This is a genomic window from Mycobacterium marinum (genome assembly GCF_003391395.1).
In the GTDB taxonomy this organism is placed as follows: domain Bacteria; phylum Actinomycetota; class Actinomycetes; order Mycobacteriales; family Mycobacteriaceae; genus Mycobacterium; species Mycobacterium marinum.
The window spans coordinates 5,236,653-5,351,995 of the sequence record NZ_CP024190.1; the positions used below are offsets into that span (position 1 = coordinate 5,236,653).

At 65.9% G+C, this 115,343-nt stretch carries 97 protein-coding genes, 2 tRNA genes and 5 pseudogenes (2 of these 104 cut by a window edge); 53 read left to right on the plus strand and 51 right to left on the minus strand.

The features are described from left to right. From CCUG20998_RS21910 to CCUG20998_RS21960, 11 genes and pseudogenes are all read right to left on the minus strand, one after another. A protein-coding gene (locus CCUG20998_RS21910) for a PE family protein (RefSeq protein ID WP_116269145.1) crosses the window boundary here: on the minus strand, positions 1–89 show its start. It extends 2,425 nt beyond the left edge of the window; the window shows 89 of its 2,514 coding nt (coding positions 1–89); it begins with the start codon at positions 87–89; the stop codon falls past the left edge of the window. 506 nt (positions 90–595) lie between these two features. Next, positions 596–1,174, minus strand: a pseudogene (locus CCUG20998_RS21915) (SUMF1/EgtB/PvdO family nonheme iron enzyme); the annotation flags it as partial. A 1-nt stretch (position 1,175) separates the two neighbouring features. Further along, positions 1,176–1,508, minus strand: a pseudogene (locus tag CCUG20998_RS21920) (class II glutamine amidotransferase); the annotation flags it as partial. Positions 1,509–1,593: 85 nt separating this feature from the next. Further along, entirely contained in the window at positions 1,594–4,713 is a 3,120-nt protein-coding gene (locus CCUG20998_RS29030) for a PE family protein (RefSeq protein WP_116269146.1), read from the minus strand. 708 nt (positions 4,714–5,421) lie between these two features. Continuing rightward, entirely contained in the window at positions 5,422–6,303 is an 882-nt protein-coding gene (locus CCUG20998_RS21930) for a formylglycine-generating enzyme family protein (protein WP_020729770.1), read from the minus strand. Then, complete coding sequence (locus CCUG20998_RS21935; RefSeq protein ID WP_020729769.1) at positions 6,296–7,192, minus strand: HAD family hydrolase; 897 nt, start codon at positions 7,190–7,192, stop codon at positions 6,296–6,298. Before CCUG20998_RS21935 ends, CCUG20998_RS21930 begins: the two co-directional genes overlap by 8 nt. After that, on the minus strand, positions 7,193–8,743 hold the full coding sequence (locus tag CCUG20998_RS21940) for an arylsulfatase (RefSeq protein ID WP_020729768.1): 1,551 nt from the start codon (positions 8,741–8,743) through the stop codon (positions 7,193–7,195). 111 nt (positions 8,744–8,854) lie between these two features. Then, positions 8,855–9,913, minus strand: a complete 1,059-nt coding sequence (locus CCUG20998_RS21945; protein ID WP_020729767.1) for an NAD(P)H-dependent amine dehydrogenase family protein — start codon at positions 9,911–9,913, stop codon at positions 8,855–8,857. Between the two features lie 107 nt (positions 9,914–10,020). Then, positions 10,021–11,652: a fatty acid--CoA ligase gene (locus CCUG20998_RS21950; protein WP_020729766.1), complete on the minus strand. Its 1,632-nt coding sequence runs from the start codon at positions 11,650–11,652 to the stop codon at positions 10,021–10,023. 121 nt (positions 11,653–11,773) lie between these two features. Next, positions 11,774–12,973, minus strand: coding sequence for a YncE family protein (locus CCUG20998_RS21955; protein WP_020729765.1), 1,200 nt, complete (start codon positions 12,971–12,973; stop codon positions 11,774–11,776). Positions 12,974–13,367: 394 nt separating this feature from the next. Next, positions 13,368–14,141, minus strand: coding sequence for a DUF427 domain-containing protein (locus CCUG20998_RS21960; RefSeq protein ID WP_020729764.1), 774 nt, complete (start codon positions 14,139–14,141; stop codon positions 13,368–13,370). Positions 14,142–14,294: 153 nt separating this feature from the next. On the opposite strand from CCUG20998_RS21960, the gene CCUG20998_RS21965 reads away from it, so the two are divergent. After that, positions 14,295–14,807, plus strand: coding sequence for a nitroreductase family deazaflavin-dependent oxidoreductase (locus CCUG20998_RS21965; RefSeq protein WP_231389735.1), 513 nt, complete (start codon positions 14,295–14,297; stop codon positions 14,805–14,807). Between the two features lie 19 nt (positions 14,808–14,826). Here the strand turns inward: CCUG20998_RS21965 and CCUG20998_RS21970 are convergent, their stop codons facing one another. From CCUG20998_RS21970 to CCUG20998_RS21980, 3 genes are all read right to left on the minus strand, one after another. After that, entirely contained in the window at positions 14,827–16,428 is a 1,602-nt protein-coding gene (locus tag CCUG20998_RS21970; protein WP_081651054.1) for an esterase-like activity of phytase family protein, read from the minus strand. Positions 16,429–16,472: 44 nt separating this feature from the next. Continuing rightward, complete coding sequence (locus tag CCUG20998_RS21975; protein WP_036456116.1) at positions 16,473–17,255, minus strand: hypothetical protein; 783 nt, start codon at positions 17,253–17,255, stop codon at positions 16,473–16,475. Between the two features lie 76 nt (positions 17,256–17,331). Next, positions 17,332–17,988: a TetR/AcrR family transcriptional regulator gene (locus tag CCUG20998_RS21980; protein ID WP_231389733.1), complete on the minus strand. Its 657-nt coding sequence runs from the start codon at positions 17,986–17,988 to the stop codon at positions 17,332–17,334. Between the two features lie 28 nt (positions 17,989–18,016). Between CCUG20998_RS21980 and CCUG20998_RS21985 the strand changes: the two genes are divergently transcribed. The 6 genes from CCUG20998_RS21985 (at position 18,017) to CCUG20998_RS22010 (ending at position 25,479) form a co-directional block, all read left to right on the plus strand. Beyond that, the gene (locus tag CCUG20998_RS21985; protein WP_231389732.1) at positions 18,017–18,820 is read left to right on the plus strand and encodes a ubiquinone biosynthesis protein COQ4; all 804 of its coding nucleotides are present in this window, start codon (positions 18,017–18,019) and stop codon (positions 18,818–18,820) included. A gap of 196 nt (positions 18,821–19,016) precedes the next feature. Next, positions 19,017–21,461 (plus strand): GcvT family protein, encoded by a 2,445-nt coding sequence (locus tag CCUG20998_RS21990; RefSeq protein WP_020729758.1) that lies wholly within the window; start codon positions 19,017–19,019, stop codon positions 21,459–21,461. Between the two features lie 6 nt (positions 21,462–21,467). After that, the gene (solA, locus tag CCUG20998_RS21995) at positions 21,468–22,610 is read left to right on the plus strand and encodes an N-methyl-L-tryptophan oxidase (protein ID WP_012395978.1); all 1,143 of its coding nucleotides are present in this window, start codon (positions 21,468–21,470) and stop codon (positions 22,608–22,610) included. Then, positions 22,607–23,755, plus strand: a complete 1,149-nt coding sequence (locus CCUG20998_RS22000) for an aromatic ring-hydroxylating oxygenase subunit alpha (protein WP_012395979.1) — start codon at positions 22,607–22,609, stop codon at positions 23,753–23,755. The genes solA and CCUG20998_RS22000 overlap by 4 nt, the downstream gene beginning before the upstream one ends. Before the next feature lie 32 nt (positions 23,756–23,787). Next, positions 23,788–24,597, plus strand: a complete 810-nt coding sequence (locus tag CCUG20998_RS22005; protein ID WP_020729757.1) for an IclR family transcriptional regulator — start codon at positions 23,788–23,790, stop codon at positions 24,595–24,597. 165 nt (positions 24,598–24,762) lie between these two features. Continuing rightward, positions 24,763–25,479 (plus strand): C39 family peptidase, encoded by a 717-nt coding sequence (locus CCUG20998_RS22010; RefSeq protein ID WP_020729756.1) that lies wholly within the window; start codon positions 24,763–24,765, stop codon positions 25,477–25,479. A gap of 96 nt (positions 25,480–25,575) precedes the next feature. Here the strand turns inward: CCUG20998_RS22010 and CCUG20998_RS22015 are convergent, their stop codons facing one another. Further along, positions 25,576–26,319: a class I SAM-dependent methyltransferase gene (locus CCUG20998_RS22015; RefSeq protein ID WP_020729755.1), complete on the minus strand. Its 744-nt coding sequence runs from the start codon at positions 26,317–26,319 to the stop codon at positions 25,576–25,578. Between the two features lie 184 nt (positions 26,320–26,503). Further along, positions 26,504–26,929, minus strand: coding sequence for a hypothetical protein (locus CCUG20998_RS22020; RefSeq protein WP_231389731.1), 426 nt, complete (start codon positions 26,927–26,929; stop codon positions 26,504–26,506). A gap of 646 nt (positions 26,930–27,575) precedes the next feature. On the opposite strand from CCUG20998_RS22020, the gene CCUG20998_RS22030 reads away from it, so the two are divergent. Next, complete coding sequence (locus CCUG20998_RS22030; protein ID WP_231389772.1) at positions 27,576–28,190, plus strand: hypothetical protein; 615 nt, start codon at positions 27,576–27,578, stop codon at positions 28,188–28,190. Between the two features lie 756 nt (positions 28,191–28,946). Beyond that, positions 28,947–29,651 (plus strand): hypothetical protein, encoded by a 705-nt coding sequence (locus CCUG20998_RS22035; RefSeq protein ID WP_020729750.1) that lies wholly within the window; start codon positions 28,947–28,949, stop codon positions 29,649–29,651. Positions 29,652–29,789: 138 nt separating this feature from the next. Here the strand turns inward: CCUG20998_RS22035 and CCUG20998_RS22040 are convergent, their stop codons facing one another. Together CCUG20998_RS22040 and CCUG20998_RS22045 are read right to left on the minus strand one after the other, a co-directional pair. Then, positions 29,790–31,322, minus strand: a complete 1,533-nt coding sequence (locus CCUG20998_RS22040) for an adenylate/guanylate cyclase domain-containing protein (protein WP_020729749.1) — start codon at positions 31,320–31,322, stop codon at positions 29,790–29,792. A gap of 372 nt (positions 31,323–31,694) precedes the next feature. Then, the gene (locus tag CCUG20998_RS22045; RefSeq protein ID WP_020729748.1) at positions 31,695–33,104 is read right to left on the minus strand and encodes a hypothetical protein; all 1,410 of its coding nucleotides are present in this window, start codon (positions 33,102–33,104) and stop codon (positions 31,695–31,697) included. Between the two features lie 240 nt (positions 33,105–33,344). Between CCUG20998_RS22045 and CCUG20998_RS22050 the strand changes: the two genes are divergently transcribed. From CCUG20998_RS22050 to CCUG20998_RS22085, 8 genes and pseudogenes are all read left to right on the plus strand, one after another. Beyond that, positions 33,345–33,638, plus strand: coding sequence for an IS3 family transposase (locus CCUG20998_RS22050; protein WP_038578169.1), 294 nt, complete (start codon positions 33,345–33,347; stop codon positions 33,636–33,638). Beyond that, the gene (locus CCUG20998_RS28225; protein ID WP_197720214.1) at positions 33,635–34,108 is read left to right on the plus strand and encodes a hypothetical protein; all 474 of its coding nucleotides are present in this window, start codon (positions 33,635–33,637) and stop codon (positions 34,106–34,108) included. Before CCUG20998_RS22050 ends, CCUG20998_RS28225 begins: the two co-directional genes overlap by 4 nt. A 531-nt stretch (positions 34,109–34,639) precedes the next feature. After that, a complete protein-coding gene (ltrA, locus tag CCUG20998_RS22060) occupies positions 34,640–36,088 on the plus strand; it encodes a group II intron reverse transcriptase/maturase (RefSeq protein ID WP_020729747.1) in 1,449 nt (482 codons plus the stop codon). 107 nt (positions 36,089–36,195) lie between these two features. Then, positions 36,196–36,339, plus strand: a pseudogene (locus CCUG20998_RS22065) (IS3 family transposase); the annotation flags it as partial. A 174-nt stretch (positions 36,340–36,513) separates the two neighbouring features. Beyond that, entirely contained in the window at positions 36,514–38,031 is a 1,518-nt protein-coding gene (istA, locus tag CCUG20998_RS22070; RefSeq protein ID WP_081651078.1) for an IS21 family transposase, read from the plus strand. Then, positions 38,028–38,840 (plus strand): IS21-like element helper ATPase IstB, encoded by an 813-nt coding sequence (gene istB, locus CCUG20998_RS22075; RefSeq protein WP_103654059.1) that lies wholly within the window; start codon positions 38,028–38,030, stop codon positions 38,838–38,840. The genes istA and istB overlap by 4 nt, the downstream gene beginning before the upstream one ends. 82 nt (positions 38,841–38,922) lie before the next feature. Then, positions 38,923–39,237: pseudogene (locus CCUG20998_RS22080) on the plus strand (integrase core domain-containing protein); the annotation flags it as partial. A 31-nt stretch (positions 39,238–39,268) separates the two neighbouring features. After that, positions 39,269–39,607: pseudogene (locus tag CCUG20998_RS22085) on the plus strand (tyrosine-type recombinase/integrase); the annotation flags it as partial. A 42-nt stretch (positions 39,608–39,649) separates the two neighbouring features. Here CCUG20998_RS22085 and CCUG20998_RS27580 read toward each other — a convergent pair. Beyond that, positions 39,650–40,813: an RNA-directed DNA polymerase gene (locus CCUG20998_RS27580; protein ID WP_142399704.1), complete on the minus strand. Its 1,164-nt coding sequence runs from the start codon at positions 40,811–40,813 to the stop codon at positions 39,650–39,652. A gap of 714 nt (positions 40,814–41,527) precedes the next feature. Between CCUG20998_RS27580 and CCUG20998_RS22090 the strand changes: the two genes are divergently transcribed. Then, complete coding sequence (locus tag CCUG20998_RS22090) at positions 41,528–42,499, plus strand: IS481 family transposase (protein WP_103654060.1); 972 nt, start codon at positions 41,528–41,530, stop codon at positions 42,497–42,499. Between the two features lie 116 nt (positions 42,500–42,615). On the opposite strand, the gene CCUG20998_RS22095 is transcribed toward CCUG20998_RS22090, so the two are convergent. Continuing rightward, positions 42,616–42,689, minus strand: a tRNA-Leu gene (locus CCUG20998_RS22095). Positions 42,690–43,048: 359 nt separating this feature from the next. Here CCUG20998_RS22095 and CCUG20998_RS22100 point away from each other — a divergent pair. The 7 genes from CCUG20998_RS22100 (at position 43,049) to CCUG20998_RS22130 (ending at position 49,246) form a co-directional block, all read left to right on the plus strand. Beyond that, entirely contained in the window at positions 43,049–43,873 is an 825-nt protein-coding gene (locus CCUG20998_RS22100) for a PPE family protein, SVP subgroup (RefSeq protein WP_012396008.1), read from the plus strand. Between the two features lie 69 nt (positions 43,874–43,942). Further along, positions 43,943–45,115, plus strand: coding sequence for a PPE family protein (locus CCUG20998_RS22105; RefSeq protein WP_012396009.1), 1,173 nt, complete (start codon positions 43,943–43,945; stop codon positions 45,113–45,115). A gap of 147 nt (positions 45,116–45,262) precedes the next feature. Then, positions 45,263–45,559: a type VII secretion system effector EsxM gene (esxM, locus tag CCUG20998_RS22110; protein WP_011742160.1), complete on the plus strand. Its 297-nt coding sequence runs from the start codon at positions 45,263–45,265 to the stop codon at positions 45,557–45,559. Positions 45,560–45,597: 38 nt separating this feature from the next. Beyond that, positions 45,598–45,882 (plus strand): WXG100 family type VII secretion target, encoded by a 285-nt coding sequence (locus CCUG20998_RS22115; protein ID WP_011740938.1) that lies wholly within the window; start codon positions 45,598–45,600, stop codon positions 45,880–45,882. A 269-nt stretch (positions 45,883–46,151) separates the two neighbouring features. Next, the gene (locus tag CCUG20998_RS22120) at positions 46,152–46,916 is read left to right on the plus strand and encodes a response regulator transcription factor (protein ID WP_012396010.1); all 765 of its coding nucleotides are present in this window, start codon (positions 46,152–46,154) and stop codon (positions 46,914–46,916) included. A 7-nt stretch (positions 46,917–46,923) separates the two neighbouring features. Beyond that, entirely contained in the window at positions 46,924–48,468 is a 1,545-nt protein-coding gene (locus CCUG20998_RS22125) for a sensor histidine kinase (RefSeq protein ID WP_036426315.1), read from the plus strand. A gap of 79 nt (positions 48,469–48,547) precedes the next feature. After that, complete coding sequence (locus CCUG20998_RS22130; RefSeq protein ID WP_020729738.1) at positions 48,548–49,246, plus strand: aspartate/glutamate racemase family protein; 699 nt, start codon at positions 48,548–48,550, stop codon at positions 49,244–49,246. Positions 49,247–49,332: 86 nt separating this feature from the next. Here CCUG20998_RS22130 and CCUG20998_RS22135 read toward each other — a convergent pair whose 3' ends face one another. The 9 genes from CCUG20998_RS22135 to CCUG20998_RS22175 all read right to left on the minus strand — a co-directional run bounded on the left by CCUG20998_RS22135 (position 49,333) and on the right by CCUG20998_RS22175 (position 59,795). Continuing rightward, entirely contained in the window at positions 49,333–49,626 is a 294-nt protein-coding gene (locus CCUG20998_RS22135) for a hypothetical protein (RefSeq protein ID WP_011742165.1), read from the minus strand. Between the two features lie 103 nt (positions 49,627–49,729). Further along, positions 49,730–50,677: a Ppx/GppA phosphatase family protein gene (locus CCUG20998_RS22140; protein ID WP_020729736.1), complete on the minus strand. Its 948-nt coding sequence runs from the start codon at positions 50,675–50,677 to the stop codon at positions 49,730–49,732. A gap of 19 nt (positions 50,678–50,696) precedes the next feature. Beyond that, positions 50,697–51,188 carry a DUF501 domain-containing protein gene (locus CCUG20998_RS22145; protein ID WP_011742167.1) on the minus strand — a complete coding sequence of 164 codons (492 nt, stop codon included), beginning with the start codon at positions 51,186–51,188 and terminating at the stop codon, positions 50,697–50,699. Beyond that, positions 51,181–51,882 (minus strand): FtsB family cell division protein, encoded by a 702-nt coding sequence (locus CCUG20998_RS22150; protein ID WP_011742168.1) that lies wholly within the window; start codon positions 51,880–51,882, stop codon positions 51,181–51,183. The genes CCUG20998_RS22145 and CCUG20998_RS22150 overlap by 8 nt, the downstream gene beginning before the upstream one ends. A gap of 34 nt (positions 51,883–51,916) precedes the next feature. After that, complete coding sequence (gene eno, locus CCUG20998_RS22155; protein WP_020729734.1) at positions 51,917–53,203, minus strand: phosphopyruvate hydratase; 1,287 nt, start codon at positions 53,201–53,203, stop codon at positions 51,917–51,919. Positions 53,204–53,283: 80 nt separating this feature from the next. After that, on the minus strand, positions 53,284–54,015 hold the full coding sequence (locus CCUG20998_RS22160) for a lytic transglycosylase domain-containing protein (protein WP_012396017.1): 732 nt from the start codon (positions 54,013–54,015) through the stop codon (positions 53,284–53,286). A gap of 354 nt (positions 54,016–54,369) precedes the next feature. Beyond that, positions 54,370–55,470, minus strand: a complete 1,101-nt coding sequence (locus tag CCUG20998_RS22165; protein ID WP_020729732.1) for a nucleoside triphosphate pyrophosphohydrolase — start codon at positions 55,468–55,470, stop codon at positions 54,370–54,372. After that, a complete protein-coding gene (gene mfd / locus CCUG20998_RS22170; protein ID WP_020729731.1) occupies positions 55,467–59,135 on the minus strand; it encodes a transcription-repair coupling factor in 3,669 nt (1,222 codons plus the stop codon). Before mfd ends, CCUG20998_RS22165 begins: the two co-directional genes overlap by 4 nt. Before the next feature lie 66 nt (positions 59,136–59,201). Further along, positions 59,202–59,795: a TetR/AcrR family transcriptional regulator gene (locus CCUG20998_RS22175; protein ID WP_011742173.1), complete on the minus strand. Its 594-nt coding sequence runs from the start codon at positions 59,793–59,795 to the stop codon at positions 59,202–59,204. Positions 59,796–60,088: 293 nt separating this feature from the next. Between CCUG20998_RS22175 and CCUG20998_RS22180 the strand changes: the two genes are divergently transcribed. The 8 genes from CCUG20998_RS22180 to pth all read left to right on the plus strand — a co-directional run bounded on the left by CCUG20998_RS22180 (position 60,089) and on the right by pth (position 66,226). Further along, positions 60,089–60,160: transfer RNA gene (locus CCUG20998_RS22180), tRNA-Gln, on the plus strand. 111 nt (positions 60,161–60,271) lie between these two features. Then, a complete protein-coding gene (gene glmU, locus CCUG20998_RS22185) occupies positions 60,272–61,750 on the plus strand; it encodes a bifunctional UDP-N-acetylglucosamine diphosphorylase/glucosamine-1-phosphate N-acetyltransferase GlmU (protein ID WP_020786173.1) in 1,479 nt (492 codons plus the stop codon). A 112-nt stretch (positions 61,751–61,862) separates the two neighbouring features. Beyond that, positions 61,863–62,843 (plus strand): ribose-phosphate diphosphokinase, encoded by a 981-nt coding sequence (locus CCUG20998_RS22190; protein WP_012396022.1) that lies wholly within the window; start codon positions 61,863–61,865, stop codon positions 62,841–62,843. Continuing rightward, positions 62,844–63,212 carry an arsenate reductase (glutaredoxin) gene (gene arsC, locus CCUG20998_RS22195; protein WP_020729728.1) on the plus strand — a complete coding sequence of 123 codons (369 nt, stop codon included), beginning with the start codon at positions 62,844–62,846 and terminating at the stop codon, positions 63,210–63,212. Between the two features lie 44 nt (positions 63,213–63,256). Further along, complete coding sequence (locus tag CCUG20998_RS22200; RefSeq protein WP_181005692.1) at positions 63,257–63,865, plus strand: LpqN/LpqT family lipoprotein; 609 nt, start codon at positions 63,257–63,259, stop codon at positions 63,863–63,865. Next, positions 63,865–64,746, plus strand: a complete 882-nt coding sequence (locus CCUG20998_RS22205; RefSeq protein WP_020729727.1) for an oxidoreductase — start codon at positions 63,865–63,867, stop codon at positions 64,744–64,746. The genes CCUG20998_RS22200 and CCUG20998_RS22205 overlap by 1 nt, the downstream gene beginning before the upstream one ends. A 247-nt stretch (positions 64,747–64,993) precedes the next feature. After that, positions 64,994–65,638, plus strand: a complete 645-nt coding sequence (locus CCUG20998_RS22210) for a 50S ribosomal protein L25/general stress protein Ctc (protein ID WP_020729726.1) — start codon at positions 64,994–64,996, stop codon at positions 65,636–65,638. A 12-nt stretch (positions 65,639–65,650) separates the two neighbouring features. Continuing rightward, on the plus strand, positions 65,651–66,226 hold the full coding sequence (pth, locus tag CCUG20998_RS22215; RefSeq protein WP_012396025.1) for an aminoacyl-tRNA hydrolase: 576 nt from the start codon (positions 65,651–65,653) through the stop codon (positions 66,224–66,226). A 13-nt stretch (positions 66,227–66,239) separates the two neighbouring features. Here the strand turns inward: pth and CCUG20998_RS22220 are convergent, their stop codons facing one another. Then, positions 66,240–67,148 (minus strand): DUF302 domain-containing protein, encoded by a 909-nt coding sequence (locus CCUG20998_RS22220; RefSeq protein WP_231389728.1) that lies wholly within the window; start codon positions 67,146–67,148, stop codon positions 66,240–66,242. A 343-nt stretch (positions 67,149–67,491) separates the two neighbouring features. Between CCUG20998_RS22220 and CCUG20998_RS27585 the strand changes: the two genes are divergently transcribed. Beyond that, entirely contained in the window at positions 67,492–69,012 is a 1,521-nt protein-coding gene (locus CCUG20998_RS27585) for a PE family protein (RefSeq protein ID WP_153068541.1), read from the plus strand. A gap of 85 nt (positions 69,013–69,097) precedes the next feature. On the opposite strand, the gene CCUG20998_RS22230 is transcribed toward CCUG20998_RS27585, so the two are convergent. From CCUG20998_RS22230 to CCUG20998_RS22260, 5 genes are all read right to left on the minus strand, one after another. Next, positions 69,098–70,732, minus strand: a complete 1,635-nt coding sequence (locus tag CCUG20998_RS22230; protein WP_020729724.1) for a fatty acyl-AMP ligase — start codon at positions 70,730–70,732, stop codon at positions 69,098–69,100. 365 nt (positions 70,733–71,097) lie between these two features. Then, positions 71,098–72,060 (minus strand): 4-(cytidine 5'-diphospho)-2-C-methyl-D-erythritol kinase, encoded by a 963-nt coding sequence (locus tag CCUG20998_RS22240; RefSeq protein WP_020729723.1) that lies wholly within the window; start codon positions 72,058–72,060, stop codon positions 71,098–71,100. A 58-nt stretch (positions 72,061–72,118) separates the two neighbouring features. Beyond that, complete coding sequence (gene rsmA, locus CCUG20998_RS22245; protein ID WP_036426311.1) at positions 72,119–73,051, minus strand: 16S rRNA (adenine(1518)-N(6)/adenine(1519)-N(6))-dimethyltransferase RsmA; 933 nt, start codon at positions 73,049–73,051, stop codon at positions 72,119–72,121. Next, on the minus strand, positions 73,048–74,175 hold the full coding sequence (locus tag CCUG20998_RS22250; protein ID WP_036456097.1) for a resuscitation-promoting factor: 1,128 nt from the start codon (positions 74,173–74,175) through the stop codon (positions 73,048–73,050). The genes rsmA and CCUG20998_RS22250 overlap by 4 nt, the downstream gene beginning before the upstream one ends. Before the next feature lie 170 nt (positions 74,176–74,345). Beyond that, positions 74,346–75,194, minus strand: a complete 849-nt coding sequence (locus CCUG20998_RS22260) for a TatD family hydrolase (RefSeq protein WP_020729720.1) — start codon at positions 75,192–75,194, stop codon at positions 74,346–74,348. 33 nt (positions 75,195–75,227) lie between these two features. On the opposite strand from CCUG20998_RS22260, the gene metG reads away from it, so the two are divergent. Beyond that, on the plus strand, positions 75,228–76,784 hold the full coding sequence (metG, locus tag CCUG20998_RS22265; protein WP_020729719.1) for a methionine--tRNA ligase: 1,557 nt from the start codon (positions 75,228–75,230) through the stop codon (positions 76,782–76,784). A 274-nt stretch (positions 76,785–77,058) separates the two neighbouring features. Beyond that, the gene (locus CCUG20998_RS22270; RefSeq protein WP_020729718.1) at positions 77,059–77,745 is read left to right on the plus strand and encodes a class I SAM-dependent methyltransferase; all 687 of its coding nucleotides are present in this window, start codon (positions 77,059–77,061) and stop codon (positions 77,743–77,745) included. Between the two features lie 46 nt (positions 77,746–77,791). Here CCUG20998_RS22270 and CCUG20998_RS22275 read toward each other — a convergent pair whose 3' ends face one another. Further along, positions 77,792–79,165: a cytochrome P450 gene (locus CCUG20998_RS22275; protein ID WP_020729717.1), complete on the minus strand. Its 1,374-nt coding sequence runs from the start codon at positions 79,163–79,165 to the stop codon at positions 77,792–77,794. 1,199 nt (positions 79,166–80,364) lie between these two features. On the opposite strand from CCUG20998_RS22275, the gene CCUG20998_RS22280 reads away from it, so the two are divergent. Continuing rightward, the gene (locus CCUG20998_RS22280) at positions 80,365–80,931 is read left to right on the plus strand and encodes a serine acetyltransferase (RefSeq protein ID WP_020729715.1); all 567 of its coding nucleotides are present in this window, start codon (positions 80,365–80,367) and stop codon (positions 80,929–80,931) included. Positions 80,932–80,998: 67 nt separating this feature from the next. On the opposite strand, the gene CCUG20998_RS22285 is transcribed toward CCUG20998_RS22280, so the two are convergent. After that, the gene (locus CCUG20998_RS22285; protein ID WP_050674615.1) at positions 80,999–82,702 is read right to left on the minus strand and encodes a hypothetical protein; all 1,704 of its coding nucleotides are present in this window, start codon (positions 82,700–82,702) and stop codon (positions 80,999–81,001) included. 497 nt (positions 82,703–83,199) lie between these two features. Here CCUG20998_RS22285 and CCUG20998_RS22290 point away from each other — a divergent pair, with 497 nt between their 5' ends. The 4 genes from CCUG20998_RS22290 (at position 83,200) to CCUG20998_RS22305 (ending at position 88,129) form a co-directional block, all read left to right on the plus strand. Further along, positions 83,200–84,384, plus strand: a complete 1,185-nt coding sequence (locus tag CCUG20998_RS22290) for an NAD(P)/FAD-dependent oxidoreductase (protein WP_020729713.1) — start codon at positions 83,200–83,202, stop codon at positions 84,382–84,384. Next, positions 84,381–85,286, plus strand: a complete 906-nt coding sequence (locus tag CCUG20998_RS22295; RefSeq protein ID WP_012396039.1) for an RNA polymerase sigma-70 factor — start codon at positions 84,381–84,383, stop codon at positions 85,284–85,286. Before CCUG20998_RS22290 ends, CCUG20998_RS22295 begins: the two co-directional genes overlap by 4 nt. 100 nt (positions 85,287–85,386) lie before the next feature. Beyond that, on the plus strand, positions 85,387–86,661 hold the full coding sequence (locus CCUG20998_RS22300) for an aminodeoxychorismate synthase component I (RefSeq protein ID WP_036456095.1): 1,275 nt from the start codon (positions 85,387–85,389) through the stop codon (positions 86,659–86,661). A gap of 124 nt (positions 86,662–86,785) precedes the next feature. After that, positions 86,786–88,129, plus strand: coding sequence for a hypothetical protein (locus CCUG20998_RS22305; protein ID WP_068873870.1), 1,344 nt, complete (start codon positions 86,786–86,788; stop codon positions 88,127–88,129). A 7-nt stretch (positions 88,130–88,136) separates the two neighbouring features. Here CCUG20998_RS22305 and rsmI read toward each other — a convergent pair whose 3' ends face one another. After that, on the minus strand, positions 88,137–88,991 hold the full coding sequence (gene rsmI, locus CCUG20998_RS22310; RefSeq protein ID WP_020726419.1) for a 16S rRNA (cytidine(1402)-2'-O)-methyltransferase: 855 nt from the start codon (positions 88,989–88,991) through the stop codon (positions 88,137–88,139). Between the two features lie 25 nt (positions 88,992–89,016). Here rsmI and CCUG20998_RS22315 point away from each other — a divergent pair, with 25 nt between their 5' ends. Then, entirely contained in the window at positions 89,017–90,573 is a 1,557-nt protein-coding gene (locus CCUG20998_RS22315; protein WP_036456092.1) for a dolichyl-phosphate-mannose--protein mannosyltransferase, read from the plus strand. On the opposite strand, the gene arcA is transcribed toward CCUG20998_RS22315, so the two are convergent. Further along, positions 90,570–91,778, minus strand: a complete 1,209-nt coding sequence (gene arcA / locus CCUG20998_RS22320; RefSeq protein WP_015356988.1) for an arginine deiminase — start codon at positions 91,776–91,778, stop codon at positions 90,570–90,572. The genes CCUG20998_RS22315 and arcA overlap by 4 nt on opposite strands. Before the next feature lie 79 nt (positions 91,779–91,857). Between arcA and CCUG20998_RS22325 the strand changes: the two genes are divergently transcribed. Continuing rightward, a complete protein-coding gene (locus CCUG20998_RS22325; RefSeq protein ID WP_020729710.1) occupies positions 91,858–92,454 on the plus strand; it encodes an alpha-ketoglutarate-dependent dioxygenase AlkB in 597 nt (198 codons plus the stop codon). Positions 92,455–92,478: 24 nt separating this feature from the next. Here the strand turns inward: CCUG20998_RS22325 and CCUG20998_RS22330 are convergent, their stop codons facing one another. From CCUG20998_RS22330 to CCUG20998_RS22340, 3 genes are all read right to left on the minus strand, one after another. After that, positions 92,479–93,132, minus strand: coding sequence for a DUF5642 family protein (locus CCUG20998_RS22330; RefSeq protein WP_020729709.1), 654 nt, complete (start codon positions 93,130–93,132; stop codon positions 92,479–92,481). 27 nt (positions 93,133–93,159) lie between these two features. Beyond that, positions 93,160–93,837 carry a DUF5642 family protein gene (locus tag CCUG20998_RS22335; RefSeq protein ID WP_020729708.1) on the minus strand — a complete coding sequence of 226 codons (678 nt, stop codon included), beginning with the start codon at positions 93,835–93,837 and terminating at the stop codon, positions 93,160–93,162. 71 nt (positions 93,838–93,908) lie between these two features. Then, positions 93,909–94,910: a GNAT family N-acetyltransferase gene (locus tag CCUG20998_RS22340; RefSeq protein WP_103654079.1), complete on the minus strand. Its 1,002-nt coding sequence runs from the start codon at positions 94,908–94,910 to the stop codon at positions 93,909–93,911. 164 nt (positions 94,911–95,074) lie between these two features. Here CCUG20998_RS22340 and CCUG20998_RS22345 point away from each other — a divergent pair, with 164 nt between their 5' ends. Next, a complete protein-coding gene (locus CCUG20998_RS22345) occupies positions 95,075–95,821 on the plus strand; it encodes a class I SAM-dependent methyltransferase (RefSeq protein WP_020729706.1) in 747 nt (248 codons plus the stop codon). Between the two features lie 35 nt (positions 95,822–95,856). Here CCUG20998_RS22345 and CCUG20998_RS22350 read toward each other — a convergent pair whose 3' ends face one another. Both CCUG20998_RS22350 and CCUG20998_RS22355 read right to left on the minus strand, forming a co-directional pair. Next, entirely contained in the window at positions 95,857–96,108 is a 252-nt protein-coding gene (locus CCUG20998_RS22350; RefSeq protein ID WP_012396050.1) for a hypothetical protein, read from the minus strand. A gap of 114 nt (positions 96,109–96,222) precedes the next feature. After that, entirely contained in the window at positions 96,223–97,002 is a 780-nt protein-coding gene (locus tag CCUG20998_RS22355) for a bestrophin-like domain (protein ID WP_020729705.1), read from the minus strand. A 125-nt stretch (positions 97,003–97,127) separates the two neighbouring features. On the opposite strand from CCUG20998_RS22355, the gene CCUG20998_RS22360 reads away from it, so the two are divergent. The 7 genes from CCUG20998_RS22360 (at position 97,128) to CCUG20998_RS22390 (ending at position 106,262) form a co-directional block, all read left to right on the plus strand. After that, positions 97,128–97,664 carry a hypothetical protein gene (locus CCUG20998_RS22360; RefSeq protein WP_020729704.1) on the plus strand — a complete coding sequence of 179 codons (537 nt, stop codon included), beginning with the start codon at positions 97,128–97,130 and terminating at the stop codon, positions 97,662–97,664. Between the two features lie 318 nt (positions 97,665–97,982). Then, positions 97,983–99,155: a PPE family protein gene (locus tag CCUG20998_RS22365; protein WP_038580673.1), complete on the plus strand. Its 1,173-nt coding sequence runs from the start codon at positions 97,983–97,985 to the stop codon at positions 99,153–99,155. A gap of 188 nt (positions 99,156–99,343) precedes the next feature. Continuing rightward, entirely contained in the window at positions 99,344–100,210 is an 867-nt protein-coding gene (locus CCUG20998_RS22370) for a WecB/TagA/CpsF family glycosyltransferase (protein WP_036456088.1), read from the plus strand. 16 nt (positions 100,211–100,226) lie between these two features. Next, the gene (locus tag CCUG20998_RS22375) at positions 100,227–101,732 is read left to right on the plus strand and encodes a sugar transferase (protein ID WP_020729701.1); all 1,506 of its coding nucleotides are present in this window, start codon (positions 100,227–100,229) and stop codon (positions 101,730–101,732) included. A 14-nt stretch (positions 101,733–101,746) separates the two neighbouring features. Then, entirely contained in the window at positions 101,747–103,222 is a 1,476-nt protein-coding gene (locus CCUG20998_RS22380) for an oligosaccharide flippase family protein (RefSeq protein ID WP_020729700.1), read from the plus strand. Continuing rightward, positions 103,219–105,210, plus strand: coding sequence for a glycosyltransferase (locus CCUG20998_RS22385; RefSeq protein WP_103654070.1), 1,992 nt, complete (start codon positions 103,219–103,221; stop codon positions 105,208–105,210). Before CCUG20998_RS22380 ends, CCUG20998_RS22385 begins: the two co-directional genes overlap by 4 nt. Next, positions 105,207–106,262, plus strand: coding sequence for a glycosyltransferase family 4 protein (locus CCUG20998_RS22390; RefSeq protein WP_036456086.1), 1,056 nt, complete (start codon positions 105,207–105,209; stop codon positions 106,260–106,262). Before CCUG20998_RS22385 ends, CCUG20998_RS22390 begins: the two co-directional genes overlap by 4 nt. A 14-nt stretch (positions 106,263–106,276) precedes the next feature. Here the strand turns inward: CCUG20998_RS22390 and CCUG20998_RS22395 are convergent, their stop codons facing one another. Continuing rightward, positions 106,277–107,233 (minus strand): class I SAM-dependent methyltransferase, encoded by a 957-nt coding sequence (locus tag CCUG20998_RS22395; protein WP_020729697.1) that lies wholly within the window; start codon positions 107,231–107,233, stop codon positions 106,277–106,279. A 34-nt stretch (positions 107,234–107,267) separates the two neighbouring features. After that, entirely contained in the window at positions 107,268–109,229 is a 1,962-nt protein-coding gene (locus CCUG20998_RS22400; protein ID WP_036456084.1) for a hypothetical protein, read from the minus strand. 448 nt (positions 109,230–109,677) lie between these two features. Between CCUG20998_RS22400 and CCUG20998_RS22410 the strand changes: the two genes are divergently transcribed. Further along, complete coding sequence (locus tag CCUG20998_RS22410; RefSeq protein ID WP_240642868.1) at positions 109,678–110,625, plus strand: FkbM family methyltransferase; 948 nt, start codon at positions 109,678–109,680, stop codon at positions 110,623–110,625. Here CCUG20998_RS22410 and CCUG20998_RS22415 read toward each other — a convergent pair. Together CCUG20998_RS22415 and CCUG20998_RS22420 are read right to left on the minus strand one after the other, a co-directional pair. Beyond that, positions 110,605–111,402 (minus strand): class I SAM-dependent methyltransferase, encoded by a 798-nt coding sequence (locus CCUG20998_RS22415; protein WP_036456082.1) that lies wholly within the window; start codon positions 111,400–111,402, stop codon positions 110,605–110,607. The genes CCUG20998_RS22410 and CCUG20998_RS22415 overlap by 21 nt on opposite strands. A gap of 100 nt (positions 111,403–111,502) precedes the next feature. Then, positions 111,503–112,168, minus strand: coding sequence for a class I SAM-dependent methyltransferase (locus tag CCUG20998_RS22420; RefSeq protein WP_036456080.1), 666 nt, complete (start codon positions 112,166–112,168; stop codon positions 111,503–111,505). A gap of 167 nt (positions 112,169–112,335) precedes the next feature. Between CCUG20998_RS22420 and CCUG20998_RS22425 the strand changes: the two genes are divergently transcribed. Further along, the gene (locus tag CCUG20998_RS22425; protein ID WP_020729691.1) at positions 112,336–113,085 is read left to right on the plus strand and encodes a carbon-nitrogen hydrolase family protein; all 750 of its coding nucleotides are present in this window, start codon (positions 112,336–112,338) and stop codon (positions 113,083–113,085) included. On the opposite strand, the gene CCUG20998_RS22430 is transcribed toward CCUG20998_RS22425, so the two are convergent. The 3 genes from CCUG20998_RS22430 to CCUG20998_RS22440 form a co-directional block, all read right to left on the minus strand. After that, entirely contained in the window at positions 113,064–113,825 is a 762-nt protein-coding gene (locus tag CCUG20998_RS22430) for a class I SAM-dependent methyltransferase (protein WP_231389727.1), read from the minus strand. The genes CCUG20998_RS22425 and CCUG20998_RS22430 overlap by 22 nt on opposite strands. A 93-nt stretch (positions 113,826–113,918) precedes the next feature. After that, positions 113,919–115,025: a glycosyltransferase family 4 protein gene (locus tag CCUG20998_RS22435; RefSeq protein WP_240642827.1), complete on the minus strand. Its 1,107-nt coding sequence runs from the start codon at positions 115,023–115,025 to the stop codon at positions 113,919–113,921. An 11-nt stretch (positions 115,026–115,036) separates the two neighbouring features. Continuing rightward, a protein-coding gene (locus CCUG20998_RS22440; protein ID WP_020729688.1) for an O-antigen ligase family protein crosses the window boundary here: on the minus strand, positions 115,037–115,343 show its end. Its footprint extends 1,169 nt past the window's final position; only the last 307 of its 1,476 coding nucleotides appear in the window; its start codon lies off the right edge, out of view; the stop codon is at positions 115,037–115,039.

Sequence of the window (115,343 nt, forward strand, 5' to 3'; positions counted from 1 at the left end):
GTGTTGGCCGACCCGACCAGCGCCCCGATGTCGTTCAACTCCCCGGCGGCCGCCGCCATCAACTCGTGCGCGGCAAATACGTACGACATCGGTGAACCTCCAAACGGCCCATGCCTGCGACATGGGTCCTGTGGTGCGACAGGTGCCGTGCGGGCGATGCTCTGCAACGACGGCAATTGCAATCACAAAACGCCTGAACGCGACGATTTAAAATCGCGCCTTTTCCCGCCAACTACACCGGAATTCAAAGGCAGTGTCAAGCCTCCCGGAATTCATTTTCAGATTAATTAGGAATTCAGTTTTCGGTGAATTTTTCACCCCGGTCGGTCGCTGCAGCGCAAGGCGCACCCCATCACCATCGCGTTGCGAAACCAGCCCGCTAATCCGCCACCGTAGCGTTACCATATCTATAGTGCGACAACTGGATTCACCCGATCACCAGCATCGTTGCGCCTCGGCGGCAGCGGATCACTCCCGCCGCACGCGGCAGAGTTGCGTTGTCGCCGTTGGGCCCGAATTTCAGCCCGAGTCAACCGGGGAGGCCATTCTCCCTGCCGCCACTTTGCAGGCCACCAGTTCCGCTTTAAGAGCCGGATTATTGCCATTTTCGACCCGCGTCTGGTCGCCATTCCCAAAAAGACGGTGCGGGTCGGTCGCGGGCTATGCAGCGAACTCCAATGTGGCTATGCCTGTATCGATCGGTTGTGGGCGGCGAGCGGCCGGCCGGTACCGACGGCAATAGCTGTCGGCACACAAGAACGAGCCGCCTCGGTGGCGGGCCGGGCCGAGGTGTGTCGGTGTACCAGCCCACGGTCCACTCCCAGACGTTGCCGGCCATATCGAATAGGCCATAACCATTGGGCTCGAAACTGCCCACCGGGCTGGTGCGCCCGTAGCCGGGTTCGGGTCGCCACGGGAAGTCGCCATGCCAGAAGTTCGCCAACCGCTGCCCCGGCCGCTCCGATTCCTCACCCCAGGTATAGGCCGCGCCGGTCAGCCCGCCGCGAGCGGCGACTTCCCATTCGCCCTCGCCGGGCAACGCCAGCCCCGCCCATCCGGTGTAGGCGTGCGCGTCCTCGTAGGCGACGTGCACCACCGGATGATCGGCTCGCTTGGCGATCGACGAATGCGGGCCGGCGGGATGGCGCCAAGACGCGCCGGGAGTCCACGTCCACTCATGCCGGCGGGTACAGCGCCGCCGCGACGTCTGGCCGCAAATCGGCGCGTTGCAGCCGGTACCGGGGCGGGTCGGGCAGCGCCAGGCTTCGAGTGATCTGCAGCTCGGCGTCGACGTGGACCAACTCCCCCGGGTCCAGCAGGCGCCAGCGCGGGTCGTCGTCCATCGGCTGACTGGCGAACACCACCGACGGCCGCGCGCGCAGATGCTCTGAACGCGCGCGAATCCTTTTAGTGCGCAAGTGGAATTCGCGTCTTGGTGCCGGCGCACCGTCACGACGGTTGCGCGAGAGTTGCTCGCGGGTTGCTCGAAAGTTGGTTGCGGGCCAGACGGCGTTCACGGCACCGTGGCGACGCCGCCTCCTTGATCCAGCGGTGCGGTCGAATGCGCTGGCCTTGCACAGCTAGGGCGTGCCGTCAGCCAACCGTACCGGCGCTGCCACCCTTGCCGCCGGCCCCGGAGCCACCTGCGTTGCCGGCCGGATCGCCGGGGCTGCCCACGCCGCCGGAACCACCCTGGCCACCGCCGCCACCGAGCCCTCGGCTGCCCTGGACCGCCCCGCCGTCGCCGCCGTCGCCGCCGTCACCGCCGTCACCGCCGTCACCGCCGTTGCCACCGCCGTCTCCGCCTATGCCGCCCGTGCCGCCCGCGCCACCGAGGCTGCCGTTACCGGCGGCACCGCCGCCGAAATCGCCCACACCGCCGTTCCCGCCGTGACCACCGGCACCACCCTGGCCGCCGACACCGCCAGTGCCAGCCCCGCTGCCGCCCGTACCACCGGTGCCGCCGATGCCAGCTTCGCCGCCGTGAGCACCGGTGCCGCCGGTGCCGCCAGGACCGGCTTTCCCGCCGGCCCCACCTGCGCCGGCGCTGCCGCCGGCCCCACCGATCCCGCCGGTGCCGCCGCCGCTGCCGCCGGTGCCGCCATTACCGCCATCACCCCCGGTGCCGGCTTGGCCGCCGTCACCCCCTTTGCCAGAGAAACCAGCCCCACCACCGGCCCCGCCCTCGCCTGCGGCACCGCCAGCCCCACCGGTCCCGCCAGCACCACCGTTGGTGCCGTCGCCGCCACTACCGCCGTGGCCGCCGTGGCCGCCGGGGGCGCCAACAGCCCCGGTCCCGAAATCGGCAGCGTCGCCGCCCGCCCCGCCTGCGCCGGCGTCACCGCCGGCACCACCGGCACCGCCGGCCCCGCCTCCGACACCGCCGAAGACGATGCCGTCGCCACCAATGCCGCCGAAACCGCCGGCACCACCGTTGCCGCCGTTACCGCCCGACTGACCAGTGGTAGGCGATGGCGACGAACTTCCGGCGTCGCCATCGGCGCCGTCGCCGCCGGCACCACCTTGACCGCCTACACCACCGATCCCATTGCTGCCGTCCGCGCCGCCGTCGGTTCCGGTGCCGGCGGCGCCGCCACCGCCGCCAGCTCCCCCGATCCCGCCGTCAGCGCCGTCGCCGCCCGCACCGGCGTTGTGGCCGCCGGCCCCACCTGCTCCGCCGGTACCGCCAGTTCCACCGTTGCCGCCTTGGCCGCCGCCGACACCGCCGATGCCGGCACCTCCGGCACCGCCGTGACCGCCCTTACCGCCGACCAAGCCCTGACTGCCGCCGGAGGGCGTGGCGGAGTCAGTCCCATCGATCCCGGCTCCTCCTGTCCCGCCGGCGCCGCCATCGCCGCCGGCGCCGGCGGTGCCGCCCACGCCACCCGCGCTGCCTCCCGTGCCACCGCCACCACCATTTCCGCCGATGCCGCCGACGCCAGCATGGCCCTCACCGCCGGTACCGCCGACGCCGCCGGCACCGCCATTGCCCACTGCTGCACCGGTGCCAACGAGGCCCGCCGCCCCTCCGGTCCCACCATTGCCGCCAGTGCCACCGGCACCGCCGCCCTGGGCCCCACCGCCACCGCCACCACCGGCTCCGCCGCCCCCGCCGACGCCACCGTCACCGCCGGCACCATTGGTGCCACCTGACCCGCCCGCGCTGCCGCCGGTACCACCGGTGCCGCCATTGCCACCGGTCCCCCCATGGAAAGAGTTACTCCCTCCAGCGCTGATACCACCGACGCCGCCCACGCCGCCGTCACCGGCCGCGCCGCCGTTGCCCACCACCCCGCCGCTACCTCCGGTGCCCGCTGCCCCGCCGGTGCCACCGTTGCCACCGTTGCCGCCGTTGCCACCACCGCCGCCGTCGCCGAAGCTGCTGCTGCCGGGATCGAATGAGGGCCCGCCACCGATCCCGCCGGACCCGCCTAGCCCTCCCGCACCACCGTCACCACCGTTGCCGTTGCTGCCGCCGACGCCGCTGCTGCCGCCGGCGCCGCCGCTGCCACCCCCACCTCCCGCATAGCCGACGCCCCCGGTACCACCCACAGGACCCGTCGAACCGACGCCACCTTCCCCACCGTTACCTCCGCCCCCACCGTTACCACCGGCGCCCGCCTGGCCAGCCGTGCCCAAAAAACCCGCCGCGCCACCAGCCCCCGCAGCACCGCCATCACCGCCCCCACCACCGTCCCCACCCGTGCTGCTGGCACCCTCGCCGCCAGCGCCACCCGCGCCGCCAGCGCCGCCATCTCCACCGGCCCCGCCCGCGCCGAACAGGAACTGATGAGCGCCCCCAGCACCGCCCGCCCCGCCAACACCACCGGCGAAACCAACCTCACCGGCCGCGCCGGTTTCACCCGCTCCGCCCGCACCGCCGGCGCCACCCGCCCCGCCAGTCCCACCGAACAAAGAGTTGCTCACGCCGCCCGCACCACCAGCTCCGCCGTCACCCCCGGCAGAGTCAAAGCCCACGCCCGTACCCCCGTCGCCGCCGGCACCACCGGCGCCGGGCGCTGACCACAGACCCGTAGCGCTGCCCCCGTTGCCGCCGATCCCTCCAGCGCCACCACCGGCCCCGCCGAAACCGCCGTCGCCGCCGGCCCCGCCTGCCCCGAACAACCACCCGCCGCTACCGCCGGCTCCGCCGTGACCGCCCGCCCCGCCGGCTAGCCCGTCGCCGCCCGTTCCACCCCCACCACCGTTACCCAACAGGCCCGCCGAACCGCCGGCACCGCCCGCGCCACCGGGCGCACCCGACCCACCGCTGCCGCCGCTACCGAACAAGATCCCGCCGTCCCCGCCGGCCGCCCCGGTCCCCGCCGCCCCATCGGCGCCATTACCGATCAGCGGTCGCCCCAGCACTGCCATGGTGGGCGCGTTGATCAGGCCCAGCAGATCGCGCTCCAGGTCCTGCAAAGACGACGCACTGGCGGCCTCGGCAGCCCCATAGGCACCCGCCCCCGCACGCAACGTCTCCACAAACCGCCCATGAAACTCGGCCGCCTGCACGCCAATCGCCTGATAGTCGCGGCCATAAGCACCAAAAGCCCGCGCAATCGCCAACGAGACCTCGTCACCGGCCGCCGCCATCAGATCCGTCGTCGAGGCCGCCGCTGCCGTGTTGGCCGCCCGCACCGTCGTTCCGATGTCGTTCAAGTTCCCGGCGGCCGCCGCCATCAGCTCGTGCGCGGCAAACACATATGACATCGGTGAACCTCCTACGGGCCCAAGGTTTGCGAGCTTGGGTCACGCGGTACCGCGCGCGGGCAATGGTCTGCAACCGCAGAAATTGCAACCCAAATCGCTTTAACGCCACGAATTTAATCGCATTATTGCTCGCCAACTACACAACAAAATACCAGCGGCGTCAAGCCAACTAAATTCAGTGTCGGATTAATTAATAATTCACTTTACGATAAATTTTTGAGCCAATCGAGACCCACAACGGATCGCTGCAAGACAGCACTGCGACGCAATCACGTAACCACCATGAAAAATCTGGGCCGCCATCGGTGTTGAACTGTAGCTATAGTGGGACAACATGATCCGTCTATACTCCGCGCATCGACGCATCGCGACTACGTCGGCCATTTCAGGCCAGGCGCCAACCTAAAGTCGTTGCTGTTGCGGTCCCCGTACCCAAGCTCCAAGCAGAAGGCCGCCGAGGTTGCTACCGTCGTTACCGCCACGAAAATTTAGGATTCCATCATTTCCACCGCTAAAGCTGAAATGACCGTCATGTGCGGAGCTGAGGGCTTGGGAGCCGCCATTACGGAAACGACGTCTGTGGGCCGTCGCAATATCCGGATCCGCGATCATTCGAGGCCCGGTTCAAGTTGCTGCCCCCGACCCGGGAGGCCGCACCCCGGCCCGACCTGACCGCCCGATCGGCTCCATACGACCGGGAACGCCACGTTAGTCATGTGCTACACATCGAAAGCCGATATGGCTCATGCCCGTATCGACCGGCTGCGGACGCCGCGCGGCAGGTCGATAGCGCAGGCAGTAGCTGTCGGCGCACAGAAATGACCCACCCTTGACGACCTTGCGCGGCACCCGAAACTGGGGCTGTTGCGGGTCATAGCTGCCGGCTTCGCTGGGCGGGTCACCGATACGCGTATCGGCGTAGAAGTCGACGGTCCATTCCCACACGTTGCCGGCCATATCGAACAAGCCGTACCCATTGGGCCCAAAGCTGCCCACCGGCATGGTACGGCCGTAGCCGGGTTCGGGGCGCCATGGAAAATCGCCATGCCAATAGTTGGCCAACCGCTGTTCCGGCCCCTCCGGTTCATCGCCCCAGGTGTAGGTCGCGCCGGAAAGGCCGCCTCGCGCTGCGACCTCCCACTGTGCCTCGGTCGGCAGCGTCAACCCGGCCCACACCGCGTACGCTTCCGCATCCTCGTAGGCCACATGTACCACCGGATGATCGGCGCGCCGGGCGATCGACGAATGCGGTCCGGCCGGATGCCGCCAGCACGCGCCGGGTGTCCATGCCCACCAGAGATTCAGGTGACGCAAGTCGACGGGCCCGGTGGTGCGAGTGAACACCATCGAACCTGGCTGCAGATTTTCCGGCGGCGCGCCCGGGTAGTCCGCCGGGTCCAGCGGGCGCTCGGCGACAGTGAGATAGTCTGTGGCATCAACGAATTCGGCGAACTCGGCATTGGTCACCTGGTGCGCCCGGATCCAAAAGCCCGCGACGCTGGCCTCGTGCGTCGGGCCCTCCTCGGGGTAGTGCGCGTCCGATCCCAACGTCGCGGTTTGTGGCGGGACCCAGATCAGATCGTCAGTCACTGAAGACGGTGACCCAGTCGTCTTTGATGCTGGCCACGGTCCAGCCCGATCCCGCAGCCAGGTCCAGCGCCCGTTCCGCCCCTGCGGTGTAATCGAATTCGCGCTCCGCGTCATCGTGGCGAACCAGCAGCCGCAGCGCGGATCCGCCAGGAGTGTCGGCAAATTCGAGCATTTCGATATCCCCGTTGGAGTTGCCGGCAGCGAAAATCGGACGGCGCCCGATTCGACTCCATAACCGCACCGGTTTCATCGGACCGTCGTCGAGGAATTCCGGCTGCGCGGTGGTGAACAGGCTGCCGTCGCGATAGATCAGCCCCACCGAGCTGCCCACCACCCGCTCCGGCGGAATGTCGTAGAGCGCACCGGTGATCGGGCGCATGAAGTCCCGGCCACCTCCGGAGACGATGTAGTTGGTGAATCCGTTGCCGGCCAGGTATTGCAGTAACTCCACCATCGGCAGGTACCCGCATTCCCGATAGGGACGGCCCAGAGTCGGGTGTGTCGCCTCGGCGAAGAATGCCCGCACCCGGCTGGCGTGCTCCTCGACAGTAATCGCCTCATGCGCGGAAAGTATTGCCCCAACAAGAGGTTTCAGGTCCGTATCATCACCTTGATAGTGCTTGGTGACGGCGTCACCGATCCAGCGCAGGTCGTCCTCGTACACCGCTTTGTAGGGCTGGCGCTGCCGCAACGACGGGTCAGCCGCAACCTGCTCGGCGAACCGGCGGACCAGGAAGTCCAGCTGGATATACATCGGCTTCTCACACCACAGCGTCCCGTCGTTGTCGAACACCGCGATACGCGCCTCGGGCTCCACCTCAGCGACGGCCCGCTCCACAAAATCGACGATCGCCGCCTTGGTGGGGCCGTCGTTCCAATGCTCGAGCATCTAGTCCTTTACGATCGCCTGCAGCTTCTCCACGGCCTGATCGATCGTGAAGCTGGCCGGTGGATGCCGTGGCGGAAACTCCTTGAACGTCTCGAGGAACTGCGTGCATATCGCGGTGCCGTAGAAGGCGATGAAATCGTGGTCGAGGAACCAGTCGTAGTAGGTGTTGGATGTAATGTCAGCCCGCTCAAAAGGATCGGTGCGAAGATTGAAGATCTTGGGCACCCGCAGCGGAACGAATGGTTCGGCCCAGACCTGCAGCGTCCCCTGGCAGCGCTGTTCTTGGAAGACGATCTTCCAGTTGTGGAAACGGATACCCAGCACATCGCAGTCGTCGGAGAAGTAGATGAACCCCTGGCGCGGACTCTCTTCGACCTCACCGGTCAGATACGGCAGCAGGTTGAAGGCATCGAGGTGGACCTTGAACTCCTTGTCGTCTCCCCTGACGCTGATCTTGTGGCCCTTCTTCAACTTTTCGATGATGTCGGGCTCGCCGGCGGCCGCCAAGAAGGTGGGCAACCAGTCGTGATGCTGGATGATCTCGTTGGAGACCACGCCCGCGGAGATCTTGCCCGGCCAGCGAATCATCTCCGGAATGCGGAAGGCGCCTTCCCAGTTGGTGTTCTTCTCACTGCGGAACGGGGTGGTTGCGCCGTCGGGCCAGGTGTTGGCGTGCGGACCGTTGTCGGTGCTGTAGATGACGATCGTGTCCTCGGCAATACCCAGCTCGTCCACCGCGTCCAGGATCCGTCCAACATGGCCGTCGTGGTCGATCATGGTGTCGTGGTAGGGCGACTGCCACACTCCTGCCTGGCCCACGCTTTCCGGCTTGGTGTGAGTGCGCAAATGCATGTGGGTCATATTCATCCACACGAAGAACGGGGTATCGGCCTCAACCTGCCGCTTCATGAAATCCAAGCAAGCGCCGGTGGTTTCGTCGTCGATGGTCTCCATCCGCTTCTTGGTTAGCGGGCCGGTGTCTTCGATGCGTTGCCTGCCGACCGGTCCATACTTGGGGTCGTCGGGCTCATCGGAAACCTCGTCGGTGGCCCAGCATCGGAGGACGCCGCGCGGCCGGTTCAGCTCGGCTAGCACCGGAAAACGATCGCTTTTCGGGTAGTCCGGCAGCTCTGGTTCTTCCTCGGCATTGAGGTGGTAGAGGTTTCCGAAGAACTCGTCGAACCCGTGCACGGTCGGTAGGTGCTTGTTGCGGTCGCCGAAGTGATTCTTGCCGAACTGCCCGGTGGCGTAGCCAAGGGGTTTGAGCAATTCCGCGATGGTCGGGTCCTCGGCCGACCAGCCGATGTCGGAGCCCGGCATCCCGACCTTGCTCATGCCCGTGCGGTACACGCTCTGCCCGCTGATAAACGCCGCACGCCCTGCGGTGCAGCTCTGCTCACCGTAGGCGTCGGTGAACCGCATGCCTTCGTTGGCGATCCGATCGATGTGCGGCGTGCGATATCCCATCAAACCGTCGCTGTAGCAGCTGAGATTGGTGATGCCGATGTCGTCGCCCCAAATGACAAGGATGTTGGGTTTTCCGTTGGGCATGAATCGCAGCCTACGTAAATCCGTGACGCAATGGCACCCCTCGCGGGCGTGTCGACACGGGTCGGCTCGCCCGTCGTGCCCGCGGCCGGCGAGCGCCCCCGCGGCGACCGATCAGTTAGACAGCTCGGGTGCGGCCCGGCCGGTGATCAGCGGCAAGTCGAAGAAGCTCTGGATGCCCGCCGGTGCCGCGCAGGTCGCCGGGACGGCGTTGACGCAGTGCGCCGCCGTGGCGACGATTCCCGGGTTGCTCTGCAAACCCGCGGCCACACTGTCGGGCTGCCATCCCTTGATGGTGACAAAGGCGTCGGGATGTCCGCGCACCTCGATCTCGTAGCGCTCCCCGTCGGGGCCGAAAGACCATGGTGGGTCTAGGTTTTCCTCACCCATCAGCCAGTTCACGGTGATCTCGACGACCGCCGTGTCGCCAACCACGGCCTCCCAGTGGAAGCGGCGCCCCGCCACCTGGCCCGGCTCGATCACTCCGATCGGCGATTCGATCGGCGCGGTCGCCACCGCCACCTCTTGCGAGGTGCGGATCTGCGGGTCGGCGGCAAAGCCGAGGCGGTCCACGCAGAGCCGGACCGACTGCATGAAGCCGCCGTCGAGCAGCTTTTGCATCGGCCCGGTCAGCGCACTGTCCGGGGTACCCCCGAAACCCATCACATAGCGCAGCACATCCGGCGCACCGTAGGTGCGTAGGTCGGAAAACTCCTCGGAGCGAACGAAAGTCACGCCGGTGGACATCACCGACAGCAACAGCGGGAACAGTTCGGTGGCCGCGCCCGGGCCGATACCGGCACCGTGCAGCGTGGCGTTGCCGGACTGCGCAGCGACTTCGAGTGGGGCAGCTTCCTTTTCGGTCGGGTAGAACCAGCCCAGCGGCGTGACCACGTTCTTGCCCGAATGCAGCAGAGCCGCAACCTCATCGACGCTGGGCATCAGCGGCGCATAGATCACCGCGTCGGCGTCGAGTGCGAGAATCTCGTCGACGCTGTTGGTCGTGATCACGCCCAACGGCGGCGTCCCGATGATCTCACCGACGTCGACGCCGCTCTTGGCCTCCGAGTACACCCAGCAGCCGACGAGTTCGAGTTCGGGATGCTCGAGAACACCTTTGATTGCGGCAACACCGACCGACCCGGTTGCCCACTGCACGACTCGCAGGCCCATGACCCCACCTTCCTGGCGCTTCGTTGCGCTGGCTCGCTGCCTCTGGCGAGCAGACACAGAATCGCACGTTTGGCGCCGAGGCTATGCGAGTCTGTGTCTGCTCGCGCTCAGTTGTGTACCTCGGTGACCTGGTAGACGCCCTCCGCATAACCGGCCCTGATGGTCTTCTTGTCGTACTTACCCACACTGGTGCGCGGAACCTGATCGGCAAATGCCCACCGTTCGGGCAGCCACCATCGAACCACCCGGTCCGCAAGGAACTTTCGCAGTTCCGCGGCGCTGACCGTGGCCCCCTCGCGGCGAACCACGACGGCCAGCGGCCGCTCCTGCCAGCGCTCGTCGGGGACGCCCACCACCGCGGCCTCGACCACATCGGGATGAGCGATCAGACAGTTCTCCAACTCCACCGAGGAGATCCATTCCCCGCCGGACTTGATGACATCCTTGGCCCGGTCGGTCAACGTGATGAAGCCCAGCTCATCGATGCGCCCGACATCGCCGGTGCGCAGCCAGCCGGAATCGAACTTGGACTGGTCATAGCCCAGGTAGTAGGCGCCGGTGATCCACGGGCCGCGGACCTCTACCTCGCCCACGGCCTGGCCGTCGTTGGGCAGCGCCTCGCCGTTGTCGTCGACGATCCTGGTTTCCACGCCGCACACCGGCTGGCCCTGCGTGGACCGGATCGCCCAGTGCCGGTCCGGCGGGGTTCCCGGCGGCGGCCAGGCCATGGTGGCCAACGGCGACGTTTCCGTCATCCCCCACAACTGCCGGATTTGGACGCCGTACTTTTCTTCGAACGTCCGCATCAGCGATTCCGGAACCGCCGAGCCACCGCAGGCCACCAGCCCCAACGAGGACACGTCGTGGCCGGGATTTTTCTCCAGGTAGTGCATGACGTCGTTCCAGATGGTCGGCACCGCGCCGGCCCGGGTGGGGCGCAGGTTCTCCACCATGTGAACTAGCGACCTGGCGTCGAGATGGCGGTCGGGTAGCACCAGATCCGCGCCGGCCATCAGCGCGGCGTAGGGCAGCCCCCAGGCGTTGGCATGAAACATCGGCACGATCGGCAGCACCCGATCGTTGGATCCCACGCCGATACCGTTTGCGGTACAGGTCGCCATCGAGTGTAAAAAGCTTGAACGATGGCTGTAGACAACGCCTTTCGGGTGTCCGGTGGTACCGCTGGTGTAACACATGGCGGCGGCGGAGTTCTCGTCGATGTGCGGCCAATCGAACTCGGTCGATTGGCCGTCGAGCAGCTCGTCGTAGCGCAGCACGGTCTTGCCCGACTCTTCCAGCGCCGCGGTGTCTCCCTCCCCGACCGCGATTACCGTGTGCACGGTGCCGAGGTTGGGCAGCACCGGGGCCAGCAGGTTGGTCAAGGACAGGTCGACCAGGACCACCTGGTCTTCGGCCTCGTTGGCGACGTAGGCGATCTGCTCGGCGAACAGCCGGATATTGAGGGTGTGCAGCACCGCCCCCATCGACGGCACCGCCAGGTAGGCCACCAGGTGTTCGGCGTTGTTCCACATGAACGTGGCCACCCGCTGGTCACCGGAAATGCCCAGTCCGCGCAGCCCGTTTGCCAGTTGGGCGGCACGCTGTCCGACTTCGCGATAGGTGGTCTGACGATAGGCGTCACCTGTCGCGGTGATCACCTGTCGCGACCCGTGAACGCCACAGCCGTGGCGCATGATCGCGGTGATCGTCAGAGGAAAATCCTGCATCGTGCTGTACATCGATGTACCGCCTTACGGGTCCCGGCGCAGCACCGCCTCGTGTCGGCCTCCGGCGAATGCTATCGCCGCGCGCCACCATAAGAAACGGGCTCCCCCGCAGAACCGCGCCCAGCAGGGGCCGTTAGGCCAGCGCCGCCTCGAACTGCAGCAGCTCAGGCATGACCCAATCGGCCGACAAACCCTGGCACAGGGCGTTGTCGATGGCTGACACGCCCAGATCAACCAACGTCATGGTGACCGTTCCGGAATAGTCAGCGACGTACAGGCGGTCGCCGCCCGGGCTTTCGATCGCGGCGGACGGCTGGTTGACCCGCACAGTGCCGATGACATCCTGCGAGCGCGCGCTGAGCACGGTGACACGGTCCTCGCTCACCAGGTAGGCACGCTCGCCGTTGCCGCCGATGGAAAGCCGGGTGATCAGACCGCCGATCTCCTCGATCTTGCGGGTGCCGGTGATCTTGCGGGTGCGGGTGTCGACAACGTCGATCACCGCGCCGAAGTCGGCGCCGCAACTGGCGACGTAGGCGGTGGTGCCGTCGGGGCTGATCGCGACATCCCGAACCGAAGAGCCGATCTCAATCGTGTCGATGATGCGCAGATCGCGCGGGAACTGCTGCACGACAGATCCGGCCACGCCCTTGCCATTCCTGCCCCGCGAGCGCGCGCGTCCGCCGCGGACCGGATTGAGTTCGGACTCCGCGTGGGTTGCCACGACGATGAGCTGGCCGCCGGACGGTCCGTTGGCTCCGACGTAAACGCGTTGGCCGTCGGCGCTGACGCGGACACATTCGGTGGTGAGGCCGGACTTGGTAGCGATGTCGACCACATCGACACGGCCCGTTGCGGTGTCAAGAACAGCGATGTCGGCACCGCGAGCGCCGTTGCGGCTGGCGTAGACGTACTTTCCATCCGAGCTGGCCGCCAGGTCACTGACGCTGAGCGCCAGCGGGTGGGTGGAGACGACGGCGTTGGTGGCGACATCGATCACGGCAATGGCGTCATACGCAGTCGAAACGGTGCTCACGTAGGCGCGGTTGGCGGCTGGGCCGCCCGTGGTGACCGCGAAAGCCTCATCGATGCCGGTGATGGTCTCCACCACCCGGCAGGTGTCGGTGTCGATCACCGACACGCTGTTGTCGCCGTAGTTGGTCACCATCAGGCGACTGCCGTCGGGACTGATGCCGATGTCACCGATGGGCCCGTTGGCCACCGCAATCTCGACGGAGGTCGGGAAATCGGGTGCGGTACCCAACTCGAAGACCTGGACATCCCCGCCATCGCGATCATTCCAGCCGGTCTGCTGGCCGTTCACGTCGCTCACGCTGGCACCGCCTTTGCTGTTTTGAAAACTCCATGCGAGCGCCGTATATCGCGACAACCCTGTGCGATCCTCGGCGCCCGATCCAAACCGGATTTCAGCACCAAAAAGGCGCTGATCGACTGCTTTCGCCCGAGTCTAGCTCCTTAATTCTGGGTAAATAGATTTCAATTTTATTGCTGTTACCTATGTCACTCGGCCGCCTCAGCCAGCGCTCAGAATGCAATTCTGAATCATTTACACAGGGAATTCGCAGCAAACTTCCAAGGATAGCTTGATCAGCTATTTTGTCACGTGTCGCCAACAGTCCAAATGCCCTGATCGCGGACGTCAAATAAGAATCTCTTATATTCCAACACCGGGAGAGGCAAATCTCACACCGTGCTTATGCTCAAACCTAGCCAAAGTGTGTACGGGGCCGGGATAGGTTGACACCGTCGACACTAATGTCAAGTTTTTCGTTGTAAAACGCCACCAACCCGGCGATTGCGGCAACGGCGGGCAACGGGTAGTGGTAGGTCCACGCCAGGTCCGGATGCACGCTGTCGCCCACCCGCACCGACCAATAGCCGGTGGTCGTCCCCTTGTAGGGGCACAACGTCTGGGTCGCGCTCGGTTCCAGATGCTCGAAGGCGACGTCGGTTGGATCGATGTAGTACCTGGTGGGCAGTCCGGTCTCGAACAGCAGCACGGGAGCGCCGGTATCGGCAAGCACGACACCGTCGAGTTCGACCCGGACATGTCGTTGCGAGCGCAGCGCGTCGACACGCGAGTAGGGATTGCGCGGATGGCCATAGATCTGTTCGTCTTCCTCGAACCACCGCAGCACATCCCAGTCGAACCGCACGGTGCCCGCCACCGGACTCGCACCGTCGGCGTCGAACACCCGCGCGGCCGACGGATGGGTCTGCGTTGCCGCGGAGCCGACGACGGAGTACAGATGCGAGGCACCCAACTGGACCCGCTGCGCATGGTTCTCGTCCCTGAGGAACTCCGCTCGGACGTCGGCCAATGGCACGTAGTACGCGGGGTAGTACGGCACTTCCCACACGTAGCGAGCCTGTGTGGTGTCGAAGACCAATTCGTGGCCCAGATAGCCGCGCACCCGGCGCGGCGCCGGCTCGATCCGTCCGCGGGCGGCCGCCATCTGGGGATAGTCGCGGTCTCCCATGTCGCTTGTCATGAGTTGTCCTTGATCATCGCAACGCTCCTTGCCTGCGGAGGACTCGACGCATCCGACCCATTCAACCTACGACGCCATAACCCCCGCGAACCCCCACAAACCCCAATGTGGGCTCCGCTCCGATCGATTACTGTGCTACTCGTGGCGTTTCGCAGGTACAGCCCGCGGCGTGGGCGACGGTTGCGACTCGATGAGGCGCTGCTGGAGCGCGTCCTGATGACCCGGGTGGGCTACGTCGTCATGCTCCGCGTTGCCCCACCCATCGACAAGGCGCTGATCCCACGGACCGGCGGCCGGCTGAGCTTCGGGGGCTGGAACAAAGTAGGCCTGCTCACCTCGACGGGCGCCAAGTCCGGCCAGCCCCGGGTGCATCCCCTGGCATTGATCGAGGACTCCGACGGACTGTTGGCCATCGGGTCCAACTACGGGCGTCCCAACCATCCCGCGTGGAGTGCCAACTTGCTGGCACACCCCGAGTGCACGGTGCAGTTCAAAGGGCCGCCCGGGCCGTACCGGGCCGAACTGCTCACCGGCGATGCGCGCGCGGCGGCGTGGGCCAGCGCCACGGACTTCTACGCCGGCTACGAGGGTTATCGCAGCAGCTGCGCGCCCCGCGAGATCCGGGTTTTTCGCCTTCGCCCGGTGGCGGGCTGAGCGCTCCGGTCCACCGCGCTCAACCGACCCTGATGGAGACCGTCACCGATTCGGTCTTCGCCGGCAGCTGGGTCGTGTCGACGATGAGAATCTCGCCATTGTCTTGGGAACCGTTGGGCAACATCTTGGGCTCGAGCCGCATGGGTGGCGTGTCCGAGGCCAACCCGGCCAGCCCGAAATCGCTGTCATTTGCCATGATCAGCGTCTTGCCGCCGTCCGGGGTGATCAGGCCTTCGATCTTGTCGTGCCCGAAGAAGTCACCGTTGGGACTCAGCGTGCGCACCAGGGATCCGAGATCGAGTTTGAGGGTCTTCGACGCCACCGTGATGCCGGCGGCCTTGAGCTTGGCGACGGCGTCGGCGTCGGTACTGACGCCCACCGCGGTTTCGATCGGAACACCGTCGATGAGCAAGCCGCCGGCGTCCGCCTGATACACCGCACCGGGCACCGTCGAGCGGGGTCCGACGTCGGTGGCGTCGGCGGTATCCACCAGGTAGATCTTCTTGTTTCCCTTGGGCGCCGGCTCGTTGTCGCGCTCGTCGACCAGGAACGTGGTGGCGCTCAGCGCGGTGATATCGGAGACAGCGACCTTCGTCTGCTGGGGATTGTCCAGCGGATACAGGTATTCGTGGGCGTTTCTGGGGTCAATGAGGTTGACGGTCACGATGCGCACGATCGGGACCGACTTGGCCGGGCCGGCCAGCTCGGGCGTCTGGATGGCCGACTGCATGATCCCCACCAGCGTGGAACCGTCCGGGGTGATGGTCAGACCCTCGATGCCGCGGTTGGGGCTGCGCAGTGACAGCTCCCGGGGCAGCGTCCCGTCAAACGGTGAAAAGCGTTCCAGCTCTTTGCCGTTGTCGTCGAAGTGGATGAGGTAGGGACCGTACTCGTCGGATACCCAGAAGCTGCCGTCGTACATGGCGACCAGCCCCTCGGGGTCCACGCCGTAATCGGAAGGCGGCAGCGGCGTTGCGTTGAGGTCTACCAGGGCCTCCCCGGTATTCGCCTGCGGGGACACCAGTCCGAGCATCGGACGTCCGGCCGGACCGTGCAGCGTGATGATTCGCTCCACCGTTGCCACGCCATCGGCGAGTTTGAGCTTGGCGATGTGCGGGTGGAATTCGGGTACCGGGAGCACCTTTTCATTCGGGGTACGCCCGTCGACGTTGGGACCGCGGTCGGTGATGCCATAGATTTCATCGGCACTGCCCGGCACCGCGGCGATTCCCGATCCGTGTGCACTGGCCTTGATCGCGACGCCGCCGACGGTGGCCAGCGGCAGTTGGTCCTCGGCGAAGAGCTTGACCGCGTGGCTAACCGTGACGGCGAGTTCATCGGTACCGGTGAAGCCCGGGTCGGGGGTGTAGATCATGGCACCGTTTTCGCCGTGGGCGATGCGGCCGTGCGCGGGTTTGCCGAACGCCACCGGTGTCACGCCGTGGGTGGCCGCCAACATCCGGCCCGGTGAGATCGCCAACGCTGTGCCGGTTGCGGTACTCAAGTCCATGTTGCCCGCATACGCGGCGGTGGGATCTGAGGTGCTCGACGAGCAGGCTGTCAGCGCAATCGACAACCCAACCGTCGCTACCCATCGTCTCGCCATAAATGCCATACGCATGATTTAGCAGGAAAAGTTGTAGTGCGGGTGTACGGAGGCCGGCGCTAGCGCCGCTTGTCACGCACTTTATAGGTTGAGGGCCAGGATTTGCGCGCCTCGTCGCCGGTCAGGGGTGTCCCCATCCCGCCGACCTTCACGTTGTAGGCCTCCTTACCCGGACCGACTTCCCGGTTGGCGTGTTCTTGGGCAAGGTAGTACAGCTCGTCGATGGTCGCTTCGTCGTAAGCGACGAATGAGGTCTCCCGGACAACTTCGTCGATGCCGGCAAGCATCCGGGTGGGCAGCAACTGAGAAGCCAGCGCCGCCAAACCCAGCAGCGACACCGGAATGACCCAGTAGCACATGAACGACACCGGGGTCTTGGTGTCAAGGATGGTGGCGTCACTTTCCACGATCGGCGGAACCAGTGATGAGAGCGTCATACCGGCGAACGCGGCAACCCAGATCCAGGTCAGGATCATCGTCATTCGCTTGAACAACTCGGTGTTGACCACGTCGGAGGGCAATTCGGCGGCCGCGTATTCGCGCACAAGCGGTTTGCCCATCAGTACTCCGAGAACAGCGACCAGGAAGATGCCGAAGTTACTCACCGCCACGATCCATCGCGCCAGAAACACCTCGCTGAGTGCGAATGTCAGCACGGTCAGCACTGAAAATGTTGCGACAGAACCTATTTCGACGGTGCGCCCGGGCTTTTGAGTGGAGCGCCCTACCGCCAGCACCGCCAGGGCAATCAACAGCGCGACCGCGACCGCCGTCTCGAAAGGGACATTGCCGACCAACACCCAGTAAACCAGCCACGGCGAAAACCCGAAGAGCATACCCACGATGGCCCAGTGTATGGCCGCACGGGCGCACCGCAGCGATGCGCCGCCGCGCGCGACACGGGGAAGTTGCCTCGGCTCAGACAAACACCGACACCGCGTCGGGCGGGGACGCGACAATCGCGGGCAGCACGAAGGTCCGGACATAGCGACGGACCGTCGCGGGGTCATCCGACCCCGGTATCACGTTCATCAGCAGCGACAGTGCTACCCCGAGGATGTATCGCCCGACATCACCGGGTTCCAAGCCCACTCGCAACCGGTCCCGGAATAGGACGAACACCTGCTCGTAGAGGCCGGCCACCTTCCCACACAACACCGGGGAGTTGGCCAGCAAACTGGCGACGCCGTGCTCGGCTCCCATGGACAGCAACTCGAGCAGGGGATCACGACTGACCACCGTGGTCACAAAAACCAATGACTCGGTGATCAGGGCGGCAACGTCGTCCGTGGGCATCAGGTCATCAACCACTCGTGCGACATAGCGATCCATCACCTGAACCGCAACCGCGACCACCAACTCATCACGCCCACCGAAATGCCGATAGAGCACAGCGCGTGAGACGCCCGCCCGCTTGGCAACCTCCGCCATGGTGATATCCAGACCATTTCCGGCAAAGCAACGCTCGGCCGTTTGCACCAGCAGACGACGCGCCTGCTCCGGGGTATTGCCGCCCCCCGCGGGCCGGCCGCGTCGCCGCACGCCGGATTCTCCGGCTGGAACTTTAGTTGACATCGATTACAGTATGTCTATTATTTGGTAGATGGCTATCCCGTCCACAACGGCACGGTACGGGCAGATGCGGACCGGTGTTCGCGCACTGGGCCACGTGTTCGGCCTTCGGTTCAATCACGACCAGGTATTCGAAGCCGTGATCGCCTTCGGCTACCCGGCCCTGCAGCGCGAGTTCGACAAACTCGCCCGACTCCCGCAGGGACGCCGGCTGCTCGAGACAAAGCCCGACCTGATGGCGCGACTCGGTGACGACGACTACCTGGCTACGTTGCCGCCGGGCTCACTCGGCGCCGCCTATCGCGATTTCCTGCGTCAACACCGCCTCGATGCGGGGGTATTCGATGCCCGCGACGTCATCGAGCCGGTCATCGAACGCAATGGCTGGGACCCCGACTTCGGCTACATGATCAAGCGGGGCACCGTCTTGCATGACATGTTCCACGTGCTGGGCGGCTACGGACCCGACCTGGGCGGCGAGATCGGCAACCTGGGCCTGCATCACGGCCAGCTTGGAAAGTGCCGAACCACAGCGATTTTCGGATTCATCGCGTGCGCGGTGGTACGCGGCGGCTCATGGCGGCGCAAACGCGAGTTCTGGCGCCAGGCGGTAGCACGCGGGCGGGCCGCGCAGAACCTGATGGCGGCCCCCTACGAAGAGCTCCTGGACCGACCGCTGGCCGAGGTCCGCGCGGCGCTGGGCATCGCGGCATCGGAGAGCGCACATCCGGCCGGCCACTTCTTCACCAGATGGCAGCTACCTACCGGCACCGCCTCCGCCCCCTTCGAGCCCTGGGACTATCAGACCGCGGCGGTCGGCGCCGCGCGCCATTGATCGATTCGCAACCCCGACCGGTAAGCCTCCGATAGCCGCACCGGGAGACGGCTGGGGCCAGCCAATGCCGCGGCCCCGCCCGCGCCGTTTCCGGGTCCCTTCGTGTCCGCTTGACAGCGGCCGCGCCAGACCTCACCATGTTGCGCATTACAAAACTTGTTCCGCATTACGGAACATAGTGCAAGTGGGTGGCGTTATGGGACCGAAGATCGTCATCGTGGGTGCCGGCATCGTTGGGGCTTCGCTGGCCGACGAGCTGACCGCCCGGGGGGTCATCGATGTCACGGTGGTCGACCGCGGGCCCTTGTTCACCACCGGCGGATCCACGTCGCATGCCCCCGGCCTGGTGTTTGCGACCAACCCGTCGAAAACCATGAGCGCATTCGCTCGCTACACCGTGGACAAATTCTCCGGACTGCACCATCGCGATGGGGCGGTGTTCAACCGGGTGGGCGGGCTCGAGGTCGCCACCACCGCCGAGCGCTGGGCGGACCTGCATCGCAAGGCGGGTTGGGCGCAGGCCTGGGGAGTGCCGGGGCGGCTGGTCCGCCCGGACCAGTGCGTCGAGCTGCACCCGCTGTTGGACCGCGCGGGAATCCTGGGCGGCTTTCACACCCCGAGCGACGGCCTGGCCTCGGCGGTACGCGCGGTCGAAGCGCAGGCTCGGCGCGCGATCGCGCGGGGCGCGGTCTTCCTGGCCGAGACTGAGGTGCAGCAGGTGGCCGACCACAACGGCCGGGTCACCGGAGTCCACACCAGTCGCGGTGTCATCGAGGCCGACATCGTGGTCTGCGCGGCGGGATTCTGGGGCGCACAGCTGGCCAAACAGGTGGGCCTGGTGCTGCCGCTGGTGCCGATGGCGCACCAATACGCCAAGACCGGCCAGGTCGCACCGCTGGTCGGGCGCAACACCGAAGACGCCCCGGCGAGCCTGCCGATCCTGCGCCACCAAGACGCCGACCTTTATTTTCGCGAACACGTCGACCGCCTTGGCATCGGCTCCTACGGGCACCAGCCGATGCCCGTGGACATGTCCACGTTGCTGGCCGACACCGCCGGTGAACCGATGCCCTCGATGCTCCCCTTCACCGAGGAGGACTTCGAACCGGCCTGGCGTGAATGCGTGCGACTGCTGCCTGCGCTCGGGGACACCAAGGTTGACGAGGGCTTCAACGGCATCTTCTCGTTCACGCCCGACGGGTATTCGCTGCTCGGCGAGCACCGGGAGTTGGGCGGATTCTGGGTTGCCGAGGCGGTGTGGGTGACCCATTCGGCCGGGGTGGCCAAAGCGGTCGCGGAGTGGATCGTCGACGGCACCCCGTCGATCGACGTGCACGAATGCGACCTGTACCGGTTCGAGGACTTTGCGCGCAGCCCACGATTCATCGACGAGACCTGCGCGCAGGCCTTCGTCGAGGTCTACGACATCGTTCATCCCCACCAGTACCGCAGCGCGCTGCGCGGCCTGCGCACCAGCCCATTCCACCACCGCCAGCGCGAACTGGGCGCCTACTTCTACGAGGGCGGCGGCTGGGAGCGACCCGCATGGTTCCAAGCCAATGCCGAGCTTGTTCGGGAGCTCGCCGGGCGCAATGTGGCGTTTCCCGAGCGTGACGACTGGGCGGCACGCTACTGGTCGCCCATCGCGATCGCCGAGGCGCAGTGGACGCGTGAACGCGTCGCCCTCTACGACATGACACCGCTGACCCGCTACGAAGTCAGCGGTGCCGGTGCGGTCGACCTGCTGCAGCGGCTGACTACCAACGACATCGACAAGGGCGTCGGATCGGTCACCTACACCTTGATGCTCGATGAGACGGGCGGCATCCGCAGCGATCTCACCGTCGCCCGACTCGGCACGGCCCGTTTTCAGGTCGGCGCCAATGGGCCCCAGGACTTCGACTGGCTGAGTCGTCATCTGCCCCAAGACGGCAGCGTCACGCTGCGCGATATCACCGGAGGCACCTGCTGCATCGGGGTGTGGGGGCCGGCCGCGCGGGACCTTGTGCAGCCGTTGTGCCGAGACGATCTGTCACACCAAGCGTTCCCGTACTTCCGGTTGCTGCAGACCTATCTGGAGGCCATCCCGGTCACCATGCTGCGGGTGTCCTATGTCGGCGAGCTGGGCTGGGAGATCTATACCGAAGCCAGCTACGGCGGCGCCCTGTGGGACCTGTTGTGGGCAGCCGGCGCCGGCCACCAGGCCATTGCCGCCGGGCGCATCGCGTTCAACAGCCTGCGCATGGAGAAGGGCTACCGCGCGTGGGGCACCGACATGACCGCCGAGCACCGCCCGGACGAGGCCGGCCTAGGCTTCGCGGTTCGGATGTCCAAAGACTTCATCGGCAAGGCCGCGCTGGTGGACGCCGCTGCGCGAAAGGTACTGCAGTGCCTTGTCTTCGACGATCCCGCCGCGGCGGCACTGGGCAAGGAGCCGGTGTTGGCCGGCGATGTCTGCATTGGATTCGTGACCAGTGCCGGGTATTCGCCCACGATTGGCCGCACCATCGCCTACGCCTGGCTGCCGGCCGAATCGTCGATTGGCGACACCGTCACCGTCGACCACCGCGGTCGGCGCTACCCGGCGAGCGTCCACCAGCAACCGGTGGTCGATCCAGAGTCCACCCGGATACGGAGGTAACTCACCATGGCGACAACGGGTTACGACGTCATTGTGATCGGACTGGGCGGCATGGGAAGCGCGGCCGCCTATCATCTGGCCGCCCGGGGCCGCCGAGTGCTCGGCCTGGAGCGTCATCAACCGGCCCACGACAAGGGATCCAGCCACGGCGGCTCCCGGATCATCCGCCAGTCCTACTTCGAGGATCCCGGTTACGTGCCACTGCTGCTGCGGTCCTATGAGCTGTGGGAGAGGCTGGCCATCGATGCCCAGAGCGACATCTACCGACTCACCGGCGGCCTGTTCATCGGACCGCCGGACTGCGCGACCGTAGCCGGCAGCCTGCGGGCCAGCCGCGAGTGGGATCTGCCGCACGAGGTGCTCGACGCCCCGCAGATCGCGGCCCGCTTCCCGAATTTCACCCCGCAGCCCACAGACATCGCGCTCTACGAAGCCAAGGCGGGTTTGGCTCGCCCTGAACTGACGGTGCGTGCACACCTGGAGCTGGCAAAGCGATCGGGGGCAACACTGCAGTTCGAGGAGCCGGTGCTGAACTGGACCACGACCGCCAGCGGCGTGCGGGTCACCACCGGCCGCGACACCTACACCGCCGAACAGCTGGTGGTCTGCCCCGGCGCCTGGGCACCGGAGCTGCTGAGCCAATTGGGCATTCCGATCACGGTGCAACGCCAGGTGATGTACTGGCTGGACCCGGTTGGCGGCACGGCCGGGTTCCGGGATCACCCGATCTTCATCGCCGAGAATGATTCCGGCGCACAGATTTACGGCTTCCCCGCCATCGACGGACCGCGCGGCGGGGTCAAGGTCGCGTTCTTCCGCAAGGGGATCGCCTGCACCCCGGACACCATCGACCGGGTGGTAGGGCCGCAGGAGATCCACGAGATGATCACCCGGGTCGGCGAGTTATTGCCGGCGCTCGCCGGCACCTGCCTGCAAGCGGCGACCTGCATGTACTCCAACACACCCGATCAGCATTTCGTCATCGCACGACATCCGTACTGCCCAGCGGTGACCGTGGCCTGTGGATTCTCCGGGCACGGCTTCAAGTTCGTGCCGGTGGTCGGCGAGATTCTTGCCGACCTGGTGACCGAGGGCGCTACCAGCCAACCGATTTCGCTGTTCGACCCGCAGAGGCTGGTGACCGTATGACCGCTGTCCGGCAACCCTCGGCCTTGCTGCCCACCCTGGGCGGGGCCTATTACACCAGTGCCGCCGTGTTTGCCGCCGAGCAACAGCACGTGTTCGAAAGCATGTGGTTTTGCGTCGTGCGCGCGGCCGACCTGAACGAGCCGGGGCAATTCAAGGCCGTACAGGTGGGACGCGAAAGCGTGCTGCTGGTGCGGGGGCGGGATCGACGGCTGCGCGCCTTTCTCAACATCTGCCGGCATCGAGGTGCGCTGCTGTGCACCGAGCCCGAGGGACAGGTGCGCCGGAATCTGCGCTGCCCCTACCACTCCTGGACCTACGGATTGGACGGCACCCTGATCGCCGCCCCCAATATCGCGGAACTGACCGACACCGACGGAGCGAGCATCGACCGGCACCGCTATGGCCTGGTCGCGGTGGCATTGCGGGAGTGGCTGGGCTATGCGTGGGTCTGCCTGGCCGAGGATCCGCCGTCGTTCGAAGACGACGTCGTCGGGTCGGTCACGGCGCGACTCGGCGACGTGAGCGCCATAGACACCTACCGGATCGAGGCGTTGCAGGTCGGGCGGCGTGTCAGCTATGACGTCGCGGCGAACTGGAAGTTGATCGTCGAGAACTTCATGGAGTGCTACCACTGCGCCACCATCCACCCCGAGCTGACCAGAGTGATACCGGAATTCGCACGCGGCCAGGCGGCTCAGCGATCGGTGGGACGCGGCGCCGAATTCGGCTCGGCGGTAGCAGGTTTCACCGTGGACGGCCGGGCAGGCTTCACCGCCCTACCCGGAATCAGGCCGGAGCAGGACCGACGCTACTTCGCCATCACCGTCAAACCGACGGTGTTCATCAACCTGGTCCCCGACCACGCGATCATCCACCGGATGTTCCCGATCGCCGCCGACCGAACCATCGTGGAATGTGACTGGCTCTATGCCCCCGAGGTGGCCGCGGCCGGTGACATTGCGCACTCGGTCGAACTGTTCCATCGCGTCAACGAGCAGGACTTCGACGCCTGCCAGCGGACCCAGCCCGCGATGTCGTCACGCGCCTACCGCACCGGCGGTGTGCTGGTTCCCGCCGAGCACCACATCGCCGAATTCCATCAGTGGGTCATCGCACGCATCGGCACCCCCGCGGTGACGGGGTAACCGAGGTGCCCGTGAGCAGCGGTATATCGTCGATGATCATGGGGACAGGCAACGACGGCGGTGCCTCCGAGTCAGACCCTGCCCCCACCGTTCAATCGGTTGACCGGGCCCTGCTGGTGCTCGAACTGTTGGCGGACCTGGGCAAAGCGGGGGTGACCGAGGTCGCCGATGAGCTCGGGGTACACAAATCAACCGCGTCGCGGCTGATCACCGCGCTGGAAGCACGCGGCTACGTCGAACAGCTCTCCGATCGCGGCAAGTACCAGCTCGGAATCGGGGTGTCGCGACTGGCCCGCGCCCGCAGCGGTCACTCGGACCTGGTGAAGCTGAGCCAGGACGCCTGCGACAAGCTGGCGGCGGACTTGGGTGAAACGGCCAACCTGGCAATCCTCGACGAAAACCGCGCCGTCAACATCGTCGAGGCGGTCAGCACCGCCGAAATCGCACTGCAAACCTGGGTGGGCCAGAGCTGCCCAGTGCACGCCACCTCATCCGGCAAGGTGTTGCTGGCCGGTCTGGACGCAGATGAGGTACGCCAGCGGGTCGGCGCGACATTGGACAGCTTCACCGAGAACACCATCGTCACCATCGACGCGTTGGAGGCCCAACTCGCGGCCACCCGCGCGGCCGGCTGGGCCAGCGCACGTGAGGAGCTCGAAATCGGCCTCAACGCGGTCGCCGCGCCGGTCTACGACAGCACCGGACGGGTTGCCGCGGCGCTGAGTGTCTCCGGACCGGCCTACCGGCTACCGGCCTCCGACTTCGAAGAGGTCGCCCAACAGACCATTGCCGCGGCCGACGCGGTGAGTCGAGGGCTGGGCTGGACGGACCGCATCTCCTGATACCGAGGCCGCCGCTCACGGGCGGTGACAGGTAGCTTCCAGGGCTTTCGCGGCTTCCAAGGTTTCTTCATGAATCCCGGAAGGCCCCGGGTGGATCTTTTTCTCACGGAACCCACCGCGCCGCCGAGGCGGCCGACGAGAAGCCCATGAGGAAAGGAGCTCATCGTGTCGAAGACCTTCATGAACCGAGTCGCCACCGCAGCGCGCGCCGCCACCGCGGCGGCCTTCATTGGCGCGGCCGCGGCCGGAGCGTTCGCCGCCCCCGCTCTGGCCAGCCCCGCTCCCCAGACCGAAGCCACCGGCGCGCTGTACGGCCACCCTGACACGGCCGCTCAGTACTGGCAGATGCAGCACCTGCCCGACAACTGCGTGCTGATGTCGGTCGCCGACGTGGTCGGCGAAGTAACTGGAAAGCTGCCGTCCGAGGAGCAGATCGTTCGCCTGGCCGAAAGCACGCCGAGTTCGATGCATCCCGGGTCGATCTACATCCGCCCCACCCCCACCCAAACCTGGGGCACCGACCCCAGCGATGTGGTGGTCCTGCTGGCCCAGTTCGGCATCAAGGGTGCCATCACCAATGCCTCCACCGAAGAGCAAACCGGTGTTCCCACCGGACTTTCGGCGATCGAGCGCTACCTCGGCGATGGCCACAAGGTGATCGCCACCGTCAATGTCGAAACCATCTGGAACAACCCGGACGGCGACCACAGCGCCCCGGACCACTCCCTGGTCATCACCGGAGTGGACACCCGCACCGGCGTCGTGCACCTCAACGACCCCGCCTATCCGTCGGGCGCCGACAAGCAGGTGCCGATCGACACCTTCATGCAGGCCTGGCAGGCCAGCGACTACCAGATGGTGGTAACGGTCAACGACAACTAGAACGTGGTCGTGACAGGATCTCGCCAAACCGAAATCGATTTAGCTCCAACAGCTCTGACGGCACCGTTGCGGCCAGCCAGGAGCCGGCCGCGCGCGTTAGTCTTTGACGCAGTCCATGATGACCAGGAAAGGATTGTCGAGTAGGTAGTCCCAGTAGTCGCCCTCCTCACCCGCTTCGGGGGCAGGCTCCAGATCGGGAATGTGGACGGCGAAGTCGTGGAAACCGGCGTGCCGGAACGCGCGGGCATAGGCCTCGATCGGTAGGTAGTAGTTCCGGACTTGCAGTCTGGAATCGGCGAGATTGACCGTGATGTCGATCGGCGCGCCGTCGCAGACGTGATCGGCCAGTTGCAGCTCGAATCCATACTTACGGTAGTCGGGCCGAAACGAATACACCCCCGGATTGGTGTTCACCGTGACGAACCGGCCGCCCGGCTTGACCCGGCACGCGAGGCCGCGACACATCTGCGCGAGCTCCGCCCGGTTTTGCGCGTACACCAGCAGCCACGCACTCACAACCACGTCGTAATCCTGTTGCGCAACGGTCGAACGGGCGTCCGCCACGACGTAGTCGATGCCCAACGGCTGCTGCTTTTCCTGCGCGCGGGCCAGGGCGATCATCCGTTCGGAGATGTCGAGTCCGACCACCTGCCCGGCGCCGGCACGGCGCAACAAGCGGGTGAAATGCCCTTCGCCGCATGCGACGTCCAGCACCTTCTTGCCGCTGACGTCACCGATGTGCTTGAGAAAGGAGTAGGTCTCGATGCGTTCTCGCCAAGGCTGCGTCTTCGCCTGTTGATACTGCTCGGCGATGTGCCCCTGGTTGTAGTCGATTGCCACACCGGCCGCCTTTCCCCAAGCAGCAACCCGATCCCGCCATCGCGCAGCTCTACTTCCAAACTAGCCCCGATCGGCCGAGCGTAGCGAAGCCTGGGCGCGGTATTCGGCGGGAGAGGACCCATGAACGGCCTTGAAGAGGCGGGAGAAATGCGATGCGGTGCCGATTTCCTGGCGTCAGTTCGAATCACCGCATGATCTCGAGGAATGCCCGGGCTCCGTCGTCCCCGAACAAAAGCTGTTTCCAACAAGCGATCTCGGCGATCGGGACCCGACTGCTCGCACTCACCAGACGCATTATCGACTCGAACGCGCCCGGAACCCGCAACAAGCCAAGCCATCTTTCGCCGACCGCTCGATGGGCGAACGGCTCCATGGCCCGGCGACGGTGAAAACGCTCCACCGCGATGATGGTGTTGAGCGTTGGCGACGTCGAATCCGATGGTCCCCGCAAACCACGCTGGGTCAGAGCCGGCACGACCCTGCGGGAAAGGAACGACGACGCCGGCACACCGTGCACGCAGATCACCGGCGCCCCGATGCCTGGTGCTGTTCGAGCAGGCGCGCGACCTGCGCCCGAGTCATGGTGCCGCCCCGCGTACCATAGCTCCACCACACCATGGTGGGCGAAAACAACGGCGGATGCTTGCACACGGCTGCACTCGTTTTGCTCCAGTACGTATTCCCCCAACTGCCTGACGCAGACTCTCAGCCCGCCAGTTCACGGGCTTTTATTCGCACCCAATTCCATCGCCGTCTCGATCAAGGCCGTAGATGTCGCGTCCGATGACAATTACCGGGCCCACCACATACGCCGGACCATTTCCGCTACCGCCGGCACAATCGACATCACTGGCGATCGGGACGCAGGCACCCGAGTAGTTCGGGTCACATGATGAGCTTGGTTGTCGCGGGATCGGCGCAACACCTCGGCCAAAGGACTGCACAGACGGCCCATCACCTGGTTCGGCGTTTACTCCGGGCGCGAAGAGAAGCCCCATTGCACACGTAATTGCCAGCACTCGACACTGAACCACGCCCGCGTGAGACAACACTTCGCACATCGCCAGCCACTCCCAGCACGGCACCAGATCGCGCGTCAGGTAGACATCGCGTAGTAAAAAGATCTACTCCTCAAATAACAGGTTGGGTGGGAATCGTCGATATTCCCGCTAGGCCGTTCGCGATTTCACCGCTCGTGACCCGCACCATTCAGCTCCGCAAAAGGAATGCGCGGTACCGTCATCGCCGAAAGAAGGGTGATTCGCTTGGCGCTACCCGCCTCGGGTATCGCCCCCGCGGATCGACGGGCATCGGGCCGGACTGTTTCGGCGCAGCCCACCGTCGACTGCTATGCCACGATGAACTCCATGGCCGAAGGTGCTTCCGCGAGGGCGAAGAGCGGCGAGGACGCCGCCGAACTCCGCAAGGAGAGCTACACGATGGCCCTGTATGTGGCCGTCTGCCTGCTTGCCGCGCTGTTGGCGCTGCCCGAGGCCGCCCGCCACCACCTGATCGGTCTCATCTGGGGCATCACCATCGGGCTGGCTGCCGCCCACTTCTTCGCCTTCAAGATCTCGGCGCGCCTCATCGGGGCCGGCAAAGTCCAGGCTCGCGACATCGAGGCGGCCGGCGCACAATTGGTCGGCGCCGCCGTGGTCGCCACCTTGGCGTCGTTCACCATCCTCGTGTTGCCAGCTCATCTGGAGTACCACGCCGCCGAGTTTGGCCTGTCCGGGTTCATCGCGATCAGCGGCTATGCGGTAGCGCGCCGCGGCGGCGCGGGCCGCCTCCGGGCGACCGTCTACGGACTGGTGGTGCTCATTCTCGCGACCGCCATCGCGGTGGTGAAGAACGTTCTGGCCGGTCACTGACACCCACGTCGGCCGGCCGATGCAGCTGGCGCCAGACGGGGGACTTTCTGCCCTTGTCCGTACCCCAGGGAAACCAGCCACAATCGGCATGAGGATTCCGGAAAGTCATGGACGAATACTTGGCGACAAGGGTTTCAAGTCAGCCGAGAGAAGGGAATCGCGCCATGTCCGAGAAAATAACGCTGACCAAGTACACGTGTAAATGCGCCGCCGGCCACGTCACCACTTATGTCCCTCCGTCCGAAAGCCCCCCCAGCAATTGTGATGCGACGGATCAGTTCACCCACAAGGCATGCGGCAGAGTGCTGCATTGCACCGAGTCGGAATACGACCCGGAAGACTGAGCCGATCGGGCCCGCACGTCTCTCATCCCATTTTCCGATTGCTCCAGAGTCATTTCGCACCAGCATGATTCGACGCCCGGGCGAACCCAGCGATCCTCTTACTGGACGTCGCCTCGACGGGTTGGGACGAGCATTTGCATGCCGGAATGTGAGGTAACAGCACGCCTTCCCCGCAACCCCGCAATCACGCGGAAGCGCATCAAGGAATACGGCTCGAAGCATTCTCGCCAAGCCGGAATTTCCGCTTCCTGATATTGCCCGGCGATCCGGCCTCCGCAGCTCCGCTTCAGAACCGAGCCCCAATCGGTCTGAGCGCCCTGGCGAGCCCGCACGGGCTGGTGGTTTCGAAGAAGATCCGGACGGGCCGGATCACCTCCCCCGAATCACAGACCACTCAGGCCACAATGGCCCCATGGCCCACCCCTCCGAGACCCCGCCACCCGCTGACGATGCGCGCCCCGAGTCGGTGCCCGCGGCCGATGCGCCAGCGGCAACACCGGCGACATCGCGCCCGAAACAACAGTGGGGCCACACCCTGGCCCAGCAGGCGGCGACGGTGTCGGCCAAGCTCAGCCCAGTCGTGCGCCGAGCCGGAGACCGGGTGGCCGCAGCATCACCCACCACGCTGCTGCTCGCGCTGCTCTCGGTGCTGTTGGCCTCGAGCATCGTCGCCGCGCTGACCTTCAAGGGCTCGCTCGGCGTGGCCTCCATAGTGGTGTTCATCCCGATGCTGTCGGCCGCTATCGGCGCCACCACCATGCGGTTCCTGGCCGATCGTCGCAAGTCCCAGGCGCAGCGCGAAGATGCTCGCGAGGAGACGAGAGCGCTGCACCAGATCGAGTACACGCTGGATTACGTCGACGCCAAGCTCACCACCGCGTTGACACAGTTCGGCACGGACCGACACAACGAGGCCGTCATCGGAATGTTTCAGGCCAAGGCCGCCACGGAGCTCTACCTCGGACAGGCTCCCCGGTCCGAGCGGCGCTCATCGCCCGAAGCCGCGCCGGAGCACATCGATCTGGTGAGCCAGTACGGGCTGGACGAACTACTCACCCCCCGCGGCATCGGCAGTCAGTCGGCCCCGGCAGCAACATCAAGCCGCTCCTGCGCGTAAGCGTTGGTGCGATTGTGCGAGTTACGGAGACTTGTGCACACATCCGCTTTCCGTTTCGTCGTGGCCGATACTGCGTTCTGCAGTAACGGAATTGGCCGACCGCGATGGTGAGGCGGCAGACCCTGGTATGCCCGCTGCTTAGTGGGTGAGGTCGGCCCGCATGTCGCTCTCTTGGTGAAGGCCGAACACCTGGATGGCGGCCGATTTTCCTTTCAGCACATGCAGTCCACGGTCGATGAGTCCAGCGGGGCGTGACCCCTGCGCATCGACGCACTGCTGGGTGAGAAGGATCGCGTCACCGGTGGCCTTGGTCAGTTGCTCGACCCGAGCTGCGACGTTGACGGTGTCACCGATGAGGGTGAACTCGAGTTTGCCGCCGCCGCCGATGGTTCCGGCGATCACAACCCCGGTATTGATTCCGATGCCGATGCGAAACTCCTCGCCGAATCGCTCAACGACACGGCGGTGAATCAGAATAGCGGCGGCGACAGCGGCATCGGCGTGGTCCGCAAGGTCGTTGGGGGCGCCAAAGACGGCCAGCGCCCCGTCACCGAGGAACTTGTTGACGTGCCCCCCAGCGTCCACGACGGTGGGCACCACGATCTCGAACAACTCGTTGAGGCGCGAGACGGTGGCCTCGGCGGTGTGGGCTTCGGCGAACGGGGTGAAGTCACGCACATCGACGAACATCACGGTGACCTGGCGGCGCTCCCCGGTGAAGACATCGTCGCCTTGCTCCAGTAGCCGCGCCGCCAGACCGGGATCGACATACGTCCCGAACGCTGTCTGAAGTCGTTGCCGCTCAACCAAACCGGCCTGCATGTGGTTGAACGACGCGGCCAGCGCGCCGAGGTCATCGTCTTGAACCACCGGGAGGCGCCGGCTGTAGTCACCGGCCGCGACACGTTCGGTCCCGGCGGCAAGGTCCCTAATCGGTTGCATCGACGGTGAGAACGACGGAGCAACGATGACCGGCACTCCAAAGACAACCGCCATACCGGCACCGATCACCAGAGAAACGAGCGGCACCGTATGCGCCTGGCTGATCAGACCCGCCAACATGGCGCCCACAATGGCGAAATTGAACGCGACTCCAAACACGGACAGGTTCGACCACGCCGCGAAAGTGGGGCGAGAACGAGGCAGCGAGTCGCCGATCGCCGTATCGCCGATGATCGCCACCCGGGCGGGGCGCAGCGCCGCCTCTACGAAGCTGTGAATAGCGATCAGCTGGATTCCAATCCCGGTGGCGGCGCCCACGATCCCGTACTGAACCAGCCGCGACCCACTTGCTCCGGCGACGGCGCCAACAGCGACCAGGTTGAATGCTCCCAAGACAACATTGCTGCCCAGCCCTCGGGCCACGACGCCCCGGCCGTACCCATAGGTCGCTTCCAAAGCGCTGAGCCGATCGACGTCATGATCAGCGGCCCACTTCTCTGGGAGGCGGCGCCGCACGACGCTGGGAAGAAAGATCACCCACAATCCGAGCGATACGACGGCAACGGTGACCACCGCCGCCTCAATGTAGTGACCCGAGTTCTCGAAGGCGACGACCCAAAAAGACAGCAAAAGATAAACCGGCAGCACCACCGCGAACGTGACTACACAAATCGCCCACGAATATCGTGCCCCACACCGATCCCAGGCCCACTGCCAAACGCGTTCCATAGCGGGACAGTAGACGCAACGCCCACCGACCTGCGGATATTTGCCCGATCGGAGCCATCGCTACCGGGTAAGGGCAGGGAGGGTTGCGCCTAGGCGAGCCGCAATCCTGATCGACGCAGTGTCAATCGCATAAATGGCCGCCACTGGCCATACGGGCCTGTGCCCCCAGTCGGACTCGAACCGACACTTGACGGATTTTAAGTCGGACTTCCCTGTTCGATTGGAGTTGCTGCAAAGTCTCGTCGCGATCCAGCAGGGCCGCAAAACCCCCAGTTCAGCGCCACTCTCCTGCGACGAAACTGGGGTTTGCAGCCGCTGCTTGGTCATAGCCGCAGGCAGCCGGATCGCCGCCGCGCTGCTGTCACGCCGCTGTCACGACGCTGCCGCGTCCCCCGAACCACCGTTGCCAGGTGCTTCATCATCGGACTCGTAGGTGTCGGCCAGGTACAGCATGCGCGGCTCAAGTTCCATCATCGGCGGTGCCATGAGCCGACGTGTGAAGCCGGGGCCAGTTTGCAGGTAGTACGCGCCTTGCCTGCCCTCAAACCGCTGGACCAGCTCCCGCACTGTCGCAGCGTCCTCGGCTGCATTCGGGTAAAGCACTTTGTCCAGCTTTTTCTGCAGCGGATCCATCAGCGGCTGTACACGTTTGATCATGTCAAGCACGCTGGGGTCAGAATCCAACTCTTCCAACTCCCGCCGTTTCAGCCAGGGTTTCGTCCGGTTGTCCTTCAGAAACTCGTCCAGCATGAACGCGCGATCCATCGTGACCGTCACTTCGGGCTCGCCTTGCGCTCTCACTGAAAATTTCCACCCAAACGCGTTGATGTCGCCGTGCTGCAACGCATCCCGCAACGCTTCCAGCCATCGGTAATCGAAGGACTGTCTTTTCAGGTCGGCGAACAGCTGTTTAACCTCGTTCACCTGTGCGCGGTCTAACCCCAGCGTTCGCCGCGCACGGCGAATCGTTTGGTACTCGTGAATCTGCAGCGCAGCGGTAAACGAGATCAACGCCGAGCGCAATTTGCACTTCCGCTCATCCATGGCCACCGAGTTCAAGAGCGACACACGACGCTGCTGCGGACTGCGCAACTCATTGAGGACGCCCACCAGCACATCCACCAACCGGTCATTTTCGTAGTCAATGTGCTGCAGTAGATCACTGTCCTGCATCCGCCGAAATCGGTCGTAAGCCGTTACGTATCGGGCGTTCTCTTCCGCGGTGAACGAACACACCTTTGTGAAGATGGGTGCGTCTGACGCACGGGGGTCGCGGTAAAGCAGTATCGCTCCATACTGATCCGCTTCAGCTTCGGCGTCCTGCGCGTCCAGTTCCGCGTTCTTGGTCTCAACGGCATCTTTGGCCTGAGCTACGGCGGCGACAACCGCTGAAACTCGTTGTTGCACTTCGTCTATTGCGGGAACAATGCCTGCGGCCAGCCAGCGGCGACCCTCGGACACAACATTGCCTAGGGCCTTCTTGGCGAGTTCCTGGGCAGACTCGCGCGTAAAACGGTCTCGTACGTCGGGGGTGTCAGCCCAGTCGAACGCCACGGCGGTCATCACGTCCAACAGCGCGTTCAAGCCTTCCAAGGCAATGACCATGGCCGCGCTAGTCCTCGGTGGGGGATCAATCATGATTGCGCTTTGCCAGACATCACCGGCGTTCTCACAGAACTCTGCCGGGTCTTCGCCGTCGATGTCGTCAAGCGCCGACGCGAACCCTTCTAGCCGGCCAACCCAGTCCCGTACTCGCTCGATTTCTTCCTGTTCATCATTCATTGCTGTTCCTTGGTCTCGTACTTTCACATCGCCTGTGGCTCCCTTCTGGTGGGCAGCCCTACAGAAGAGCACAGCGGGCCGACAAACGCACGTACATTTACCGGCGCGTCCATCTGACCGTCGTCAGGACGCATAGTCGGGTGGGGTGACAGCCGGGCCGGATGAGTTGTGGGTCTGCTGCATGAATAGGTGACATCTGATGTGTCTAGTCCTGCGGGGCTGGGCTGGAAGGATGTCACTGTGTCTAAGCCGTACCCTCAGGAGTTCCGCGACGACGTTGTCCGGGTCGCCCGCAACCGTGATCCCGAGGTTCCGTTGGAGCAGATTGCCTCGGATTTCGGGATCCACTACACGACGCTGTACGGGTGGCTGAAGAAGGCCGATGTCGACGACGGTAAGCGGGCCGGGACGACCACCAGCGAATCAGCCGAACTGCGGGAAGCGCGTAAGCGAATTCGTTTGCTAGAGCAGGAAAATGAAGTGCTGCGCCGGGCGGCGGCCTATCTCTCGCAGGCGCATCTTCCGGGAAAATGATCTACCCGCTCGTCCGTGAGTTGGCCGCCGACGGTATCCCCGTCACGGTGACGTGCCGGGTCCTCAACATCGCTCGCGCGCCCTACTACCGCTGGCTCGACCAACCCGTGACCGACACCGAGTGGAACCGGGCGCATCTGGCCAACGCCCTGTTCGACGCCCACCGCGACGACCCGGAATTCGGCTACCGGTTTCTGGCCGATGAAGCCAAGGCCGCCGGGTTCTGTGTAGCGGAGCGCACGGTGTGGCGGATCTGCAGCGCCAACGGCTGGTTCAGCGTCTTCGGCAAGAAGAAACGCGGGAAGAAGGCCAAAGTGGGGGCTCCGGCGCATGACGATCTCGTGCGCCGGGACTTCACCGCCGCGGGCCCCAACCAGCTGTGGCTGTCCGACATCGAGCGCCGTGAGGCGCTGTTCAACCGAACGGGGGTGAGAGACCACCGTCGCCGAGCCATCGCAGTGGTTCGGTAGAAGCTGGGGGCAGCCCGATCCGAGGAGACGTCGGTGAGGGTGGGAAGCAGCCCCGACAACGCCGGGACGGCCTGGTACTGCCAGACAGGACGGGTCCGGCTAGCGAGACGGGAAGGTGTACGCGAGGAACCAGCGGCTGAACGCCTCTCAAGAGAAAAACACCAGCTCCAACCTGGCGGATGTGGGCTGGGCAGCGACGCGCACCCGCCGCGAATGGCGGGGAACTCGCGGGCCGGTTGATGTCGCCGGTTCGGGAGGTCACGGTGAAGGTCTGCGGCGTAGCCGTGACGAGGTCGCAGGGGCATAGCTGGGCACCTCACCCGTCAAACGGTTGACAGTGAACACGGGAACCACCGCGCCGGTCCCCGACCCGATCCGGCAGCCCGCCGGGCGGGAGGGGAAGGCACGTCGTCGGCCGATGCCGGCGTGGTGGGGCGGAGGAGCCGTAGTAGTCCGAGGCCGGGAAAACCGGTCACATGGCGAAGGGCTCCAGCGGGTTCGCGGCGAGTACGCAAACTGTGGAGGTCACTTGTGAATACGAGTGCTTCGTGGCCCGACCCGGAGACGGCGGAGCTGCGAGTACGCAGGATGCAGCGCAAGCTGCACCATTGGGCAGTCGATGAAACCGACCGCTGTTTCGATGATTTGTACAACCTCGTTCATGACCCGGACTTTCTCACCGTCGCGTGGGAGCGGGTGCGGACGAACAAGGGTGCGCGTTCCGCTGGAGCCGATGGGATCGCACCGCGGTCTCTCGGTCCGGTGGAGGCAGCCGGACTGCTCGAGCGGCTCCGCGAGGAGCTCAAGGAGCGGGTATTTCGGCCGGACCCGGTGCGGGAGGTGACGATCCCGAAGGCGAACGGCAAGCTCCGCCGTCTGGGTATCGCGACCGTGGCCGACCGGGTCGTGCAAGCTTCGCTGAAACTGGTGCTGGAGCCCATTTTCGAGGCGGACTTCCATCCGTGCTCATACGGGTTCCGGCCACGCAGGCGAGCCCAGGACGCTATCGCCGAGATCCATCACCTCGCCAGCGGCTCACGGGCCTATCACTGGGTTTTCGAGGGAGACATCACGGCGTGCTTTGACGAAATCTCGCATCCGGCCCTCATGGACCGGGTGCGGCGACGCGTCGGGGACAAACGCGTTCTGGCCCTGGTGAAGTCGTTCCTCAAGGCCGGGATTCTCTCGAAGGATCTCGGCTACCGGGACAACGTCACCGGCACTCCGCAAGGCGGAATCCTGTCACCACTGCTCAGCAATGTCGCCCTGTCCGTTCTGGACGAGCACTTCGACGCGAAGTGGAAGGCGCTCGGCCCGTACTGGACACGCGCGAAGCATCGGCGCGCCGGAGTCCCGACGATGAAAATCGTGCGCTACGCGGACGATTTTTGCGTCATGGTCCACGGCAATCGTGCTGATACCGAATCGCTTTGGGATGAGATCACGGCAGTGCTCGCGCCGATAGGCCTGCGCCTGTCGGCCGAGAAGAGCAGGGTTTGCCACATCGACGAGGGGTTCGAGTTCCTCGGCTTCCGCATCCAGCGGCAGATCAAGAGGGGCACGACTAAGCACTACGTCTACACCTGGCCGTCGAAGAAGGCGCTCATGTCCATCACCGACAAGGTCAGGAATCTGACGCGGCGACACAAACATCGGACGCTCGCTGATCTGTTGCGCCGACTCAACCCCGTCCTGCGGGGATGGTGCAACTACTTCCAGCACGGGGTGTCCAAACGCACCTTCGACTATCTTGACCACTTCACGTGGTGGCGGGTGGTGACCTGGATGCGCAAACGGCACCACGGGCTGGCTTGGGGCGTCTTCCATCGACGGTTCCTGCCCAATTGGCAGATCCGCGAAGGCAAGACGGCGATGTTCCGGCCGCAGAAGGTGGAGGTCACCCGATACCGCTACCGGGGCACGAAGATCAACACCCCATGGACAGCGAGGCTGACGCACATAACCGCAACAGTGGCCTGAATCCGTGGAGAGCCCGTTGCGGAGAGATTCGCTCGGCGGGTTCGGAGGGCGGGCCGGGGAAACGGATCAGCAGAAATGCCGACACCGCGCCCCGGTCCGACCCCTACACCGAGCACCCGACCCGGGAAGGCAAGCTCTACCTGTGCGCGATCAAGGACGTGTGGTCCAACCGCATCGTCGGCTATTCGATGGCTGAGCGGATGGAATCCTCCATCGCTGTTGCCGCACTCGATTCCGCGGTTGCTCGCCGCGCCGCGAAGGTGTCCGTGGCCATGAAAAAGTAGCCACTGGTGGCCAAGTCGAGGTATCCAGTTTTGGCCAGATAAAAGTATCCACCCCGTGTTCGTCGTGTCGATCAGGAACTGCGGGCCCCGATGGTGACGGTGAAGGCGCCAACCAATCGCCATCACCACCGGGGAGTTCCATTGAAGTCTGCGAAGGACCGCATGGACATCATTTCTGCCTATCAACAGCTCGGGTCGTACCGGGCCGCCGCCGACGCGTGCGGCACCACGCATCGCACCGTCAAGAAGATCATCGACAAATTCGAGGCCGACCAGGCCGGCATACCGCCGGCACGGCGGGCCGAACGAGGGCACAACTACGATTCGGTGGCCGAGCTGGTCGCCGAACGTGTCGAGAAATCTGGAGGCCGGATCTCGGCCAAGCGGCTGCTGCCGATCGCCCGCACCGCAGGCTACCAAGGCTCGGATCGCAACTTCCGGCGTCTTGTTGCCGAGGCGAAGACGTTGTGGCGCAGCGCCAATCACTGCGGACGCCGTCCAGCGGTATGGCCACCAGGGCAGTACCTGGTGATCGACTGGGCCCAAGCGGCACCGGGATTGTTCCTGTTCTGCGCGGTGCTGGCATTCTCCCGGTGGCGATTCGTGCGTTTCCCCGACCAGAAGGCCTCGACCACGCTGGCGTTGATCGCCGAAACCCTGTCGGCGATCGGCGGGGTCCCGGCGCGGGTGCTGGCTGATCGGATGGCCTGCCTCAAAGGCGGGGTAGTCGCCAATGTGGTCGTCCCGACCCCGGATTACGTCCGACTGGCCACCCATTACGGGTTCGCCCCGGACTTCTGTCACGCCAACGACCCACAATCCAAGGGCATCGTGGAGAACCTGTGCGGCTATGCCCAACGCGACCTGGCGGTGCCGCTGCTGACCCAGTCCGCCGTCGACGGCGTGCCGATCGACATCCGGGCCGCCAACGCCGCTGCGGCGGCGTGGTGCGACGAGGTCAATGCCCTGGCGCACTCGGAGATTCAGGCGATTCCCGACGAACGGTTGGTCTCCGAACGCCAAGTACTGCAACCACTTCCATCGTTGCGCTTACAGATCGGGGCGCCCACGGTGCTGCGCAAGGTCGACCGACTCTCCTGTGTGCGCTACGGCTCGGCCCGCTACTCGGTACCCACCCGGCTGATCGGCACCACCGTGGCCGTGGTGGTCGATCACGGCGCGGTCTGCCTGGTCGAGCCGGCTACCGGGATGATCGTGGCCGAACACGAACTGGTCGCCCCAGGCTCAGCGTCGATCCTCGATGAGCACTACGACGGGCCAAGGCTGGCACCGAGTCGGGGCCCGCGGCCCAAGACCAGCGTGGAGAAGCAGTTCTGCGCCCTCGGCGCGGACGCCGAGGCATTCCTCGTCGGCGCCGCGGCGATCGGCAACACCCGCCTAGCCGCAGAGCTGGAGATCCTGCTCGCCCTGGGGGCCGCCCACGGCACCGACGCGCTGATCGCGGCGCTGCACCGGGCGGTGGCGTTTCGCCGGTTCCGGGCCGCCGACGTGCGCTCCATCCTGGCCGCCGGCACCGGAACCCCACAACCCCGCCCTGCCGGGGATGCGCTGATTCTGGACCTACCGGTCGCCCCGATGCGTTCCCTGGACGCCTACAAGATCGGACCCGTCGGAGCCGATGACGAGGTGATCTCATGACCACGACATCACCAACGACTGCCGTCGAGCCCGTGGCGCCGCCGTCGGTGCCGCCGCTGGCCGCTGATCTGGATGCCGGGCTGCGGCGGTTGAAGTTGGCCGCGGTGCGGCGCAGCGCACCCGAGGTCTTGCTGACCGCCAAGACCCAACGCTGGACTCCTGAGGAAGTGCTGCGCACGCTCGTCGAGACCGAACTGGCCGCCCGGGATGCCTCCAACATCGTCAACCGGCTCAAGGCCGCCGCGTTCCCCGTCTCGAAAACGTTGGAGTCCTTCGACGTGGCCGCCTCGTCGATCCCGCCGAAGGTTTTCGACTACCTGTCGAGTCTGGAATGGATACGGGCCCAACAGAACCTGGCGATCATCGGCCCGGCCGGCACCGGCAAGTCCCACACCCTGATCGGGTTGGGGACCGCGGCGATCCACGCCGGGCTCAGGGTCCGCTACTTCACCGCCGCTGATCTCGTCGAGACCCTCTACCGCGGCCTGGCCGATAACACCGTCGGCAAGATCATCGAATCGCTGCTGCGGGTCGACCTGATCATCTTGGACGAACTCGGCTTCGCCCCACTCGATGACACCGGTACCCAACTGCTGTTCCGCTTGGTCGCCGGCGCCTACGAACGCCGCAGCCTGGCCATCGGGTCACACTGGCCCTTCGAACAATGGGGCCGGTTCCTGCCCGAGCAGACCACCGCAGTCAGCATCCTCGACCGCCTGCTACACCACGCCACCGTCGTCATCACCGACGGCGACTCCTACCGCATGAAGGACGCCCAGCACCGGAAGGAGCAACCCACACCAACCTAGGAACTACCGCACGGGGTGGATACTTCTATCTGGCCACCAGCGGATACTTCAACTTGGCCATTGACAGAAGGTGGCCGGCTGTGTGCTACACAGCGACCGCGGTAGTCAATTTCGGTCAAGGGAGTTGCAGCAGAGCCTGTTTCGTCACCGCATGCTTGGCTCGATGGGCCAAGTGGGCTCGGCCGGCGACAACGCCGCCATGGAGTCCTTCTTCTCGCTGCTGCAGAAAAACGTCCTGAACCGCCGAACCTGGGACACCCGCGAACAGCTGAGGATCGCGATCATCACCTGGATCGAACGCACCTACCATCGTCGTCGCCGTCAGACAGCACTCGGCCGATTGACGCCCATCGAATTCGAGACCATCATGACCCAGACCTCCGAACAGGCGGCCTAACCGCTGTCACCTATCTGTGCAGCAGACCCCACCGCTGTTTCCCGGTCGGCGGAATCGCTATGTGTTCGATTGGGCTAAGCCGGTATGTGCGGCAAGCTTGTACGAGCACTACTTGCAGCCCGCTTGCCGAGCGATGGGTCTGGGTGCAGTCCGCTTCCACGATCTACGGCACACCTTCGCGACCATGAACCTGTCCGCTGGCGAGCACTACATGCAGGTGTCGAAGTGGCTCGGCCACTCCACGTTCGTACTGACGCTGACCACTTATGCGGACTACATCAACGAAGACGAACAGGCAGCACCCAAGGTCGGGCGCGGTGTGGTGGAGGCGGACAACGTAGTGCCGCTGCAGCACCGAACAGGAACTTAGGCAGCACTACACCTGCCCGTATACCCCTGCTTCGAGGCCTCCCTAGGGGCCGTACAACCAGGAAGCCACGAAGCTAGGCCTTCTCCGGCGAAGTACCTTTCGTGGAGGTTTGCTAGTCTTCAAATAGAACCGCACACCGGCCCGGTGAAGCTCCTTCCAACTGGCGTGACGGTCCCAGTTCTTCGGACGGCACCAGCGATTGTGCCGGTACTCGTAAGCTAGCAGCCAATCGCTGGAGCTTAGTGCGTCACTTCGCTCGGCCCGCGTTACTGCCGCGTCGAATGAAACTTCCCGCCTCAGACGCACAGATTTTTCGCAAATGTCTCGAAGAAGAATTAGCGAGCAATTGTCGCTCATCGCCGACACAACACGGGCTGAACCCGAATCAAGTTCTAGCGATAGGGAACGAATCATATATAGAATCCAGCTAGTTTCAAAGCCATGTTCAAGTTTCGCGTGATCCGCGAGGGATTTATTGAGAATCTCTGTGATTCGGGTTTTGTCGACTAATAAGCCGTGCCGATATGCAAATTCAAGAACGGCGTGCGCGTGCGGTAGGGTGCTTGGTTCCACACCTATTGAGGCAAGAACTAAGTCGCGATACACGGGCCAGCTATCCACGCCTGCGGGGAATGGGTTGCATCGCTTGATCGCGTAGCTCAATACGCCGTTAGTCGGATGGCGCGACCGCTCCTCGAAGGCGACGTCGAACAAGTCGATCACATCAGCCGTGAGATTGTAGTCTCGGTCATCCCTATAGCCATGCGCACGCAGCTTCCTGACCCACGTTGCTTCGACGGGTAGGAGGTCATCGACAATCGACGCTTTCACTGGGTTGATAGCAAGCTCGTACTCAAGCAGCAGGACTTGATAAGCAGCAAGGATCTCGTCAGCCTCACCCAGAGACGACGCGTACACGGTCAAGTCATCGCCGAAGCGAGCCATCCGCCGAACAGCAGCGGGAAACTTTTTGGCTAGAGCCGCATCTATGTTCGCGAGCACGACCTCCGCTACAAGCCAGGATGTATCCGGGCCGACTGATAGGCCGATCGTCTGGCCGCCTCTCGAATTGCGGAGTAACTTATCCAGATCCGGTCCCAAACCCCGTCCTCGAACGTCTTTCTTCGCACGCGCCTTTCCCCGGATACTCCAGTCCACCGCGTGCGTATAAATTGAAGGATAGAACTGGCTGATATCCGTCTTCAATGTGACGCGGCCACCTGGCATTCGTGCTATGAGTTCACGTGCCCACCTATCCATGGGTGTCCGGTAACGCATAGACCGGTCCGTTCCGCCACGTAGTGGCCGGCTTAAAGATATTTCACTTCGACTTGTAATCCGACGCAGAGTTTCCCAATGCGCGGAGCATTGTTCCACGATGAAGTACTGGCTGAATGGATTTGGGACTTCCAAAGATCGGCGTACCCCGCCAGCACGGATGAGGCTGAATCGGACGGGATAGGTCCACTTTGCATCGGATGGCCGCGTAATCGATCCCACAGCAGCGGCGAAAGTTGCCGACGAGAAACAGGGAGGCAGCTCTTTCGGGAGGTAGCCCCTTTCAAGAGCGCTGCTGATGTGCACGTGGCTACCATAGAGGAGACTTCTCGATTCTCAGCCCATTTGCCAGCTCGCGTCCTGCAATTAGCCTGACCATGAAATCGCCCGGTAGGCACAGCGCATGAATCACGTCGATACGGATCACAGGTAACCCTCGCGAGCACAGGTCGAGCCCGGCGAACGCGATGTAAACCCTGCGCCTTCTTTGCGCAACGTCGCAGGGCGCTCCGGTTTTGATGTTGCGCCTGTGTTCAATCCGTCCTAGTTACACACCTACTACTAGGCGCGTGCTGCCGTCCTGCTGTGTGAAACTGACGGAGTTGCTTGACACCCGGACCTCCTGAGCCATAGGAGTTTCGGGTGAATGAGCCTGTTTTCGACCGCGAGGTGCGTCGCCGTCTCGCGGTCCTTCGTCATGTCGAGGAAGTCACCGGCAATGTGGCGATGTCCTGCCGATACTTCGGGATCAGCCGGCCGACGTACTACACCTGGCTTGGTCGCTACGAGAAGGAGGGGGTGGACGGCCTGCGGGATCGATCGCGACGCCCGCGGACCAGCCCCAATGCCACCCGCGCCGAGGTCGTCGACAAGATCGTCTACCTGCGCCGCCACTACCACTTCGGCCCCGGCAAGATCGCGATGTACTTGCGGCGCTACCACGACATCGAGATCAGCCAGTCGGGGGTATGGCGGATCCTGCACCGGCTGGACATGGGGCGATTGCCGGCCTCGCAGCGCTACAAGCGCCACGACCGGCGCTGGACCCGTTATGAGAAGCAGCGCCCAGGACATCACGTCCAGATCGACGTCAAGTTCGTCGAACCCCTGCCGGCCCGGGCCGCTGCCGGGGCGCCCGGGAGAGCGCAACCCGCCAAGGCGGTGGGCCGTCGCGGCAAGTTCTACCAGTTCACCGCCATCGACGACTGCACCCGATTACGGGTCATGCGGATCTACCCGCGCAACAACCAAAAGACCGCCATCCAGTTCGTTGACTACGTGCTCTCCCAACTGCCCTTCCAGGTCGAGACGGTCCAAACCGATAACGGTGCCGAATTTCAGTCCGCGTTCCATTGGCACGTGCTCGACCAGGGCATCAACCACATCTACATCAAGCCGCGAACACCCAGGTTGAACGGGAAAGTGGAGCGATCGCACCGCATCGACGCCGAAGAGTTCTACCGGCTACTCGACGGGGTCATCATCGACGACGTCAACATCTTCAACGCCAAACTCAAAGAATGGCAGGACTACCACCGCCCCCACGGCGGCCTCAACGGCCAGACCCCCTATGAGAGACTCCGACAGAAAACACAAACCGAGGCCCGCGTGTAACCAATCATCGTCAGTCGCACACTGTCCTGCTGTCACGCTGCTGTCACAAGCGCCGGAAATCTTCCGCGCGGGGCCGCGACGGCCGTCGAATGCGCCCTCTAACAGCGCTTACCCTGTGCCCCCAGTCGGACTCGAACCGACACTGGGCGGATTTTAAGTCCGCTGCCTCTGCCAATTGGGCTATGGGGGCCCGCCGGCGAATCTATCGCGTACCCGCCGGGCTCGAGACGCCCCTCCCCTGTGGAAATCGCCCCCAACACCGACGTGCGCCCCGGCCGTGATGCGCGTAACATCCGCGCGCCGCGCGCCAGACTACTGTGTCGCCCGTCTGAGGCCAGATGACACGACTATGTCGGCCGACAAGAGCTTGTAAAAACTGTCGGCGCCTTCGTTAAAAAGCCGTAAACGAGCTATCACTATACGTCATTCAATCGCGAATGTGGACACGTGGGTGGCTAGCGTTACGCCAACACACAGGGGCCCTTATGCCTACCCACAGATTCAGCTCGGGTGGCCAGGGGCGGGGAGCTCATAAGCAAGGAGCATTGGATGTCATTCCTTAAAACAGTGCCTGAAGAGTTGACGGCCGCGGCCGCGCAGCTGGGGACCATCGGTAGCTCTATGTCGGCGCAAAATGCCGCCGCGGCAGCTCCGACCACCGTGATAGCTCCGGCCGCCCTCGATGAAGTATCGGCACTGCAGGCCGCACTCTTCACCGCGTATGGCACCTACTACCAGCAGGTCAGCGCGGATGCACAGGCCATGCACGACATGTTCGTGAACACCCTGGGGGCCAGCGCCGGGACATACGGCGCAACCGAAAACCTCAACTCCGCAGCGGCCGCTTCACCTCTGGACGGCATTACCTCGGGAATCAGCGGCTTCATCCAAAACGCCGGCTCGATTATTCCCGACTCCTGGTCGAGCAACATCGGCAACCTCACCAACATCGGCGTTGGGAACTGGGCCTCGGCCTCATCCACTCTGATCGGTCTGGCGGGTGGCGGTCTGCTTCCCGCCGAGGAAGCCGCCGAAGCCGACGTCAGCCTGGGAGCAGAAGCCGGGCTGGGTGCGCTCAGTGAGCTCGGAGGAGCCGAGGCCGCCCTGGGTGCGCCCATCGCCGCTGGCATTGGCGGGGCATCCGCGGTCGGCATGCTCTCGGTGCCCCCGACCTGGGCCGGATCGGCCACCTTGGTATCGAGCACGACCCCGCTGGCCGGCGCCGGCTGGACAGCCGCTGCGCCGACGGCCGCCCCGGGAACGTTCATGGGCGTGCCGGCCGGGTTGGGTTCGGCCGCACGCAACAGCGCCGGATTTGGTGCGCCACGCTACGGCGTCAAGCCAATCGTCATGCCAAAGCCGGCCGCGGTCTAGGCGCCATTGGGCAACACGTCTCCCATATCGATAAAACACCACAACTTTCACTAAAAGAGGGATACAGCAATGGATTTTGGCGCCTTACCTCCTGAAATCAACTCCGCACGCATGTACGCCGGTGCCGGGGCAGGCCCCATGATGGCCGCCTCCGCCGCATGGAATGGCCTAGCCGTCGAGTTGGGCACAACGGCCGCCTCCTACGAATCGGTGATCACCCGATTGACCACCGAGTCTTGGATGGGCCCGGCGTCGATGGCGATGATCGCCGCCGCTCAGCCGTATCTGGCGTGGTTGACCTACACCTCGGAAGCGGCGATGCACGCCGGGGCGCAAGCCGCGGCATCGGCGGCCGCCTACGAGGCAGCGTTCGCGATGACGGTGCCGCCGCCGGTGGTCGCCGCCAACCGATCGCTGCTGGCGGCACTGGTTGCGACGAACTTCCTGGGCATCAACACCCCGGCGATCATGGCAACCGAGGCGCTCTACGCCGAGATGTGGGCGCAGGACGCCGGGGCGATGTACGGCTACGCGGCCGCTTCCTCGACCTCGGGATCCCTGCAGCCGCTGAGCACACCGCAGCAGACCACCAACCCGGGCGGGCTCGCCGCACAGTCGGCGGCGGTTAGTCAGGCCGCCGCATCCGCCGCGGCAACCGACGGCATCACCAGCCTGCTGAGCAACCTGCCCAACACCATCATGGGACTCGCCTCGCCGATAACTTCGGCTATCGACGCGACGGGACTGGGCGGAATCATTCAGGACATCGAGGACTTCCTCGGCATTGGGTTTGTTGCGAACGTCATCAACGGCGGGGTTAACACCGCGGCTTGGTACACCACGGCCACTATTCCTACCGCGATTTTCCTGGCAAACGCTCTCGATACCGGTGCACCGGTAGTTGCTGCCGAAGGCGCCATCGAGGCCGCCGAAGGTGCGGCTGCCGCCACCGCAGGGCTGGCGAACACGGTGACGCCCACCGGCGTTGGCGCGGCTTTGGGCGAGGCGACCCTGGTCGGCAAGCTGGCCGTACCCACCAGCTGGTCGAGCGCCCTTCCGGAGACAGCTGCGACCACTGGTGCGCTGGGCGGAAGCGGCTGGACGGTTCCCGAGGAAGCTGCCCCGGTTTCCGGAGTGGCCGGGGTGCCGGGCATGGCCGCAGCCGCCAAGGGCGCCGGTGCGTATGCGGGACCGCGTTACGGCTTCAAGCCGATCGTCATGCCCAAACAGGTCGTCGTGTGACGCCGGAAAAAAGGGGGAACATGTCACTCGTTTGAGGCCAGCAATTAACCGGCGGGTCGTAATCTATCCGCGATTCGGCTACCACCGAAGCAGTCCAGGTGCTAGAAATCATACAAATGCGGACTTCAACATAAGGAGACAGGAATCATGGCCACACGCTTTATGACCGACCCGCACGCGATGCGGGACATGGCGGGCCGTTTCGAAATGCACGCCCAGACCGTCGAGGACGAGGCCCGAAAGATGTGGGCGTCCTCGCAGAACATCGCCGGCGCAGGCTGGAGCGGTATGGCCTCGGCAACCTCACTGGACACCATGGGCCAGATGAACACCGCTTTCCGCAACATCGTCAACATGCTGCACGGGGTGCGTGACGGGCTCGTTCGCGACGCGAACAACTACGAGCAGCAAGAGCAGGCCTCCCAGCAGATCCTCAGCAGCTAGTACCGGCCCGACACTTTCGATTCAGGAGGACAAAACCAATGACCATCAATTACCAGTTCGGCGATGTCGACGCCCACGGCGCGCTCATCCGCGCCCAGGCCGCCTCCTTGGAGGCCGAGCACCAGGCCATCGTTCGCGATGTGCTGGCCGCCGGTGACTTCTGGGGCGGCGCCGGTTCGGTGGCTTGCCAGGAGTTCATCACCCAGTTGGGTCGCAACTTCCAGGTGATCTACGAGCAGGCCAACTCGCACGGCCAGAAGGTTCAGGCCGCCGGCAACAACATGGCGCAGACCGACAGCGCCGTCGGCTCCAGCTGGGCCTGATACAAGAGCAGGACAACAGTGGCCGCGCACCGCAAGGTGCGCGGCCACTGCGCTTTGCGCCGGTCCGTGCTGTGCACCAATAGCGGGGCGGCGACCTCTGCCCCCTAATCGCTTGCGGACCAAAACAACTCAATCGTGCGCGGTCGGCCCACAGCCCCTAGCAACAAGCGGTCATAGCCGGGGCCGCACTTCACGGTTACATTTGAGGTTGATATGAGGTCCCTGACGACTGCATATGCGCCGGGAGGTGTGTAGGACCATTGAAAGCAATGACCGGATCCACGCGCACTCAACGTCCACGGCAGGCGATTTTGGGGCAGCTGCCCCGAATTCACCGTGCCGACGGATCACCCATTCGGGTGCTCCTTGTCGACGACGAACCTGCGCTGACCAATCTGGTCAAAATGGCCCTGCACTACGAAGGCTGGGACGTCGAGATCGCCCACAACGGGCGCGAGGCCATATCCAAGTTCGACAAGATCAGTCCTGACGTGTTGGTCCTCGACATCATGCTGCCCGACGTCGACGGCCTGCAGATCCTGCAGCGGGTGCGCGACTCCGACGCATACACACCCACGCTGTTCCTCACCGCACGCGATTCGGTGATGGACCGTGTCACCGGACTGACGGCCGGCGCCGACGACTACATGACCAAGCCGTTCAGCCTCGAAGAGCTGGTGGCGCGGCTGCGCGGACTGTTGCGCCGCTCCAGTCATCTGGCGCCGCCCGCCGACGAGTCCCTGAAGGTTGGTGACCTCAAGCTCGACGCGGCCAGCCGGGAAGTCACTCGCGGCGGCACCCCGATCTCGCTTTCCTCGACCGAGTTCGAGCTACTTCGATTCCTGATGCGCAACCCGCGCCGCGCGCTGAGCCGCACCGAGATCCTCGACCGGGTCTGGAACTACGACTTCGCCGGGCGCACCAGCATCGTCGACCTCTACATCTCGTACTTGAGAAAGAAAATCGACGCGGACCGAGAGCCGATGATTCACACGGTCCGCGGGATTGGATACATGCTACGACCAGCGGAATGAGCCCGAAATGACGGGCCACCGGAACACGCCTCGCTGGCTTCCTCGTTCGTTGCGCTGGCAGCTGCTGCTTGGCGTGCTGGCCGTGGTGACGATCGTGCTGGTCGCGGTGGGCGGGGTCTCGGTGCTCAGCCTGCGCGGCTACGTGACCGCGATGAACGACGCCGAAGTCGTCGAGTCCATGCATGCGTTCAGCCACGCCTATGCCCGCTACCGCAACGGCGAACACACCTCGATCCACACCGGCACTCCCCCGGTATCCCAAGCTCTGCTCGAGTTCACCGGCCAGACGCCCGGGAACCTCATCGCGGTGATGCGCGATGGTGTCGTCATCGGCTCGGCGGTCTTTTCCGAAGACGCGCCCCGCCCGGCACCACCGGATGTCATCCACGCCATCGAGACCCAACACTGGACCGACGAACCGTCACGTGTCGAAACGCTGGGCAGCCTGGGTTCCTATCAAGTCGACAGCCGCGCCGCCGGATCCGACCGCCTGATCGTCGGGGTTTCGCTGAGCATCGCGGACCGCATCATCACCCGAAAACAAATCACGACCAGCGTGCTTGTCGCGACCGCACTGGTGATCACGGCGGCCCTGACCGTGTGGGTGGTCGGTATTACCCTGCGCCCGCTGCGGCGGGTCGCCGCAACCGCCGCGACCGTCGCCGCGATGCCACTCGCCGGCGACGACCACCAGATCAGCGTGCGGGTTCGCCCCGAGGACACCGACCCCGACAACGAAGTCGGCATCGTGGGGCACACGCTAAACCGGTTGCTGGACAACGTCGACAGCGCGCTGCAACATCGGGTGGCTTCCGATCTGCGGATGCGGCAATTCATCACCGACGCCAGCCATGAGCTGCGCACCCCGCTTGCGGCCATTCAGGGGTATGCCGAACTCACCCGCCAGGACAGCTCGGACCTACCGCCGACTACCGAATACGCGCTCGCCCGCATCGAGTCAGAAGCGCGGCGGATGGCCTCCCTGGTTGACGAATTGTTGCTGCTGTCACGCCTGGGTGAAGGCGAGGACCTGGAGACCGAACACCTCGACTTGACCGACCTGGTGATGAACGCCGTGAACGACGCCGCCGTGGCAGCGCCCACCCACCGTTGGATCAAGGACTTGCCCGACGAACCGGTGTGGGTCAACGGTGACCACGCCCGTCTGCACCAGCTGGTCAGCAACCTGCTCACCAATGCCTGGGTGCACACGCCGCCCGGCGTCACGGTGAAGACCGGGATCACCAACTACCCCGACGACCCCAACGGTCCCTACACCGAGCTAACGGTCAGCAACGACGGCCCCGACATCGACCCCGAGGTCTTGCCTCATTTGTTCGAGCGGTTTGTCCGTTCCAGCAAGTCGCGATCCAGCGCGCCGGGCCACGGATTGGGCCTGGCCATCGTCAATTCGATCGTGAAAGCTCATGACGGCTCGGTGACCGCCGAATCCGCCGCTGGCCAAACCGTATTCCGGATCAGGCTGCCGCTGATCGACGCGCCGCTCAATGCATCCGCCCCCGGCCGGCCGAGGCAGCCGAGCGACTACTGAACGCACAGCTAGGGCGGCTCGCCCCGATAGGTCCGGGATGCGCATCACCCCTATCCGGTGCCTTGGTGCAAGATTGGCTGTGCTCCGTATCTGGGTGATCAACCCGAACACCACCGAATCAATGACCACCGCGATCGGCCGCTGCGCGCGGGCGGTGGCCGGCCCCGGCACCGAAATCACGGCGGTGACCTCCCCGATTGGTCCGCCGTCGATTGAAAGTCACTACGACGAGGCCATGAGCGTCCCCGGCCTACTGCAGGCCATCGAGCAAGGTGAGCATTCGGGAGCTGAGGGCTACGTGATCGCCTGCTTCGGCGACCCCGGCCTCGACGCCGCTCGGGAGCTGGCTCGGGGGCCTGTGATTGGGATCGCCGAAGCGGCCATGCATACCGCCAGCCATCTCGGCCGGGGATTCTCGGTGGTCACCACCCTGGCTCGCACCACGGGACGCGCCGCGGAGCTCGCCGAGCGCTACGGCATGGACCGGTTCTGCCTGGGCGTCCACGCCTGCGAAATCCCGGTGCTCGACCTCGAGACGGACTCACGGGCGCGCGCGATCGTCACCGACGCGTGTCGCACCGCCATCAAGGTGGATCGCTCCGACAGCATCGTGCTGGGCTGCGCGGGAATGGCCGACATGTGCCACTCGATCTCCGAGGAGATCGGCGTTCCCGTGGTGGACGGGGTCAGCGCCGCCACGGTGCTGGTGCAGTCACTCGTGACATTGGGTTTGCGTACGGCCAAGCACGGTGAATACGCAAGCCCGCCAAAGAAATAACCCGAGCCGGCGTGGCTACCGCCTGCAGGCGTACGCCACTTCTGCCACAGGAGTCACCGCTTGAGGCAACACAGTTTTTGCCCGCCTCACAGCGACAGCCTGGCTGCCGCGCGCAAAGCAAGCACCCGCCGGTGGATCCGGTGTTCGGTCCCCCGCGGAATTTCGGCCGGCCCATAGCGACCGCGTCCGAGACGGCGCACCCTGCCGCGTCCGATTTCCCAGCGCAACGCATCTGACAGCGCCTTGGATGCCCTGCCGCGGACCGAAAAGTGGTGCCAGTCCAGCGCGTCGATCATTTCGGCGATGGTCGCTGGCCCGTGTTGGGACAACTGCATAGTCAGCACGTATCGAAGCTCTATGCCGGCAAGTAGGTAGCTCATTGCCGAACGGTCGCACGCGGGTATGACATCGACCGAACTTGTCGCTGCGAGGCGGGCAAAAAGAGTGCCACTCGCCTGCCGGGGCCGGTGTGGCAGATGTGACCTAGTCGCAGAGCGCCAGGGCGATGCCGTCGAGGATGTCGTGCTCGCTGACGGTCAGCTCGTCGATGCCGGCGCGGCTGCGCAACTCGCGAGCCAGTTCTTCGACCACGATCGCACCGCCGCCGATCACGTCGACCCGGCCCTCATGCATCGGTGGGAGTGCGGCACGCTGCTCGCGCGTCATCGCTATCAGCCGGTCACACACCGCGTGCAGATCAGCACCGGCGACTCGCGAAAGATGAATGGCCGCAGCATCATAGGTAGTCATGTTGTGGGCCAGGGCGGACAACGTGGTCATCGTTCCGGCCAGGCCGACCCAAGTCCGAGCCTCCTCGAGGGGGACCGAACGCAACGCGGGTTCCAGCTCTTCGCGCACCACCAGGCGGGCGGCGGCCACCTGATCGGGCGTCGGCGGATCGGAGTGCAGGCAGCGTTCGGTCAGCCGAACACAGCCGATGTTGGCCGAGTAACTCGCGGTGACTTCGTTGCCCGCCTTGCCGAGCACGATCTCGGTGGATCCGCCGCCGAGATCGACGACCACGAAAGGCGCTCCGGCACTGTCCAGTTCGCCGACCGCGCCGGAGAACGACAGCTCCGCTTCTTCGGCCCCGGTGATCACCTCGGCTATCGCGCCGGGCAGCACCGCACCGAGCACCTCCGCGGTCATGGCAAAGAAGCTGTCCCGGTTGGCGGCGTCGCGGGTGGCCGACGTGGCGACCATCCGTACCCGTTCGACGCCGTGCACCTTCAGCAGGGCCGCGTAATCAGTCAACGCGGCCCGGGTCCGGGCAATCGCTTCCGGCGCAAACTGACCGGTCGCGTCGACACCCTGGCCCAACCTGACTATCCGCGTTTCCCGATGCACGTCATTGAGCTGCCCACCGCCGGCGTCGGCGATGAGCAACCGAATCGAATTGGTACCGCAGTCGATCGCGGCGACCCGGCTCATCACGTCCCCATCGTCCCCTTCAAAGCCACTGTCCCGCCACCAGGTTCGCCGCCGCGCCCGGCTCGGCGGCCAGCAACGCCACCGCCTCATCGCCAAACGGGTTCACCCCGGGCCCCTTTGCCAACGAATGCGCGATCAACACATGCAGGCACTTGACCCGATCGGGCATGCCGCCGGCCGAAACCTTGGTTCCCAGTGGATCGATCGCGTCACGCTCGGCCAGATAGGACTCGTGCGCCCGCCGATACGCCGCGGCCAGTTCGGGATCGTCGCCCAGCCGCTCGGTCATCTCGCGCATCAGACCGGTGGTCTCGAGCCTGCTGGCGGCCGCCGTGAGCTCCGGATGCGTCAGGTAGTAGAGCGTGGGAAACGGTGTGCCGTCGGGCAGTCTGGGCGCGGTCTTGACCACGCCGGGTTCGCCGTTGGGGCATCGGTAGGCGATCTCCAGCACCCCACGCGGCTCGCGACCGAGCTGACGCGCCACCGCCTCCAGGTCCGCGGGATCAACCACCGGGGGCCGTCGGCTCGGGCGGTACGGGTGCGGGCAGTCCGGGCTCAGGTTCGGGCTCCGGGGCGGGAGGCTCAGCGGCGGCGGGCGGAAGGTGCGGCGCGTCGGCAATGGTGTGCCAAAGCGACGTATACCAAGGGTCGCCCTTCGTGGGCATGGCGGCATCGGTGCCCGGTTGCGGGGCCACCACCGCCCCGGGCGGCAGCTGGACCTGAAATGGAATGTCCCCCGGCATCACAAAGCCAAGGCGCTCACGGGCCTGCGCCGCAATGTAGGCCGGGTCGGCCAGTTGGCCCTTGCGCTGCTCGAGATCGGCGATCTGGCGGCGCAGCGCCGCTTCGGTTGCGGACAATTGCTCCATTTCGGTGCGCTGGGCGAAGTAGGTCCGAACCGGCCCGGCGATGGTCAGGGTCAACACGCAGACGACCGCGGCCAGCACCGCCGCACGCCGGGCGGTGAAACCCAAACGTTGGTCGGATCGCTGCTCCACCGATTCGGTGAATGAGCGCTTGATGGGTTCGACGACATGTTCACGCAGCGTTCGGGCGGTGTTGCGACTGGCGGCCGGCCCGGTGTTGGCCGCTTGTGTGGGCCTGGACACCGAAGTGGTGCGACGCCCGCGCGCCGACTCGCCGGCTTTACCCGGGCGCGATGCCGGGGATCGGCGCTTCGGATCGGGACGTTTCGCGTCGGCCATGAAGCTTCAGCCACGTTTCCGTCGGCCGGTCGGCCTATTTCGGGTCCGCAACGAATCGGGGGAAGGCCAGATCGCCGGCGTAGCGGGCCGCGTCACCGAGAGCCTCTTCGATCCGAAGCAGCTGGTTGTACTTGGCCACACGCTCGCTGCGGGCGGGTGCGCCCGTCTTGATCTGGCCGCTGCCGACGGCCACCGCCAGGTCGGCAATGATGGTGTCCTCCGTCTCACCGCTGCGGTGGCTGATCATCGTGCGGTAGCCGCTGTGGTGTGCCAGCGCGACCGCGTCGAGCGTCTCGGTCAGCGTCCCGATCTGATTCACCTTGACCAGCAGCGCATTGGCCACGCCCCGGTCGATGCCCTCTTCGAGCCGCTCGGGATTGGTGACGAACACGTCGTCGCCGACGATCTGTACCCGGTCACCGATCTCGGCCGTCAGTGCGGCCCACCCGTCCCAATCGTTCTCGTAGAGCGGATCTTCGATGGAGACCAGCGGATAGGAGCCGAGCAGCCCGGAGTAGAACTCCGTCATCTGCGCGGCGGTGCGGGGCGTGCCCTCGAAGGTGTAGCTGCCGTCGGCGTGGAACTCGTTGGCGGCCGCGTCGAGCGCCAAAGCCACGTCCACACCGGGCTTGAAGCCCGCCGCCTCGATGGCCTGGCTGATCAGATCGAGTGCCGCGGTGGTGCTGGCCACATCGGGAGCAAAACCACCCTCGTCGCCCAAACCGGTGGACAGCCCGGCCTTCTTGAGCACCGCCTTGAGCGCGTGGTACACCTCGGCGCCCCAGCGCAATGCCTCACTGAAGCTGGGCGCACCGATCGGGGCCACCATGAACTCCTGAATGTCCACGCCCGTGTCCGCGTGTGCGCCGCCGTTGAGGATGTTCATCATCGGCACCGGAAGGATGTGGGCGTTGGGCCCGCCGATGTAGCGGAACAGCGGCAGTTCGGCCGATTCCGAGGCCGCCTTGGCCACCGCCAGCGAGACGCCGAGGATCGAGTTGCCCCCCAACCGGGACTTGTCGGGCGTGCCATCGAGATCAACCAGGGCCTGATCGACCAAGCGCTGGTCGTCGGCGTTGAGTCCGATGACCGCCGGGCCGATCTCATCGAGCACGGCTTCCACCGCCTTCTTGACGCCCTTGCCGCCGTAGCGATCGCCGCCGTCGCGCAGTTCGACGGCCTCATGCTCACCGGTCGACGCGCCCGACGGCACCGCGGCCCGGGCAAAGGTTCCGTCGATCAGAGCCACCTCGACCTCGACGGTCGGGTTGCCGCGGGAATCGAGGATCTCGCGGGCCCCGACCTGCTCGATTATCGGCACTGGGTTCTCCTTTGTGTCCTGGCGTTCGTTGAGGTCCCCGGCAGCCTTTAGCGTAAAGCCTGGGTCATCGTTCCATCTTTCTACAGCGGGTGGCCCGCCGCGTAAGCGGTCGCCCAGTCGCGCACCGCCCGAGCGTAGACGCCGGAGTTGTTGTAGGCGCGCAAAGCGGTGATCCATCCCCGCGCAGTCGCGAGATCTTTACCGCGCCAGCATAAATACCCGGCCGCCGAAAGCGCGGCGTCGTCGATGTTGTCCGGACTGACGATGCCGTCATTGTTGGCATCCACCCCGTAGAGCCGCCAGGTTTCGGAGATGAACTGCATCGGCCCCATCGCACGCTCCACGCCGTCGTCACCGTCGAGGTTGGCACGCTCGCTATCGACGATGCGCAGGGTGCCGCCGGTTCCGTCCAGGCGCACGCCGCGAATGGGAGGCCGCACGTCCCCGTTGGGCGCTATGGTCGCGCCCCGATAGGTGCCGTTGTGACTTTCCACCTGCCCGATGCCCGCCAGCGTGGTCCACGCGATATGGCACTTCGGGTTCTCGACCTCCGCAACCCGAGCGGCGTAGGCGTAGGCCTCCAGCGCAATCACCGGCATCTCCAGCGCCGGGGCGCGTTGCTCGGCCCATTCCCGCAGCTGATCGGCGGGCCGACCGCTGGCGTAGGTGTCCACCGGCGGCACCGGATCACCCGGTGGCGGCGGCACCCCTTCGGGGATGAACAAGCTGAGCTGCCAGGTGCAACTTGACGCCAAGAGCATCGCGGTCGCGCCAATAACGGCGGCCGCGCGCAACCAACGTCTTGGCGACACAATCCTCCCTTTGGCTACTGCTGGCGCTCTACGCGTCCGTTGGGCCACTTCGCCGTCCGCGCGCTCACGTTCCGACTTGGCGGCCGCTACGACCTAAATCATCGTCCCATGGGTTTGAGAGTTACCCCGTCGCAGTTCTCATCCAGCACACGGCCAGGAGTGCATCCTGGTACGGGAATTGGTTAGCCGACGACCAGGCCAGCAAGCGCAATTTTCAGCTTCTATCTGGAAAACAGCTATTTCAGCAAACCTCATAAAGGTCGCTTGATATGGAGCGGCTCTGAGTCCCCGCAAAGTTGGCGAGAACCGGCTCAAGCGCCTCCGAAGTCCCCGCTAGTGCGCGGACGACTCGTCCTAGCGCCTGCCCTTCCGCTTCTTGCTGCCGCCGCGGGATTCCCGGGATTCTTTGGGGGTCTCGCCTTCGGCAGGCGCCTCGACTTGTTCTTCGGGCTCTGCTGGTTCTTGCGGCGGTTCTTCGTCGACCACGGGCTCCGGCGCCACATCGGCCCCCGCGCTGCCAGACGGCCAGTGCACCAGCCACTCCTGCTCGGTGATCGTCCCGACCGGCGCCATGTCGAGTTCCTCTGCCACGGCGTCGCCGCGCCGGGCGGCCACAATCGCCCGCTCGGCGCGGCGGACGTTATCCGAGAAGTCCAAAACCGCGGCGCGCAAGCAGTTTTCCGCGTCGATATCCGCCGACACGGCAATCGAGGTGATTTCGGCGGGGATCAGCTGCACCGGCAGGCCGGCATTGCAGACCCGCGTAATCACCTTCTGCGCCAACGCCAACGCGGGCTGACCGGTGGGAACGTCGTCCAATACCGACTCGCGTGGATTGCGCGCCTTTTCCGCCGCCTTGCCTTCCTCCCACTGGGCCATCTGCTCTTGCAGCGAAATCGATTCGCCGGCAAGTACTCCCGGCGCCCGGTTGCCGAGCTTGCGCATCAGCGTGTCGGCGACGTCATCGATGGTGAACGGAAGCAATGCCGCATCTTCAGCGATGCGGGCATGGAAAAGCACCTGCAGCAGCAGGTCCCCAAGCTCCTCGCGCAACTGGTCGACGCTGCCACTGTGTACCGCGTCGAGCAGCTCGTAGGTCTCTTCGAGCAGGTAGCGCCGCAACGAGTCGTGGGTCTGCTCACTTTCCCACGGCCCGTCGGTGCGCAGTTTGTCCATCATCGCCACGGCATCGAGCAGGCGTTCCCCGCGCCGGCGATCCGGCGCCGCGATCAGCCTGGCCCCTGCCGCCAGCCTCGCCACCACCGCGGGGTGGTTCGGGTCGGACGACAACAGCACCGGCGCCTCCTCGCCCACGTGCACCGGATGCGCGTCGGGCAGTGACCAGGGCACCGCGATCGGCATCTCCTCGGTGTATTGCACGGTGCCCCCGAGCAGCTCGATGGCTTCGACAGGCACCAGCGACGGACGGCGGGGGTCGACCAGGACGACAATCATCGCGCTTGCCGCTCCTTACCCGACGCGGTGGCGCCCGCATCGTCTTCGGACAAACTGGTTCTACCAATATCTTGTTGCGGCTTGCCTGCCAATGCCGTCACCAGATTGGCCACCATCTGCACCAATTCCACATCCCGGATGCGCGGCGCACCGACGCCACCGTCACGCGGGATGGGTACCTGCACGGTGGACGTCGTAGCCCGGTAGTGGCCTCCCGGATACATCCGCTTGAGCCGCACCTGGGCGGAATCGGGCAGATCCATCGGTGCCAGCCGAACTGTCGCCGAAGACGGCGCCGACACGTCGGTGATGCCCGAGGCCCGGCACAGCAGCCGCAACCGCGCCACCGCGACCAGCCGCAGCGCCGGCTCCGGCAAAGCCCCGTAGCGGTCGATGAGTTCGTCCACCACGGCCGCGACGCCACTGTCGGAGGTGGCGGTGGCGAGCCGCCGGTAGGCCTCCAACCGCAGGCGATCGCTGCCGATGTAGTCCGGTGGCAGGTGGGCGTCGACCGGCAGGTCGATCCGCACATCCTTGGGCTCCTCGGGAGTGGTCACCATCTTGCCGTCGGCGGCGGCCCGATACGCCTCGACGGCCTCGCCCACCAACCGCACATAGAGGTCGAAGCCGACTCCGGCGACGTGCCCCGACTGCTCGACGCCGAGCACGTTGCCCGCGCCGCGGATCTCCAGGTCCTTGAGCGCGACCGCCATGCCCGCGCCAAGCTCGTTGTTTTGCGCGATGGTCGCCAACCGGTCGTAGGCGGTCTCGGTCAGCGGCGCCTGCGGCGGGTACAAGAAGTAGGCGTAACCGCGCTCACGGCTACGGCCCACTCGGCCGCGCAGCTGGTGCAGCTGAGACAACCCGAAGGTGTCGGCCCGTTCGACGATCAGCGTGTTGGCGTTGGAGATGTCCAAGCCGGTCTCCACGATCGTGGTGCAGACCAAGATGTCGAATTCACGCTGCCAGAATCCCTGGACGGTGCGTTCCAGCAGATCCTCGGGCATCTGCCCATGCGCGACGACCACCCGCGCCTCGGGCACGAGTTTGCGAATCCGCGCGGCGGTGTCGTCGATGGAACTGACCCGGTTGTGCACATAGAACGCCTGCCCGTCGCGCAGCAGCTCGCGGCGCAGCGCCGCGGCGATCTGTTTGTCGTCATGGGGTCCCACGTAGGTCAGCACCGGGTAGCGCTCCTCGGGGGGCGTCAGGATGGTCGACATCTCCCGAATACCGGCCAGGCTCATCTCCAGCGTGCGCGGAATGGGGGTGGCGCTCATCGTCAAGACGTCGACGTGGCTGCGCAACGACTTGATGTGCTCCTTGTGCTCGACACCGAACCGCTGTTCCTCGTCGACCACGACCAAGCCCAGGTCTTTCCAGCGCACGCCGGTCTGCAGCAGCCGGTGCGTGCCGATCACCACGTCGACCGATCCGTCGGCCATGCCCTCGATCACCGTGCGTGACTCGGCGGGGTCGGTGAAGCGGGACAGACCCTTGACCGTGACCGGGAACCCGGCCATCCGGTCGGTGAAGGTTTGCAGATGCTGGTCGGCCAACAGCGTGGTGGGCACCAGCACGGCAACCTGTTTGCCGTCCTGAACGGCCTTGAACGCCGCCCGCACCGCGATTTCGGTCTTGCCGTAGCCGACATCACCGCAGATCACCCGGTCCATCGGGATGGACTTTTCCATGTCGCCCTTGACCTCGGTGATCGCGGTGAGCTGGTCGACGGTTTCGGTGAAACCGAACGCGTCCTCCATCTCGGCCTGCCACGGTGTGTCAGGGGCGAACGCATGCCCGGGGCTGGCCTGCCGCTTGGCGTAGAGCGCCACCAGTTCGCCGGCGATTTCCCGCACCGCCTTGCGCGCCTTGGTCTTGGTGTTGGTCCAGTCACTGCCGCCGAGCCGGCTCAGTGCTGGTGCCTGCCCACCGACATATCGCGACAACTGGTCTAGCGAATCCATCGGGACATACAGCTTGTCGGAACCACCGCCCCGCTTGGCGGAGGCGTATTCGAGCACCAGGTACTCGCGTCGGGCACCCCCGACGGTGCGCTCGACCATCTCCACGAACCGGCCGATGCCGTGCTGATCGTGCACCACCAGATCGCCGGCCGTCAGGGCCAGTGGATCGACGGTGTTTCGCCGCTTGGCCGCCAGGCGCTTGCCCTCGACCGCCGTGGCCCGGTTGCCGGTCAGATTCGTCTCGGTGACCACGACCAGGTTGGCTCCGGGGACGATGACGCCGTCGCGCAGCGGCCCCTTGAGCACGCCCACCACGCCCAACTTGGGTGCGGCGCCGGGTTCCAGCATGGCGGCGGGAATGTCGGATTCGGCCAGCCGCTCCACCATGCGATGGGCGGTGCCGGTCCCGGGCTCCACCATCACCGCGTACCCGCCGGTCGAGACGTGCGCGCGCAGCATCGCAAAGATGTCGTCGATATCCTTCTGGTGCCCACGCGCCGAGGGTGCCGCGCGGACCTCCAGCTCCGTCGCCGATTCCTCGGACAGCTGGCTCAGCGTCCACCACGGGTGTCCGGAACTGCTCGCCGCGGTCTGCACCTGGTCCAGCTCGGCAAAGCCGGACCCGCCCAGGGCTTCGACGTCGACGGGCGCGTCGGTTCCCATCGCCGCGACCGACCATGAGGCCTCGAGGAATTCGCGGCCCGTCTTGATCAAATCGGCGGCCCGGGTGCGCACCTTCTCCGGGTCGCACACCAGCACCGGAGTGTCCTCGGCAAGCTGATCGGTCAACAGCGCATGGTCATCGGGGCGCAACACCGGCAGCAGCGCTTCCATCCCATCGGTCGGGATGCCCTCGGCCAGTTTTGCCAGCATGTCGATGACGCTGCCGGTCACGGTGTTCTCCGAAGCCGGGTGCTGGGCGGCCAGCGCCGCGGCTCGCCCCCGTACGTCTTCGGTCAGAAGCAGCTCCCGGCAGGCCACCGCGACCAGCGTGCTGACCTCGATCTCGGGAATGGAGCGCTGGTCGGCGACCGAGAACATGCGCATTTCGGTGATCTCGTCGCCCCAGAATTCGACCCGCACCGGGTGCTCGGCGGTCGGCGCGAAGAGGTCCAGAATGCCCCCGCGGACGGCGAACTCGCCCCGCCGGCCCACCATGTCGACCCGGGTGTAGGCCAGCTCGACCAGCCGAGCGATGACTTCATCGAAGCCGATTTCTTGTCCGACACTCAAACTAACCGGTTCCTGCCGGCCCAGTTGCGGCGTCATCGGCTGCAACAGCGAGCGCACCGCGGTCACCACCACGCGCAACGGCGGGCCCAGCCGGGTGTCGTCGGGATGAGCCAGCCGGCGCAGCAGCAGCAGCCGGGCGCCGACCGTGTCGACACCGGGTGAGAGCCGCTCGTGCGGAAGGGTCTCCCAGGACGGGAACAACGCCACGGCTTCGCCGAAGACTCCCCGCAGTTCCGCGGTTACGTCGTCGGCCTCACGCCCGGTGGCGGTGACCACGAGCAGCGGTCCCTGTTGGGCCAGTGCGCTGGCGACGAAGGAGCGCGCGCTGGCCGGGCCGACCAACGTCAATTCATCAGGGCGATCGGAGGCACGCGCGATGAGTTGCTGGAAAGTAGGCGCGGTAAGCGCCAAGTCGACGAGCCCCGCGATCGGGGTATCTGGGCTAGCAGCCCCCGGTGCGGTCATGATGCGGCCATTCTAGGGCGCGGTCGTTTCTCGATATCGAGCCCGGCGGCCCATCCGCGGATCGGACTACTCGTCTTGCAGCTGCGGATCGGCTTCCAAGTGGGTCAGCCCATTCCAGACCAGGTTGACCAGGTGCGCGGCGACGACTTCCTTTTTGGGTTCGCGGGCGTCGAGCCACCACTGCGCGGTCATCGACACCGAACCCACCAAGGCCTGGGCATACAGCGGAGCCAACTCGGAGTCCAGGCCCCTGCGGGCGAAGTCGCCGGCCAAGATCGAGCTGACCTGGCTGACGGCGTCGTTGAGCAGGCTGGAATAGGTTCCGGAGCTGATCGACGCCGGTGAGTCGCGGATCATGATGCGAAAGCCGTCGGTGCGTTCTTCGACATAGGTGAGCAACGCCAAGGCAACCCGCTCGACGCGCACTCGCGATCGGTTGTTGGTCAACGACGAGGTGATGCCGTCCAGCAGGGCCGACATTTCGCGGTCGACCACCACCGCGTACAGGCCCTCTTTGCCGCCAAAATGCTCGTAGACCACCGGCTTGGAGACGTTGGCACGCTGGGCGATCTCCTCGATCGAGGTCCCGTCGTAGCCGCGTTCGGCGAACAACGATCGCGCGATGCCGATCAGCTGATGCCGGCGTTCGCTGCCCGTCATCCGGGCGCGCGGCGCCTTTGCCTCTTTTTCCGGCATTTTCTCCGGCCCTGCCACGCCAACAGGGTATCTGTTTTCCGGCCCGCGGCGCCCAGCGTGCGGGCTGGGCGCCGACTGTGTCTCCAGTGCGCTTCGGTGGCGATATTCGCGCCCCACACGCACGCTGGGCGCCCGGATTGCACCGTGGATGGGGCGCCGACGATGTCGGCGGGATATGGCGGGCTCGGGAATCGGCCCACCCACCCGTTAGAGTTTCATGGTGGCGAGCGGGCGAAATGCTCGCCGTCGACCGGCAGTCCGTCGTGGTGTAATCGGCAGCACCTCTGATTTTGGTTCAGATAGTTCAGGTTCGAGTCCTGGCGACGGAGCTTGTTTGGGTGGCACCATCTAGCCCACCTCCACGTGAAATGACACCCTGGAGGGCGTGTCATCACGCCGACCCCTAGCTTGCGTGAGAAAAAGCCAATAAAGGAGAGTCGATGACGTTTCGTGGTGACACTGCGGTCGTGGTCTTGGCGGCTGGGGCTGGCACCCGGATGCGATCAGACACCCCCAAGGTGCTGCACACCCTGGCCGGGCGCAGCATGCTGTCCCACTCACTGCACGCGATGGCCAAGCTCGCACCGCAACACCTGGTGGTGGTGCTCGGCCACTGCCACGAACGTATCTCCCCGCTGGTCGACGAGCTGGCCGAATCCCTCGGTCGCACCATCAACGTGACGTTGCAGGATCGGCCGCTGGGCACCGGGGACGCGGTGCGCTGCGGCCTGTCGGCCCTTCCCGCCGACTACTCCGGCATCGTGGTCGTCACCGCGGGCGACACCCCGCTATTGGACGCCGAAACGCTGGCCGACCTGATCGAGACCCACAGCGCGACGTCGTCCGCCGTCACGGTGCTGACCACCACGTTGAGCGACCCGCACGGCTACGGCCGCATCCTGCGCACCCAGGACAACGCCGTGATGGCCATTGTCGAACAGACCGATGCGACGCCCTCACAGCGCGAAATCCGCGAGGTCAACGCCGGCGTCTACGCCTTCGAAATCACCGCACTGCAATCCGCGTTGAGCAGGCTGAGCTCGGACAACGCCCAGCAGGAGCTCTACTTGCCCGACGTCATCGCCATCCTGCGCCGCGACGGGCAAACCGTCAGCGCCCGCCACATCGACGACAGCGCGCTGGTGGCCGGCGTCAACGATCGGGTCCAGCTGGCCCAGCTGGGCGCCGAGCTGAACCGCCGGATAGTGGCCGCCCACCAGATGGCCGGCGTCACCGTGATCGACCCGGCAACCACCTGGATCGACGTGGACGTGGCGATCGGACGCGACACCGTTATCCAGCCGGGGACCCAGTTGCTGGGCCATACCCAGATCGGCGACCGCTGCGAAATCGGGCCCGACACGACGCTGACCGACGTCACCGTCGGGGACAACGCCTCGGTGGTACGCACCCACGGCAGCTCGTCATCGATCGGCGCAGCGGCCGCGGTCGGCCCCTTCACCTACTTGCGGCCCGGCACGGTGCTGGGCACCGGCGGCAAGCTGGGCGCCTTCGTGGAGACCAAGAACTCGACCATTGGCGCCGGCACCAAGGTGCCGCACCTGACCTACGTCGGCGACGCCGACATCGGCGACGACAGCAACATCGGTGCGGGCAGCGTGTTCGTCAACTACGACGGCATGACCAAGAACCGCGCCACCATCGGCTCGCACGTGCGCAGCGGCGCCGGCACCAGGTTCGTGGCACCGGTGAATGTCGGCGACGGGGCATACACCGGGGCCGGCACCGTGATCCGCGACGATGTTCCACCGGGCGCGCTCGCGGTGTCCGGCGGGCCGCAGCGCAATATCGAAGACTGGGTGCAGCAGAAGCGTCCAGGAACCCCGTCCGCCGAGGCCGCCCGCAAGGCCTCGGCCGAACAATCCACACCGCCGCCCGACGCCGATCAGACACCGTGAATTCGCTTCTCGGCTACCCGGCGACATGTGCAGGCCCTTCGCTACGTACGATGAGGCGTTCGATTTCCCATTCAGATCCCACTTTTGATCCCGAAACGGCGAGGGCAGCGCGTTGAGCCACGACTGGACCGATAACCGCAAGAACCTGATGCTCTTCAGCGGGCGCGCCCATCCGGAGCTGGCCGAACAGGTGGCCAAAGAACTCGACGTTCACGTGACCGCGCAGACCGCGCGTGAGTTTGCCAACGGCGAGATCTTCGTGCGCTTCCAGGAGTCGGTGCGTGGATGCGACGCCTTTGTTCTGCAGTCCTGCCCGGCACCGGTGAACACCTGGCTGATGGAACAGCTGATCATGATCGACGCGCTCAAGCGCGGCAGCGCCAAGCGGATCACCGCGGTCATGCCGTTCTACCCCTATGCCCGGCAGGACAAGAAGCACCGCGGCCGCGAACCGATCTCGGCGCGGCTGGTGGCCGATCTACTCAAGACCGCCGGCGCCGACCGAATCGTGACCGTCGACCTGCACACCGATCAGATCCAGGGCTTCTTCGACGGACCCGTCGACCACATGCGCGGGCAGAACCTGCTGACCGGCTACATCAGGGACAACTACTCCGACAACAACATGGTCGTGGTCTCCCCCGACTCGGGCCGAGTGCGCATCGCCGAAAAATGGGCCGACGCGCTGGGCGGCGTTCCGCTGGCCTTCATTCACAAGACCCGCGACCCGCGAGTGCCCAACCAGGTGGTCTCCAACCGGGTGGTGGGCGACGTCGCCGGCCGGACCTGCGTGCTGATCGACGACATGATTGACACCGGCGGCACGATTGCGGGTGCGGTGCAGTTGCTGCGCAACGACGGCGCCGGCGACGTGATCATCGCGGCGACCCACGGTGTGTTGTCTGACCCCGCCGCCGAGCGGCTGGCCGCATGCGGCGCCCGCGAGGTGATCGTCACCAACACCCTCCCGATCACCGAGGCCAAGCGTTTTCCGCAGCTCACGGTCTTGTCCATCGCTCCGCTGCTGGCCAGCACCATCCGCGCCGTATTCGAAAACGGCTCAGTCACAGGACTATTCGACGGAGACGCGTAGATGGCCGCCGGAACCGCGGGGACCACACCCGAGGCCGTCATCTACCACAATCCCAAGTGCAGCACGTCGCGCAAGACCCTGGAATTGCTGCGTGAGCAGGGCCTGGAGCCGACCGTCGTCCAGTATCTGAAGACACCACCGACGCGGGACGAGTTGGTGCGCATGATCGGCGATGCCGGCATCGAGGTGCGCACCGCCGTGCGCAAACGCGACCGGCTGTACGAGGAGCTGAACCTCGCTGACGCGACCGATGCGCAACTGCTCGACGCGATGGCCGAGCACCCCGTGCTCATCGAACGGCCGTTTGTGGTCACCCCGAAGGGCACCCGGCTGGCTCGTCCGGTCGAGGCCGTTCGCGAGATCCTGTGACAGCTCGCCGGATCGCAGCGGCCGTCGTTTCACTCGCGGTCACGATGCCGGCGGTTGCCTGCAGCACACCCGAGCCCCCTGACTACAAATCCATCTGGACCACGAGCGCAACAACTAGCACCACCGCCACCACCGCCCCGCCCGTGCCGCTGTCGCAGTACCTGGAAAGCATCGGGGTGAGCGGAAAGCAGATCGCGCCGAGTGACCTCAAAGGCCTTACCGTGTCGATCCCGACACCACCGGGCTGGTCCCCCTACGAGGGCCCGAAGATCAACCCGGAAACGGTGATCATCTCCAAGGGCGGCCACTACCCCACGGCCAGACTGGTCGTGTTCTTGCTGCGCGGGAACTTCGACCCCGCCGACGTCGCCAGGCGCGGCAACGACGACGCGCAACTGTTCGAGAACTTCAAACAGCTGGACGCCTCGTCGGCAGACTTTCACGGTTTTCCCTCGTCGATGATGCAGGGCAGCTACGACCTCGAGGGTGCCCGCATGCACAGCTGGAATCGGATCGTCATTCCCACCGGGCCGCCGCCGGACAACCAGCGGTATCTGGTCCAACTGACCATCACCAGCCTGGCCAGTCAGGCCGCCGGCAGCGCATCCGACATCGAGTCGATCATCAACGGATTCGTGGTTGCGGTGAAGTGATGGCCGACTGGACCGCCGCGGATCTACCGTCGTTCACCGGGCGCACGGTCATCGTGACCGGCGCAAACAGCGGGCTGGGCGCCGTCACCGCGCGCGAGCTGGCCCGCCATGGCGCCAGGGTCATCCTGGCCGTGCGCAACACGAGCAAGGGCGAGGCCGCCGCACAACAGATGACCGGCTCCAATGCCGGCCCGGTCGAGGTCCGCCGCCTCGATCTGCAAGATCTGTCATCGGTTCGCGAATTCGCGGCCGGCGTCGACAAGTCCGACCTGCTGATCAACAACGCCGGCATCATGGCCACGCCCTACGCGCTGACCGCGGACGGCTTCGAGAGCCAGATCGGCACCAACCACCTCGGCCATTTCGCGCTCACCAACCTGTTGCTGCCCAAACTCACCGACCGGGTGGTCACGGTGTCGTCCATGGCGCACTGGACGGGCCGGATCAACTTGGCCGACCTGAACTACCAGTCCCGGCGGTACTCCCCCTGGCTGGCCTACGGCCAGTCCAAACTCGCCAACCTGCTGTTCACCAGCGAGCTGCAAAAGCGCCTGGACGCGGCCGGCTCGCCGCTGCGCGCGCTGGCCGCCCATCCGGGGTTCTCCCACACCAACCTGCAGGGGGCCTCGGGCCGCAAGCTCGGCGATGCGGTCGTGTCGTTCGGCACCAGGCTGATCGCCACCGACGCCGATTTCGGGGCCCGCCAGACTTTGTACGCCGCCTCTCAGGATCTGCCGGGCAACACCTATGTCGGGCCCAGATTCGGCTACGTCGGTCCCACCCGATCGGTGGGCCGCAGCCGGCGCGCCAAGAACGCAGTCGCGGCCGCCGCGCTGTGGGAGCTGTCCGAGCAGCTCACGGGAGCCGAATTTCCGTTCTGAGCGCCACCGCGCCGGCCCAGCCACACCGGTCACGTGGGCCCCACCAGTCGCTGGGGTAGCCGGCGGGCACCCCCGCCCGCCGCGAATTTCCGCTCCGAGGTGCGGATGCGCTAACCTTGCCGGGCGTCACGGCGAGGGTGGCTGACGGGTGTGTGCCGATCAGAGCACCGTTATCGACGGAGACCGACGGTTGTCGCGATCCTCGCCCGTGCCATGAACCAGGCACCAAGCCCAGAGGAGCGACACAATGGCCAAAGCTGCAGTCAACCAACTAGTGGTTACCGTACGCACCGAGACCGGCAAGGGCGCCTCCCGGCGAGCCCGCCGTGAGGGCAAGGTTCCGGCCGTGATGTACGGCCACGGCGCCGAGCCGCAGCACTTGGAGCTACCCGCCCACGACTACGCGGCGGTCCTTCGAAACTCCGGCACCAATGCGGTGCTCACCCTGGACATCGCGGGCGAGGAGCAGCTGGCGCTGACCAAGGCGCTGGACATCCACCCGATCCGCCGCACCATCCAGCACGCCGACTTGGTGGTGGTGCGCCGCGGCGAGAAGGTCGTCGTCGAGGTCTCGGTTGCCGTCGAAGGCGACGCCGCGCCCGGCACCCTGGTTACCCAGGAGGCCAACACCATCGAAATCGAGGCCGAGGCCATGTCGATTCCCGAGCAGCTGACGGTGTCGATCGAAGGCGCGGAGCCTGGCACCCAGTTCACCGCGGGGCAGATCGAGCTGCCGGCGGGCGTCGGTCTGATTTCTGACCCCGAGATGCTGGTCGTCAACGTGGTGACCGCACCGACCGCCGAGGACCTCGAGCAAGCGGGTGGCGAAGAAGGCGCCGAGTCCGCGGCAGCCGAGGGAGAGGGCGGTCAAGCCGAAGCCGAGTCCGAGTAAGCGGTTCGCAGTATGGCCGAGCCGTTATTGGTCGTCGGCCTGGGCAACCCGGGGGAAAACTACGCCCGGACCCGGCACAACCTCGGGTTCATGGTTGCCGACCTCCTTGCTGCCAGGCTGGGCGCAAAGTTCAAGGTGCACAAGCGCTCCGGCGCCGAAGTGGTGACGGGTCGATTGGCGCAGCGCTCGGTGGTCCTGGCCAAACCGCGCTGCTACATGAACGAGTCGGGCCGCCAGGTGGCACCTCTGGCGAAGTTTTACTCGGTGCCACCGGCGGACCTCATCGTCATTCACGACGAGCTCGACCTCGATTTCGGCCGCATCAGGCTCAAATTCGGGGGCGGCGAAGGCGGGCACAACGGATTGCGCTCGGTGGCAGCGGCGCTGGGCACCAAGGACTTCCAGCGGGTGCGCATCGGCATCGGCCGCCCGCCCGGCCGCAAGGATCCGGCGACATTCGTGCTGGAGAATTTCAGCTCACCGGAGCGTCCGGAAGTACCCACGATCTGCGAACAGGCCGCTGACGCCACCGAGTTGCTCGTCGAAATTGGCCTGGAGCCGGCCCAAAACCGGGTCCACGCCTGGTGAGGCCGGTGTGGGTTTAGCGCTTGGCCGCCGCGGCTTCGGCGATGGCGTGGATGGCCTGCGATAGCTGCTGTCCCACGTCGGCGCGACCGGGGTCGATGGCGGTGAGCAGCGGAGCTGGATCGAAGTAGCTGATGTGCGCCGGACCGCGGGCGTCCGCCCAAACATGGACCCGCACCGGAACCACCGCACCGATCGCTTGAGTGGTACCGAAGAGCGTCTTGCCAATCTGTGGATCACCCACGAAGAAGCTGTGTGAACGCTGTAGCTGCATTCCGATCGCTTCCAGCCTGGAAGCTTGATTCACATCACCGAGAATCACCATCCCGTTCTGGTCGGCCGCCCAGTGCAACGCAGCAATGCTCGCCTCGAAAGCGGTCGATGTGTCGACCGTGACGAACTTGGTCTCCACCTTGGTTTCCTGAGGTGTGCCGCCGCCCGCGGCCGCGGCCGCGGCGATGGTGCGGATTGCTTGCGAGATCTTCTGACCGGCGTCGGCCAGGCCCGGATCGACGGCGGTGAACTCCGGCGCCGGGTCGATGTAGCTGATATGCGCCGGGCCATCGCCATCCACCCAGACGTGCACCCGTACCGGAACCACCGTGCCGATCGCTTGAGTCGCATCGAAAAACGTCTTACCGATCTGCGGGTTACCAACAAAGAAGCTATGCGCGCCCGGCAACCGCAGGCCGTTGGCCGCCAGCTCAGCATCCTGGTTGATGTCACCGACGATGAGCATCCCGTTGTCGGCGGCGGCGGCGCGCAGCGCATCGGCGGTGGCTTCGAACGGCTGGCTCGAGGTGTAGGTGATGTAGGTCGTCGAAACGGTTCGCTGCCCGTTTGCTGCACCGGTGGTCACCGAAGCGCTGGGCGATTCGGTAGCGATCTTGTTGCCGCCGCTACAGCCGGTCACGGAAAAGGCCACGACAGCGGCAACGACAGAAAGGCGTGCGGCGACTCGCGCCGCTAGGGATCGTGATCCGCGAAACATCAGGTACTGCTCCCTTCGACACCGCGATGGGGCCGGCTGTTCGGCTGGCAAAGCCGTGGCAGCGGTCACTTTGGCAAGAACATTCCACCATTGCTTCGCTGCCCAGAGAACACCGTGATCGGTCGGCCAGGCGTGCATGTCCTGGCCGCAGCCAACGCGCCAGCACAAGCGCGCGCGCCAGTAGGGGCCGGATGCCCTTGTGGTACCGACGATGTCGCCCGGCGCGGCAGTCCGACGGGTCTCCACAATGCGGCTCTGTACAAGAGAGGGAATCGCCATGTCGTTTGTGCTCGTAACGCCCGAAGCATTGTCCGCGGCGGCCGCGGACACGGCCCGAATTGGGTCGGCCATCAACGCGGCCACCACGGCAGCGGCGGCCCAGACCACATCCGTGGTGGCGGCCGCGGGCGATGAGGTATCGGCGGCGGTCGCGACGTTGTTCGGCACCTATGGTCAGACATATCAGGCGCTGGCGGCTCAGGCCTCGACGCTTCACCAGCAGTTCGAAAGCGCCCTGAAGGCGGCCGGCAGCTCATATGCGGGCGCGGAGGCCGCCGGCGCCGCACCCCTGCAACAGACGCAGGCCGCGTTCAGCGCCGTCGAGCGGGACGTGTTGTCCGTGGTCAACGCGCCCTCTCTCGCGCTCACCGGGCGCCCGCTCATCGGCAACGGGGCTGACGGCGGACCGGGCCAAGCCGGCGGTGCCGGCGGGTGGCTCTACGGCAACGGCGGCAACGGCGGCAACGGCGGGGCGGGCCAGGCCGGCGGTGGCGGCGGGAGCGCTGGGCTGTTGGGCAACGGCGGCAACGGCGGTAACGGCGGTCCCGGCATCCCCGGTGGGCCCGGGCCAGCCGGCGGCAACGGCGGCAACGGCGGGCTGCTGTTTGGCAATGGTGGAGCCGGCGGCAACGGCGGAGACGCCTACGTGTTCGGCAATGGCCAACCCGGTGGTAGTGGCGGCGCCGGCGGCGACGCCTACCTGTTGGGTACCGGCGGCGCCGGCGGACACGGGGGTCTCGGCTCTGTCGGCGCGGCCGGTACCAACCCCTCCCCGCCATACCTTCAGGCCGCGAGCGGCACCGATGGTCTCAGCGGCCCCGCAGCCCAGACCGGTGGAGCTGGTGCCGACGGCAACCCCGGCCAACAAGGGGGCACGGGCGGCACCGGCGGCGCCAGCAGCATCGCCGCAGCCGCCGGCGGCACCGGCGGTACTGGCGGCGTCGGCGCCCCGGGCGGCACCGGCGGCACCGGCGGCATCAGCACCTCCTCCTCCCAGGCCGGCGGCGGCGGCACCGGCGGCACCGGCGGCATCGGTGCCCCAGGCGGCGCTGGTGGCCACGGCGGCGATGGCGGCGCCGGTGGTCGGGGTGGGCTGCTGTTCGGGGTCGGCGGGGTCGGCGGGGCCGGCGGCGACGGCCTCGATGGCGGCCCCGGCGCGATGGGCCTTACCGGCGGCACCGGCGGCCATGGCGGCGATAACACCAGTTCCGTGACCAGGCCGGGGGTCGGCGGTGCCGGCGGCAACGGCGGCACCGGCGGCACCGGCGGGACCGGCGGCACCGGCGGCAACGGCGGCAACGGCGGCGCCGGGGGCGCCGGGGGCCTGTTTGGTCAGTCCGGGGCCGCGGGCGCCGGGGGCACCGCGGGGGCGGGAGGTGCCGGCGGCACCGGCGGCACCGGCGGGGTTGGTGGCACCGGCGGTACGGGTGCTGGTGGAGGGGGCAGGACCGGAGGGGTCGGTGGCGACGGCGTAACCGGTGCTACCGGTGCGTCCGGGCAACCCGGCGCATCCGGCTGATCTGACTACGCGCGCAACAGTAGAGGCCCCCGCCAGCGGCGGGGGCCTCTACTGTTTCTTGCCTTTATCCGTCTCTTCGCGGCGGCTACGTGACCAGAGTCAGTGAGTTGGACCGACGCAGCTTGCCCGACGGGGTCTTCGGGATGGTGCCCGGACCCAGCACCACAACATTGCGCGGACGCACATCGACCTCGGCGACCACCTCATGGGCCACCTGGTGCTCGATGCGGCGCACTTCGGCGGGATCCTCGAAGGCATTCGACTCGACGGCCACGGCGAAGGTCTCGCGCGAGTGCCCGGCGTCGAGGCGCACCGCTACCGCGCAACCCGGACGCACCCCTTCGACGCGGCCCGCGGCCCGTTCGATGTCGGTGGGATAGATGTTGCGACCCGCCATGATGATGACGTCCTTGACCCGCCCGCACACGACGACGTGGCCGTTTTCCATCTGGTAGCCCAGGTCGCCGGTGTCATACCAGCCGAGCTGGTCCTGAGCCGGGATGAATCCGCCCATGGTGAGGTAACCGGGCGTGACGGACTCGCCGCGCAACTCGATCACTCCGACACCCCGGGAGGGCAACACGTTGCCGTCCGCATCGACGATGCGGGCCTCGATGCCCTGCAATAGCGGGCCCAGCGAGGCCAGCCGGCGGGTGTTGCCCTTGGCGGCAGGAACCGCCCGGCGCAACGCAGCCATCAGGTCGGCGTCAACCTCGTCGACCACCAGACCGGCGCCGCACTCGGAGAAGGCCACCGCGAGGGTGATTTCGGCCATCCCGTAGGCCGGCAGGATCGCCTGCGGCCGCAGACCGAACGGTGCGCCGGCTTCACACAGGTCTTCCACGTCGGACGGCTCTACCGGCTCGGCACCGGAGAGCGCGAAGCGCAGACTGGACAGGTCGAACTGGCCCGGCTTGGCTTGTTTGCGCAGCCGCTTGGCGAACAGCGAGTAGGCGAAGTTGGGGGCGGCCGTCATCGTGCCCTTGTACTTGTCGATCAGCTTGGCCCACAGCAGGGTGTCCCGCATGAAGTCCATCGGGGTGACCTTGACCAGCTCACCGGCGAAGTACATCGGCACGGTCAGGAACCCGATCATGCCCATGTCATGGAACAGCGGCAGCCAGCTGACCATCACGTCGGTTTCCGCGTCGTACTCGGCGCTGATATACATCGCCTCGAGGTTTGCGAACAGGTTGCGGTGGGTGATCTGCACGGCTTTGGGCGAACCCGTGGATCCCGATGTCAGCTGCATCAGCGCCAGCTCGTCCTCGCCGACTTCGACGGGGTCGATGGGCTCGGATGCCAGCAGCTGCTCGAAGGTGAGCACCCTGATGCCGCGCTCCTCGAGCACCGGAGCCGCGGCCATGAACGGGTCGGAGATGACGACGGCCTTGGCCTCGATCATGTCGACGACGGTCGTGGTGTCCTCGGCCCACAGCGCCAGGTCGGTGCGCGGGGTGGGCTGGTGCAGCATGGTCAGGCTGGCGCCGCGGATCCACAGCCCCTGGGCGGTGGGAGCGATCTCCACCGGGGCTCCGGCCAGCACGCCGACCGCGTCGCCGGGGCCGACGCCCGCGGCGGCGAGCCCTCCGGCGATCTGACGGGCCCGCTCGTGCACCTCACCCCAGGTGTGCCGAACCGGGGTGTGCGGCTCACCGGTCACCATGCCCTTGGTGGTCTCGCGAGCGTTGCGGAACATCTTGTCGGTAAACCTGCTCAAAGCAACCTCCTCGGTTCGGGCCCCAGGGTCCGGGTTTTCATGTTCCGCCTGCTTGATGTCACATTGCGACAGGCGCGCGCACACAATTGGGGAGCGGTTAGGTCTCGAATCAGTGATGAATCCTCGACCCGATACCGGGTCGCGTGATGGGCAAGGGCAAGGCTCGGCGAGCCGAGCCGGCGGTGACTAGGCGTCCGCCCAGCGCTGCGCTGGGCGGACAAAAATCTCGCGCCATCTTGCTCATCACTACTCGTCACCGCGGATTATCTTAAGCAGTTCTTAAAGAACTGCCAAACCCTCACGCGTATTGAGGCAGATTTCACAATCCGCTTCTCAGACGGTGCTCTGCGAACTATCGTGCCCGGCTACTCCGGGGTTCCCGGCGTCGGCACCACCCGGGCTCCCGGCACCGGTCCGGTGGCGATTCGAACGGTACGACAGACGCCCGCTCCCGACAGCTGCGCGCTGACATCCAGCGCGGACTCGGCCGTGCGGCACAGGAAGGCACACGTCGGACCGGAGCCCGAGACGATGCCGGCGAGGGCGCCGGCCTCCACCCCGGCACGCAGCGCCCGGCGCAGCGCCGGGTCCAGGCTCACCGCCGCGGCCTGCATCTCGTTACCCAGCAGGGGCGCCAGCTGCTCGGGATCGCCGGCCGCCAGAGCCGCCAGCACCGGCCCGGGCTCGGCGAGCCGAGGTGGACTCCCCACGTCCCTGAGCCGGTCCAGCTCGGTGAACACCGCCGGGGTGGACAGGCCGCTGCGTGCGAACGCCAGCACCCAGTGGAAGGTATTCCGGGACAAGACCGTCGCCAGTTCCTCGCCGCGGCCCGTGCCCAGCGCGGTACCGCCGTGCAGCGCAAAGGGCACATCGCTGCCCAGCTGCGCGGCCAGCATGCGCAGGTCGCGCCGGGGCAGGTTGAGCTCCCACAGCGAATTCATCGCCACCAGTACCGCGGCCGCGTCGGCGCTGCCCCCGGCCATGCCGCCGGCCACCGGAATCGACTTGTCGATGAAGATCGACACGTCCGGTGCGCGGCCGACGTGTTCGGCCATCAGCTCGGCCGCCTGCCAGGCGAGGTTGCGTTTGTCGGTGGGCAGTTTGTCGGCGCCCTCGCCGACGACCTCCAGCGACAGCAGGTCGGCGTTGCGCACCGTCACCTCGTCGACCAGGGAGACCGCGTGAAACACCGTGGTCAGCTCGTGATAGCCGTCATCGCGGCGATCGCCGACCGCCAGGTACAGGTTGACCTTGCCGGGGACCCTTACGGTCGCCGACCCGGTAGGCACCCACAACTCAGCGGTGTTTCCGTCCGACGTCCTCGACACCGCAGCAGACTATCGCTGCAACCTGCGAACACACCTACCGGCGTGCGTCCACCACCGATCAGGTCGCCGAAACCGGCCCCGGCACCTGCCCCTCATCGCCTGCCACACCGGCGTCGGGCGGCCCACCGGAGGTGTCGGCAGAGCGGGTGAGCAATCGCACGAAGTCCTCGATGGACAGCGTCTCACCACGACGAGCTGGGTCGATGCTGGCCGCGAGCAACCGATTGGCCGATTCGTTGCCCGAGCCCGCCCACTCCAGGAACGCGTTTCGCGATGTCTTGCGCCGTTGCGCGAAGGCGATGTCCACCAATTCGAACACCTGCCGGCGGAAGTTCTCGTCGGTGGGCCAGGGCGTGGTCTCGTGGCGGTCAATGCGGACCAAGCCGGAGTAGACGCGCGGGATCGGCCAGAACACCGTGGGCGACACCATGCCGCAGCGGCGCACCCGTCCGTAGAAGCCGACCTTGACGCTGGGCACGCCGTATTCCTTGCCACCTGGTTCGGCGGCAAGCCGTTCGGCGACCTCAGCCTGGACCATCACCGTCACGACCCGGATGGACGGGAACTCGGCGAGTAGATGCAGCAACGCGGGAACCGCGACGTTGTAGGGCAGATTGGCGACCACCGCGGTCGGCTGGTCGGCCACGTCCTGCCTGCGCAGCGTCAAGATGTCGTGATGGACGACGGTCAAGCGCCCGATCTCGCTATCGGAGTGCTCGGCCACGGTTTGGGGTAGCCGAGCCGCAAGCACCGGGTCGATCTCGACGGCCGTCACGGCGGCGCCGCGCTCCAGCAGGGCCAGCGTCAGCGAGCCCAGCCCGGGACCAACTTCGAGCACCTGGTCAGACCGGGTGATACCGGAGACGGCAACGACCTTGCGCACGGTGTTGGCGTCGTGGACGAAGTTCTGTCCAAGGGATTTGCGTGGCCGGATATCGAGTTCTTTGGCCAGCCGCCGGATCTCGGTACGCCCGAGCAGCCGGATGGTCAGTGTGCCCCCGCTCGCCCACTACACACGGGCCAGGCGCCCCAGCCCTGCCGTTGGCGGGTCACCTCGGCCACCGCGATCTGTTCTTCGCGGGTGGCCAGGTCAGCCCGCTCGGCGTACCGCAGCCCGCCGTTAGCCACCCAGGTGCCCTGATCGAACTGCACGCCGCCGTAGTAGCCGTTCCCGGTGTTGATCGCCCAGTTGCCGCCGGCCTCACAACCCGCGATGGCATCCCAGACGGATCCGTCGATCACCACAGGCACTTCGGTGCCCGGCTTGGTGCCCACCCGGACCACCGCTTCGCGCGCCGGAGTGATCACCACGTTGGCGACCGGCAGCTTGCCGGTCACCACGCCGTTGACCTCGGCGACCGCGAAGGTCACGTCCTGGGTTCCCGGCGCACCCGGGTCCTCCACCACTTCCCGGCTGATGTTCATCTCGGGGTCCTCGATGCGCCGCGCCGGCGGGGGCAGCTCCACCCGCTCGGTGACCCGCTCGATGCGGTTACGCGTCACCTCGATCTGCATGCCGTCAACGATCGGAGTCGCCGCACTGGGCACCACCTGGTCGTTGCCCTGCAACGGGGCGCCGGCCGCGCTCAGCAACGCCGCGACATTGGCGGCCGGCAAGTGCACGCTGCGCACCACACCGCCGTCGTTGATCTGCACGTTCTTGGCGCTGACGACGGGCAAAGCCATCCCCGCCAGCGGCACCCGGCTGCCACGAGAGGCCGTGGCCGGAGCCGTGTCGGTCATCGCGAGTTGGGCCAGTGCCTCATCCACGGTGGAGGCCGTGGTCCACACCTTCTTGACCTGGTGGCCGTCCAGCGAGATCTCCAGCGGGCGGCTGCGCCGCAGCACGATGGTGTCCGCGTTGTGCACCGCCACTTCCGCGGCCGGATACAGGTCGTCACGGTCTCCGACGGAGTAGCCGTTCTCCTGGACGATGTCGATCACCCGCGACTTCATCGTCGTCACCCGCATCGCGGTTCCATCGACGGTCAATGTCACGGTCTTGGACGCAGAAACTGCGTAGCCGCCGGCCAGGGCCAGTCCCACCAGCAGAGCGCCAACCACAGCGCGCAACATGGGCGATTCAGTTTGATGAAGTTTCGTAATCAGATTCAACGTCCGTCTATCCCCGACCTCAGCAACAACCCAACGACCTTTTCAGCTGAAAATGACAAAATGGGCCCAGAGGCCCACCTGTTCGATAACAAGACGGTAACGAACCGTCCAATGTTGAGCAACTCCGGCGGCGGGGTGCTACAACCGCGGACCGGGAATCGCCTGTTGGCCTAGCCTAGTCCATACACTCGCCGAGCATTGCTGGCCGTTACCTGGGCCAATTCCTCAGCACTACCATTGAGCAGCTCAGCGAGCGCCCGAACGGTGTAGGGCAGGCAATACGGTTCGTTCGCTGCACCGCGGTAGGGGTGCGGGGTCAAAAAAGGTGCATCGGTTTCGACCAGAAGCTGGTCCAGCGGTATCAGCGGGACCGCTTCGCGCAGCTCGCGGGCGTTGCGGAAGCTCACCGTCCCGGACAGGCTCAGCAACCATCCGGCCGCCACACACTCGCGGGCCATCGCAGCGTCCGACGAGAAGCAGTGGAAGATCACGGTGTCGGGAGCGCCCTCGGCGCGCAGCACGTCGAGCACCTCGCGATCGGCCTGCCGGTTGTGGATCATCAGCGGCTTGCCGGCCCGCTTGGCCAGGTCGATGTGCCAGGCAAAAGCCTCCCGCTGCACGTCGGGGTCCGCGCATCCTTCCAGTCGACCCGGCCAATACATGTCCATACCGGTCTCCCCCACCGCCACTACCCGCCGATGAGCTACCAGTTCTTCGATTTCACGGCGCGCGGCCTCGGTCAGCGCGTCGGCCCGGGTCGGGTGCAGCGCGACCGCGGCGTAGACCCGCGGATCCCACTCGGCCGCACGGGTCACCCATCGCGCCGATTCCAGATCGTCAGCGATGGTCACCACCGCCTCCACCCCGACCGCCGCGGCACGGTCGACGATGGCGATCACTCCCGCGGCATCGGCGGCGCCGCAGGCATCGAGATGGGTATGCGCGTCGATCAACGGTGCCAGGGGCTGCGGGGCGGGCGGTGCTTCTCGTTTGGCGGCGCGGTTGGAGCTCACGCGCACACAATAGGACTAACCAATAGGGTGGGTTCTGAGATGAAGCCCTATTACGTCACCACTGCGATCGCGTATCCCAACGCCGCACCGCACGTGGGTCATGCATACGAATACATCGCCACCGACGCGATTGCCCGGTTCAAGCGGCTCGACGGCTTCGACGTCCGCTTCTTGACCGGGACCGACGAGCACGGGCTGAAGGTGGCGCAAGCCGCCGCGGCCGCGGACATCCCGACCGCGCAGCTGGCCCGGCGCAATTCGGATGTGTTCCAGCGCATGCAGGAAGCGTTGAACATCTCCTTCGACCGGTTCATTCGCACCACCGATTCCGACCACTACGAGGCCTCCCAGGAGATCTGGCGGCGCATGGATGCGGCCGGCGACATCTATCTGGACAGCTATTCCGGCTGGTACTCGGTGCGCGATGAAAGGTTCTTCGTCGAGTCGGAGACCCAAGTTGTCGACGGCACCCGGATAGCCACCGAAACCGGAACCCCGGTGACCTGGACCGAGGAGCAGACCTACTTCTTCCGGCTGTCGGCCTACGCCGACAAACTGCTGGCGCACTACGAAGCCAACCCGGATTTCATCGCGCCCGAGGTGCGGCGCAACGAGGTGGTCAGCTTCGTCTCCGGTGGGCTCAAAGACCTATCGGTCTCCCGCACGTCGTTCAACTGGGGCGTTCCGGTACCCGGACATCCCGACCACGTCATGTACGTGTGGGTCGACGCGCTGACCAACTATCTGACCGGGGCCGGCTACCCGGATACCGGCTCGGAGGCCTTCCTGCGCTACTGGCCGGCCGATCTGCACATGATCGGCAAGGACATCATCCGGTTCCACGCCGTCTACTGGCCGGCATTCTTGATGTCGGCCGGAATCGAGCTGCCGCGCCGGGTTTTCGCGCACGGGTTCTTACACAACCGCGGCGAAAAGATGAGCAAGTCGCTGGGCAACACCATCGACCCGATGGGCCTGATCGAAACGTATGGAGTGGACCAGGTTCGCTACTTCTTACTGCGCGAGGTCCCATTCGGGCAGGACGGCAGCTACAGCGAAGAAGCCATCATCAACCGGATCAATACCGATCTGGCCAACGAGCTGGGAAACCTGGCCCAGCGGTCGTTGTCGATGATCGCCAAGAACCTGGGCGGGGCGGTACCCGAGCCCGGCGAATTCTCCGCCGCCGACAGGGAGCTGCTGGCGATCGCCGACGGGCTGCTGGAACGGGTGCGCGAACACTTCGACAATCAGTCGATGCACCTTGCCCTGGAAGCGATTTGGCTGATGCTCGGCCATGCGAACAAATACTTTTCCGACCAGCAGCCGTGGGTGCTACGCAAGAGCGAGTCCGAGGCCGACCAAGCCCGGTTCCGCTCGACGCTCTACACCACATGTGAGGCCGTGCGCATCGCGGCGTTACTGGTTGCGCCCGTCATGCCGGAGTCGGCCGCCAAGTTGTTGGACCTGCTGGGCCAGCGGCCAGATCAGCGGTCGTTCAACGCCATCGGCGCACGCTTGGTCCCGGGCACCGCGATGCCGTCGCCCACCGGTGTATTCCCGCGCTACCAGCCGCCGCCTTCCGAAACCGGGTAAGCGTTACCGGCGCGGCCGACTGCCCTACTTTCAATTTGGCCGGTCGACGCCGTGGCCCCAAGGACGCTTCCCGCGCAACGGTTTTGCCGGGCATGCTCTGGTAGAGTCTTGCTCGAGGCTGGCCCATCACGTTAGCGGAATGTTCTTGCGCCGCAGTCGGCTTGCCGAGGGCTTGGGCCGCGTTGCGCGGCCGAATCCGCTTCAGCGCCAATGGCGGCAGTTCGAGTGGATCTTATTACCGGGCGTCGGCGCCAGCCGAGAATAGGTGTATGAGATGTCCAGCGATGTCGTGGGATACGGCGTTAGTGCGCAGGCAAACGATGGCACTTTGGTTGAGCTATTGCGGCGCCTACCCGCAACCACCGAGGTGGAGTTGGTCCAGCGCGAGATCGATCCGGGAAGTTCGGTGCTTGACCTCGGTGCTGGCGTCGGGCGGATCGCCAACCCACTGGCGAAGCTCGGCTATCGGGTCACCGCCGTCGACGATTCAGCGGCGTTGTTAGGTGAAGTTCGGGGCGCCCGGACGGTCTGCGCCCGGATCGAGGAGCTGGAACTGGGGCAGCGATTCGACGCCGTGCTACTGGCCAGCAGCCTGATCAACTATCCGGGGACCGAACTTCGGCGTGCCGTATTAGCCACCGTTGCAGGCCATCTCGAGCCAGCCGGCAAGGCTCTCATTCAGTGGAGGTCACCGAGCTGGTTCGCGTCGATGCAGCAAGGCGGTAGCCACCGGTTCGTTGATGGTCCGCTGACTCGGACGATGGATGTCAAGTCCGACCGTGATGGAGTGCTCGAAGGCACGGTCAGTTTTGAATTGGACGGCCAGTTGTGGCGCCAGCCCGTTCGCGCGCAGCGCCTTACCTGCGCGCAGATCCAAGATGAACTCCACAGTGCCGGAATGCAATTGGAAACCAACGAGCCGGAAAAGGCCGAATGGCTGGTCGCGAGTCCGCATCGTTGATTCGGGTCGGGCTGGCCGGGCCAACCCACAAACGCGTGTTCACCTGCTAGTCCGGCGCCGGGACTCCCCTCATCGCCCGGACCAAAATGCGCCCCCCGCGATGCGGCACCAGGATGACGTTTTTCAGCTTCTGCCGTTCGTCGACCGCCGTCGTGGGGCATAGTTCGACCCGACGCAAGATCTCCCGCAACACAACGCGCATCTCGACCATGGCGAAGGCCGCGCCGAGGCAGCGACGACTACCGCCGCCGAATGGCAGCCAGCCGGTCGGGCCCAAAGTCACGCCGAGCATTCGATCCGGGTCGAACCGTTCTGGCCCCGGGTAAAGCGCCGCGCTTCCGTGCACCAGCCCGATTGACGGGACGACCATAACCCCCTCTGGCAGTAGATAACCCGCCAACTCGATCGGCTTGCGCAGCACTCGGCCCAAATCAAAGACCACCGGACGGGCCCGGAGGGTCTCCTTGACCACTGCGTCGAGGTACTCGTTGCCGACGGGGTCGCCGGCCGCGCTCGCATCGGCGGCCTGCACTGCCTTGGCCAGCACGGCCGGATGGCGGGTAAGACGTTCTAGCGCCCAGCAGAGCCCCGCCGCGGTGTTGTCGTGCCCGGCTACCAACAGGGTCATCAGCTGGTCGCGCAGCTCGCCGTCAGCCATCGTGCGTCCGTCGTTGTAGGCCGCTTGGATCAGCATGGCCAGGGTGTCAGCGCGCCCGGATAGGCCTGGGTCGGTTCGGTGTTCGGCAATCTCGGCGTAGAGCAGTTCGTCGGCCTCGGCTATGCGTCGATGCAGACCTCGCCAGGGGCCGCGCTGCAGGAGATTTGGTTTGGCCAGGGCCAGTGTCTCCCACGGGCGCAGATCGAGTAGCCGTGGCATGACTGCGCGTAGTGCCGCCAGCCGGGCTGCGTCGCTGGTACCGATGACCGTTCGAAGTATCACCTCCAGGGTGATCTCGGACATCTTGGTTGCGGCCGCGAATGGGGTGCCCACGGGCCAGCCGGTGACGTTTTCCGCGGCGATCTCGGCGATCAGCCCGGCTTGTCTTTCGATCACGTCGCGGTGAAATGGTGCCAGCATCAGGCGCCGCCGGTCTCGATGGACTCGGTCGTCAACCACCAGCAGGGAGCTGTCACCGAGCAAGCCTCGAAGCATGCTTGCCGCACCGCCGTGAAGGGTGTTCGGGTCACCGGCGAACACGGACTTGATGACGGCCGGATCGGCGACATAGACCATCGTGCCGATTGATGCGACTCGAAGCGTGAAGACATCCCCGTAGCGCCGCCGACACGCAGCCAGAAAGCGCGGTCCGTGGCGGATTAGTAGTGCGTCCTGCACTGATCGGGGCAGCCGCGGTCCGGGGGGAAGCGCGGTTCTGGTCCGCGCGATCATCGTCGTGACATCGTAGGCGTTACCCTTCATCGACGCCCTTCTCGAGAAAATTCGTTGCGCGACAGAACGTTCTACTGAAGTCCAGCACCAGTAGCGATTGTGCCGACCTACGCCGGCGCCTGACGTAGGTCGGCACATCGACAATCCGGCTAAATCACTCGGCGAGATCAGCCGCCGTGAAGTACGGGTACGAGTAAGCGACATCGCACTCGCTGAAAAGACAATCGTAAGACATGAATTCACCTCCTCTGCGCTAAATACCAAGTTAACCAAAGGGTTTCAATGCAAAGACACCGGATCCATCCAGACACCCGGGCTCGCAGAGCTAGCGTATAGGCGCCAAGCCAGATCCCGGCATCAAGCGTCCGCACAGATTGCTTCAAACCATCAGATAAGGCCTTGCCGCGAAGCCTTTTTCGCAGACGACGCACAGCGGCCCGCCACACAGTATACAGATACCTGGTACCCGTATCACGGTCCGACGAAGCCAAGCTCCAGGGCATTGAGCCCCAGTAGAGCCATCGAGACGGCGCCCGGCATGGGGCGAACGTTGGATTTGGCGCCGCCCCCCAGATCTTGAGCTGCGAGTCATGTTGCCCACATGACCTTTTGGCGTCGTTCGACGGGTGCTACAGCGACTTGATCATGCGGCGATGGCGGTGTGCGGTTGCAGCCCCGGAAACGACAGGCCCCGAGCGGCCGTTGCTCGATGCCCCGCGCCAACACCGGCAATGTCGCACCGCAACTTCTACGCGGCAAGATTCAAAACAGCAAAACCCACCACACCACGGCGCCTGCCGCGCAACACTCAGCTTCGCGACGGAGCTCGTCAAGTAGGGCTCGAACACAACGCCGTCCTTGCGGGCCGACTCCTCGTCAAGCGATTTCGGATGCCACAAATCCAATGGTCAACCCCACTCCACTGGGCCAGCGGATCGGGCTCGGGCCGCCTCTGGAGCCCGACCCATTCTCCATGCGCTCATGGATGCTGGATAGCGGCATTCGCCTCGGCGGCAAACATCATACGCGCCACCAGTGACTGTATGTTCTTTGGCGAGTCGCTGTGTGTCGTCTGCGAAAAAGGCTTCGTGGCAAGGCCTTATCTGCTGGTTTGAAGCAATCTGTGCGGACGCCTGATGGCGGGGACTCACGCCGTCCGCGCCTACATCACCCGCTGGAACAAGACGCGCCCACTAACTTCGGATGCGGACCAATAGGATGTTTCCGCAGTGATCGAGAATCGCAAGGACCTGGAGTCATACCTGGCCGCGGATCTACACGCCTACGGCCTGGATCGCTGGCGACTCCGGCACCGGATCTTGCAGCGCCCCGCGCATTTTCAGCGTTTGCTACGCAAGTCCGAGTATTGGACGAATTCGGCTCGGACGCCGGCCGGGCGACTCGTTGCCGCGTATCTTCGGCTACGAACCAAGTTCCTCGGCGAACGCCTCGGCTTCGACATCCCGCGCAACGTATTCGGCCCGGGCCTCTCGATCGCCCATATCGGCTCGATTGTCGTGAACTGCAACGCCAAAGTCGGCTCGAATTGCCGACTCCACCATGGCGTGACAATAGGTGAGGGACGCGCGGGCGAATACCCGACGATCGGCGATGACGTTTTCATCTCGGTCGGAGCCACGGTGCTCGGCGCCGATGTCGGCAGCCGTGTGGTCATCTACGCGAGCGCGGTCGTCATCAAGCCGGTACCTGACGATGTCGAGGTCGCCGGCATTCCCGCCCGAGTCGTCAGGGACCGTCGTCCGGGCGGCCTGCGCCCCCAGAGGCCGGGCTCCTAGGCCCGGCACCCAGATCGCCGACCGGCACAGGAAACTCGTTCAGCACAACGTCAGCAAACCTACGGTGTCATTGATCGCTGACCGAGGTCTGCGCGTCGCGGGGCACATCGAGTGCCGCAATGGCGTAAAAGCCGGAATCGTCGCGGCCGTCCCGAGCCAGCAGCATGGGCGGATAATCCACCAGGTGCGAACCATTCGGTTTGTGCTGTTGCCAATCGATCGCAGCCCGTAGCGTGTAGTGACCGGCCGGCAGGCCAGTCAGATCGATACGTACCGTCTCGGTTGCCGACGCCGGTATCGGCGCAATGGCATTGCGATCACCGGGCGCCTCGGGAACCAGAGATTTGAGGTCCACGCTCGATGGCAGCGTGCGAATCGTCTGTCCGGTGAAGTCCACCAACCGGAAGCCGGGTACCCATTTCTCGGTCGCAGCGGCGGAGCCGGAATTGGTCCAGACCACCGAGATGGTCGCCGCCTTGCCGTCCATCCCCTGGGATCCGGGTTTGGCTTCGACCGAATAGCGATATCCCGCGGTCGCATTGGCCTGGGCCCACAGCAAGTACAGCTTGGGATCCATCGGTGAGCGCGAGTCCTCGTCGGGGAAGTTGATGCTCGATGTCATCGAGACGTGGTATCTCATGACGTCGCGCAGGCCCTTCTCGTAGTAGGCCTGCCGCGTGGTGCCCTCGGGCAATTGGCACCATTCGGTGATCACCGGCGCCGTGGCCAGCCGTTGACGCAGCTGCCCGACCACGGGATCTTGGGTCTGCACGTAGTGAGCGCCATTGCCGTCCGCCCAGGCCGGCATTGGCGCATAGACCCCAAGGCAGTCCGACCGGATACCGACCGGCGCGGAAAGCTTCTTGGTGACGTCGTCGGCAAGGAGTTCGCGAACGATCTCCGGGTTGGCCGGACTGGTCACCAATTGGGTTCGGGGGAAGGCGCTGACGTTCGCCCCGACCAGCTGCCGAATGGAATCGGTGGTGATGTTCTGGTCGCGGAACTGGCTGTAGTAACCAAGGGCGGCGGCGCTGGCATCGGGGGCCGGACCGGGCGCACCTAGCGAGTCACGCAGATAGGCGATGTGGTTTTCGCTGAAGTCTCCGTATCCGGAGAACTCGAACACGCTGAGCCGTTCGTCGCCGTCGTAGCGGCGGCCCAGCGCTGCCAGCAACTCGCTGAAGCTGCGCAGATAGGTGGGATCGTTGAAGTTCGGCACCACCTGCGTCACTCCGGCACCCACGCCGTGAGCCGGCCCCGGATAGCTGGTGGTGGTTCCCGGAATCGCGCGCAACCAGTCGGGCACGGCGATGTTGGTGTTGTTCGGGTAGGAGTCGTTGCAGCAGGAGTTGTAGGCGTAGATGCGCAGGGTCAAGCGCATGCGACGATCGGCCAGCTTGCTCAGCGCGTCGTCGATCAGGCCGAAGTCGTACTTGAGTTCATCGGGAGGGTTGGGCCCCAGCGTGGCCGGATCCACCGGCTGCAGCTGGCGCCACGGGAGCCGCAAGCTGGCGTCGAACGACGCCGGCCAGGCCGGGTACCGCTGCTGGGCGGGATCGCGTTGCGGGAACAGCGGTTCCAAGAGGTCTTCGTACTGGCCGCGCAGCGGGTTGGGGAGCTCCTGGGAAGCCGCCGGAATCGCGGGACTGACTATCGCGGCCAGTGGGCTGTTGTTTTCGTGGCTTCTGCTGCAGCCGTCGAGTGCCCCGCCCAGTAGAAGAACCACGCACGCAACAACGATCGATGTGTGTTTCTTAATTGTCCGAACCATTCTCACATTCGAGCCAGATCGCGCCGAGCATCGACGCCTCGCGGTCGGCGAGCAACGGCATCGACATCCAACGAGCGGATAACAACGCCGCCAACGCGTTGCTGACTACCTTCAGTTGACGAGCGGCCTGTTCGAGCCCAGATTTTCGAATGCACGCCAGTGCGCATTGATAAACCCCAGTTCGCCTGGTTTTCCGCCGGGTCTACCGGGAAAGTCACGGCTCGATTCTAGTTAAGCGAGCCTAACACGCACGCCCGGTCCAGCCGGGCTGCCGAGCCGGCGCGCGACGGCCCAATGCGGTGACGATACGCCCGGTCAGCTAACCGGAGGTGGTTGGCGCAAGCAGGCCCGGCCGTGGGACCGGGCGCGCCGAAAGTGAGACAGCTCACAATCGGGGCCCTTACTGTCACGGCAGGCCGGTCTGCGGTGTCTTGAGGGCACAAGTCCGTTGCGTTCCCCAAGCGTCCGCAACAACGGCAACAACACGGAGGCAGCAGATGAGCGAGATGACCGACCACCGTAACCATGTCGTCGTGATCGGCGGCGGCTACGCCGGAATCATGGCCGCCAACCACTTGAGGTCACGTGCGGACCTGGAGATCACCGTGGTGAATCCGCGTCCCGTCTTTGTCGAGCGGATTCGGTTGCACCAGTTGGCCGCGGGCAGCGGCACCGCCACCGTCGACTACGACTCGATGCTCGGCGACGGCATTCACCTGGTGGTCGACGCCGTCGACCGTATCGACGCCGATGAACACCGGTTGCTACTGGCATCGGGATCCGAGCTGCGCTACGACTACCTGATCTACGCCGTCGGCAGCACCGCGGCGATGCCCGCCGTGGCAGGCGCCGCCGAGTTCGCATTTTCGGTGGCCGACCTCGACGGCGCGACACGGCTGCGGCACGCGATGGCCGATCTGCCCGCCGACGCCGCCATCACCGTGGTCGGCGGCGGATTGACCGGCATCGAGGCCGCGGCCGAACTTGCCGAGCGTGGCCGCCGCGTCACGTTGGTCTGCGGCGGCAGGCTGGGGCCGTCATTGAGCAACCGCGGCCGTCACTCGGTGGCCAGGCAACTGGGCAAACTCGGGGTGAACGTGCTGGAATCGGCGGCCGTCAGCGAAGTCCGGTGGAATGCGGTGGTGCTGGCCGATGACACGGTGCTCACCAGCGCCGCCACCGTGTGGACGGCGGGATTCGGCGTCCCGGATCTGGCCGCCCGCAGCGGGCTCCGCACCGACGATCTGGGCCGATTGCTCACCGATGAGACGCTGACCAGCGTCAGCGATGACCGCATCGTTGCCGCCGGCGACGCCGTCGCACCGTCGGGCCAGCCCTTGCGGATGAGCTGCCAAGCCGCCGGGCCGCTGGGGGCCCAAGCGGCAAACACGGTGCTGAGCCGGATCGCTGGAGGTCAACCCGTCGCGCTGAACCAGGCGTTCGTCGGACAATGCATCAGCGTGGGCCGCAGCTACGGCACGATTCAACTCGCGCACACCGACGACACCCCGGTGAACGTGATCATCGGCGGCCGTGCCGGCGCGGCAGTCAAGGAAGCCATCTGCAAGGGCACGCTGTGGGCGCTGCGGCGCGAGGCCGCCAAACCCGGCTCGTACTTCTGGCTGAAGGGCGGCAGCCGACCCGTCCAACCGTCGGCCGAGCAACCGGTTGTGCTCCCGTGACACCGCCGTCGCACAGTGACGAGCATGCCGAACGGTTCACCCTGCTGCGCCCGCTGTTGTTCACCATTGCCTACGAAATCCTGGGCTCAGCAACCGAATCCGACGACGTGCTGCAGGAGAGCTATTTGCGGTGGGCGGCGGTCGACTTGTCGGCCGTCCGCGACACCAAGTCCTACCTGGCCCAACTGGTAACTCGCCAGTCGCTTAACGCATTGCGGGCCGGCGCTCGCCGCCGCGAGGAGTACGTGGGGCCGTGGCTCCCCGAGCCGCTGCTGCTCGACGAGAGCGACCCGTCTGCTGATCTGGTACTCGCGGAATCGGTGTCGATGGCCATGCTGGTCCTGCTGGAGACCCTGACCCCCGACGAGCGCGCGGTGTTCGTACTGCGCGAGGTGTTCGGGTTCGACTATGACGAGATCGCCGACGCGGTGGGAAAGCCCGCTCCGACGGTGCGCCAGGTCGCTCACCGGGCCCGCGCGCACATCCAGGCGCGGCGCAAGAAGTATGGCGATGTCGACCCGCAACGCAATGCGCAGCTCACCGCCCAGTTTCTGCAGACCGCTGCCAGCGGCGACGTGGAAGCGTTGATGGCGATGCTGGCACCGGATGCGACCTGGCTGGCCGACAGTGGCGGCAAGGTGTCTGCGGCCCGCAAGCCGGTGGTCGGCGCCGAACGGGTGGCCAGGGCCATCACCGGGCTCATCCGCAAAGCAGCAACCGAACTGCAGGTCGAGCTGGTGACGTGCAACAGTGCTCCCGCGGTCCTGTTCTATCTCGGCGGGCAGTTGGAGGGAGTGATCACGCTGGAAATCGTCGGCGACAAGATCACCAACTTCTATGTGATGCGTAATCCGGACAAGCTGACGGCGGTGGCGCGGGCCCACGAAATCAGCCGCGGCTAGGCGTCGCGGCCCTGCCGCTCACCAGCGCCGCTGCACCGCCTGCCGTCCCCGGGCTGGACTCGTGGCGTGCGAAAACCCATCGTTCTGTCAAGCTAAAGCGGTGTTAATCGACCGGCTCGGCGATCTTGGCAGCGCCCCCCAGGTGCTGCGCGCCGTCGGCCATGCCACCCGGCAACTGGATCTGCCGCCGCCGGCCGCCCTCACCGGCGAATGGTTCGGCGCGCTGGCAGTCATCGCCCCCAGTGTGTCGGTGCGGCCGGTGACCAGCACAGATACCTTCCCGATCCGGCGCGGCGCCGATACCGCGGCGGCGTCGGTGCCGGGCGCGGTCGGTGGCGGCTGGGTGGGCTACCTGTCCTATCCAGACCCTGGCGCCGACGGGCACGGTGGCCGAATCCCGGAAGCGGCCGGCGGCTGGACCGACAGCGTGCTGCGCCGGGACCGCGACGGGCAGTGGTGGTACGAAAGCCTGTCCGGTGCGCCCATGCCGGACTGGCTGGGCAACGCGCTGTCAGCAACCCCGGGGCTATCCGCCCGCCCGGCAGCGACCTGCCTGATCGACTGGGGAACGGCCGACCGGCACGCACACCGCGAAGGCGTGCTGGCCTGCTTGGATGCGATCGCGGCCGGCGAGGTCTACCAGGCGTGCGTATGCACCCAGTTCACCGGAACGGTGGCCGGGGACCCACTGGATTTCTTCATCGACGGAGTCGCCCGCACTTCCCCGGCCCGGGCCGCCTATGTCGCCGGCGATTGGGGCGCGATCGCATCGCTGTCCCCCGAGCTTTTCCTGCAGCGCCGCGGCGACACGGTGGCATCCAGCCCGATCAAGGGGACCCTGCCCCTGGACGCCTGGCCGTCGGCGTTGCGGGCATCGCCCAAAGAGGTGGCCGAAAACATCATGATCGTGGACTTGGTCCGCAACGACCTTGGCCGGGTTGCGATTACCGGCACCGTGACGGTGCCCGAACTGCTGGTGGTGCGGCGCGCCCCGGGCGTGTGGCACCTGGTGTCCACGGTGTCGGCCCAGGTCCCGGTCGAGTTGCCGACCTCGGCGCTACTGGACGCCACCTTCCCACCCGCCTCGGTCACCGGCACACCCAAACTCCGTGCCCGCCAATTGATTTCGCAATGGGAACAGCGCCGTCGTGGAATTTACTGCGGCACAGTTGGTTTGGCCTCTCCAATCGCCGGTTGCGAGCTCAACGTCGCCATCCGCACCGTGGAATTCGACACGATAGGCAACGCGGTACTGGGCGTGGGAGGCGGCATCACCGCCGACTCCGATCCCGGCGCCGAATGGGAAGAATGCCTGCATAAGGCCGCGCCCGTCGTTGGCTTGCCGGCGCCCACAACCGCCACCAGGGTGGGCTAGTCAGCAAACCGGGCCCCGATAACCAACGAATTTCGGCCAACGCCCACGCAATGGGCCGCTGACGCCTAAGCTCCTAAGCATCGACCCGTGTGCGCGCCGCGGTCGAATGCGAGAGGGGACCTTCATGAGAGTCGGTGTCGTTGGCGTTGCCGCCGCGGCCATGGTGGGCGGGACGGTGGCGGTTTCGCCACTGACCATGTCCGGGCCGATGCACGCGCCCAACCAGGGGACATGCACCGCGGGGCAGCAATGCGACCGGCTGGCATCGGTCCTGATCCCGAAGCCGCCCGGAGAGCCAGCACAGCCCGCCGGACCGGCGGAGATAACCCCCGCCGAGGCACCGCAGGCCATGCTGCCGGGCTTGGAGCAGCCACCCGCGGTCCCAGCAGCAGCGCGCATTCCCGGCGGATCGGGCCTACCGGGCGGCCTGGACGCGGGCGGCTCGGCCCTGACCGCGTTGCCGCCCCCTGCTGGCGTCCCTGACGTCGGCATTCCCGGCGTTGGCATCCCCGGTGTCGGTCTTCCCAGCGTGGGTGTTCCGACGGTTGGTTTCCCCACGATCGGTGTGCCCTCGGTGCCGAACGTGGTCGGCTCGGTGCTGGGCATCACCGGCTCAGTGACGAGCGCCGTGACTTCCGGCGCACTGGCAGTCACCTACGTCATGCTCGCCTACAACACCCTGCGCTCGGCAGGAATCCTGCCGGACCTCAGCGTACCGATCAGCTCCGTGACCAATATGCTGCTGCCCTCCACGGCGACGGCATCATCGCTGCTGCCCACCTTGGCCGCGCCGGGACTGGCCGCCCTGCCCGGCCTGACCCCCGCAGGTCTGGTCACGCTGGCGTCAATGGGCGGAATACCGGGTCTTAGCCTCCCTGCCCTGTCGGGAGTGTCTCCGGCAACTCTGCTGACCGAGGCGGCCAATGCCTTGCCGGGTCTGGCGAGCGTGTCAACCACCGACCTGCTGGCGGTGGCCGTGATGGGCGGAGCGCCGCAGCTGGCCTCCATGCTGCCCATGCTTCAGGCCGCGCTGCCGGGCATGTCGGCCACCGATGTGATGGCGATGGTGACGGGCGGACTGCCGCAGCTGCCGGGCGGCCTGCCAAACCTTCAGGCCATTCTGCCCGGGGGCGATCCGACGATGCTGGCAGCGGCGCTGCCGGCACTGGCAGCGGGCGGTCTGCCGGCCCTGCCGGCCGCGGGCCTACCCGCACTGCCGGCCGCGGGCCTACCCGCACTGCCGGCCGCGGGCCTACCCGCACTGCCGGCCGCGGGCTTGCCCTCCCTGCCGGCCGGTTTGCCCGCGCCCAAGGTCGGTCTACCGTCATTGGGCGGTCCACCGGCGCCGCCACAGCTGCCGGCGCTGCCGGCACCGGCGCCTCCGAAGATCTCGCCTCCGAAGATCTCGCCCCCGCGCCTGTGCACGCCGACAATCGGCCCCATCGGGAGCACCTGCACACCCAACTGATCGGCAGCTACGGCGCCGCATCCGTTTCGCGGCGCGCCAGCTGGACCGCATCGTAGAGTTCGCGCGTACGGATGCCCTGGTGCCCCGTAGCCACCTCACTGCAGGCGTCTTTGACCCGAATGCCGCCCGCGACGAGGTTCTCCACCTCCGCCACCAGCGACTGCAGGTCGACGTGCAACGGGGCAGCACCGGCCAGTACCACGGTGATTTCGCCGAGCACGCCGTCGGCCGCCCAGTCGGCAAGTTCGCCGAGCGATCCGCGTCGCACCTCCTCGTGCACCTTCGTCAGTTCCCGGCAGACCGCGGCGGGACGCGAACCCCCGAGCTGCTCGACGGCATCGCGCAGGCACGCCGCCAGCCTGCGCGGTGACTCGAAGAACACGCAGGTCCGCGGCTCTTCGGCCAGCGAGGCCAGCCAGGCCCGGCGAGCCCCGCTCTTGCGTGGCGCAAACCCCTCGAAGCAGAACTTGTCCGACGCCAAACCCGATACCACCAGTGCCGTCGTTACCGCGGACGGCCCGGGCAGGCAAGTCACCGAGATCCCGGCCTCGATACACGCCGCCACCAATCGATAGCCGGGGTCGTTGATGATCGGCATTCCGGCGTCGCTGACCACCAACACCGTCGCGCCGGCTTCGATCGCCTCGACCAGGGCGCCCACCCGCAAGGCCTCAACCCGATCGAACAGGCTGACCACGCGGCCGCCAATCGAGATGTCGAGCGCCTTGGCCAGGGTTCGCACGCGGCGCGTGTCCTCGGCCGCCACCACATCGGCACTGGTGAGCGCATCGATCAGGCGCGCGGACGCATCCGAGGGCTGGCCCAATGGGGTTGCCCCGAGCAGCAGACGACCAACGGTCATGACCGACAGCCTACGATCGACACCGATGACCGCACCGCCTCAACAAACCTCCGTCGTCGCCGGGGAACGTGCGGTACCCGTTGTCAGTCCCGGACCGCTGGTGCCGATCGCGGATTTCGGGCCGGTCGACCGGTTGCGCGGCTGGGTGGTGACCGGCGTAATCACCCTGCTCGCCGCGGTGACCCGGTTCCTGAACCTGGGTTCGCCGACCGATGCCGGCACGCCGATCTTCGACGAGAAACACTACGCACCGCAAGCCTGGCAGGTGCTCAACAACCACGGCATCGAAGACAACCCAGGGTTCGGCCTGGTCGTTCATCCTCCCGTCGGCAAACAGATGATTGCGATCGGTGAGGCCCTGTTCGGGTACACCGGATTGGGGTGGCGATTCAGCGGCGCGCTGCTGGGCGTGGTCATGGTGGCGCTGGTGGTGCGGATAGTGCGCCGCATCTCCCGGTCAACCCTGGTCGGAGCCATTGCCGGACTACTGCTCATCTGTGACGGCGTCAGCTTCGTGGCCGCCCGCACCGCGCTGCTCGACGGATTCCTGACGTTTTTCGTGGTGGCGGCCTTCGGCGCGCTCATCGTCGATCGCGATCAGGTGCGGGCGCGCATGCACATCGCCATGCTGCAGGGACGTATCGGCGAGACGGCCTGGGGCCCGCGGCTGGGGGTGCGGTGGTGGCGCTTCGGTGCCGGGGTGCTGCTGGGCCTGGCCTTCGCCACCAAGTGGTCTGGTCTGTATTTCATCGCGTTCTTCGGCGCCATGTCGCTGGCGTTCGACGTGGCGGCGCGGCGTCAGTACCGGGTGCCCCGGCCATGGCTGGGGATGTTGCGTCGCGACCTCATCCCCACGGGATATGCGCTGGCGCTCATCCCGTTCGGGGTCTACCTGGCCTCCTATGCGGGGTGGTTCGCGTCGGAGACCGCGATTGACCGCCACCAGGTGGGCCTGACCATCGGTCCCGACAGCGTGGTTCCGCTGCCCGACGCCATTCGGTCGCTCTGGTACTACACCGCCAAGGCGTTTCACTTCCACGCCACCCTGACGAATTCCGCCGGCAATCACCACCCATGGGAGTCCAAGCCGTGGAGCTGGCCGATGTCGTTGCGCCCGGTGCTTTATGCCATCGATCAGCAGAACGTTCCCGGCTGCGGTCCGCAGTCCTGTGTCAAGGCCGAGATGCTGGTCGGCACACCCGCAATGTGGTGGCTGGCCGTGCCGGTGTTGCTCTACGCGGCGTGGCGGATGTTTGTGCGCCGGGACTGGCGTTACGCGGCCGTCCTGGTTGGCTACTGCGCCGGGTGGTTGCCCTGGTTCGCCGACATCGATCGACAGATGTACTTCTTCTATGCGGCGACCATGGCCCCATTTTTGGTGATGGCCATCGCGTTGATTCTTGGTGACATCCTCCACCAGCCCGGCCAGGGCAAAGAGCGGCACACCTTGGGGCTGATCTTCGTGTGCTGCTACATCGCGTTGGTGGCGACAAACTTCGCGTGGTTGTTTCCGGTGCTCACCGGCCTGCCGATCTCACAGCAGACCTGGGACATGCAGATGTGGCTCCCCAGCTGGCGCTAGGGCAAGGGGTCTCGGGCGACCGGGCATGACATGCACCGCGGCCCGCCCCGGCCGGTACCCAACTCGGATCCGCCGATGGTGAGCACTTCGATGCCCGCCGCCTCGAGGCGCGCGTTGGTCTGGGCATTGCGCTCGTAGGCGACGACGACACCCGGCGCCAACGCCAGTGTGTTGTTTCCGTCGTCCCACTGCTCACGTTCGGCGACAACGGGATCGATACCGGTTCCGATGACCTGCAGCTTTTCGATGCCCATCGCACGGGCGGCCGCCTCCACGAACGGAGCCGCATCACTGATGGTGACGCCATCGGGCTGGCGCTCGATGGTGAAGGCCGTGAGCTCATCGACGACGTTCGCGTACATCACCACCTTGTCGACGTCGACCATCGTGCACACGGTATCCAAATGCATTTGGGCACGCCGCTGAGCGATCGGCACGGCCAGCACCGTGTGGGCGAGGTCGTCATCAAAAAGGCTCCGCGCCAATGCTTCCGCACCGGCCGGCGTGGTGCGCTCCCCCACCCCGACGGCAACCACGCCGGGAGCCAGTAGCAGCACGTCACCGCCCTCGACGGGAGCGGTGCGCGACTCGTAGGCGCGGCGTATTCCGGTAAAGCGCGGGTGATGGGCGTAGATGATGTCGGTCAGCGACGCCTCGCGTACGCGCGCCCGCATCGCCAGCGACGGGATGACAAACCGCGGCCCGATCCATATCGACGAGTCGCGGGTGAACAGCAGATTCGGCAGCGGCTCGATGACAAAGTCCGCGTCGTGGTGCATCCGAACCACCAGCGACACGTCGGTGCGGGCATCGGCCGGAAGCTCGTTGAACGTCATCCCGGCGGTCAGGACATGCGACAGCCGAACCGGGTCCAGACCACGCAGGTAAGCGGAAAGCTCTTGCGCCAAGGGTATTCCAAGCCGACGCGAATCCACGGCGGCCGCGACCCCCTGCATGCGGGCGGCGCCGCTGTGGAGCGCCTCGGTCAGCAGCTCGGAAAGCAACAGCACTTCCACACCACGAGAGCGCAGCAGCTCGGCGAATTGGTCATGCTCCTCCTGCGCCCGCGATACCCACGGCAGCCCATCAAAGAGCAGCTGGTCGCTGTTGCGCGGGGTGAGCCTGCGCAGTTCGGTTCCCGGGCGGTGCAGGATGACGACCTTCAGCGTTCCCACTTCGGAATTGGAGCCCAACTCATCAACCACAACTCAAACCGTAGCGGTGCCGGCTCCACCGGTCGCGCCGTACGTCGCCATCGAACTGATGTGCGATAAGCTCGGTGCCGTGGCGTTCGCGGTACAGGGCTCGCTATTCGAGCACAACGAGCGAAGACAACTCGGCGACGGCGCCTTCATCGATATCCGCGCGAACTGGCTCAGAGCCGGCGATGACCTGCTGGAGGCGTTGATCTCGCGCGTCCCTTGGCGATCCGAGCGGCGCCAGATGTATGACCGGGTGGTGGAGGTGCCCCGGCTGGTCAGTTTTCATGACCTGATGATCGAAAAGCCGCCGCACCCCGAGCTTGCCCGGATGCGGCGGCGGCTCAACGACATCTACGGTGGCGAACTGGGCGAGCCCTTCACCACCGTCGGACTGTGTTGCTATCGAGACGGTTCCGACAGCGTCGCCTGGCACGGCGACACGATCGGCCGCAGCAGCACCGAGGACACCATGGTCGCGATCGTCAGCCTTGGCGCCACCCGCATCTTCGCGATGCGCCCGCGCGGCGGTGGAGCGTCGTTGCGGCTTCCACTGGCGCATGGGGATCTGCTGGTGATGGGCGGATCATGTCAGCGCACCTGGGAGCATTCGGTGCCCAAGACATCAACCCCGGCGGGCCCGCGGGTCAGCATCCAGTTTCGGCCGCGCGGCGTGCGCTAGCGGTGCCGGCGAACCTCAGCAACCTCAATGACGCACCGCTTGCACCGCTTTGACGAGTAGGTCGCGGGCGCGGTGGGTGTCTACCGGCGCCACGTTCTGGCCCGGGACGACGAGCGGATTGGCGATGACGTTGAGCTGATAGTCACCGAATTGCGCGGAGAAATCGTAAAGCTCGCCGGTGTGCGCCGATCCGTCCACCAGGGCCTGAAGCACGCGATGCACACCGAGTGTGTGCACCCCCTCGATGTGCGGGGCTTCGACCACCTCAATGCCGCCGCGTACCCCGGCACCGGAGAAAGCGATCTTGGCGCACTCCTTACCCGGGTCATTGGTCGGCAGGGTCTGCGAGGTCTCCACCGCGATGACGACGAATCGATTGCCATTGCCTTCGGCGGTGACAGCGGCCATATTGCCCTGCAAACCGGGTGGCAGCGGTGGCCCCACGGCCGCTGTCGCGCAGATGGCCGGATCGAAGGTCAGTCCGTCGGGCAATTTGCGGGCGGCAAAGAACTGTGGATCGATAGCCCGGGGCGGGATCTCGCTGACTTTGAAGTCCGGTCCGAAACTCGACTTGAGCTCCGTGACTCGGGAGATGTCGGCCGTCATCGAAGGCGCGGCTCCGTGCGAACACCCGACAAGCAAGCACACCAATCCGAGCGCCAGCGCCACCTTCGACATCGTGGCTACCCTACCCAACACGAAGGGTCAGCTTCGTAACATTGCCACCGTTTTGACCAGCAGATCCGCGGCGAACTGCGGCGGCAGCGGCGGCAGCACCGAACCCGGGTCGGTGGTCACTGCGGTGAACGCATAGTAGTCGCCCAGATAGGCGGTGAACGTGTATGTCTGCGAGTCGATTTCGGTGCCGGCTTCCACCGGTGTCCGAACCCTGGCAACCATGCCCAGCGTTCGGGCGCCCTCGATGCGGGGAGCTTCGACCAGCTCGACGTTGGCCCGGGTGCTCCCGTCGGACATGGTCCATTGCGCACACTCAGCGACCACGCTGTCGTCCACGATCACCGGGCCCAACGGCACCGAGACCACCACCGCATTGACGATGCCGCCGGCGCCCGAACCGGACACCCCCTGGGCGAACTGGTCGCGCCCATCGCCCGGATCGGCAAGCGTCGCGCATCGCGCCGGCGTGGCGGTCGCACCGGCCCCCAGATGCCAGAGCGCGCGCGGTGGCGCGCCTTCGGGGACATCACTGCCCACTTCGTAGCCGGGCGGCAGTTCGCGGGCGACCCGCTTGATGTTGGCGGGGTTGATGACGGCGGAGCGCGCCGCCGGGGAGGATCGCACCGGCACGATCACCGGCGCCGGGGACCGCGCGCATGAGCCCACCAGCAGGATGGCCAGCAGACCGATCCAGAGCGGGCGCATGACCGTTCATATCACGCCGCGTGGGCCCCGTCAGGGGGTTCGCCGGTGCTTGAGTCCGCACCGGCCCCCGATCAGCTCACCGCCTCGATCACCTGGCGCGCGACGCGCCTGATCTGGCCGGCCATCTCGCGCCCGAAGCCCAGATCGCGCGGGCCGGGCACATCGATGACCGTGGTGATGACCCCGACGTCCTCGCGCTGCCAGACCGCGCCGTGGCGGTCCATGATGGTTCGCATCGGCAGGTTGTCGGCGAGCATCCGCGCGGAAAACCTGGCCACACCGTCGACGCGGGCGGCGACGGCTAGGGCGCCGATCAGAAAGCTGCCGATGCCCTTGCCCTGGTAGGCGTCGGCGACGGTGAAGGCGATCTCGGCAACGGCCGGATCGACGCTGTCGCGGATGAAGCGTGCGTCGGCCACCGGATCACTGCCGTCGACCATCACCCAGACGAAGTGGTCCACGTAGTCGACCTCGGATAGGTAGTGCATCATCGCCAAATCGGGCACCCGGGCCGACATGAATCGCCGGTAGATCGTCTCGCTGGAGAAATGAACGTGCCCGTGCACGGTGCGTTCACTGTCGCCGGGCAGGACTGGGCGCAACATCAGCTGCGTGCCATCGCGCAATGGCACCGGGATCGGGGTGATGAAGGCGGCCAATCGCTGGCGGACGGTGCGCACCAACCGATCCATGATGCCGGGTATGTGAACCATCAGGTCAAAGGCGTCGGTGCCGCCGATCCAGCCGGTCAGCGGCTCGACCGTGGTGACGGTCGCGGTGCGCGGGACGTTACGCAACAGCGCGATTTCGCCGACGATCATGCCTGGCAACGCCTGCTCGACGATCACCACGCCGTCGTCGCCAACGTGGATGACCTCGGCGCTGCCCGACGAGATGAGCAGGAATGAGACCGCCTGCTCACCCTGGCGCATCAGGATCTGCCCGGCCACCGCCCGCAGCGGCGCAAGGCGGGCCGCCAAGGGCATGAGGTCCTGCGCCGCGCATCCGGCAAAGATGTCCATGCCCGCGAGTTCTCCTACCCACGCGCCGGTCACTTCGGCCATCCCGTCCAATCCGCCACAGCGCCAAGCAGGGCTCGCCGTCCGCTCCGACCCAGGTTATGGCGTTGCGTGCCACCGCGGCAATACGCCACCGGCGCCCTTTGGCCCGGCACCGGCGAGTCGGGCCGGACTCGGCATCAGAATGGGCAGATGGACCAGACACCAGGGCACCGGCTATGAGTGCCACCCCAGATCCGCGCGAGGTGACCCGCGGCCTGCTCACCGAGCCCTGCGATCTACGGCACGGCTTCCTCGACGTGCTGGGTGAATCCACCAGTTCACCCGTTCCCACGGTTGCCCAACGGGCCATGAACAGTCGCTTCGTCGCGACCGTGTACGAGCGGTTATGGCGTCCGACGGCCTTCTACCTCGCCAGCGGCGTCACCACACGAGCCGAGCAACACCGGGCGGCGGCGGCGTTGCATCTGTCGACCGCCCACCGCCTACTCGACGTCGCCTGCGGCCCAGGAAATTTCACCGCCCCGTTGGTCAAGCAGCTGCCGGCCGGAAGCCTGGCGGTGGGGCTCGATATTTCCGAGCCGATGTTGACTCGGGCGGTGCTGGACAACAGCGGACCGCAGACCTGTTATGTGCGCGGCGACGCCCGCATGTTGCCGTTCGACGACGAAACGTTTGACGCTGTTTGCTGTTTCGGCGCGCTGTACCTGATGCCCGAGCCGTTCCGGATCGCCCGCGAGATGGTCCGGGTGCTAGGCCCCGGCGGCCGCATCGCGATTCTCACCACCTACTCCGGGCAGCGGGCACCGATCCGCCACGCGCTCGATGCCGCGGCCGGCGCTATCGGGCTCACCATGTTCGACCAGGACAGCTTCGTCGACATGTTCTCCTCAGCCGGTCTGGTCGACATCGACCAGCAGACCCAACGTGGGCTGCAGTTCGTGGTCGCCGCAAAGCCGAAGTAGGCCCGACGCACGGTGGCGAACCAGGCCGGCCCGCACTACGAGGCGACCTGGCAAACACCGAGCAGCCGCGCCACCGGGGCGCCGGCCTCGTATTCCAGAATCCAGGGATCGCTGCCACCGGGCCGCTCGGAGGTGAGCTTGATCATCACGGGCTGCCCGGTGCGCCGGGACATCTGGGTGCAATCGACCTGGAACAAGCGGTAGTCGCCGCGGTGCTCGACGGCCAGCGAAAAACCCGGCTCCACGGATTCAACGGGCACCATCTGCAGGTAGTACTTCGTGCTCATGCCAGCGACCCTAGGACCGATGCGATCCTGAGCCGCCCGGCAAAACACCGTCTTAGCAAATGCTCAGCTGAATTTTGGATCATCATCAGACTTGGCGCCCGGGCCGTGTCGTGACTACGACGAGGGCGGCGACAGCACGTGGATGACGTCGCGCAGCGGCTCAGGGGAAGTCGCCAACGCGCCGGTGAACGGATGGCCGAGCTCCAGTAACAAGAACAGGTTCACCGCCACCAGGACCCCCACGGTAGCGACCAAGGTGTAGTGAATGCGGGGCTGTTCGACGCCGAAGACGATCGAGCAGCCCAACACCAGCCCACTGGTCAGCAGGATGACCGACCACAACAGCCAGGACGGCCCCTCCTCGGTGCGAGCTTGAATCACCCGTTCCACCCGAGCCTGGTACATCTTTTCCAGGTTTCTGAAAGATGCGGCGAGAAAAATCTTTTGGGTGTCATCGCGCGGTTGCACCTGCTGGTAGGCGGCATAGAGGTCCTGCAGAGTGGAGTCCGCCTGCGGGTAGTCGGATCCGCTTGCGGCGATGGGCCATTCCGTCACGGCGGCGCGCTCGTACTGCAGCAGGGCGAGCCGGATCCGGTCGCGGTCGGCGGTGTCGAAAACGGTGGGGTCTCGCGCCAGCTGGATCGCCGCCGCACCCTCGCTGCGGGCCTGACCATCCTCGTTGTTGATCTGACTCCAGAGCGCCGACACCATGAATCCCACAAAGAAGGCATAGACGAATCCGATTACGCCGTAAGCGAATCGGGTGGCATCGTTGTGTGCGTCCTGGGTTAGTTTCGGGAACCGGCGCCGCACGATCATCTGGATCAGCACCGCCCCGCCCGCCACCAGGATGACCAGGGCGACCAGCAGCAGCCATGCCGGGATGTTGATCACTACCCAACGACTCACCATCGCGGGCCTCCGAGAACGACACAGGGTGGACACGCAGGCAGGCATTTCGACTTCATGCGCGGATCACCAGTAGCGTTCATCATCATGCTCGACATCTTGGACATTCGGTGACAGTCGCCGCGTTTATCCTCGGCATCGTCGCGACCGTACTGGCGGTGGCGTCGATTACCTGGCAGGCGATGTTGCTACGGGGCGCACGGCCGAGGTTGACGCCGATAGTCGGTCTGCTGACACCCGACGGTTTGGTGACCAACGACGCCGGCTGCGACGTCCGCGAGTCCTTGGCGTCCGCCGCGGAGAAACTGCACTCCGGCCCGTTTTTCATCGGCGTCAAGGTGGTCAACAGCGCGCGAACACCGTGCCTGGTAACCGGCTGGGCGATACGCGCCGATCCTAGCGGCACATCATTGGTGCCGGTCGATCCACCGATCGGCGGTACCGAAGTGCCGCACGAGATTCCACCCGGCGCGAGCGCCATCTTCCTCACCGAGTTGCACCGCGCACACCGCTTCGCGGCGGCCACCGAACGTGTCGAGGATCAACCCCCGCGCATCGCGCTTACCGTGTCGGCCGGTGGACGTACCTATGCGACCCGGCCGGTCGCGCCCGCCTTGTTCTCGCTCAGCGCGCAGACAACGGCTTGACCGCCCTGAGGCCCGCTCCCGCGCCGGCAGTTCGAACAGCCTGGCGATGACGTGGCACGCACAGCGGGTTTTGCAAAAACTAGTTAAGTTTTTGGTTGATCCGATATTCTGAACGCAGAAATTTACGGGCGCGACTAATAGATCGTATCTGGACGCCGACGGCCAGACTGGATCATACACCTCGCCCGCCTCGCGTCGGAAGGGATGGGCAGGGGGTCATGCCATCACGACCATCACAAAACCGGCTGCTCCGACAGCGTCAGTGCTAGCAGCCTCGCGCTTCGGGTCGAGCCTAGCGACCACGAGCTGAGGCATGAAGTGATTGATTTTGGCGCCCTGCCGCCGGAGATCAACTCCGCGCGGATCTACGCCGGGCCCGGCCCCGGATCGCTGTCGGCGGCCGCGGTGAGCTGGGCGAGCCTGGCCGCCGAATTGCAGACCGCCGCGAGTTATTACCAATCGGTGGTCTCGGGACTAACCAGTGGCGGCTGGTTGGGACCGGCATCGCTATCCATGGCGTCTGCGTTCTGGCCGTATGTGACGTGGACGTCCATGGTTGCCACCCAGGCCGGCGAGGCCGCCAACCAGGCCGCGCTGGCCGTGACAGCCTACGAAACCGCCCTGGCAATGACCGTGCCACCACCAGTGGTGGCCGCCAACCGGGTCCAGCTGGCAACACTGACCGCCACCAACTTCTTCGGCCAGAATTCGCCGGCAATCGCGGCCACCGAGGCCGCATACAGCGAGATGTGGGCGCAAGACGCGTTGGCGATGTATGACTACGCGGCAAACTCGGCAAGCGCGTGCGCGCTGACGGTGCTGAACTCGCCGCCGGAGGTCGTCAATCCGGCTGGGGCGGCCACCCAAACCACCGCGGTCACCCAGGCAACCGCCGCCTCGGGAGCCCAGGCCGCCGCGGTCGCGGGAACAGATCAATTGTCGCTGGCCGGATTGGTTTCCGCGGTTCCCACCATGCTCGGCGGGCTCGCATCACCCACCTCCGCGCTTACCGCGGCGACGTCGTCGCTACTCCCCGAACTCGGCACCACCCCGATCTACGCCCTGCCGAGCTATTTCATGGCGGCCGGCACCCCGCTTTATGCGATGTCGTCCATCCTGGGAATGGCACAGACCGCACAGGGCTTGGCGAACGGAGCTGCCGCGGCCGTGCAGGGGGCGGCGGCGGGGGCGGCCAGCTCGGGGGCGAGCGCGCTCGGATCGTTGGGATCGGGCGTGGTGGGCGGCCTGGGCAACGCCGCCTCACTGGGCCCGTTGTCGGTACCGGCCAGCTGGACCAGCGTCATCCCAACGCTGAACGGGGGCGCGATTTCCGGGCTACCCAACGCCGGGCTCGACGCCGCCAACGCGGCGCCAACAGTCCTTGGCGCGGCGCCGCGGGGCGCGTTGGCCGGCGCGCCCAGATCACCCGGGCCCCGATACGGCGTGGTCCCCACGATCATGTCGCGGCCGCCCTCTGGCGGGTACGCGTAAGCCCCGCCATGAGCAGCGGGCGGCTGACTTCCCGGATTACGTCGGGGATGGTGCACGCGGTGACCGCAATCGCACGGTGCCGGTCGCCGCACCCTGTTCCGGAAGGAGCGGCGAGTGACACTCGAGGCCACCGCGGGCGCGGTCGCGATAGCCGCACCCCTGCCGGGCGAGACGGGAAGCGCGAGAACATGAACCAGGGCATCCGGTCTGCGCCCGCTGTGCGAATGGCCGTCAGCGGCACCATCGTCGAGCGCCGCGAGTTCGATGAGGTGCTGTCGATCATCGCGTCACGCCTGCAATCCACCTCCCGGGGGTGCCTCTCGGTGGGCTCGGTGAATCTCGACCACCTGTTCCATTTCCGCAAAATCGCGGCCGCGCCCCGCGGTCGGCTGGAATGGCTGCTGCTGGCCGACGGCATGCCGATCGCATGGCGGGGCAAGCTGCTCACGGGCGAGCCATGGCCCCGGATCACCGGGGCCGACCTACTCCCCAGCCTGTTGGAGTTGGCCGAGCGCTCGGGTCAGCGCGTCGGCTTTTTTGGCGGCAGCGCCGGGACCCATCGGCTGCTCGCCGAGTCCTTGGCGACGCGGCACCCGGCGCTGGCAATTGCGGGCATGTGGGCGCCGACCGCCGAGGACATCGAATCATCGTCAGAACACCTGGCGGCCGCTATCCGCAACGCGCGCACCGACATCCTGATCGTCAGCTTGGGCAAACCTCGCCAGGAACGGTGGGTCGACCAGTACGGCTGCGCGACCGGGGCCCGGGTTTTCCTGCCGTGCGGCGGTGCCATTGATTTCCTGGCCGGCGCCACCAACCGAGCCCCCGGTTGGATGCAGAAAGCCGGCCTGGAATGGCTATACCGGTTGGCCAGCGAGCCCCGCCGGTTGGCCCGCCGTTATCTGTTGCAGGGCCCCATTGCCTTGCTCCGCGCGGCGCGCGCGCAGTTGATCTACTACCCCCACACCTACTGCGGGGGCCCGCCATCGAGTGATCATGTCGACATCCCAGCCTCCGTCCGCGACACCACCCAGCCCGAACCAGCGACTGCATAAGGGAAAGCGGGCCAGCGTGACCTCGTTGCTGCACGGGCGAACCGGTGATTGTCCGGCAACTCCGGATCCCATGGGCTCGCCCAATCGCGACACGGTGCGGCGCTGGCGGCTGCAGTATTCACGCCGTCTGCGCATCACCGACTCGGCGATCGTCTTCGCGGCGGTCATGCTCGCGCAATACGTGCGATTCGGCGATTCACCGAACAGATCGGGCTACCCGGGCCCGGTCATGACGCTGTTCTCGGTTCTGTTCGCGGCACTGTGGCTGTCGTGTCTGGCGATCTTCAACACGAGATCACAGCACGTCATCGGGGTGGGAATCGACGAATACCGCCGAATCAGCAGCGCATCATTCTGGACATTCGGGGCCATCGCAATGGTCACCCTGCTCGCCAAGATCGACCTGGCCCGCGGCTATCTGGCGGTCGCCCTGCCGGTCGGCACCATCGCATTGCTGGCGAGTCGCAACGGGTGGCGCAAGTATGTCGGCCGCAAACGCGCTCGGGGCCAATGCCAGACGATCGCACTGGCTATCGGTGACCGGCCAGGGGTTTCGCGCCTCATCCATGAACTGGTCCGCAATCCGCGCGACGGCTACTCCGTTGTCGGGGTCTGCATACCGGGTTCGGGGGCGCCGCGCGGCGACGTGCTGCAGGTCGAAGGCCGCAAAGTCCCGATCCTTGGTGACGAATCCCACGCCGTGGCGGCGATCGACGAATGCGGCGCAGACACGGTGGTGGTGACCCAGACCGAGCAGTTCGGCGTGCACGCGATCAGGAACCTGATCTGGCAGCTGGAGACACTGGACGTGGACCTGGTGGTGTCGCCGGGGGTGATGGACATCGCGCAGGCCCGGCTGACCCTGCGCCCCGTGGCCGGCTTCCCGCTGCTGCATGTCGAAAAACCGCAATACTCAGGGGCGCAACGGTTTCAGAAACGAGCCTTCGACTTCTGCTTCGCACTGACAGCTCTGATCGCCGCATCGCCACTGCTCATCGCCGCCGCCGTCGCTATCAAGCTGACCAGCAAGGGGCCGGTCTGCTACCGCGCCGAACGCATAGGCATCAATGGCCAGCCCTTCACCATGCTTAAACTTCGAACGATGGTGGTGGGTGCCGACAGCCAAATCGACGGCCTGGTTTCGCTGAATGAGGGCGCCGGCGGCATTCTGTTCAAGATGCGCGACGATCCGCGGGTCACACGGATCGGCCGAATCCTTCGCAGATTCAGCATCGATGAGATTCCGCAGTTCATCAACGTGGTCAAGCGGGACATGAGCGTGGTCGGGCCCCGGCCGCCGCTGAGTCGAGAAGTCGACAGCTACGACGGTGATGTCCGGCGGCGGCTGTTGGTGAAGCCGGGCGTTACCGGAATATGGCAGGTCAGCGGCCGGTCCCAACTCTCCTGGGAAGAATCGGTCCGGTTGGATCTGTCCTATGTCGACAACTGGTCGATGGCAGGTGATCTCATGATCATCGCCAAAACGGTGAAGGCCGTTCTGGCCAGCCGCGGCGCCTACTAGGTGGCCCGCGAACCATGACCGAACCGACGGTGCCCAGCCCGGTTGTGCCGTCCGTGCCGGTAGCACGTTTGGCGCAGGCGTTCTCGATCCAGCTCATCTGCCGGATACTCGGGATGCTGGCCTCGGTGGTCTCGGTGATGCTGACCGCGCGCTATCTCGGGCCCGGCCGTTACGGCCAGCTCACCATTGCGGTGGCGTTCATCGGAATGTGGGCGAGCCTGGTGGATCTCGGTATCGGCCGGGTCATCGTGCGCCGCGTCACCTCGTCCCCCGACGATCTGGAACGCCTGGTCCGGATCTACAACGGCCTGTCCCTGGTCTATTGCATTCCGCTGACCCTGGTGGCGGCGGGATCTGGATTGCTGGTGTATCACGACCACGAGGTGCGAGCCATGCTCGTGGTGCTCTCGTGCCAGCTGCTCATCGTGACGATGCTGACGCGACTGGAACCGGTGTTCCTGGTCACCGTGCGGTTCACCGCCGTGGCCGTCTCCGACGTCGTCGGCCGGTTGGCGACGCTGGGCGTGATCAGCTTTCTGGTGGCCAGCCGAGCCGATGTCATCTGGTTCGCGGTACCGCAACTCATTCAGACGGCGCTGCAGTTGCTGATCCAGAGCCGCGCCGCGTCCCAGCGGGTCCGGCTGCGCCCCATCCTCGCGCTGCGAGAGGCCGCAGATCTCTTGCGGGAGAGCCTTTTTCCAATGGGCGTCACGGTCATCACCGTGCTGTACTGGCGCGTTGACGGGGTGATCCTGTCCCTGCTGAACACCCATTCCGAGGTCGGCGTTTACGGGTTGGCCTCCTCGATCGCACTCAACACCCTGGTTTTGTCGGTGTTCTTCCTCAAGTCCACGCTCTCCACCGCGACCGAACTGTATTCCCGCGACCTGGCGGCATTCGCCGGCTTTATGCGCCGCAGCGTCGAGCTGATGTATTTCCTTGCCGTGCCGATCGCCGTGGTCGGCGTGCTGGTGGCGCAACCCCTGATCAGGCTGCTGGGCAGCCAGGCGTTCGTCAGCCGCGGTACGCCCACGCTGGCCTTGCTGTTCATCGCGGTGGGGCTACGCTTCATCGCTACCACCCTCGGCGAGGGTCTGTTCGCCAGCCATAGTCAGCGGTTCTGGTTCTGGCTGTCGGTCGCCACCCTCACACTCAACATCGTCCTCAATCTCGCCCTGGATGGGCGCTTGGGCGCCGTGGGAGCCGGCATCGCGCTGGTGTGTACCGAGTTGTTCAACATGACGATCGCCAGTTGGTGGCTGCATCGTCAGTGCGGCTACCACACACCGGTGCTGTTCTTGCTGCGGTTATCGGTCCCGACGGCGGCCAGCGTCGCGGTGGTCCTACTCCTGGCCGGTCATCACGTCATCGTCGTGCTGGCCGCCGCCGCAGTCGCCTATCTGGCCATCAACGCGGCCATCGGCCCGCTCACCTGGTCGACCATGGCCTCGTTACGGCCCAATGCGCAGCCCGAGCAGCTCACGCCATGACCGACGAGATGGACCGCGCGTATCTGCAGCGCCCGGTCGGCGACCCGGCCCCGCTACCCGCCGAGCGCTCGCTGGCGGTCCTGATCGTGATCGAGAACGGCCACGACCCGGTGCAGAGCTGCCTGCACAGCGTCGCGGAGCAGCTGCCCGGGCTCCCGGTCTACGTGTACGACAACAGTGCTCAGGGATATCCCGGCCGGCAAGAACTAGCCGCCGGCCACCCAGCGGTGCACTGGATCTCGGGTCCGGCCGACGTCGGCTTCGCCGCGGCCTGCAACGCGTTGGCGCGGCAGTCGCCCGGCGATAGCGATCTCCTGCTACTCAAGGCCGATGCCCGGCTGCGGGGGCCGTTGACCCGCACCAGACAGTTGCTGCGCCAACCGGGAGTGGCAGCGGTCTCGCCGCTGGTGCGCGACGAGGCGGCACCGGATCAGCCGCCATGGGACATCGCGACCCAGCGGTTGACACTGGTCCGGGGCGTGGTCGAAGCGACCGGATTGTCCAGCTCACTGCGGGCCACCCCCATCTCGCCCCTCTACCCCCAACGGCCCCGCGAATCACAAAGCGTCAGCGGCTATTTGAAGGCGACCTGCCTGGCCATCAGCCGTGCCGCGTGGAACGCCGTCGGCGGCTTCGACGAGGAGTACTTCAGCCACGGCGCCCCGGCCGATTGGCAAGCGCGTGCCCGCGCGGCGGGCTGGCGGGTGCTGCTGGCCGACGAACTCGGCGCCCAGCAGGGCGGCGCGCCGCCGACCGGCGCCGAAACCGGCCCGACCGTGACGGCCGGCGAACGCCGCCGCACTCGAGACGTGATCCGCGCCAACGACGCGCTACTGCTCGAGCATCAGTGCAGCGTGCATCACGCGGACGCGTACTTGGCCACCACCAAGGTGCTGCAGCGACTGCGCCGGGCCCAGCGCCGCGCGATCCGCAATACGGGTGCCGGCAAGCGCCGCCCGGCGATCGTGATCGCCACCAACCGATTGGTCTACGGCGGCGCCGAGCGGCAAAAGGCATTGCTGGCAGCGGAATTGGACCGCCGCGGCTACCCCGTCACCATCGTGTGCGTGCAGCGGTTCGGCCCGCTGATCAAGGAGATCCCGGACACCGTCCGCGTGGTGCGCCAACCCTGGTGGGCACCGATCGTCGACGTTGGGCCGGGTCCGGCCGTGCTGATCAGCGGTGACACCAACACCGAGACCGGCTTCGCCACGCTGTGGCGCGCGGCCGGCCGCCGGCGGCGCTGGCTGGTCGCGGCCCACATCCCGCCACTCGAGGATGGGCCCATCTATTCCCGGCCGCTGACCGCCGCGATGCGCCGTGCGGACGGTTTCATCGTGCTGGCACAACGCCATTGGGACATGTTGACCCCCTACCATCGCCTTGGCGGACCACGGTTCGTCGCACCCAACGGCGTTGCGGTGACCGACCGCCCGGCCGGTCGCAGCAGGCCGGCCGGCGCACCGCCGCATCTGGTCATGCTTTCGCGCATCGTCGAGCACAAGAACCCGCATCTGCTGATCGAAGCGCTCAGCGGGATTACCGAACTACCTTGGACTCTTTCCATTTTCGGTGACGGACCGGACCGCGAGCGGTTGCAGGCCCGCACTCCCGAACGGCTGCGTGATCGCGTCCATTGGCGCGGCTGGTCACCCGGGCCCGGGCCGGCTCTTGCCGATGCCGACCTGCTCTGCGTACCGAGCCGCTCAGAGGCGTTCCCACTGGTGATTCTCGAAGCGATGGCACGGGCGGTACCGGTCGCGGCGTCCGCGATTTGCGCCGTCCCGGAGATGCTGGATTTCGGCGGGGCGGGCTTTGTCGTCGAACCGGTGACGGTGTCGGCCTGGCAAGAGCGGCTGGCCCAGATCCTGGCTGACCCAGGCGGGCTGCCCGCCGTCGGACAACGCGGTTTCGCGCGCATGCGCAAGCACTACACGGTGGCCGCGATGACCGACGCCTACCTGGACGCCATCCACGCGGTGCTATGAACTCGCTTCGTCTGCTTTGGCTTTCACCGTGGATGCGGCCGCTGGCACGAATCCAGGCGGAGGCGCTGCGCAGCCGCGGGATCGACGTACTGCTGGTGACCACCGACCAACATCCCGAGTCGGACGCGGCCCGCGACTACGAGGTGGTGCTTGATCCGCGGTTGCGTGCGGCCGCCAGCTGGCCCGCGGGCGTCGCGGCCGGGCGCCGAGTGCGCGGGTACCGCCCGCACGTGGTGATCGCCGAGTTGGTTCGCGATCCGCGCTGGATCGCACTGGCCGGGCCGGCTCCTCGCATTCAGCTGGTGCACGACGACCGCCCGCACGACACGGCCGAACACCGGCGCGCCTACGAAAGTGCGATATTCGACCGCTGGAGCGCCCGTTCGGCGGCGACCATCACCTACAGCGACTATGTTGCCGGAGCGGTCGCCACCCGCCGTGATGTCGCCGGCACACCGGTGCACGTGGTGCCCCTCACCAGTGACCTGGACCCCACACTGGTTCCGCCACTCGTGGGCCCCGAGGACCGTCACGACTTCGTCATGATCGGCCGGCTGCACCCCTACAAGAACGCCGATGTGGTGCTCGAGGCTTGGCAACGCCATGTCGGCGGAAACGGCTGGCGCGGCGACGATCTGCTACTCATCGGTGGACCATTCGATGCCCGCGCCCTGCCCGAGCACACCCGCTGGCTGCCCGGCGACTACCGCTACTGCGACGTTGTCGCGACCCTGGCCGCCGCGAAGGCCTCGGTTGCCCACTACCGTCGCGCGTCACAAAGCGGCGTACAGGTGCTTTCAATGCAGCTGGGCGTCACACCCATCGTGTCGAACGCCGGCGGCCTGCCCGAATACCAGCCGCCCGGCTGCCCGCCGGTCGGCATCGACGATGTCCGCGGCCTCGCCGCCGCCTTCGACACGCTCGCCGAGCCGCTCACCGCGGCGCGCCACGGTGCCACCGCGGCGCGCTACTACCAGCAGCGCTTCGCCGTCGACCGGGCCGCGCAAGCGTTGCTGGCCGTCATCGAGGAAGTGGCCACCCGGCGGCCCTAGAGCGGGCCGCGATCTCATTTCTCGGCCACCACCGAAATGGTGCCCGAGAAAACACCCAGCTTGCAGAGCATGTTTGCACAAAGACGGCGCAGCCAGTGGGCGCGCAACCCGCACAACACCTTCTCCACGAATAGCACCATCCGCAGAAACAGGACTCCCACCCGCTCGGGTTCGGCGAGCTTCCTTGCCCCCACAGCGACGAGCAGAAGCCGGAACCTTCGTGGCACAAATCCGTAGCGCACCGAGCTGAAGCCGGCCCGCTTCGTGACCGCAACGATTTCGCGGCAGTCATATTCTTTGAGGTGCATTCCCTCCGGCGCGGCGCGTTTGAACACGCGCGAGACGTCGTGCGGCCCGGTGTATTTACTGGGCGTGTTGAATATGTAGCGCCCACCCGTCTTCAATATGCGATGGACGCTGCGCAGGTGGGTCTGCAGGTCATCGGGATGTAGGTGCTCGATCACCTGGTCCGAGACCACCACCTCGTAGGTCTGCGCGGGCTCGAACCGATCCAGATGGACTCCGTCGGATACTCCCCAGGACAGGTTCTCGTGCGAGTCCGAGAGCAGCGCGGGTCCACGTTCGCGGGTGATCTCCGTGGCCTTGCAGTCATAGCCGCTGAGGGCCAGGAACGAGATGAGACCGGCTTTGCCCGAACCGATTTCGTATATCGACTGCGGCGGTGGCCCGATGAGTTCCAGCCATCGTCCGAATCGCTCTTGTGCAGATGCAGATGCAGATGACGCGGTGTCGGAGAACTCGTTGAGCCACGTCAACTCGGTGTACAGACGCGTGTAGCACCGGTCGAACGTTTCCCATCGGGTTTCGGGATCCGATTGCAGCAGCTCGCGCGTGAGCCGCTTCTCCAAGTTCCAATGCTCCAGGATCATGCGTTCGGTGATATCCGCCTCGGCCGCAATGCCGTACGTTTGCTTGTAGCGCGCGATTAACTTGTCGCCCCGCGGTTCCACAAAAGCTATTCCCTTGCTATCCGGGCTATGTGAGCTATCTGCGCCGCAGGGGGCCGAGCCGGCTACGGAACAGGATCACCCCGGCGCCGACGACGGCCGCAACAAGCCAGGCGCCACCAAACCACCAAATCCATCCCGAGCCGGAACGCTGCTCGGATGTCGCGTCGTCCACCGAACCCGCGTTCGGACGTTCCACCACAACCGGGTCTTGCCCGGGCATGGCCACCAGCGCCACGCCCCTGATCCCGGGCCAGCGGGCGCTGTCGCCATCGAGCCACCCTAGAAGCCCGTCGAGCTGTTCGGGGGCGCCATTGGACGTCGCCACCAGCAGCGACCGGCCGTGCTGGAAAACCGTTTGCAGAGAAGCAAATCGCAGTGCGGGGTCCAGGGTCAAGGTGGCCGGTTTGCCGTCCGACTTGACCGCGTTGATGGTGATCGGCCCGCCGGGTCCGGCCGAGACCGGAAGCACGATATCGGCGTGGTTCCATCCGTCGGCCGCAATCAATATCGCCGACTTCGACGAATCGATCGCTTGCTGCACGCTGGTCACGGTGGTCTGCAGCGGCACCGAACTGGTTCGCTGCAGACCAACCACAATCCTGACGGCACGAGCGGTGTCGTCAAAGGAGTGCTCTTCGATGCCCACCTGGATCTGCGGCATCAGCGCTTGGGGCACCGATCGCAGTCCGTCGGGCACCGGCGGCGCCGCCGGGCTGCTCTGCACGGCGGTGTCGCCGTCGATGGCCAGGGTAAGTACGTGATCTCCCGCCCCGGCGGTGTAGAAATCTCCGCAGCGCCCAACGTTGCCCGACACATCCAGCGTCAGGTCAACGCCGGTCCACCGTTGCAGGAGCCGATCCGGAACGTCCACCCAGCGGTCGATGACACCACTGCTTTCGGTTGGCCAGCGGTCGATGGTCTCCGCGCCGATCGTTGCGACGATCTGACCGGCCATACTCGGCGGTATCGGCGAGTATGAGCCTTGTAGATGCACCCGCATCGAGTGCACCGATCTCGCGAACCGAGTCTGGTCCAGCCCGATGGTCACCCGCGGCTGCAGTCCAACGGAGTTCAGGCCGGGCTGCCCGAGTTCGCGCAGCGTGGTGGTGTCACCGGGCAGGTGCAGGCTGGGCTTGAACGATCCCACCACGGCCTTGGAAGCCAGGGCCAGCTGGGACAGGCTGCTGAACAGCAACGTTATCGATGATTCCGCGGCCGAACCCAGCGGCCCGGAGATCAGCAGCCAGGGCACACCGGTGGCCCCCCGAAGGGAAAGCCCCTCGTCCTGACCCTCTTTGATGACGACTTGGCGTTCCAGCGGTCGCGGCGGCGCCGGCGGGGCGAGCTCCCCCTCGGGCAACCGGACCACCGCGATTTCCGGGGCTTGTTTGCCGTAGTGGGCCGCCGCGGCGGCGGCCAACTGGACCACCGCGTCGGACTCGGCCACCGACGGCGATGGCGGCACGAAGATGCTCAGCCGCCGCAGCACCGGCGGCAGGAAATGGGCCACCGTGACGGGCGGCCGCTCCACGCCGACGAAGCTGACCGAGCCGTTGACCAGGCTAAACGGGCTCCACGGGTAGACGCACAAGTCCTCCAATGGCACCAGGTAGGCCCGCAAGATCACGGTCACCGCGTCATCGACCACCGTTGCGTCGGCCAGCGGAATGACAATGGGCGATTGGTCCGCCGCGGGCAGGTTCACCCTCGCGATTTCGCGGTCGTTTTGGGTGACCGTGATCAAGCCGGAGCGCAGATTGACCGGCAGTACGGCGGTCGCGTTCAACGCGGTCGGTTTGAGCCCGTGCGGGGCGGGAATGGTCAGCTGCTGGGTGCCCTGCAGACCATAGAACGACAAGACGGAGTTGTATCCGAGACTGCTCAACGTCATGGTCGGCGCGTCCACGAGCGTGGTATCGGTCTCCTCGGGCGCACCCCAGGACGCCGGCGCGCTCAAGGCCAGGAATCCGACCACGCTGGCCAGCGCCAGAGCCATGCGAGCTATGCGCACAGAATTGCGGTACATCAATATGCCTCAATACGTTCCAGGAAATCCGGCCTGATCAACTTCCGCAGACACGAAAGATGTTCTGCCTCAAGGAAAATCGACGTCGCACAGCAGGCCGAAATGGTAATAGAGCACCCCTCACAGGTGCACACTACTACAGATCGGCGCCGAACCTGTGGGTAACGTTCGACCTGGTCACGCGGCCGGCGAGGCACTCACGCGGTGTCGTTGACCCGCCTGAGCCAACCAACAAGCCGCGCCGCTGTTTGGTTGGCGCCACCGCAGATGGTTAAGGTGACGGCGTGGCCAAGCGCAGCGATCAACGGCCAACGCCGCGCGGCCACCGCCGTCGCTGCCAATACCGTCGCGACAAGCCCCAATTCACGGGGGCGCAGCAAACATACAGACATTCGGCGGTGCTCGATTGACCGGCGGGTTGCGAGACATCCTGTCCCCGTCGCGGCTCACCCACATCGTTGATGTTGGGGCCAGCCGAAGCTGCGGCGACTGGCCGTACACGGCCATGCTCAACGCGGGCCTGTGCCACCTCACCGGCTTCGAGCCGGGGCCCGAAGCGTTGCTCGAGTTGCAGCGCACGCGCGGCCCCAACGAGTCCTACCTGCCCTACGCCCTCGGCGACGGCACGCCACAGACTTTGCAGGTCTGCCCGCCACCGGGGGGAATGACCAGCCTGCTTGAACCCGACCCGACAACGCAGGGGTTGTTCACGCTCTTCGATCCGTTCGGCAAGGTGATCGAGCGCCTCCCGATCCAGACTCATCGCCTCGACGACATCGGTGAAATCGAACATCTCGATCTCTTGAAAATCGATATCCAAGGCGGCGAACTGGCTGTTTTTCGGAACGGCCGGGAAAAACTGGCCGAAGCGGTGGCAGTTCAGACCGAAGTCTCATTCATCACCTTGTATCGGGATCAGCCGCGCTTCGGGGATGTCGACCTGGAACTACGCAGTCAGGGGTTTGTCCCGCACTGCATCCCCAACGCTGTGAAGAGATGGGTGATCGGCGACTTTGTCGTCGGTGGGAGTCCAAGCCGCCCACTGAACCAGATCCTGGAAACCGACATCGTCTACGTCCGGGACTTCTTTGACCCCGACGCGATGACCGCCGAACAGCTCAAGCACCTGGCAATGATTTCGCATCATTGCTATGGCTCGTTCGACCTGGCCTTCCGGTGCGTGCAGCTGCTGCAGGCCAGGGGGGCGGTGGGCCCCGCAAGCGCGCAACGCTACCTGGATATTTACCGGCGCGCGGTTCGCCACAAATCAGCGCTCTGGCGCGCGCAAAACGGCGCTAGCCGGCTAAAGCATCGACTGCGGGCGAGCGCCGCGAAGTGGACCCGTTCACCCGGTCGGGGTCGTTGAACTCTGGCCGAACCCGGCGGCGCGGTGCACGGCGTTGGCGGACTTGACCGGCTCCGCCTTGCGGATCACGTAGGTGAGGTTATTGTGCCGCCAGGCCAGAACACCAAAGGACAAGGCCCACAGCGCTTTTGCGTATGCCCGAACGATCCGGACCCGTAAGCCTTTGCCCCGGACGTAATAGGTGTGCCCGCGCTCTTCGACAATCGTGCACTCGTTGTTGTCGCAGAACGCCCGTATGCCGGGCCGGGAGATGACCGGCGCATGGTAGGTGCGAAACGGCGGATGGCCGGGCTTCCCGGCGTCGGGGTAACCCACGAAGTAGCGGTAGTAGGCCAGATGAGCCGAAAACGGTGTGTGCCGCGTGGTCCAGCCGTAGACCGCGTCGCGGTCCGGGATACGCAGCAGCAGCAGCCCGCCAGGTTTGAGCCCGTCGAGCATCAACGCGAGCGCGGCCTCGGCGTCGTGGATGTGCTCGAGCACGAACGAGCTGTAGATGACGTCGTAGCGCCCGGGCGGGATCGTTCCCTTGACGGTCAAATCACCCAGGATCGCCTCGTCGAGGTCTCCGACCTTCTCAACACGCCTTTGCAGCGCATCAGCATTGAGGTCGATACCGGTCAACCGATAATCGATGCCATCCAGATTGATTGGCCATTCGAGCCCACATCCGGCTTCGAGTATCTCCAGCGGACCGCCGAGACTTTTGATGACCGAGGAACACAGCGCCACTTCGTCGCTCCAGCTGTCGACGGTCTTCAAGTCCGTTCGACTGCTCATCTAGTCCCCTTAACGCTGGCCCGGTGCGACGGTAAACGCACAATTTCAGTATGTCGGCTCCGCCCGGTTGGGGCCCCGCCGGTGCCGCGGCCGCCGTTACCTATCCGTCGTGGTCGGTTTTGATGGCGACCAGCGATTTGATCAGCCCGGCGAATCGTTCGTACCAAATCAACGATGACGGGAAGTATCGGCGCATCTGTGCAATACCGATCAAGTCGATCTCATCGACCTGCTCTTGTGCCTCTTCGCGAGTATGCGTCCGAATGTAACCGCGATTCCAGCGCATCGATATCTGCACCCGCGCCTCGTACGGCAACCACTGGATGCCCGGGAACAACCAGTGCGGCTCGATCGGAAAATAGCGGTAGGGGGTTTGCACCCAGTGCCGGTCGGCCAGCCGGTGCACATTGTCGGCCAAGCGTTGCCGCCGCACATGGCCGCCGACATGTTCCAGTAGCGAATTGGAGAACACCAGGTCGAAGTGGTCGTTCGCGATCGTGCCGGGCAGCTCACATGCGTCGCCTTGGATCGCGGTGATGCCCGTGATCTGCGATTCGATGGGCAGCAGGTTGACCGTGGTGACCGCGGTGGGCCGCACTGGGGCCAACCGCCACGACTCCGGTGTTCCGCCCAGATCGAGCACTCGCATTTCGGCGAACGACGGAAAAACCTCGATGAGGTGCCGCCATCGTCTCGCGCGGGCGCGTCCCGAAAGGGATCGCCGCGAATTGATGTCCGTGGCGGTGTCGCGCAACCAGTTCGACATTTATCCCTAGTCTTTGACGTCGGCCCGATGACATCGGAATCTCCGGTGTGGCGTTTCGAGCCGGATCCTGCCAGCGACCGCCGCATAACGAAACTAATGGCTGCCGGTGAGCACCGCAAGAAAACGCCCCGCTGCGGAAAGCGCGGCGTTCGGCGAGAATGCACCAGGTGGAGACGGAGTTGGTGGTTGCCGTCGCACAACCACGAACCGTGATGGGCGCGGTGGCCGCGAATGTCGATGCCCACGCGGCCCTGATCCGACGGGCCAACGCACGCCTGGTGGTGTTTCCGGAGCTTTCGCTCACGGGCTACCAACTAGAGGTGGCACCGGTCGATGTTGCCGGCCCAGTCGTTGATCGGTTGGTATTGGCATGTGCGGCAACGGGTTGCAGTGTCTTGGTCGGTGCACCCGTCGAAGACCGCGGGCGGCGCTACATCGCGATGGTGCTGGTCGACTCCTCGGGCGCTGAGGTCGTCTACCGCAAGACGCACCTGGGCGCCGCCGAAAAGGCGCGGTTCCGGCCAGGTCCCGGCCCCCGAACTATCGACCTTGACGGGTGGCGCATCGGGTTGGGGATATGTCGTGACACCGGTGTGCCCGAGCACGTGCGGGGCACCGCGCGGCTCGGCGTGGACCTGTATGCCTGCGGTGTCGTTCATCATGACTGGGAACTCGGCGAGCAACGGCACCGTGCTCGCACCATTGCCGCGACGTGCGACGCGCCGGTTGCCATGGCAAGCTTCGCCGGGCCCACCGGAGGTGGCTACCTACACACAGCGGGCCACTCGGCTATCTGGTCGGCGACGTCGACGCTGGTAGCCGAGGCCGGCGCCGGACCGGACCAGATCGCGCACGCCACGATCGGCCGGACCCCGCCGGGTCGGGCCCGCGACGATCACACCCCGAAGACGGCATAGATGCTGACGGTGGTGAACCTGTCGAAGCGCCGCCAGTGCCGGCGCGCCCTCTCCAATGCGGGCAACAACCGCTTGGCGCCCCGGTTGTAGCCGATGTCGAGTTGTCGCAGTCCGCTGTTGTCGAACGCCGCCCGGAACTGATCGGGGGTGTTGCCGTTGAGGCCGATGTCCAACAGCGAGCCCACCGGATGGCCGTATTTGCGTGCTGCGGCCGCAAACACCAGCCGTTTCGGCAGGATCGCGTGCGCCCAGGGCACCTTCAAGCCGGTGCGCCCATGGTCGCCGAAGGGGCTGTAATACAGCGGGCTGAATCCCGCGTAGATGCGCCCGCCGGGCCGGGTCAACCGTTCGCCGAGGGCCCGAAGCAACGACGCCACGTCGGCAACATGCTCGAAGGTGTCCTTGGAAACGATCACGTCGAACGGTTCGTCCACCGGAAGCGACCGCACATCGACCGCCCGAAACTTCACCCGATCGGCCAGCTCGGGAAATCGCTGCGCCAGGTTGCGATTGGCGAACGCGACGCGCCCTTCATCCAGATCCACGCCGAGCACGCTGGCGCCGGCCTGGGCGATGTCGATCGACAACGCGCCATGGCCGCAGCCGACGTCGAGGACCCGCTTGCCCGCCCAGTCGGGGACAACCCCGAACCGACGCCAATACTCTTTGTTGGACTCCGCCTGCTCATCGAAGTACTGCCGGGCGTACTCTTCGCTCTCGGTCAACGCCACCCGACCCATCCGTGTGTCGGCATGGCACCGCCGCCGGCCACCGTGCCTGTCGTCATCGTCGTACCTTATGAGAACACCGTCGCGGATGGTTGGTTGACATCGTCATCGCCGGGACGGGTGCGGATCGCCAGCCAGGCTGGCCCACAACCGCGTCAGCTGCTGATACCAGCGGTCGAGCCCGAACTCACCGGCCCGCTCTCGGGCGGCCCCGCCCAGGCGGGCGCGCAGGTTCTCATCGGTCACCAGGGCGCCGAGCGCGTGCGCGAGCTGATCGGCGTGGGCGGGCCCAACGAGCAGGCCGTTGACGCCATCGGTGACCACTTCGCCGATGCTGCCCGCCGTTGTCGTCACCGGGGCCAGCCCGTTCGCCATCGCCTCGAGCAACGCCATGGGCAGGCCCTCGTTGCGGCTGGGCAACACGAAAATTTGTGCACGGCACAGCAACTCGTCGCGCGCCATCGGATCGAGCCAGCCCACCACGTCGATCGTCTCGCCCAGACCGGCCTCGGCGACCGCCGCACGCACCTGGTCGACGTCGCCGTCCCCGGCGAGCGTGGCCAGCAGCCGGTTGCGCACCGTCTCATCGAGTGCCGCTACCGCGTCGATCAGGTCATAGCTGCCCTTGCGCACGCCCAGCCGCCCCAGGGCCACCGCATGCACCCGCTGGACCCCCAGCTGATTCACCGGGGTGTTCGGAATTCGAACCGCGTTGGGTAGCACGCTGATCCGGTTGGTGGGCAACCGCAGCCGGCTGGCGTACTCCTGGACATGACTCTCCCCCAGCACCACCCAGTGATCGGCGGCCAGCATCCGGCGCACCGCCGCCCGAGCGGGCGGCGCGAGCTGATCGAACCAGCCGCCGAAGTCGTAGCTGTGGGCATGCACAATCGCCGGTGTACCGGTCAGTCGCGCCGCTAACAGCGGCAGGGCTTTGCGAATCACGCTGCCGCCGTGGGCCAGATGAACATGCAGGACATCGGTGCGCTTGCGCAGCACCAGCCAGGTGGCGCGCAGCATTCCGCGGACACCGAGCATCAGCCGCGGCCATAGCGGGCCGTCGATGAACGTGGGCACCGCCGTGATGTGGATGCGCGGGTCAGGATGGGCCGCCATCAGCGCGATCACCGTGGCCATGCCGCCCCGGCTGGTCGCCGCGGCCGGGGCCGGGCCGACCACCAGCACGCGCAGCCGGTCCTGCGGCGTCGGCACCCCGACCGAGTTCACTCGGGCGCGCGAGCCGGCGCCGGCGCCGCCTCGGTATCCGCGGCCTGGGCATCGGCGCCGGCGCGTCGCTGCGTGGCAAATCCCATCGTCAATCCCAAGACCAGGCCCAATCCCAGGGCGTCCACCGGCATCTCCGGCAACGGCCAGATGGCGGAGATGGCCAGCATGGCGATGCTGGTGGCCGCACCGATCTTGGCGCGGTCCGACCCGCGGCGCAGCGCACCGAACAGCGGGGGCAGGGCGAAAATCGCAAACAACGCCATGCCCACTGCCCCGGCCTTGGCCAGCCACCAGAGATAGAAG

Excerpts from the sequence above, each read along its gene's own strand:
- CCUG20998_RS21970 (WP_081651054.1), bottom strand. The coding sequence starts at position 16,428 with ATGCGTATGGCATTTATGGCGAGACGATGGGTAGCGACGGTTGGGTTG.
- CCUG20998_RS22430 (WP_231389727.1), bottom strand. The coding sequence starts at position 113,825 with ATGGGTCGGGTGGCGTTGACCGAGAGCGAAGAGTACGCCCGGCAGTAC.
- CCUG20998_RS21950 (WP_020729766.1), bottom strand. The coding sequence starts at position 11,652 with ATGTACAGCACGATGCAGGATTTTCCTCTGACGATCACCGCGATCATG.
- CCUG20998_RS22040 (WP_020729749.1), bottom strand. The coding sequence starts at position 31,322 with ATGGAACGCGTTTGGCAGTGGGCCTGGGATCGGTGTGGGGCACGATAT.
- CCUG20998_RS22370 (WP_036456088.1), top strand. The coding sequence starts at position 99,344 with ATGAACCAGGGCATCCGGTCTGCGCCCGCTGTGCGAATGGCCGTCAGC.
- CCUG20998_RS21945 (WP_020729767.1), bottom strand. The coding sequence starts at position 9,913 with ATGGGCCTGCGAGTCGTGCAGTGGGCAACCGGGTCGGTCGGTGTTGCC.
- CCUG20998_RS22175 (WP_011742173.1), bottom strand. The coding sequence starts at position 59,795 with ATGACGGGCAGCGAACGCCGGCATCAGCTGATCGGCATCGCGCGATCG.
- CCUG20998_RS22000 (WP_012395979.1), top strand. The coding sequence starts at position 22,607 with ATGACCGCTGTCCGGCAACCCTCGGCCTTGCTGCCCACCCTGGGCGGG.
- CCUG20998_RS22420 (WP_036456080.1), bottom strand. The coding sequence starts at position 112,168 with ATGTCGAACTGGTTGCGCGACACCGCCACGGACATCAATTCGCGGCGA.
- CCUG20998_RS22210 (WP_020729726.1), top strand. The coding sequence starts at position 64,994 with ATGGCCAAAGCTGCAGTCAACCAACTAGTGGTTACCGTACGCACCGAG.
- CCUG20998_RS22115 (WP_011740938.1), top strand. The coding sequence starts at position 45,598 with ATGACCATCAATTACCAGTTCGGCGATGTCGACGCCCACGGCGCGCTC.
- CCUG20998_RS22135 (WP_011742165.1), bottom strand. The coding sequence starts at position 49,626 with ATGAGCTACCTACTTGCCGGCATAGAGCTTCGATACGTGCTGACTATG.
- pth (WP_012396025.1), top strand. The coding sequence starts at position 65,651 with ATGGCCGAGCCGTTATTGGTCGTCGGCCTGGGCAACCCGGGGGAAAAC.
- CCUG20998_RS22285 (WP_050674615.1), bottom strand. The coding sequence starts at position 82,702 with ATGGTTCGGACAATTAAGAAACACACATCGATCGTTGTTGCGTGCGTG.
- CCUG20998_RS22165 (WP_020729732.1), bottom strand. The coding sequence starts at position 55,470 with ATGATTGTCGTCCTGGTCGACCCCCGCCGTCCGTCGCTGGTGCCTGTC.
- esxM (WP_011742160.1), top strand. The coding sequence starts at position 45,263 with ATGGCCACACGCTTTATGACCGACCCGCACGCGATGCGGGACATGGCG.
- CCUG20998_RS22045 (WP_020729748.1), bottom strand. The coding sequence starts at position 33,104 with ATGAATGATGAACAGGAAGAAATCGAGCGAGTACGGGACTGGGTTGGC.
- CCUG20998_RS21980 (WP_231389733.1), bottom strand. The coding sequence starts at position 17,988 with ATGTCAACTAAAGTTCCAGCCGGAGAATCCGGCGTGCGGCGACGCGGC.
- CCUG20998_RS22205 (WP_020729727.1), top strand. The coding sequence starts at position 63,865 with ATGGCCGACTGGACCGCCGCGGATCTACCGTCGTTCACCGGGCGCACG.
- CCUG20998_RS22275 (WP_020729717.1), bottom strand. The coding sequence starts at position 79,165 with ATGAAGGGTAACGCCTACGATGTCACGACGATGATCGCGCGGACCAGA.
- CCUG20998_RS22150 (WP_011742168.1), bottom strand. The coding sequence starts at position 51,882 with ATGGCCGACGCGAAACGTCCCGATCCGAAGCGCCGATCCCCGGCATCG.
- CCUG20998_RS22270 (WP_020729718.1), top strand. The coding sequence starts at position 77,059 with ATGTCCAGCGATGTCGTGGGATACGGCGTTAGTGCGCAGGCAAACGAT.
- istB (WP_103654059.1), top strand. The coding sequence starts at position 38,028 with ATGACCACGACATCACCAACGACTGCCGTCGAGCCCGTGGCGCCGCCG.
- CCUG20998_RS22035 (WP_020729750.1), top strand. The coding sequence starts at position 28,947 with ATGGCCCACCCCTCCGAGACCCCGCCACCCGCTGACGATGCGCGCCCC.
- CCUG20998_RS22400 (WP_036456084.1), bottom strand. The coding sequence starts at position 109,229 with ATGGCTCTGGCGCTGGCCAGCGTGGTCGGATTCCTGGCCTTGAGCGCG.
- CCUG20998_RS29030 (WP_116269146.1), bottom strand. The coding sequence starts at position 4,713 with ATGTCATATGTGTTTGCCGCGCACGAGCTGATGGCGGCGGCCGCCGGG.
- CCUG20998_RS22120 (WP_012396010.1), top strand. The coding sequence starts at position 46,152 with ATGACCGGATCCACGCGCACTCAACGTCCACGGCAGGCGATTTTGGGG.
- mfd (WP_020729731.1), bottom strand. The coding sequence starts at position 59,135 with ATGACCGCACCGGGGGCTGCTAGCCCAGATACCCCGATCGCGGGGCTC.
- CCUG20998_RS21990 (WP_020729758.1), top strand. The coding sequence starts at position 19,017 with ATGGGACCGAAGATCGTCATCGTGGGTGCCGGCATCGTTGGGGCTTCG.
- CCUG20998_RS21960 (WP_020729764.1), bottom strand. The coding sequence starts at position 14,141 with ATGGGAGACCGCGACTATCCCCAGATGGCGGCCGCCCGCGGACGGATC.
- CCUG20998_RS22385 (WP_103654070.1), top strand. The coding sequence starts at position 103,219 with ATGACCGACGAGATGGACCGCGCGTATCTGCAGCGCCCGGTCGGCGAC.
- CCUG20998_RS22330 (WP_020729709.1), bottom strand. The coding sequence starts at position 93,132 with ATGTCGAAGGTGGCGCTGGCGCTCGGATTGGTGTGCTTGCTTGTCGGG.
- CCUG20998_RS22200 (WP_181005692.1), top strand. The coding sequence starts at position 63,257 with ATGCCGGCGGTTGCCTGCAGCACACCCGAGCCCCCTGACTACAAATCC.
- CCUG20998_RS22140 (WP_020729736.1), bottom strand. The coding sequence starts at position 50,677 with ATGAGCCGGGTCGCCGCGATCGACTGCGGTACCAATTCGATTCGGTTG.
- rsmI (WP_020726419.1), bottom strand. The coding sequence starts at position 88,991 with ATGACCGTTGGTCGTCTGCTGCTCGGGGCAACCCCATTGGGCCAGCCC.
- CCUG20998_RS21985 (WP_231389732.1), top strand. The coding sequence starts at position 18,017 with ATGGCTATCCCGTCCACAACGGCACGGTACGGGCAGATGCGGACCGGT.
- solA (WP_012395978.1), top strand. The coding sequence starts at position 21,468 with ATGGCGACAACGGGTTACGACGTCATTGTGATCGGACTGGGCGGCATG.
- CCUG20998_RS22350 (WP_012396050.1), bottom strand. The coding sequence starts at position 96,108 with ATGAGCACGAAGTACTACCTGCAGATGGTGCCCGTTGAATCCGTGGAG.
- CCUG20998_RS22100 (WP_012396008.1), top strand. The coding sequence starts at position 43,049 with ATGTCATTCCTTAAAACAGTGCCTGAAGAGTTGACGGCCGCGGCCGCG.
- CCUG20998_RS22125 (WP_036426315.1), top strand. The coding sequence starts at position 46,924 with ATGACGGGCCACCGGAACACGCCTCGCTGGCTTCCTCGTTCGTTGCGC.
- CCUG20998_RS22105 (WP_012396009.1), top strand. The coding sequence starts at position 43,943 with ATGGATTTTGGCGCCTTACCTCCTGAAATCAACTCCGCACGCATGTAC.
- CCUG20998_RS22290 (WP_020729713.1), top strand. The coding sequence starts at position 83,200 with ATGAGCGAGATGACCGACCACCGTAACCATGTCGTCGTGATCGGCGGC.
- CCUG20998_RS21935 (WP_020729769.1), bottom strand. The coding sequence starts at position 7,192 with ATGCTCGAGCATTGGAACGACGGCCCCACCAAGGCGGCGATCGTCGAT.
- CCUG20998_RS22415 (WP_036456082.1), bottom strand. The coding sequence starts at position 111,402 with ATGAGCAGTCGAACGGACTTGAAGACCGTCGACAGCTGGAGCGACGAA.
- CCUG20998_RS22005 (WP_020729757.1), top strand. The coding sequence starts at position 23,788 with ATGATCATGGGGACAGGCAACGACGGCGGTGCCTCCGAGTCAGACCCT.
- CCUG20998_RS22315 (WP_036456092.1), top strand. The coding sequence starts at position 89,017 with ATGACCGCACCGCCTCAACAAACCTCCGTCGTCGCCGGGGAACGTGCG.
- arsC (WP_020729728.1), top strand. The coding sequence starts at position 62,844 with ATGGCCGCCGGAACCGCGGGGACCACACCCGAGGCCGTCATCTACCAC.
- CCUG20998_RS22335 (WP_020729708.1), bottom strand. The coding sequence starts at position 93,837 with ATGCGCCCGCTCTGGATCGGTCTGCTGGCCATCCTGCTGGTGGGCTCA.
- CCUG20998_RS27585 (WP_153068541.1), top strand. The coding sequence starts at position 67,492 with ATGTCGTTTGTGCTCGTAACGCCCGAAGCATTGTCCGCGGCGGCCGCG.
- CCUG20998_RS22390 (WP_036456086.1), top strand. The coding sequence starts at position 105,207 with ATGAACTCGCTTCGTCTGCTTTGGCTTTCACCGTGGATGCGGCCGCTG.
- CCUG20998_RS22345 (WP_020729706.1), top strand. The coding sequence starts at position 95,075 with ATGAGTGCCACCCCAGATCCGCGCGAGGTGACCCGCGGCCTGCTCACC.
- CCUG20998_RS22305 (WP_068873870.1), top strand. The coding sequence starts at position 86,786 with ATGAGAGTCGGTGTCGTTGGCGTTGCCGCCGCGGCCATGGTGGGCGGG.
- metG (WP_020729719.1), top strand. The coding sequence starts at position 75,228 with ATGAAGCCCTATTACGTCACCACTGCGATCGCGTATCCCAACGCCGCA.
- CCUG20998_RS22380 (WP_020729700.1), top strand. The coding sequence starts at position 101,747 with ATGACCGAACCGACGGTGCCCAGCCCGGTTGTGCCGTCCGTGCCGGTA.
- glmU (WP_020786173.1), top strand. The coding sequence starts at position 60,272 with ATGACGTTTCGTGGTGACACTGCGGTCGTGGTCTTGGCGGCTGGGGCT.
- CCUG20998_RS28225 (WP_197720214.1), top strand. The coding sequence starts at position 33,635 with ATGATCTACCCGCTCGTCCGTGAGTTGGCCGCCGACGGTATCCCCGTC.
- CCUG20998_RS21940 (WP_020729768.1), bottom strand. The coding sequence starts at position 8,743 with ATGCCCAACGGAAAACCCAACATCCTTGTCATTTGGGGCGACGACATC.